Origin of the sequence: Gordonia oryzae (assembly GCF_003797185.1) — a bacterium.
GTDB lineage: Bacteria > Actinomycetota > Actinomycetes > Mycobacteriales > Mycobacteriaceae > Gordonia > Gordonia oryzae.
The window spans coordinates 115,343-229,688 of record NZ_RKMH01000010.1; the positions used below are offsets into that span (position 1 = coordinate 115,343).

The following is a 114,346-nucleotide window of genomic DNA, read 5'->3' on the forward strand; positions in this document are numbered from 1 at the left end:
GCGCAACAGGTTCGGGATCTGGGTACGCGGGCCGGTCCCGCCGAAGATCGCACCCTGGACCCGCTTCTGCAGCAAGGTCAGCTCAAACAGGTTGAGCTTGACGTCCATCGAGGCGAAGTTGCCCATGCCGGTGACGACCACCTGGCCACCCTTGCCGGTCAGGCTCAACGCCGGCGCGATGATATCGCCGAAGATCTCGCCGACGGTGATCACCGTGGTGTTGGCCATCGTGCCCCACGTGATCTCGTTCAGAACCGGAGCGGCCTCCTCGATCGAGGCGAAGGTGTGTGTCGCTCCGAGCTTCTCGGCCATCTGCAGTTTGAACGGCACCGGGTCGATGGCGACCACGTAGCGCGCGCCGGCCGCGGCGGCACCCTGGACCGAGTTGATCCCGACGCCGCCGACGCCGATGACGACCACCGTGTCGCCGGTATGGGTGTCGCCGATCTCGACGGCCGATCCCCATCCGGTGGCCACGCCGCAGCCGAGCAGCGCCGCCTCACGCAGCGGGATGTCGTCGGAGATCTTGACCAGCGATGCCTCGTTGACGGTGATGTAGGGCGCGAAGGTGCCGAGCAGACACATCGGCGTCAGTGGCGTGCCGTCAGCGGTGTGCAGGCGGTGGGTGTCATCAGCGATCGACAGTCCCGTCAGCAGCCGTGCGCCCTCGTCGCAGATGTTCTGCAACCCGCGCGAGCACGGTTCGCAGGTGCCGCAGGCCGGGATGAATGCGGTGACGACGTGGTCACCTTCGGCCAACCCCGTCACACCCGGACCGACCTTGGTGACCACTCCGGCGCCCTCGTGTCCGCCGAGCACCGGCATCGGTGACGGGCTATCACCGGTGCGCAGGTGGTGGTCGGAATGGCACAGCCCGGACGCGGCCAAGCGCACCTGGACCTCGCCGGCGACCGGGTCGCCGACCTCGATCTCCTCGATCTGCCACGGTTGTCCGGCTTCGCGCAGGATCGCGCCCTTGGTTCTCATGGTTCTACCCCTTCTCGTCACAGTCTGATGCTCCGGTCGCCATCGTCGTCCATCCATGCGCGTCTCGGCATGGCTTTCGCAAGATAGGCTCCGGCGCAATACATCTGCACAGCAACTGGCCTTGCCGCCACCGCGATAGGTACGCAAGTACCGACGCGGACGGTGCGCCGGTCACCAGGACCACTCCGATCTGGCCGCGGCACCGAATGGCTTGGCGGACTCGTGAAAGGATGACCGCATGGCCAGTTCGGAAATGCCCGACTCTCAACCTTCCCGGCTCTCATTCCTGCGCTGGCTGATCCCGGCGATGCTGATCCTGGTGTGGCTGATCATCGGCGGGGGGCTCGGACCGTTCGCCGGGAAGCTCGCCTCGGTCTCGACCAACGACAACACCGCGTTCCTCCCGGCCTCGGCAGAGTCGACCCAGGTCAACGATCAACTGTCCCGGTTCCAGGACACCACCGAGATCCCCGCGATCGTGATCGCGGTCCGCGACTCGGGAATCACCGCCGCCGACCGCGCCTACCTCACCGAGCAGACCCAGCGTCTGCAGGGCACAGAAGGCTTTGGATCGGCATTCTCGCCGGTCATCGGCTCCAAGGACGGCAAGGGCGCCGAAGTCTTCATCCCGATCTCCACCAAGGGCGAGCCCGCCGACACCGTCAAGACGTTGCGGGACTCGCTGGCCAATCCACCCAACGGCCTCGAGGTCAAGGTCACCGGGCCGGCCGGGCAGGTCGCCGACCTCGGCGAGGCGTTCGCCGGCATCGACGGTCTGCTGCTGCTGGTGGCCGGTGCCGTCGTCGTGCTCATCCTCGTCGTCGTCTACCGAAGTCCGATCCTGCCGTTCGTCGTACTCATCTCGGCGGTCTTCGCGCTCGGCCTGGCGTCGGGAGCGGTGTACTTCGCCGCCGACCAGGGCTTGCTCGAACTCAACGGGCAGAGCCAGGGCATCCTGTTCATCCTGGTCTTCGGCGCCGCCACCGACTACGCGCTGCTGCTGGTGTCCCGGTTCCGGGAGGAACTGATGCACACCGCCGACAAGTACACGGCGCTGCGCCGGGCGTGGCGAGCCACCATCGAGCCGGTGTCGGCCTCGGCGGGCACGGTCATCCTCGGCGTGCTGTGCCTGCTGTTCTCCGACCTCAATTCCAACCGCAGCCTCGGACCGGTTGCCGCCCTCGGGATCGTCGCCTCGTTCCTGGCATCGATGACCTTCTTGCCCGCCGTCCTGGCACTGCTCGGCCGGGCCGCGTTCTGGCCGTTGCGCCCGAACCTGGTCGAGACCGCACACCCTGCAAACACCGACTCCGACAACACCAAGTCCGGCGCCATCAGCGCCGACTTCGACGACACCACCTCGAACACCCATCGCTTCTGGTACGCGATCGCCCAGTGGGTCGCGGCGCGCCCCCGTACCGTGTGGATCGCAACGTTGATCCTGCTGGTCGTCGGTGCTTCGTTCGCCCCGATGTTCAAGGCCGACGGCATCGCCCAGACCGACTTCTTCCTCGGTGACGTCGATTCGGTTGCCGGCGCGCAATTGCAGGCACAGCATTTCGACGCCGGTGCCGGCACCCCGACGTGGATTCTCACCCGAGCCGATCACGCCGACGAGGTGGTCACCGCGACTCGCGGTGTCGACGGTGTCGCACAGGTCAGTGTGCTCAGCACCAACGGCGCCCCCGTCGTCCGCGACGGCGAGGTCGCGGTGCAGGCCACCTTGTCGGACAACGCCGAGTCCCTCGCCGCGCAGGACACCGTCGAACGCATCCGCACCGAAGTGCATGCGATTGAGGGGGCCGATGCGAAGGTCGGTGGTATGACGGCTGTCGACCTCGATACCCGCACCACCGCGATCCACGATCGCAATCTGATCATCCCGATCGTGCTCATGGTGGTCCTGGCAGTGCTGATCCTGTTGCTGCGCAGCATCCTCGCACCGGTGTTGCTACTGGTGACCACGGTATTGTCGTTCGCGACCACGCTCGGTGTGGCGGCCCTGCTCTTCAACGGCCCCTTCGGTTTTCCCGGTGCCGACCCGGTGGTCCCGTTGTTCGCATTCGTGTTCCTCGTCGCCCTGGGCATCGACTACAACATCTTCCTGATGACCCGGGTGCGTGAGGAGTCGATCAGGCACGGCACCCGCGCCGGCATCATCCGTGGGTTGACCTCGACCGGAGGCGTCATCACCTCTGCCGGTGTTGTTCTCGCCGCCACCTTCGCGGCGCTGGCAGTGATCCCGCTGCTATTTCTCGCGCAGGTCGCCTTCCTCGTGGCCTTCGGCGTTCTCGTCGACACGCTGATCGTGCGGACCCTACTCGTCCCCGCCCTGTCGCTCGACATTGGTCGCCGTATCTGGTGGCCAAGTAGCCTGTCCCACAAGAGATCCGAGTCCGACGAGAGTTCCGCCGATCCGGTCGCCACCGGCACCTCGTCGGCGGCGGGGAGTACTTCCTGAAGCGTTACGCGATTTCCCGCCGAACCGGCGGGTAACCCGATAGCGTCGGCCTCACCGCTCCGGGAAAGCAGGTCACCAACGATGACGCTCGCCGAGCACTCCGCCCCGACGCGGGCCGAGTTCTCCTCGATGCGTCGCGGCGACTGAACTAGGACTCGTTTTGCGTTGCGGTTGCTCGTGAAAGGCAATGGGCGGTTCTGGGATCCAGCCGCGATCGACTGCGGCGGTGACGCCGAGGACCGGCACGCGATCACCGACGAGCAACGACGGAGCGCAACGTTTCTGGTCGGTCGGTTCATCGCGGGTGAAGAAGCCGTTACCCACGACATCCAGCCGTTCAAGACGACGATGGCCGAGGGGCGCTTCGGCCTGCACGTCCTCGACCACGATCCGTCCGCGCTCAATCAGATCCGTGCCAGGGTCACCTACAACCATGTCATCGAGGGGTCGCCGGCGGTGACGGGCCATCACGCGCGTGGCAGACCCTGTGCACCCGGCACGGCATCTTCGCCGGCATGCAGCGGCTGATCCGGTTCATCGGCGACGACGAGCGGCGCCGCATGGCGTGGGGAACCTTCATCTGCCGTCCTCATGTGGCCGCCGACGACTCGTTGTGGGAGGCGATCAACACGCGGATGGGCGGGCTGATTCGTTGGCGCCGGGCATGATCACGTGGGTCAACGAGCAGTTCGACGAGCAGCCGTTCGGCCTGGACAACAACGAGTTCCTCACCTACGCCGCCGACCGGGCACGGCGACGGCTACCTGCGATCGAGTCGGCCCGCGGGCGCGACGTCGACGAAATCGATCTCGACCACTACCCTGCCGAACTCGAGGAGCGGTTCGGTGAGGAGGCCGAAGCGCTCGGCACCGTAGCGCCGACCCCCGATGACAAACGACTAGAACACGTTCTAGTCTGTGGGGGTGGATGTCTCCTTTGACGCGACCCGACGCGAGCTGACGACCGACAAGGGCGTGCTGCGCTACCACGAGGCCGGCGCGGCCGATGCTCCGCCGCTGATCCTGCTCCACGGCTCCGGCCCGGGCGTGACCGGATGGCGCAATTACCGCGGAAATCTCGGCTTCTTCGCCCAGACCCATCACTGCTACGTCCTCGAGTTCCCCGGCTTCGGGGTCAGCGATGCGTGGGAGGGCATGCCGGTGCTCACCGCAGGCAAGTCGGTGATCACCTTCATGGACGCACTCGGGATCGCCTCGGCACCGATGATCGGCAACTCGATGGGCGGCGTCGTCGGGGTGAACCTGGCCATCCGCCAACCCGATCGCGTCGAGAAGCTGGTAACCATCGGCGGCGTCGGCCCTAACCTGTTCAGCCCCAGCCCGAGCGAAGGTCTCCGTCTCCTGCAGGAATTCGCCGACGACCCCGATCGCGACAAACTGGTCCGCTGGCTGACCGCGATGGTCTACGACCGCACCCTGGTCACCGAGGAACTCATCAGTGAGCGCTGGGAGGTGGCGATGAATCCCGACGCCTTGGCCACAGCCCGAACAATGTACGGCTCAGCATCTTTCGAGATGCAACAGCAGTTCCTGGCGAGCGCCGACATTCCGCCGTACTGGGCGATGATGCACAAGATCTCCTGCCCGACCCTGCTCACCTGGGGTCGCGACGACCGCGTCAGTCCCCCCGACATGGCGCTGGCGCCGATGCGGCTGATCCCCGACGCACAACTGCACATCTTTCCGCGGTGTGGCCACTGGGTGATGATCGAGGCCAAGGAGGCCTTCGAGGCCACGGTGGCGGCGTTCCTGGCGAGCTGACCTGCCGTTTCGCCTGTTGATCTACTCGGGAAGCGGTTCCGGCGAGGGATTCTGGTCACAACCTTCTGCAATGGCGAGGATGTGCGGACCCAGTTGTCACCCGGCCGCTTTGTCAGCGGCAAGCACCATTCGTACCGCGACGCGCCGAGCAGCCGCGGCAAAAGGAGTGCGCCGGGTGCGTAGATCGCGGCGTGCTGTGGTCATGTGCCCTCCTGTCGATCATCGCCGTTCTGACCGCCGTGCCAAATGCGATCCGTTCGGCGGCAACTCAGCCGGCTTCGGCCAAGGCACGCGCCGTGGCCACGCTGGAGACCGCACGGGCGGCGAGAGCTGCAATGTGCACACTCGCCAACGCCGGCCGTGTACTCCACGCACACCCGGCATTGGCTCAGTTGCGCCTGGTCCAGGCAGCGCCGTATGGCACCAGGCTGGTGTTGTCGGTGGGTGATGCTGCGCACGTGGGCGATTCGGCTGCCGTACAAGTGGCCGACGACGACTGACGCAACGGTTGCCGCCGACGACACCCAGAGATTTGCTGCGAACGAAAGCAAAAGTGGGGGAAGAAGATTCTTCCCCCACTTTCACGTATCGCTCAGCTCATCAAGCGGCTCAGTACTTCTCGCCCTTGTTGGCCTTCTCCACCAGCGAGGCCGGCGGCTCGAACTGCGCGCCGTACTTCTTGGCCAGTTCGCGCGAGCGTTCGACGAAGCCGGCCAGGCCGCCTTCGTACTGGTTCATGTACTGCACCACACCGCCGGTCCAGGCCGGGAAGCCGATGCCGAAGATCGAGCCGATGTTGGCGTCGGGCACCGAGGTGATGACGCCTTCCTCGATGCAGCGCGCGGTCTCGACGGCCTCGGCAAACAGCATGCGCTCCTTGAGGTCCTCCAGGGACTGCTGGCTGCTGCCGGAGTCGAACTTCTCCCGCAGACCCGGCCACAGCTGCACGCGCTTGCCGTTCTCGTCATACTCGTAGAACCCGGCGCCGTCCTTCTTGCCGGTACGGCCGTGCTCGACGAGGTAGTCGATGACGGCGAACGATCCGTGCTGCGGAAATTCCTTGCCCTCCGCTTCGGCGGCGGCCTGGGATTCCTTGCGGATCTTCTGCATCAGAATGAGATTCAGCTCGTCGGACAGCTGCAGCGGTGCGGCCGGATAACCGGCCTGGGTGCCGGCGTGCTCGACCAGTGCCGGCTCCACACCCTCGCCGACGGCCGCGATGGCCTCGTTGATGAAGGTACCGATGACCCGGCTGGTGAAGAACCCGCGGCTGTCGTTGACCACGATCGGGGTCTTGCGGATCTGCAGGGTGTAGTCGATTACCTTGGCCAGCACCGCATCCGAGGTCTTCTCACCGCGGATGATCTCCACCAGCGGCATCTTGTCGACCGGCGAGAAGAAGTGGATGCCGATGAAGTCCTCCTGGCGCTTGACGCCCTGGGCGAGGATCGTGATCGGCAGCGTCGAGGTGTTCGAGCCGAGCACCGCGTCGGGTTCGACGACGTCCTCGATCTCCTGGAACACCTTGTTCTTCACCTCGACCGACTCGAAGGCCGCCTCGATGACGAGGTCGACACCCTTGAAGTCCGCAGCATCGACGGTCGGCGTGATCCGCGCGAGCAGCGCGTCGCTCTTCTCCTGGGTGGTCTTGCCCCGCGAGAGCGCCTTCTGCTCGAGCTTCTCCGAGTAGCCCTTACCGCGCTTGGCTGCCTCGATGTCGACGTCCTTGAGGACGACCTCGATACCGGCCTTGGCCGAGACGTAGGCGATCGCCGCACCCATCATGCCCGCGCCGATGACGCCGACCTTCTTGGCGGTGTACTTGTCGTAACCTTCCGGCCGCGAGCCACCGTTGTTGATGTGCTGCAGGTCGAAGAAGAACGCCTTGATCATGTTCTGCGCGACCTGACCGGTCACCAGCGACACGAAATAGCGGGTCTCGATGATGTCGGCGGTGTCGACATCGACGTAGGCGCCCTCGATGGCCGCGGCCAGGATGGCACGCGGAGCCGGCATGTTGGCACCCTTGATCTGCTTGCGCAGGAGCGCCGGGAAGGCGGGCAGGTTGGCCGCCACCGACGGATTGCTGACCGCACCACCGGGCATCTTGTAGCCCTTGTCATCCCACGGCTGCACCGCTTCGGGGTTGGCCTTGATCCATTCCTTGGCGGCCGGCACCAGTTCTTCGACCGAGCCGACGAGTTCGTCGACAATTCCGGTCTCCTTGGCCTTGGCGGCGTTGAACCGCGGGCCCTGCAGGAGCACGTTCATCAGCGCGGCCTGGAAGCCGAGCAGACGCACGGTACGCACGACGCCACCGCCACCGGGCAGCAGGCCGAGAGTGACCTCGGGAAGGCCGATCTGCACGCCCTTGATGTCCGCGGCGATGCGGTGGTGGGTGTGTAGCGCAAGTTCGAGGCCGCCACCGAGTGCGGCACCGTTGATGGCCGAAACGACCGGCTTACCGAGGGTCTCGAGCCGACGCAGCACCTTCTTCATGCCGTTGGTGCGCTCGGTGATCGCCGTGGCGATCTCCTCTTTGGTCTGGGTCTGCTCGGCAGTCATGTCCTTGAGGTCGCCGCCGGCGAAGAAGGTCTTCTTCGCCGAGGTGAGCACGACACCGGTGATGTCGTCCTTCTCCGCCTCGAGACGATCGACCGTGGCGGCGATCGAGTCCATGAACGTCTGGTTCATGGTGTTGGCGCCCTGGCTCTTGTCGTCCATGGTCAGGATGACGATGCCGTCGGCATCCTTCTCCCAATTGATCATGTTGTCACTCATGGTTTTCGCAGATTCCTTTGGTGATGTGGCCGTCAGAGACGCTCGATGATGGTCGCGACGCCCATGCCGCCGCCGATGCACAGGGTGACCAGTCCGTAGCGACCGCCGGTGCGCTCGAGCTCGTCGAGGCAGGTACCGACGATCATCGCACCGGTCGCACCGAGCGGGTGGCCCATCGCGATCGCACCGCCGTTGACGTTGACCTTCTCGTGCGGGATCTTCAGATCCTTCATCCACTTCATGACGACCGATGCGAACGCCTCGTTCAGCTCGAAGACATCGATGTCATCGACGGTCAGACCGGCCTTCTTCAGCGCCAACTCGGTCGCCGGGGTCGGACCCGTCAGCATGATCGAGGGCTCCGAGCCAACCTCGGCGAAGGCCACGACGCGACCGCGCGGGGTCAGGCCGTTGCGCTTGCCGGCCGCCTCGTTGCCCAGCAGCACGACCGCGGCACCGTCGACAATGCCGGAGCTGTTGCCACCAGTGTGGACGTGGTTGATCTTCTCGAGGAAGGGGTACTTCTGCATGATCACGTCGTCGAAGCCGACCATCTCAGCAAGCGCGGCGAAGGCGGGCTTGAGTTTGCCGAGCGATTCCACGGTGGTGCCCGGACGACGATGCTCGTCGTGATCGAGCACGATCACCCCATTGATGTCACGAACCGGAACCACCGACTTGGCGAAGTAACCACTCGCCCAGGCCTTCTCGGCGCGATTCTGCGACTCGACGGCGTAGCTGTCGACGTCCTCGCGGGTGAAGCCCTCGATGGTGGCGATGGTGTCGGCACCGATGCCCTGCGGGGTGATGTAGTGGTCATAGGCGGTCGCCGGGTCCATGAACAGGGCACCGCCGTCGGAGCCCATCGGGACGCGGCTCATCGACTCCACACCGCCGGCCAGGACCAGATCGTCGAAGCCGGAGGCGACCTTTGACGCCGCCATGTTGGTGGCCTCCAGGCCCGAGGCGCAGAAGCGGTCGATTTGGGTGCCGGGGACGGTCTCGGGCAGACCGCTGTTGAGCGCCGCGGTGCGGGCGATGACGCCGCCCTGCTCACCGACCGGCGACACGACACCCAAGATCACGTCGTTGATCTCGGCCGGGTCGAGTCCCCCGTGCCGGGCGAGAACCTCATTGATGATCCCCGATGCGAGATCAACCGGCTTGACGCTATGCAGCGCTCCGCCGCGCTGCTTGCCACGCGGCGTACGCAACGCCTCGTAGATGAATGCTTGATCGGCCACGATGCTGTGTTCCTTTCACATGAACCGGAGACGGTTACCACGCTAGGCTAACGCGGAATAACTTTTTTGGCCATACCCCGAGGTCAACACTTGATCCGGACCGGCAGAACTGCGCTATGGTCGATTCACCATGCCTAACCCGAAGCCCACTCGTGCCCGACCGGCCGACCGCAAGCGGCAACTCGCCGACCATGCGGCGACGCTGTTCGCCGAGCGCGGCTACACCCAGGTCGCCCTCGCCGACATCGCGCGGGCAGCCGGTGTCACCGCGCCCTCGGTCTACCGGCACTTCGCCGACAAGCACGCCTTGCTGTTGGCCGCGGTGATGGGTGGCGCGGACGAGTTGGAGGCGTGCACCGACCGGTTGCTCGACGGCACCGACGCGGGCCCCGAGGACCTCGTCGACGCGGTGTGCTCGATCGGGGTGCGCAGGCCCGCAGCCACGTCGCTGTGGCGCTCGGCCAGCCAGCACCTCAGCGAGGAGGAGAACCGGGTGCTCGTCCTGCGCATCCGCAGTGTCATGCACCGGTGGGCCAGGGTCCTCGCCTCGGGCACCGGCATACCCGAGCGCGAGGCCGTCGAATTGTGTTGGGCGACACTGAGCGTCGCTGGAAGTCTGGGAGTGCACAACGCGCGCTTGCCGGCCACCCGCTCGTTGGCCGAGCTCAAGACCCTCGTGCATCGGCTGATCACCCTGCGGCCCGACTCCGCTCCGCCGATGGTACCGGCGCCGGTGATGTCGCGCGGGTCCCGTACCCGCCGCGACGAGATCCTCGACGCCGCAGCAGAATTGTTCGCCCGACGCGGCTATGCCGGTGTGGGCGTTGACGACATCGGTGCTGCGGTGGGGATCACCGGTCCGAGTGTCTACCGGCACTTCAGTTCGAAGCTCGCCATTCTCGTCGGCATCGGCCGGCGTAGCGCCACCAGGTTGGAAGCCGGCGCGATGGCCGCTCATTCGACCACCTCGGACAGCGCGAAACTCCTGTCCTTGCTGGTCGATTCGTACGTCTCGACGCTCACCTCCAGCCCGGACCTGTCGGTCGGCTTCAACAACTCGGCGGTCTTCATCGGCCAGTCCGACGCCGCCGACCTCCTCGACGTCCAACGCAACTACGTCGCCCGCTGGGTCGACCTGATGACGCGCACTCATCCCGACCTCGACCGGCCTGAGGCGAGCGTGGCCGTGCACGCCGCGCTGTCGATCGTCAACGACGCCGTCCGCGTCCGACGCGGCACCTCGCGCCCCGACTTCCCGGCCCGGATGGCGTATCTGATGAAGGGGGTCCTGGGGGTCTGACGCACCGCTGCCACGCTCGTCTCAGCGGATGCGCCGTTGCTAGACTCATCAGGACCACGACGACGGGAGCCCGGCCCGATGAGTTTCGCCGCTGATTCCGGAGAGTCGCGATTTTCCCGCGACGAGCTCATCGCCGAGCTGGGAATCTCACCGGAGTACGCCGAGAGACTGTGGAACGCCTTCGGTTTCGCGCATCGGAGGACGACGGACAAGATCTTCACCGCCGACGAGGTGGACGCCTTGCGGCTGTTCGCCAGTTCCGAGGAGACCCTGCCGGAGCAGGCCCAGATCGCTACCGCCCGAGCAATCGGACAGACGATGTCGCGTCTGACCGAGTGGCAGGCAGACCAGATCCTGGATCTCGATCGCAATCCGGACGTCCCGTGGACCCGCGAGCAGATGATCAGCGCCATCGACGTCATCCAGCAGTTGATATGGCGACGTCACCTCACAATTGCGCTGGATCGCGACGTCGCCCGCGACTCCGACGAGAAGCACGATCTCGTCGTCGGTTTCGCCGACATCGTCGGCTACACGAGCTTGTCTCGACGCATCGGGATGGACGAGCTCGAGGACCTGCTCGAGAACTTCGAGGAGAGTACCTTCGGTATCGTCACCGACCGCGGTGGTCAGGTCGTCAAGACCCTCGGCGACGCGGTCATGTTCAGCTTCGACGACAGTGCAGAGGCGGCCGCCGCGGCGTTGGCGATCCAGCGTCTCAGCGATGACCGACCGACTCCACCCCTGCGGGTCGGAGTCGCCCGCGGTGCTGTCTTGAGCCGGCTCGGTGACCTCTTCGGCGAACCGGTCAACATCGCTGCACGACTGTGTGGTTCGGCCCGGCCGGGTACCATCCTGGTCGACGAGGCCGTGGCCGCCGACCTCGCCGACGTCGAACCCTTCCACCTGAGGTCGATCTCCGCATTGTCGGTGCGAGGGTATCGCAAGCTGCGAGCCAAGGTTCTCGAGGCCAACAAGTACTACGAGGGCGATCCGGCCGCGCCGTAGACCGAGACCTCGGTGGCCTTCACCGACAGCACGACCTCGGTACCCGGACTCAGATCAAGGTCGCCGACCGACGCCCAGGTCACCTCGGCCCCGATCCGGTGTGCGCCGCAGCGAGTGCGGACCAAGGCCCGATCTCCGGTCGGTATCACCTCTTCCACGACTCCCCGCCAGCTGTTGCGCGGACTGCCCTGCGGTTGCTGGAAATACACCGCCACCGCACGAGGCGAGAATGCCGCGGCCGCCCTACCGGCCTTGCCGGAGTGGGTCGCTGCCGATTCGGCCGCGGTACCGACCACCCGGATGCCGTCATCGGCGAGGACGGTGCCGGCGTCACGCAACTGCCCGACGATCAGATTCGTTCCGGCCAGCGTCGCCGCGAACGCCGATTCTGGACGGGCGAGCACCGAGGTGGTGGGCCCGGCCTGCACAATGCGGGCATCGTCGATCACCGCGATCCGATCGGCCAGGCTGACCACATCGATCAGATCGTGGGTGACCAGCACCGTCATCCCGGCACGGTCGGCGAGGAGATGGCGCATGAGCGAACGCATCTGTTGGGCCACATCGACATCGAGCGCGGCGAACGGTTCGTCGAGCAACAACACCTCGGGTTCGGTGGCCAGCGCCCGCGCGATCGAGACCCGCTGCGCCTGCCCACCGGACAGCCCCGACGGCATGCGGTCGGCAAGGTCGGCCACCCCGACCGCGTCGAGCCATCGCTGTGCCCGATTCCGGATGTCCTTGCGCGACAACCCGGCCGCCGCCGGACCGAATTCGACGTTGCGGCGCACCGACAGATGACCGAACAGTCTGGCCTTCTGCTCGAGCAACACCACCGATCGACGATGCGGCTCCACAAAGATATTGTTGCCCTGAAGAATTCGCGATCCGACCGCGACCCGGGAGTCTGGGGTGCGACGCAGACCCGACACGATCGACAGCAGCGTCGACTTCCCGGCCCCGTTCGGACCGATGATGGCGAGGGTGTCGCCGGGCGCAACCTCGATATCGGCGACCAGATCGGGGACAGCACACCGCACCGACGCTCGAAAACCCTGTTGCTCCGGCGATGTCATCGCAACACCGGTCACATCGCCACCACGGTGGAGCGCCTCAGGTGGACACCGACGACGATCACCAGGGCCACCACCATCAACACCAGGGCGAGCGGCAACGCCTGGCTGGGGTCGTTGATCGCGTCGAGGTAGATCTTGAGCGGTGCGGTTTGCGTGGTTCCGGGAAGATTTCCGGCGAAGGTGATGGTGGCACCGAACTCGCCGAGCGCACGGGCGAATGCCAGGACCCCACCGGCCACCAGAGCCGGACGCGCCATAGGCAGCGTCACCCGCCACAGGGTCCGCGTCGGCGACGCGCCGAGAGTCGCCGCGATCCGCTCGAACCCCTGATCGCCACTGCGCAACGCACCCTCTACGCTGAGTACCAGAAATGGCAGTGCCACAAAGACTTGTGCGATCACCACCGCTGGAGTGGTGAAGGCCACGGTGATGCCGACTCGGTCGAGATACTGTCCGACGAGACCGTATCGACCGAGGGCGTAGAGCAAGGCAACTCCCCCGACCACCGGCGGCAGCACCAGCGGAAGCAGCACCAGCGCACGGACGATCCGCACGACGACACCGTCGTAACGGGTGAACACGAGGGCTATCGGCACCCCGAGAACCACGCAGACCACGGTGGATACCACCGCGGTGACCACCCCTAACCTTAGTGCCGCAATCGAATCCGGCGAGGTCACCGAGGAGACGAAGATCCCCCATGGCATCCGCACGATGATCGCCAGGGGCCCGATGAGGATCAGCGCCACCCCCAGAACGGCGGGCAGATGAATCCATCGGGGGACGCGGCGCATCGGCGAGATCGGCGAGGTCAGTTCGGCGCGGCGAAACCGGCGGCGGTGAGGATCTTCTGACCGGTCTCCCCGAGCACGAAGCTCAGGAAATCGGTTGCCTGCTGGGGATGTTTGTTCGCCGTGAGCGTAGCGATCGGATAGTTGTTGACGACCTTGGCGAAGGCGGCATCGTCGACGACCGTCACCTTGCCGGGCACCGTCCTCGCGTCGGTGAGGTAGACCAGTCCCGCGTCGGCCTCGCCGGAGGTGACCTTGGTGAGCACCGCGGTCACCGACGACTCCAGGCTCACCGGCCTGACGGCGACGCCGGTGGTGCGCTCGACCTCAGCGGTGGCCGCACCACAGGGGACCTCCACGGCGCACACCACGGTGCGGATGGACGGATCGGAGAGGCTCGCGAAATCCCTTACCTGCTTGGGATTTCCGCTCGCGGTCACGATCACAAGTGTGTTGCGGGCAAAGATCTGGGGCGCGTTCACGAGACCGCCGAGCTTGCCCATCGTCGCTTCGTCGGCGGTCGCGAGGACATCGGCGGAGGCGCCCTGCTTGATCTGATTCACCAGCGCCGACGACCCGTCGAAGTTCAGCGTGACATCGACGTCGGGATGCTGCTGCTCATAGGCGGTCTCGATCTCGGTGAACGTCTTCTTCAGCGACGCCGCCGCGTAGACCGTCAGCGGGGTCTTGTCGTTGTCATCGGAAGAACACCCCACAGCGAGGCCGATGATGAGCGCCACGGCGCTTGCCAGGCACGCCAAGCGGGTCAGACGTCGGACCGTGGTCATCTGCACTCCTTGTGAGGGATGAGGGGAGAAGTCGGTATCGGCCCACTGAACAACAGGTCACAGATCCGCCGCGGCACGCTCGAGGAGAACGGTGGTCGCCTTGACCACCGCGGTCGCCACGACACCCGGCTCGAGTTCGAGTTCGCGCGCAGCCTCGGCGCTCATCAACGAGGTCACGGCGAACGGCCCACATTGCAGACCCACCTTGGCCATCACCCCGTCCATCTCGACATCGGTGACCAACCCGGTGAACCGGTTGCGTGCCGAGGTCAACACCGGCGAGGTCGATGCATCGGCGTGGGCGCGTTCGACGGCGATCTCGGCCAGTCGCACACCGTCGACCGTCGTGACCCCGCCGGCCGATCCGGCAGCGTTGTCGGTGCTCGCGGGTAACGTTCCCGCCGCAATCCATCGCCGCACGGTATCGTCGCTGACCCCGAGCAGAAGCGCCGCATCACGGATCCGGATCGAGGACATGGTACGTATCCTATCCGCAAAGTCGGGAAAAACGTTGATCAGAGTCCGCATTCGCGGTTGTTGGCCCGACTTTTGCTGATGCCGATGAATTGCGCATGCGCTCGCGGTCCATACCTGCGAACACTGCCGGCGCCCAGAAATCGCTGGCCAACCCACCCGTCCGGTCTACTAGCGTGGAGAACCATGACCGCAGCACCCTCCTCAGGAGCCGCACCCGGCGCCCATCCCGCCATCGAAGCCGTCGATCTGGTCAAGACCTTCGGCGACTTCACCGCAGTCAACGGCGTGTCGTTCTCCGTGCCCCCGGGATCGGTTCTCGGACTGCTCGGCCCCAACGGCGCAGGCAAGACGACGATCGTGCGCATGATGACGACGCTGTCGACCCCGACGAGCGGCACCGCGCGCATCGCCGGTCACGACGTCATCGCCGATCCCGACGCCGTGCGGCGGAACATGGGATTGACCGGGCAGGCCGCCACCGTGGATGAGATCCTCACCGGTCGCGAGAATCTCACGATGATCGGCGGGCTCTACGGTATCGGCCGTCGCGACCTGGCCCGGCGCGGCAATGAGCTCCTCGAACAGTTCTCGTTGACCGATGCCGCCGACAAACCGGTCCGCTCGTACTCGGGCGGCATGCGCCGACGACTCGACCTGGCCGTGAGCCTCCTGGCCGCGCCACCGGTGCTGTTCCTCGACGAGCCGACCACCGGCCTCGATCCGCGCAGCCGCAACGAGCTCTGGGATGTGTTGCGCGAGTTGGTGAAATCCGGGACCACCTTGTTGCTGACCACCCAGTACCTGGAGGAGGCCGATCAGCTCGCAGACGACATCGTCGTCATCGACCGCGGAGCGGTGATCGCCCACGGCACCCCGCTACAGCTGAAAGAGCGGGCCGGCGCGGCCAGCGTGGTGATTACCGTCTCCGACGGCGCAGACCTTCCACAAGCGCGAGACCTGCTCTCGCGCAGCGGTAACGAGGTCTTCGTCGACGAGAATGCGCGGACCGTGACCACCGCTGCCGCAGGTTTGTCGGATCTGACGCGCATCGCCGGCTGGTTCGACGACTCACAGATCGCCGTCGACGACCTCGGCCTGGTTCGTCCGAGCCTCGACGATGTCTTCCTTTCCCTCACCGGCCATCGCACCGAAGACGCCACCGCCGACGACGAGTCGGCCAACCAAGGAGCAGCATGAGCACCACGAGCGCCTCCACCACCGCGGCCGCCCGTACCGACCGGCCTGCGATACACCAGACGAATCTAGCGCAACAGACTTGGATCATGGTGCGCCGCAATCTCATCCATACCCGACGGATGCCCGAGATGCTGTCAGACGTGACGATTCAGCCGATCATGTTCGTGGTGTTGTTCGCGTTCGTCTTCGGTCCGGCGATCAGCCTTGGCGTTCCCGGGGTGAGCTACAAGGAATATCTGCTGCCCGGCATCATGGGTCAGACGATCGTGTTCACCGCGTTCATCGTCGCCACCGGGATCACCGCCGACCTGGAGAAGGGGATCGTCGACCGATTCCGGTCGTTGCCCATCCGCCGGTCGTCGGTGCTGGTCGGACGCAGCGTCGCCAGCCTGATCCATTCGTCGATCGGCATCGTCGTGATGGCCTTGACGGGGCTGATCATCGGATGGCGCATCACCACCTCGGTCGCCGAAGGCGCGGTGGGTTTCGCCCTGGTGCTGCTCTTCGGTTTCGGCATGATCTGGTTCGGCGTGCTCATCGGCTCGTGGTTGCGCAGCGTCGAGGCCGTCAACGGGTTCATGTTCTCGATCCTGTTCCCGATCACCTTCGTCTCCAACGCCTTCGTCCCCACCCAGAATATGCAGCCGTGGCTGCGAGCGATCGCCGAGTGGAACCCGATGTCGGCGCTGGTCCAGGCCATGCGCGTACTCTGGGGCAATGGCCCCGGCGCCGCTGCGGACGCCGCCTGGCCGATGCGTCACCCCGAACTGGCAACGCTTATCTGGGCGATGATCCTGACCGCGATCTTCTCCCCGTTCGCATTGCGCAACTACGCCAGACGCACGGCCGACTGACCCGGCCAAGGTCGTCGATCGGTGCCCCGTCGCCCCCATCCAGCCCGATGGGCGACGGGCTTACCACCGATGGTCGAGGTGCGTGGTAGCACTGGCGGACCAATCCTCGAGATCCTGCACGCCGCCGCTGTTCCCGAACTACTCCGTGACGGCGAGTGCGGCGAGCGGATCGCTGTAGATGGCGTCGAGGGATACCGCGCCGGCCGCCTGCTGCTGGACCGACGTGCCCGAATGCGATACGCGCACATCGCGATTGGGCACCACCGAGGTCTCTCGAAGCGAGCCGGCGACGACGGGCAGCGTCGTCGGGTAGTCGGTGAAGGCCTGCCCACCGAGGATCACGTGATCGGGGTTGAAGATGTCGGCGATCAGCGCCACCGTACGACCGAGTACCTGCGCTCGCTCCTCGAGCAGGGCGCGGGCGGTCGCGTCACCGCTACGGGCCAGCGCCAGCACTCCCTCGATGTCGTTGACCGGCAGATTCAGCGATTGCGCCGCCTCGACGACACCGGTGTCGGACACGGTGGGCTCCAGCCGACCGGTGCGGTTCGGGTCGAGCAGCGTGGTACCCGACGCAGGGAAGTGCCCGATCACCGGCGGCCCACCGGCAGGGGTGTGCACGGTGCCGTCGACGCTGAACGCGATCCCGACCATCTCCCGGGCATAGAAGTACAGGAAGCTCGACCGCTGATCGACGTCGGAACCGCTGGGGTTCACGACGAGCTCGGCGGCGGCCATGGCCTCCACATGCGAGGCCACCGACACCGGCAGCCCCACCGACTCGGCGATGACCTGCCCGACCGGAGCGTTCTCCCAGCCCAGGCGCGGATGATCGACGAATCCGCCCGACGACACACGGCCGCCGACGGCGACGCCGGCCCACAGGACGCGACGAGTGGTCCAGCGTCCGAGAAAGCGCTGGGCGCTCGCGCCGATCGCAGCGAGCGTCTGTTCCGGGGTATCGGCGATCGGGGTGGGGATCTGGATCGCGCCGACCACGCGGTGGAGCAGGTCATGCGTGGTGATGGAGGTGACCTTGTAGCCGATGTGGATACCCAGGGTCAGAAACGTCGAGACGTTGAGTTCGAAGGGCAGTCGCGGCCGCCCGACGGCGCCGGCCGGTGCGAGATCGGCTCGTTCACGCAGCAGTCCAGCCTTGAGCAGCGCGCCGACCTGGCGGTTCACCGTCGAGATGGACAGCCCCGTGAGTTCGGCGGCTTCGTCCCGGAACACCGGCCCCGAGAGTCGGGCGGTGCGCAGCACCAGCGCGGAGGGCTTGGTGGAGAGTTCGAGTTGCGGGGTCGCTACTCCGATGCCTCGACCCCCCTTGCGTAGCGCCCGCGTATCGACCCGGGCGGAACCACCAGGGATCGGACGGGGCCGGACGAAGCGCGGCGGGGCGGACGTCGGAGCGATGGTGCGGGTGCGGTGGTCGATCGTTGCGGTCATGAGTGGATGTGTCCTCGTGAATGTGCCACAAGGCTGCCATCGGCGTCCAACGGTCGAGTGTCTCGACGGGGGCTGCGGCAACGGGCTGCGGCGAATGGCTGCGGCGCCGAGATGCGCACCGCGGATGGCGTTGCTGTGGAAAGGGTTGGCTTGGCGGTCGAGCAGATCGCGGGCGTCGAGAAACGACGCTGAGCGACTCGGCGATCAGGACATTCGACAGCAACAGAGGACACGAGCGAACGGCAAACGACAACCCAGAGCGGTGATCATGTACGTCACCTCCGGGATGCGGCTGTTCTCGCTGCACGTCATGGGCATCAAGCTAGCAATCGGCGCACCGCATCCGCAAGCGTGCACAGGCACGCGTCACGCCCCCGAAACACCCACCCTGACCTGCATATATAGGCGCCCACCGGCGATGATAGGCCGACCCGCGACGCATCGACGCGGGTTTGACGCACGCTGCACAAAAGTCACCAAGGCCTGCCGGCGCGTCGTAGGTCTGCCCATCGCCTGCAAGTGCCTCCCGGTGCGTCGTAGCCTTGTCGGCATGTCCGTCACCCCCACCACCACTCCCCCGACGACGACTCTGCCCTCCGGCCCCACCGACGCCGAGTTCCTGGCGGCCACCGAGCCCTTCCGCCGCGAGATACTCGCACACTGCTACCGCATGATGGGGTCGCATCACGACGCCGAAGACCTCACCCAGGAAACCTATCTACGCGCGTGGCGGGGGTATGCGAAGTTCGACCGGCGTGCGTCGGTCCGCACCTGGCTGCACAAGATCGCCACCAACACCTGCTTGACGGCGCTGGGCAGCAGCCAGCGTCGCCTGTTGCCGTCCGGACTCGGCGGCGACGCTTACGACCCCACAGACACCCTCGCCCAGGACCACGAGGTCCCCTGGCTCGAACCGTTCGCCGGCACGGTCGACGAGATCACGCCGGGCGACGACGCCGACCCCGCCTATGTCGTCGGCGCGCGAGAATCCATTCGTCTCGCATTCATCGCCGCCCTGCAACACCTACCCGAGCGTCAGCGCGCCGTTCTGATCCTGCGGGATGTGTTGCAGTGGAGGGCAGCCGAGGTCGCCGAGACCATCGGCGTCACCACCGCCGCCGTCAATAGCCTGCTCCAACGCGCTCGAGAGCAACTGAAAAATGTTCGCGCCGAGGAGCATTGGAAGTCCACACTCGATGACGACGCGAAGCGCGAGCTGCTCGCCAAGTACGTGTCGGCCTTCGAACACTACGACGTCGACGCCATTGTCGATATGTTCACCGATTCCTCAATCTGGGAGATGCCGCCGTTCACCGGTTGGTATCTCGGTGGCGACGCCATCGGCACGCTCATCCGCGGCAATTGCCCTGCCGAGAAGGCAGGCGACCAGATCCTGCTGCCCACCATCGCCAACGGGGCGCCGGCCTTCGGTTTGTACATGCGCGGGCCCGACGGCGTCCATCGTCCGTTCCAGCTACAGGTTCTCGAGATCGACCCCGAAGCCCGCGGGGTCGCCCACGTCGTCGCCTTCTTCAGCGACACCCCGGAGCTGGACTTCGCCCGCTTCGGGCTCCCGGCCACCCCGTACGACGCCCCTGCCGCAAGCATCCCCAGCCCTTTGCACCAGCCCGATTAGATCACCAACCCCTTAGGCGATGTTCTCCGAGGCCGCCCCATCTCGTCGCGTGCTCCCGCGACCCTTCGCCCGGTACATGGCCTGATCGGCTTGTTCCATCAGCTCGTCGAACAGGCTGGCCGACAAGGGCTCTGCTGCGGTAGCTATTCCTGTCGACACCGTGATCGGCGGATCGGGGAACGCACTGATGGCACGGGCGGCGGCGCGGGCGCATGCCCGGAACCGGTGATCGCCGACCCGGCCGATGACCACGAATTCGTCACCACCGACGCGCCCGATGAGTGCCTCGGGACCAAAGACCTCGGTGAGTACCGCGGCCACCCGGGTGAGCACGGCGTCGCCGGTAGGGTGCCCGAAGGTGTCGTTGACATGTTTGAAGTCATCCACATCGACCAGCATCACGCCACACGCATCACCGATAGCCGGGTGCGCCACGGACTCGGCATCGAGGCGCGCCCGATGCTCGTCGAGGCCACGTCGGTTGGCGACGCCGGTCAACGGATCGCACAGCGAGTCGTCGGCGTTCGTCCGCGTCACCCAGTAGGCGAACTGCACGACCGGCAGGCCCGCACACACCATCATTTCCCCCAGTGCCTTCGGCAATCCCGCTCCGACGAGCACCGCGACACCCTGCTCCCGGGCCAGCAGAACCAGCAGGACCACAAGCACCGCGCCGGTGACCGCAAGGTGGACGGCCTGCACGCTCGGTGTGGAGAACAGTGCGACCACGACGCCGAGGACGGCGAAGAACGAGATCCCGGCGATGCCGGTGATGCGGTCGGAATGTTGCAGGGATGCGGCGCCGATGGCGATGTCCCCGACGATGACCAGCCCGATGAGCTCTCGCCGGCCCGGCCACGGCCCCAGCCACCGCAGCGCCCACAGCACCCCCACCGCAACGGAGATCCACATCACCACCCGGCTGCTCGAGTAGGCCAGTTGGACCCCGACAATCGCGTTGAGCAGCGCTGCCAGAGCCATCACCAGCCCGCCGAGCGCGCAGCAGAGGGCCAGGAGTCGTCCCCACCCGCGTCGCGCGCAGAACTCGCGCAGCCACCGGCCCTCGTCACCGGAGCGTGACCACTCGAGGAGGAGGTCCCACAGCGGCGCACGACCGACCCCACGTCGTTGCTGCCCAGCGTGTGATTTGCCGGGGTTCGACCTAGCTGTGTGCGTCTTCTCCACCCCGCAGTCCCTCCCCACCACGTCCGGAGTCCCGACCAATCCATCGCGGTTCACTGCAACAAAGAATCGTGTTCAACGAGCGCAACGTTACCGCTGAGACAGATATTCATCATTCGCTTCGGCCACTCGGTTCGCCGGCCATCTGCGCACCGTCCCTCCGCACGAACTCCCCGGCGTGCACGTCGGGGTTGCGGAAACTTGGGGGTGCAGCCGCACCGCGCGGAGAGCATGGTGTCGGGGAACGCACACGGGCATCGTCGCCACGGACTGCCCCCCCGCCGATGCTCGCGAGGTCATCGACCACCCTCGAGATCACCGACACCGGGCCACCAATAGGCTCGCCTCATGGGTGTCATCTATCTGGTACGGCACGGTCAGGCCGACCCGCAGGCATATGGGGTCGTCGGGTCGCACGCCGCGAGCGCCTCCGGCGAGGTCGGCGGGCTCACCCCGACCGGGATCGTGCAGGCCGGTCTGACCGGCGATCTCCTGGCCGCGCAGACGGCGCGGATCACGACGGCCATCTGCGGCGATCTGCCGCGTCAGCGTGACACCCTCGCCGGGGTGCTGAGCCGCTTCGACGACACCCCCGAGGCGGTCATCGACCCCCGCTGGAACGAATACGCGCTGCCGGCGCTGGTCGGCGAGGCGAGCGCGGATGAGTTCGCCGACGGTCGCGCCTACCAGAAAAAACTCGACGATTCGCTGTCGGCCTGGATCCGGCGCGATGGCACCGCTGATGCCGCGGACGACGGCAGCGGCGAGACCTACCGCGCATTCCGCGAGCGGGTGGACGCCGCCGGGCACGACGCCGCCGCCCACGCGGGCAGCGGCCAGACGGTGCTGGTGGTGTCCTCGGCGGGCGTGATCGCCCAGTGGATCGCCGACCTGTGGGATGTGCCCTCACAGCAGTGGCCCGCGGTCGCACGCGCGATGATCAACGCGTCGGTGACCAAGCTGATCGTCGGGCGCCGCGGCGTCTCGGTGGTCTCGTTCAACGAGCACACCCACCTCGACGACCGCGACGGCGGCGTCGCGACCTTCCGGTAGGGCTACCTCCGGGTGCTCACCCCACGAATCGCAGCCCCGCGGCGATGAACTCCGCCGTCGCCTCCGAGGCGCGCTCGGCGCCGGCCTCCGGGGAGGCCCCGGCCCGTGCGCGGTGGCTGATACCCTCGGCGATCACACCGAGTTTGAGGCTCGCCAACGCGAGGTAGAAGTCCCAGTCCCCCAGGTCGTTTCCGGTCGCGGTCACGTAGCGCTGGGCGATCTCGGAGGCCGAGGGATACCGCGGACTGGTCCAGGCGGCGTCGAATCCGAGAACAGTGTCGAAGACCGGTTCGCGGTAAATGCACATCAGGGCGACGTCAGTGATCGGGTCGCCGAGCGTCGACATCTCCCAATCGACGACCGCAGCAACCTTTCCGGGGTCGGTGGCGTCGAGGATGGTGTTGTCGACGCGGTAGTCGCCGTGCACGATGGTCGCGCGAGCGTCGGTGGGGACGCGGTCGGACAGGATGCCACACAGCCGCTCCACATCGGGCAGCTCGCGGGTCTTGACGATGCCCCACTGACGCGCCCACAGTTTCACCTGGCGGCCGGCAAAGCCTGCAGGGCGCCCGAATTCGCCTAGCCCGACTTTCTCGTAGTCGACGGCATGCAGCGCGGCGAGCGTGGCGACGAGACCGTCGAGATTGCGGTCGACCTCCGCATCGGAGAGCGCGTCGAGTTCTGCGGCGGTCCGGATGACGGTTCCGTCGATGAATTCGACGACGGTGCACGGCGCACCGAGGATCGCGCCGTCGGCGTCGAAGGCGACGGTCGGTGCCACCGGGACGTTGGTGGCACCGAGCGCGCTGGTCACCGTCCACTCCCGCGCCATGTCGTGCGCGGACGGCGTGAGACCTCCGGTGGGCGGGCGACGGACAATCCACTTCTTCACACCGTCGGTGACCGAGAACGTCAGGTTGGACTTGCCGCCGCTGACCAGATCGATCTGCAGATCACCGACGACGTCGACATCGTTGTCTTTCAAAAACTTTCGTAGAACCTCGGGATCGAGGACACTCCGGGGGTCAAATGCGATGCTCACTTGGCGGCCTCCGCGGCCGCAGCGGCCTTGCGGGCACGACCGATGGTGCGGCGGGCTATCGCCCACCGGTGCACCTCGGACGGTCCGTCGTAGACGCGGAAGGGTCGCAGCTCGTTGTGCAGGCGGGCCAGCGGCAGATCGTCGGAGACCCCTGTACCACCACACATCTGGATGGAGCGGTCGGCGATCCGGGTGAACGCCTCGGCAGCAAAAGTTTTCGCGATCGAGGTCTCGTTGGACGCGTGGCCGCCGCGATCGAGCTCCGCACACGCCTTGACCAGGAGGGCACGGGCGGCGGCAAGGTCGATCTCGTTGTCGGCGATCATCTGCTGGATCATGCCGAGGTCAGCGAGCGTGCCCCCGAAACCCTCACGGAGCGAGACATAGTCGACGGCGACATCCTGGCAACGCACCGCCGATCCCATCCAGCGCATCACGTGGGTCATGCGGGCCGGACCGAGCCGCACCTGGGCATAGCGGTATCCCTCGTCGACCTCACCAAGCACGTCGGCATCGGGAACGAAGACATCGGTGAACCGGACCTCGCAGTGACCGCCGACCATCGACCGGTCGGTGGTGTGGATGTGGCGGCCCACGGAGATGCCCTCGCGGTCGGCCGGAGCGAGAAACATCGTCGCACCGCCCCGGTCGCCGGGTGAACCCGCCGTGCGAGCCATGATGATGAAGAATCCGGCACCGTCGGCTCCGGTAATGAATCGCTTCTCCCCGTTGATCTTCCAGCCACCATCGACCTTGGTGGCGGTGGTGGCGAGGGCGTTGGGGTCCGAGCCGGCGCCGGGAGCCGGCTCGCTCATCGCGAACGCCGAGCGCACATCGCCGGCAGCCAGGGGCGCGAGGTAGGCGTGTCGCTGCTCCTCACTCGCGATGTGGGCGAGCATGTGCACATTGCCCTCGTCGGGCGCGCCGATGTGCAACGCGACCGGACCGAAGGTCGAGTAACCGGCTGCCTCGAAGACCGGGACGCGGTCGGACATGTTGAGCCCGAGCCCGCCGAACTCCACCGGCGCGTGCGGCGCGAAGATGCCCTCGGCTTTGGCCTTGGCGTTCATCTCCCGGCGGATCTCGTCGCCGCCCGCGGCCTCGATGTCGCCACCGAAGCGCTCCTCGATCGGCAGCACATACTCCTTGATGAAGCGGGAGGTCTTGGTGACCAGATCCTCAACGTCGGCGTCGTAACTCAGGTCAATCGGCATGAGGTCTCCTCCACTGAAGCCCGATCAGCCCGCGCCGACCGAGCGTTCGCTCTGTCGACCACACCTTGCCATCCCACCGGTCGCAGGTCAAGCGCTCCGGTCAGCTCCGCCGGTAACCGACGATCTCGCGGGCGAGAACCAGGTTTCGCCGGATCAGTTCGTCGGCGCCCAGTTCGCCGTCGAGCTTGAACCAGGTCGACACCCCGACACACATGGTGGCCACAGCCCGCGCGGCGTCCTTGGGGTACTCGGTCTCGAAGTCGCCCGCCGCCACGCCGGCGAAGACGATCTCGTCGACAATGTGCTGTTGTCGGTCCCGATGCCCGATGTAGGTCTGCTTATAGGAGTCCTCGAGGCTGCGGATCTCGGTCGACCCGACAAAGGCCTGCTCGCGGCGATACATGTGGAAACGCAACAGCGACTCGACGACGGCATCGAAGCGCTTCACCGGCTCCGGACCCGCCTCGCGGACCGCCTGCTCCGAACGTGCCAGCAGATCGGTCATGGTGCGCTCGAGCAGCCCCTGGAGCAGCGACTGCTTGGACGGGTAATGGTGATATAACCCGGGCACCGACAGTCCGGCACGTGCGGCGATCTCCCGGACCGAGGTGCCGTGATAGCCGTGCTCGGCGAATGCGGCCAAAGCTGCGGCCAACGGCACCGGCAGCTCGGCCTCGCCGTAATCGCGCCACGACGAGGTGGTCGGCATGGCCGTCGACGCGTGCGTTCCCTCGGGATCAGCCGACCGGGGATCCGCTGTCGGCTCCTCGACCCCTGTGTCACCCACTCCGTCGCTCATGGCTCCAACATATCGTCACCACCATCGGTAACCGCACCCACCAGCGACATCATCAGCCGCACGCTCAGCGCGACGAGCTCGTCGCGACCCAGCGGGATTTCGTCGTCAAGCCACGCCGAGACGAGGCGGCCGAGCCCCCCGACCTGGAATTGGGCCGCGGCGATGGCCTCCGGACCGACCTCGGCCTCCAGTGCGTCGGTGGCGGCGTGCACGGTCAACATTGCGAACAGCCCGGTGGATTCGTTGCGTTTGGCGGCCACGACCGGCGACAGCAGGGACGGCGAGAACAGCAACCGTCCCTTACGGCGGTCGGCGTCGACGATGTCGACGATCGCGCCGACGGCACCGCAGACCTTTCCGGCCACGCCGACCCCGGCGGCGAAAGCGGTCAACGCCGCCTCCGATATCTCGTCGATCACCCGGTCGAAAGTTGCCGCGACCAGCGCGTCTGCCGACTCGAAACTCTCGTAGAAGTACCGGGGGTTGAGCCCGGAGGCACGGCAGATACCGCGCACCGTCACCACCCCCTCACCGTCGAGGAGTTCCAGCGTCGCGTCCATCAGCGCCGCCCTGCGACGAGAGATGCGCTCGTCGCCGTCGACACCCCCGTAGGAACGCAGCGGCGCACCGGCGGCGTGCGGGTCGGCGCGCACGGCATCCGATTCGCCCTGCGGTGGCGCATCGCGCGGGGAGCCGTCGGTCACGGCTCCCATCTTGTCATCCTCCCTTGACATCGTTCGGCGAGAACAGGTTCAATCAATCGGGAAACATCCGTTACCAGATTTATGCGATTCGAGGGGTGTCGCGTACGTCCGGTCCAATCGGAGGTCGGAACATGACCACACAAGACGCCGCGGCACTCGGCGATTCAGGGCCACTCGGTAATTCAGCGGCACTCGGCGATTCACCACTGGCGCACGACAGCGCCCTCGAGGCCAACCTCGCCGCTCCCGCCCCGGATACCGAATTCCTGCCGCGCGCGGCGCGGATGTCGCGGGCCGAGCTCGACGCCCTGCCCGCGGCGAACATGGAGATGCTGGGCATCGCGACGCTGGCCGGTCCGGCCAACGTGATCATGCAGCTGGCGCTGCCGGCCGTCGGCTACGGCGTCTACGAGAGCCGGGTGGATTCGGGCAACCTGTTCAAGCATCCGGTCAAGCGCACCCGCACCACGCTCGCCTACCTCGCGGTCGCGGCCAGCGGCGATCCCACGGTGCGCAAGGCCTATCGCCGCGCGGTCGGACGCTCGCACGCCAAGGTGCGCTCCACACCCGAGAGTCCGGTGAAGTACAACGCCTTCGATCCCGAACTGCAGCTGTGGGTGGCGGCCTGCCTCTACAAGGGCTGGGAGGACGTGCAGCGCATCTTCGGTGACCCCGACGCGATCACCGAACAGGCCTACCAGGCCGGTGCCGTCATGGGCACCACCCTGCAGATGCCCCGAGAAATGTGGCCGGCGACCCGCGCCGACTTCGACGAGTACTGGAACGGCATGATCGACCGGCTCGAGATCGATCCGGTCATCGGCGAGCACCTCATGTCGATCGCTCGCATGGAGTTCGCCCACCCGATCGTCTCCCGGCTGTTCGGGTGGCATTCGGAGATCTTCACCCTCGGCTTCTTGCCCGAGGGCTTCCGCGCCGCCATGGGCATCGAGATGAAGCCGTGGCAGCAGCAATTCTTCGACGTGCACAACGCGATTGCCCGCTCGATCATCCAACGCCTGCCGAAGCCGTTGCGCGCCTTCCCGTTCAACCTGCTGCTCGCCGACGTGAAGTGGCGGATACGGACCAAGCGCCCACTCGTCTGAGATTGTGGGCGGGGTCAGATCCGTCGCAGCGCGTCGGCACTCGCCTCCTCGACCGAGGTGAGCCCCGCCAGCCCGAGCGTGAGATCCAGCTCGGCGATGATGTTGGCCACCACGTCACGAGCACCGTCGGCGCCGCCGATCGCCAACCCGTACATGTGCGGACGACCGATGCACACCGCGTCAGCGCCGAGGGCCAGCGCCTTGAACGCGTCTGCACCGGTGTAGATCCCGGAGTCGACGAGGACCTTGCACCGCCCGTCGACGACCGGTGCGATGTCGGTGAGCGCGTCGAGCGAGCTGATCTCGCCGTCGATCTGGCGGCCACCATGATTGGACACGATGACGCCGTCGACACCCGCGTCGACGGCGGCGCGGGCGTCGTCGGGGTGTAGTACTCCCTTGAGGACGATCGGCAACGACGTCCGCTCACGCAGGGAGCCGATCTCGGTCCAGCTCAGCGACGGACGCGAGTAGATGTCGAGGAAGGTCTGCACACCCACGCGCGGCTCGGGCCGGATCAGGTTTCGCAGCAACGTTCCCGGCGTGTTGCGGGCAATGGAGAACAGGGTCTTCAGGGCGCCGAGGGAGATCTCGGGTTTCTCGCCGGGCGCACCCCCGGCGCGGCCTGCGACGATCTCGGTGAACCGCGGATCGGAGGTGTACTGGGCGATGCCCTCACCCTGGGCGAAGGGCAGCGACCCACGGTTGAGGTCCTGGGGTCGCCACCCGAGCATCGTGGTGTCGAGGGTGACGGCGACGGCCTGGGCGCCGGCGTTCTCGGCGCGGCGCAACAGCGAGTCGACGAGATCGTCGTCGGTGGACCAGTACAGCTGAAACCAGCGTGGCGCACCGGATTTCACACGATCCATCTCCGCGGCCACCCGTTCCATCGGCACACTGCCCTGATTGGAGAAGATGTAGGGCACACCGAGTTCGGCGGCCGCGTGCCCGATGTGGACGTCGGCGTCACGCATGGCCAGCCCACCCGCTCCGACGGGCGCGAACAGGATCGGCGCGGGGAGCCGGGCACCGAACAGTTCGGTCTCGAGGCTGCGCCGCGACACATCGCGCAGCACGCGCGGCACGATCGCCCACCGATCCAGGGCCGCCCGGTTGGCCGCCATCGTCCGCCCCTCCCCCGCACCACCGGCGATGTAGGCCCACGCCCGCTCCGACATCGCCTTGCGGGCACGGCGTTCGAGTTCGGCGAAATCGGTGGGCACCGTGGGACGCCGGTCGTGAATGCCCGCGGTGTAGATGTCGTTCTGGCGGATACGTCCCCACCCCGGCGTGGTCATCGCGGCCTCCTCGTGTCGCCAGCCCGTGCAACGTCGGTCGTCGGGCATCGCAGTCGAAGATACGCACCGCTCACACGGCGAGGCTGTGTGCGGTCCGGCCGTGGGCGAGCACGCGCTTGCGCGCCACGAGCCCCTGCACCCCGAGGCTGATGCCGAGGAACACCAGGATCGTCGCGCTCTCGAGCCCACCGAGGCTGCCCCGTGGCTCACCGAAGGCCGTCGGGCCGAACACCGCGATGGCCAGGTGGGCGCCGATGGCAACGAACCACAGCACGATGGTCACCGCATTACCCCGTCGCACCATCACCCCCGCGGCGTTGCGGTAGATGTGCATCGTGTAGCCGCGCGGAACGGCGATGAGCGCGGCCACGACGAACCCGAGCAGGGTCGAGACGACCTCACCAACCGCCACCTGCGACACGTGTTGCAGGTAGTTCACGGTGCTGATGACACCGATCACCAGCAGGATCGCCGGAAGTTTGAGCGGGTTGTCCTTGATCGGCCGCTCGATCAGTTGTCGGTAGAAGATGTAGCCGAGAACGATGACGCCGATCGCGATGGGCAAAGCTGTGTTTGTTGTCATGCCTTCACTCTGGCGAACTCTCGCGACGAGGTCGTCCACCCCCGGGTGGATTCCGGGTTGATCTCCACGCGTGCGACTCGGCGAGCGGGCACACTCTCGATACGGTAAGTCGTGCCCAGGATTGCGCGTGTTCTCAACCCCGGACGGGCGAGCCCCGACATCCTTGCGGTGCGGTATGTGGTTTGCGCGCTGGTGATCGTCTCGGCAGTACTCGACACGACATCGGTGCCACCGTGGCGCGCAGCGCCGGGCTGGATTGCCACCGCGGTCCTGGTGGTCTGCCTGGTGCGTGGGGGCATGCATCCCACGGCCGAGCCGCGCTTTCTCCCCTCCACCTCACTCGGCGACTCGGCGATCGTCATCGGGGCCACCTCGATCGTCGGCGTCGCCTTCGCCGGGGGCGCGACCCTGTGGGTTCCCCAGCTCGGGGTGGCCGCGTCCGCGCTCGCGCCCGTTGTCCTCACCATGACCGCCGCCCTGGCCGCCGTCCCGATGCTCGCACTGACGGTCCACTGGTGGCAACTACCTCACTCCGGCCAGACGCTGGCGATCAACCTGATGGTCGCCGTGGTGGTGTTCGGCTGGGTGCATCTTCGGCGCTATCGGCGCGAGGTCGCCGAAGTCGCTGCGGCACAACGGGAGATCATCGATTCCGAGCGCGCGCGTGCCGTCGAGGCGGAGAACCGTCGGGTGCTCGCCGCCCAACTCCACGACGTACTCGCCCACACCTTGTCCGGGTTGATCATCACCCTGCAGGGCGCGGCGCTCGTCGCCCGACGCGAGGGCGTTTCGGCCGAACTCGCCGAAAAGCTGGACACCGCAACAACCTTGGCGAAAGATGGCCTGGGTGAGGCCCGAGAAGCGGTCCGATCGTTGCGCGACGGGCCCGCTGCGGGCGCCGCACCGTTGAGCGCTTGGCTGGAGCCGACCCTGAAACGCCTCGGTACAGCAACCGGATTGCAGGTGGCGGTCGCGGGTTCGCCCGACGATCTCAACACCGGATGGGCCGCAATCGCTCGATCGGTGGTGATGGAGGGGCTGACCAACTCGTTACGCCACGCCGCGGGCGCACCGGTGCGCATCGAGTTCGGACCCGAGGGCCTCCGGATGCTCTCCGTCGGCGATCCCGACGGGTTCACCGATCGCGAACACGACAGCGGCGGATACGGTTTGGCCGGTCTCGCCGAACGGGTCGCGGCGGCCGGCGGTAGGCTGACCCACGGCCCGTGCGAGGAAGGTTTCGAGCTCATCATGGCGGTGACGACGTGAGGGTGATGACGTGACGGTGACGGTGGTCATTGCCGACGATCAGACCGTGGTGCGCGAGGGCCTGCGGTCGATGCTCTCGCTGTTCGACACCATCGATGTCCTCGGGGTGGCGGCCTCGGCCGAATCGGCCCTCGACCTCGTCGCCGAGACCGACCCCGACGTACTGCTCACCGATCTCCGCATGCCCGGCATCGGTGGCGTCGAGGGAATACGACGGCTACGCGCCGACGGATCACGCACTGCCGCAGTCGCATTGACGACCTACGACGACGACACCACGATCGTCGAGGCCCTCGACGCCGGGGCCGTCGGCTTCCTCAACAAGGACGCCGATCCCGAGGCCATCGAGGCGGCGGTGCTCGCCGCGGCCGGCGGTCGGTCGATGCTCGACGAGAAGGCGTTGCGCGCGGTCTTGGCCCACGAGCGATCGGCAGCGCCGGCAGCACCGACCGAGGCGCCCGACGGCCTTACCGAGCGCGAGGTGCAGGTGCTCGGTCTGATCGCACAGGCGATGTCAAATCAACAGATCGCCGCGCACCTCGTCGTCGGCGTGAGCACCGTCAAGACCCACGTCAATCACCTGCTCGCCAAGACCGCGTGCCGCGACCGTGCGGCGCTGGTGGCCTACGCGTATCGGCACGGCCTGGTCTGAGCCCGCGAGGCGCTGCGAATCTGTGCCGACTTCGGGTTTGTGTGTCCTGCAGGACACACATCGCCGAGGTCGACACACAAACGCACCGGTGTCGATGCCCTACGCCGACCCCACCAGCGCAGCGCCCATGCCGATCATGACCACGGCGACGACGGCGTCGAGGATGCGCCATGCGACGGGTGTGGCGAAAATCGGTGCCATGCGGCGACCGCCGCCGCCCAGGAGTGAGAACCAGATCAGGCTCGCACAGCAGGCGCCGATTGCGAAGAACCACTTGCCATTTCCATGACTGTTGGCGATGGCACCCATCGTGAGCACGGTGTCGAGATAGACGTGTGGATTGAGCCAGGTGAGGGCTAACGCCGTGCCTACGGCCGCCCAGCGGCTCGCCGTGGCGACCTCACCGGCGTTCTCCACAATCGCCTCCCGACTGGCCAGGCAGCGTCGGGCGGCCATCACCCCGAGCACGATCACATAGGCCCCGCCGAGGTACTTGGCCGCGGTCACCACGCTCGGGTGGGCGCTCACTAGTGCGCCGAGGCCGGCCACCCCCGCGGTGATCAGCACGACGTCGGAGATCGCGCAGACCGCCACCACCGGGGCCACATGGACACGTCGCACCCCTTGCTGCAGGACGAAGATGTTCTGCGGTCCGATGGCGATGATCAGCCCGGCGCCGGTCAGCAGTCCGGCCAGTGCCGGCAGCAGGAATGCGTTCATGACTTCGACGCTAGGATCGCGCCAATCCGAAGGCCAGCAAATGTTTCTCATGAATCATTAGAATGACTTCATATGAATCTCAGTCAGGACGGCCTACATACGCTGGCGACCGTGTTGCGTGCGGGCACTTTCGAGGCCGCGGCGGCACAGTTGCACGTCACGCCGTCGGCGATCAGCCAGCGCATCAAGGCCATGGAGCACTCCGTCGGTCGGGTGCTGGTCCAGCGCACCAAACCGGTGCGGGCAACGCGCGACGGGGAGGTGCTGCTCCGTCTGGCCGAACAGTGGGAACTCCTGGCCACCGAGGCGCACCTGGAGCTGGCGGGAGCCACCTCCGGCGCGCACGACGCCGACAAGTCCCTCGTGCATCTGCCGATCGCGGCCAACGCCGATTCACTGGCCACATGGCTGCTGCCCGCACTGGCCCGGTTCCACCACGGCCACCCGGCCGCCGTCGAAGTGATCCGCGACGACGAGAGCCGCAACGCCGAGCATCTGCGCAGCGGTGAGGTCTTGGGAGCCATCAGCTCCGTCCCGGACCGCATCCGCGGCTGCCGGATGCAGATGCTCGGCGTCATGCGCTACATCCCCGTCGCCACCCCGGACTACCTGGCCCGATGGATGCCGGACGGCCCGACGGAGGCCGCGCTGGCCCGGGCGCCGATGGTGCAGTACGACCGCAGCGACACATTGCAGCGCGAAGTATTGCGCATGCTCAGTCCAGCACCCGCCGATCCGCCTGCGGTCTACATCCCGGCCTCCAGCGAGTACCACCGAGCGGTCGAATACGGGATGGGTTGGGGCGCGGTCCCGCGGGTGCAAATCACCGACGCGCTCGACGCGGGTCGCCTGGTCACCTTCACCGACCGGCGCGTCGATGTCCCGCTCTACTGGCAGTACTGGACACTCGCCTCGCCCCTGCTCTCGGCGCTGACGCACGCGATCGTGGAGGCCGCCGCGGAGTTCCTCGGCGCAGCGGATCAGTCCTGATCGGACACCCCGGCGCGCTGGGCGTCGACATACGCCGACGCCGACATCTCCTCGTGCATCACCGCGATGGCCGGCCCGGGGGACGAGAAATCGAGCGGGTGATCAATCTCGTCACGCCACAGGCGTGCCGCGACGTAGAAGACCACCGCAAAGGGCGCCGGCGCCAGCCCGCACACCACGAATGTCGCGGTGAGTCCGATCGCGTGGCTGACCGGGGCCGCCAACGCCATCGACACTGGCATCAGCACCACCGAGACGAAGAAGTCCAGGCTGGCCACCCGACCCAACAGTGCCGGCGGGACGCGGCGCTGTAACAGCGTGCCCCACAACACCATCGGCCCGTCGAACAGCACACCCATGATGAATCCGGCAACGATGAACACCCAGGTGTGCCCGGCAACACCCATGAGCACCAACGGAATCGACGACCAACCCCACAGCCCGAACATCAACGTGAGGTATCGCCGCGGCATCGGGATCGAGGCGAACACCAGCGAGCTGAGCGCGGCGCCCGCACCGAAGGCCGCGAGCACCAGTGAGTGGTCACCGGCACCGCCGTGTACCCGCTCCTGCAATGCGAACGGGATGAGTACCTCGATCGGCCCCATCGTCGCGAGCACGAGAATCGTCGCGAAGAACAGCGTCGACCACAACCACGGGGTGCGCCACAGGTAGGCGAATCCCTCGGCCAGATCGGTGACCATCGAGGCAACCGCGGGACCGCGCAAAGCATTCGGGTCACGACGCAACGGTGCCGGCCGCATCCGCAGGTAACACAAGGCCGAACCCACGCTGGCCGCTGCCGCGACCAGCGCCGCCTGGGCGGGGGCGGCGGCAGCGATCACCACTCCGGCGATCATCGGGCCGGCCGCCTGGAACAGCACCGGCCGGATGATGCCCTCGATGCCGTTGGCGGCCTGGAGTTCATCGGCGGCGACGATCCCCGGCAACAACGCCGAGTATGCGGGGTAGTACATGCCCGTGGTGATCCCGCCTACGACGGCCGCCGCCGCCACGACGGGCATCGTCAGGACCCCGCCGATCCCGCAGAACGCCACGATCGCGAAGACCGCCATCTTGACGACCTCGAGCCCGACGATGATGGAGCGCTGGGACACGCGGTCGGCGAGCACCCCGCCGGCCAGCGTCGAGATGACCATGCCGACCGCGGCCAAGCCGGTCGCCAGCGACACCTGGCCCGGTCCCCCGCCGAGACCGATGACCTGCCACACCAGCGTGATCGTCCACACGCCGTCGGAAAACAACGCGAACATCAGGCCCGTTGCCAGCAACCGGTACTGACCACCGCCGAAGGGACGCAGCGCGCGCGGCAGTGTGGACGTCGAGGAACTCACCTCACGAGCGTGCCCGACACCAGTCCTCGGCGGCCACCCATTTTTCGTGGCAAGCGGCTCAGCTCGCGCGGCGTGAGGTCTTCTTTGCCGCGGACTTCGGCTCGTCGGCGGATTCTGACGACGCCGCCTTTTTTGCCGGCGCCTTCTTCACTGGGGCCTTCTTGGCGGCCGCCGGCTTCGCCGGAGCCTTCTTGGCGGCCTTCGTCGCCGACGTCCTCGATGAGTCGGCGGCGGCGGACTCCTCGCCCGGCCCGCGGTCCTTCACCGATGCCCGCAGCGCGGCGAGTAGGTCGGCGACCTCGGAGTCCTCGTCCTCGGCGGAATCCTCCTCGGTTTCCGGGAATGCCTCGGAGCCATCGGATTTCGCGTCGATGAGCTTTGCCAGCTCTTCCTGGTAGGTGTCGGAGAACTCGCCTGGGTCGTAGTCCTGCGCCATCGAGTCGATCAACGAGGACGCCATCGCCAGTTCCTGGTCCCGGATCTCGACGTCGTCGTCGAGGAACCCGAAATCGGGCTTGCGAACCTCATCGGGCCACAACAGCGTCTGCAGCGTCATCACGCCGGGCTCGATGACTCGCAACGCCGCCATCCGGGTCCGGCTGCGCAACGTGAATGACGCGATGGCGAGCCGGTCGGTCTCCAGCAGAGCCCGCGCGAGCAACACGTAGGCCTTCGGTGACTTGGACGACGGTTCGAGATAGTAGGGCTTGTCGAAGTAGATCGGATCGACCTGGTCGACCGGCACGAATTCCAGAATCGAGATCTCCGGACTCTTCTGCACCGGCAGGGACGCGAGATCATCTTTGGTGAGGATCACCGTGTCGCCCGTCGAGGATTCGTAGGCGTTGGCGATGTCGGAGAACTCGACCTCGGTGTCGGTACCCTCCCGGACCCGTCGATAGCGGATACGGGTGCCATCGGAGGAGTCGACCTGATAGGACTTCCGATCGTGGCTTTCCGTGGCCGAATAGACCTTGACCGGCACGTTGACCAGACCAAAGCTCAAATCGCCCTTCCAGATCGAGCGCATGGTCGCCATTGTGCCATCCTCACCCTGTCTCTGCGGGTCCCACGTCCATCTTCCAGGACGTGGCAGGCTTGAACCATGGCGTCCGCGCAGACACTCGAGGTGGATGGGCACACCATCGCGGTGACCAACCTGGCCAAGGTGCTCTACCCGTCGACCGGCACCCGCAAGTTCGATGTCATCGACTACTACGCTCGGGTCGCCGAGGTGATGCTCCCCCATCTCGCCGATCGTCTCCTCACCCGCAAACGCTGGCCCAATGGCGTTGAGTCCACCCCGTTCTTCGAGAAGTCGGTTCCCGAGGGCATTCCCGACTGGGTCACCCGGCGCGGGGTCACCCACAGCCGTCGGATCATCGAATACGTCGTGGCCGATTCACCCGCAACACTGGTGTGGCTCGCCCAGATGGCGGCACTCGAGTTGCATACGCCGCAATGGCGGCTGCTTCGAGACGGCGCCCGCGCCGACGACGCCGCCGAGGGCCCCAAGACCCACCGCCTCGTCCTCGACCTCGATCCTGGGCCCGGGGTCTCCCTCGCCGAGTGCGGTGAGGTTGCCCGAGACATCCACGACATGCTCGACTCCGCCGGACTGGACTCGTATCCGGTCACCAGTGGCGGCAAGGGAATTCACGTGTATGCGAGGTTCCCGACGCCGGTGTCGGCGGATTCGGCGCGGACGGTCGCCAAGCAGATAGCGACCTCGTTGGCCCAGCAACATCCCGATCGAGTCACCGCGATCATGGCAAAATCCGAACGGCCCCACAAAGTATTCATCGATTGGAGTCAGAACAGCGCGTCCAAGACCACACTCGCGCCGTATTCGCTGCGGGGCCGCGAGCAGCCCTGGGTGGCCGCACCACGAACGTGGGACGAGATCGCCGATCCTGCTCTGACGCAGCTGCTCTACCCCGACGTCCTCGAGCGGATCGAGGAGTGGGGCGATCTCCTCGCCGGGCTCGATGACGCCGGGGTCCCCGCCGGTCCGGAGAAGTCGGGTGATTCGGCTGCCGATGTGGCACAACCGGAGTCGTATTCCACCGAGCGCAGCCAGGTGATCAACCTGCGCGAGTTCCGGCGCAAACGCAACGCCGCGGCCACCCCGGAGCCCTTCGGTGACACAAGGTTCAGAGACAACGGATTCAAGAGATCACGATCTGGGGCCGAAGGGACCCGAGTGTCGCGCGAGAACGAGCCGGGTGGGCCGATCTTCGTGATCCACGAACACCACGCCCGCCGATTGCACTACGACTTCCGGCTCGAGCACAATGGCGTGCTGGTGAGTTGGGCCGTGCCAAAGAATCTGCCCGACGATCCCGATCAGAACCGCCTCGCCGTGCAGACCGAGGACCATCCGATGGATTACGCCGACTTTGCCGGTGACATCCCGGCCGGTGAGTACGGCGGCGGGCACGTCGAGATCTGGGATCGCGGCACCTACGAGACCGAGAAGTGGCGTGACGACGAGATCATCGTCCGGCTACACGGTAACCGCGTCCAGGGCCGGTACGCACTGATCAAGACCGGCGACAAGAATTGGCTCGCTCACCTGATGAGCGACGAACCACGGCCGATCGTGCCGGAGAGTTTGCGTGATCCGCGCCCGATGCTGGCCACCGATGAATCCATCGAGAAGCTCGACTCGAAGGACTGGGCTTTCGAGGGCAAGTGGGACGGCTACCGCATCCTGGTTCGTAGTATCGGCGGCGAATTCCGGCTCACCTCGCGCTCCGGCCTGGACATGACTGCCGACTTCCCCGAACTCGCATGTATCACTGATGAACTCGGACTCATCGATGTCGTCCTGGACGGGGAGGTCGTCGCCCTCGACGCGACCGGCCGCACCAATTTCACGCTGCTCGCCGGCCGCCGATCGGCCGTTGACGACGTCACCCTCAAGCTGTATCTGTTCGACCTGCTCTACCTCAACGGGACGTCACTGCTGCGCAAACCGTGGTCGCAGCGACGCGAGCTGCTCGAAGAGCTCGCCCCGGCCTTCCGGCGATCCCGTTACGTCGAGGTACCGCCATTGCTACGCGGGCCGGGCGCCGCGGCCGCCGAGTACAGCCGGGAACACCGAATGGAAGGCGTCGTCGCAAAACGTCGTTCGTCGACCTATCAGCAGGGTCGACGCTCGAATTCGTGGCTCAAGCACAAGAACTGGAGCGACATCGAAGTGGTGATCGGCGGATGGCGGCCGGGCCGTGGGAACCGTGCGCACACCATCGGCTCGCTGCTGCTCGGACTGCCCGAGGAGACCGGATTGCGCTATGTGGGTCGGGTCGGCACCGGCTTCACCGAGGCCCAGCTCAGTGCTCTCGCAGAAGAACTCGAGCCACTGACTATCCGGCGGTCGCCGTTTCTGGACAAACTGGACCGGCCGGTTGCGGCGAATGCCGTGTGGATACTGCCGAAGATCGTGGGCGAGGTGCGGTTCATGGATTGGACGAGCACCGGTCATCTACGACATCCGAGCTGGCGAGGAATCCGGCGCGACAAACTCCCCGGCGACCTCTGACACACCCTCGATCAACTCTGATCGACGGGCAACGATCACCGAGACCACCGGGCGATACACCATCACGCTGGCCGGCGGGCCCGCCGAGGCGTACCTCGCACCGCCGGTATCGGCCGACGCCACCTGGCCCGGAGTGGTGCACCGCAACGCTACCTGGAGGGGTCCGTCGGTACGACCGGATACTGCGATGGGCGAACTGCCGGTGTTGTAGGGCGCGGCGATCTGCCCGCCACGTCGACTCATCGGGCGAGGGTGACAGCGGTACATCAGTGTCGATGCCGTGGACGCTGTCTCACACACCCGGCGCCGTACGTTCGCCCCCTCGGCGCGCCTGCGTGATCTGATGCGGCTAGCCTCAGGGGTCAGTCGACAAGGGAGTGTGAGTGTTCGTCGTTGCCCATATCAGCGACCTCCATTTCAACGGAACACGGTTCAACCGTGCCCGGATCGAGTCGACCCTGAGCTACCTCAACGCGCGCGCCGACGGAATCGACGCACTGCTGGTCACCGGTGACATCGCCGACGAGGGCACACCACGCGAGTACGTCGAGGCCTATCGCATCCTGAACTCACCGCTGCCGACGCTGGTGACCGTCGGCAATCATGACCTGCGGGAGAACTTCAGCGAGGTACTCGGCAGCGAGCGCAGCACGGCACCGGTCAACGCCTCGTTGCTCCTTGAGGACGTACTATTGCTGTCGGTCGACAGTTCCATCCCCGGTCGCAACGACGGCTATCTCGACGATGAGACCCTCACGTGGATGTCGGCGCAGATCGACGCCGTCGGCGCCCATACCCGAGTCCTGGTGGCCTTTCACCATCCTCCCGTCACCATCGGCATGACCTTCATGGACACCATCCGCCAAACCGATGAGGAACGTCTGGCCGAGCTCGTGAGAACCCACCCGAATATTGTCGGCTTCGTGTGCGGTCATGCACATTCGGCGTGCGTCACCCGCTTCGCCGACCGACCCCTGGCCATTGCCCCGGGCGTCGCTTCCACGCTGAACCTCCCGTTCGAGGGCACCGAGATCATCAACCGGGGCCAGCCACCGGGCATCGCATTTCACCTGATCGACGGCGACCGTCTCATCACCCATTTTCGCTCGGTGATGTTTTGAACGATCGCATCGGTGGCCGAGATACCCCTTCCGATCGGTACATCATCGGCCGCAGACCTTCCTCCGGTGGTCGCGGTGTGTCATCGCGATCCCCGATTCTCGAAGGAAGCCGAAAGTACCGATGGCGCGTGACATCCGTGCTGACCCAGATGCAGTGAAATAGGGTGATAACCGTCGCAATACGGTGACGATTATGTTCGACGTCATCGTGTGGCGGGCTCGTGATATGAGACTGTCGTCGCGACGGCGCACCAACTGAAAGATGCTGTCTATGAACGGCTCGTCGCGATTCAGTGGTGGTGGTGCCGATGGCGGTGGTCGAGTCGATGGTGTTCATGATGCCCTCCTGGCTGGTCGAACCCGACCTGGTGGGGTGGTGCCACAACGGACACCTCGGCACTCCCGAACTCATCGGTCGACCGACCGCGCTACGGTCCGCCGCTCGACCCCCGACTCCAGTAGCTCATTGAGGATCTTGTCGCCGATATCGCCGATGAGACCCGGCCCGACGTCGGGTAACTGATCTGCGGGCAACAGCGGGGTTCGGCTCGCCGGGATGCCGCCGGTACGCGTGGCCTCGACGCGAATACCTGTCTGCTTGTCCTTGGGTAGCGGGGTCGCGTTCTTCGCGAGATCGGTGTCGGTGGTGACCGAGTGGACCACACGCAACCCGGTCGCCGCGAAATCGGCTGCGGCGCGACGGATATGGTTGGGCGAGGTGGCCAGAATGACGTCGCGGATGCCGCGTGCGGCCAGGAGGTTGGCGGAGTTCTGCGCGTTGGCGACGGTGGATACCGAGGAGTCCTCGGTGAGGATGCGCGAGGCATCGATCCCGTTGTCGATCAGCCATTTCTTCATCACCGCGGCCTCGGTGATCCCGTTCTGCGGCTTGCCGCCGGTGACAATGACCGTGGCCGTCGGCATCACTGCCGCCTCGGCCTTGCCTGGCGCGAGTCGCTTGATCAATTCCGGGGCCACGCTTGCCCTGCGGCGACAGCCCGAAGCCGAGAATGACGATGGCCGGATTTCCCGACACCGTCGTGGGTTCGGTACTCGGCACGATGGCCGCGGCCGAGGTGACGCCGTCGATGATGGACCGGGCGGTCTGGCCAGCAACGGATTGATCACCGACAGTCTATTCACCGCCGCACTCCCCACTGCGGTATCCGACTCCTGATCGGCCCAGATGGCCTGCAGCGCCAACGACTGCCCGTCCGCCGGCCACAGCGTCAGCGCCTGCCGCAGGTCGGTGAGGCCGGCCGGCACGTCACCGGCGGAGAACTTCTGCTGCGCGGCGTTGTAGAGGCTGACCGGGTCGACACTGACCGCTGCCGTCGTTAGGTGATCCTCCGAGGACGATGGCAGGGTTCCGACAACGACACCGGTGACCGCCGACGCCGCAAGGACGACCTCCGTGTTTCGACGAAACCGCACTTTCACTCTGGTCACACCAGTCACCAAAGTAACAGTAGGGCCAGGTGGGTGCGCGGCTGCCAGCCGGAGCCGGTCTCATCTCGATCACCGACGGTCTCGGTTCGACAACACCGAGACACGACAAGGCCGACACCGGCACACAACGACGCCCCGCCCTGGGTGGCGGACACCGCGGCTCACATGACCAGCGGCATCGCCCTGCAGGCGGGGCGTCGGGGACGGACGTCTAGGGTGTGTCTCCCAATTCCCTTTGCGGGTCTTGGCAGGAGAATCGGGAGACACACCCTAGAGAGCCTTGAGCTCCTCGATGACCGAGTCGACGGACTTCTTGGCGTCGCCGAACAGCATGGAGGTGTGATCGAGATAGAACAGCGGGTTCTCGATGCCGGCGTACCCGGAACTCATGCCGCGTTTGAGTACGATCACCGATCGCGCCTGGTCGACGTTGAGGATCGGCATGCCGTGGATCGGGGAGCCCGGATCGTTGCGCGCCGCCGGGTTGGTGACGTCGTTGGCGCCGATCACGATCGCGACATCGGTGCGAGCGAACTCGCCATTGATGTCGTCCATCTCCTTCATCGCGTCGTAGGGCACGTCCGCTTCTGCCAGGAGCACGTTCATGTGTCCGGGCATCCGGCCGGCAACCGGGTGGATGGCGTACTTGACCTCGACGCCCTTGGCCTCGAGCAGGGTCGCCATCTCCTTGACGGTGTGCTGGGCCTGCGCGACCGCGAGGCCGTACCCCGGCACCACGATCACCTGGTTGGCGTAGGCCATCTGGATCGCGGCGTCCGCGGCCGAGGTCGCCTTGACCGTGCCGCCCTCGGCGCCACCGCCACCGACGCCGGCGTCGTCACCGCCGCCGAACGCGCCGAAGATGATGGCCGGGATCGACCGGTTCATCGCCTTGGCCATCAGGTTGGTGAGAATCGAACCCGAAGCGCCGACGATCATGCCGGCCACGATCATCGCCTGGTTGTTGAGCGCGAGACCCGCCGCCGCTGCCGACAGACCCGTCATCGCGTTGAGCAGCGAGATGACCACCGGCATGTCGGCGCCGCCGATCGGGAACACCACGAACAGGCCCATCACGCCGGCGACCACGAGCAGCGCCACGATCCAGTACCACGGCGTGGCCGACGTCGAATCGGCCGAGACACCGATGTAGACGGCGATCGCGATGGCCGCGATGCCCAGGACGATGTTGGCGAACTGGAAGGCCTTGGCGGCCTTGACCACCGTCTTCTCAAAGTTCTTGTTCAGCAGCTCCTGCAGCTTCGCGAACGCCACCAGCGAGCCCCAAAACGAGATCGAACCGATGATCGCCGCGAACAGCGACCCGATGATGACGTGCACGTCGGGTGTCTCGTGCAGTTGGGTGAAGCCATCGGACTCGATGTACTCCGACCATGCGATCAACGCGACGGTGCCACCGCCGACGCCATTGAACAGCGCCACCAGCTGCGGCATCGCGGTCATCTTGGTCTTGAGCGCCGGCGGAATGCCCAGCCCCACGCCGACCAGGAGGCCGACGACGATCAGAATCCAGTTGATACCCGGCACTCCGGCATCGCCGGCGTTGTTGTAGACGCCGAGCAGCGTCGCGACGATCGCGATGCCCATGCCGACCGCGGCGATCCAGTTGCCGCGCACCGCGGTCTTCGGACCGGTCAAACCCATCAGGCCATAGATGAACAGTGAGAACGCGACGATGTAGAGCGCGGTGACACCGTACCCGAGGGCCTCGGAGACCTGCCCGGAGTCACCGGCGCCGATCATGTCCTGGACTGAGAGCGCAACAGTGGTGGTGCTCACTTACCGGCCTCCTTCTTACCCTTGAACATGCCCAGCATGCGGTCGGTGACGGCGAACCCGCCGACCACGTTGAGCGTTCCAAACACCAGCGCGACGAACGCGATGATGCGCACGCCCCAGTTGGCGTCGGCGGGCAGCGATCCCAGCACCACCAGCGCACCGAGCACGACGATGCCGTGGATGGCGTTCGTCCCCGACATCAGCGGGGTGTGCAGGGTGTTGGGAACCTTCGAGATGACGGCGAAACCCACGAATCCCGCCAGAACGAGAATCGCGATATTGGCGAATAGTTCGGTATACATCAGGCCGAGGGCTCCTTGTCACGTGTCACGCACGCAGCGGCGATGACCTCGTCCTCGAAATCCGGTGCCAGCGAACCGGATTCATCGAGCATCAGATCAATCAGAGCGAACAGGTTTTTTGCATAGAGCTCACTGGCGTGCTCGGGCATGGTGGCCGGCAGGTTCAACGGCGAGGTGATGGTGACGTCGTGCTTGACGACGGTCTGCCCGGGCTCGGTGAGCTCGCAGTTGCCGCCGGTCTCCCCGGCCAGGTCGACGATCACGCTGCCCGGCTTCATGCCCTCCACCGCAGCGGCGGTGACCAGGCGCGGAGCCGGCCGACCCGGCACCAACGCGGTGGTGATCACCACGTCGAAACCCTTGATCGCGTCCTCGAGCGCCTGCTGCTGCTGGGCCCGCTCATCCTCGGTCAGCTCTCGGGCGTATCCGCCCTCACCGGCGGCGTCGATACCCAGATCGAGCCACTGGGCACCGACCGAACGCACCTGCTCGGCAACCTCGGGTCGCACGTCGTAGCCGGTGGTCCGCGCGCCCAGACGCTTGGCCGTGGCCAACGCCTGCAAGCCCGCCACACCCACACCGAGGATCAGCGCCGTCGCCGGCTTCACCGTGCCCGCTGCGGTGGTCAGCATCGGGAAGAACCGCGTCGACAGATCGGCGGCCACGATGACCGACTTGTAGCCCGAGACATTGGCCTGCGAACTCAGCGCGTCCATCACCTGTGCGCGCGAAATACGGGGGATCGCCTCGACGGCGTAGGCCTCCACCCCCGCGTCACGCAGCGCACCGATCTTGTTATCGGCGTTGCGTGGAGACAGGAAGCCGATCAGTTTCTGACCGCTGCGCAACGCGCCGATCTCTGTATCCGACGGCGGCGATACCCGCAGCACCACATCAGCGGAATACGGATCACCGATCGTTGCCCCCGCATCGAGGTATTCGGAATCCGGGATCAGCGCCCCGAGACCGGCGCCCTCTTCCACGATCACGGGGACTTTCTTGCCCACCAGCGACGCGACGACCTTCGGGACCAGCGCCACGCGACGCTCTCCGGAGGCCGTTTCGCGCACGACACCCACACTCATTGCTATTCGTTGTCTTTCGTTGTCGTCGGTTGTTGTCGAACGACTCATTACGTTGCGACTTGTCAGGTGCGCATCGACGACGACGAACGATCGGCCCGGTCGGTGCGCTGATCGGCCGTACCGCAGCGATGCGGTCGGGGTGGGGCAACGGATTGCGTCGCCGCCTGAGAAAAACGTGCGACGAACATAACATGACCTCAGCTGACGCTGATCAACCGCGTTGACTTGCTCACCTTTTTTGACGAGGCCCATGCCCGGATTGCCCACTCGTTGCCGCCAGTGAGCGGGTCGGCCGAGCGAGGCGAACAACGCCGCGAGTTCTGCGGGCGTCGGCTGTCCTCGGCGCTCAGCCGGGTCGAGCCGATCTGCGGCTACACGCCCGTGGCCGGGTGCCCGCGGCGCCGGTCCGCCCGTACCCATGCCTATGACGCTCCCTGAGAGATCCGTCGTCGAACCCGGCGCCTGACAGCTCCGGCTCGCGACAGCCCCGCTCGCGTCGAGAGGCGAGCGAACCGGGAGGGCGCCGCGATGGCCGCGTTGCGCTTCGCGACGCGGCTGCGCCTGGTCAGGATATCGAGTAGGTCCGCGAATCCAGGCCGGTCGCGCCGTCGGGCACCGGGTCGGCGGTCGCCGAGGTCTGCACCGCTCCGTCCTTGCCGATCGCCCGGCACGTGACCCTGTGCTGCCCGGCACCGGCCTGCCACACGTACTTCCACGGCCGCCAGGTGTCGTCGCTGTAGTCGGCGGCCAGCGTCGCCTGCTCCCACGGGCCGTCGTCGATGCGGACCTCGACGGCGGCGATGCCGGTGTGTTGATACCACGAGGTACCGGCCAGGACCACTTGTCCGGCAGGCAGATCCGAGCTCGACGGCCGGTCGATACGAGAGGAGATCTTGATCGGTCCCAGCTGTGACCACCCGCGCGAGGTCCAGTACGCCTGCGCCTTGTCGAAGGTGGTGAGCTCCCAGTCGACGACCCACTTGGTGGCCGAGACGTATCCGTAGAGACCCGGGATCACCTGCCGCACCGGGTAGCCGTGCTCGACCGGTAGCGGCTGGCCGTTCATCCCGATCGCCAGCAATGCGTCCCGGTTGTCGGTGATCGCCGATACCGGTGTGCCGCAGGTCCATCCGTCGGAGCTGGTGGAGTACAGCATGTTCGCGCCGGGGCGCACGCCCGCGCGGTCGAGGAGGTCTTTCATCGCGACCCCGAGCCAGCGGGCGTTGCCGATCAGGTCGCCGCCGACCTCGTTGGACACACACGTCAGGGTGACCAGCCGTTCGGTCATCGGCATCGCCAGCAGGTCGTCCCAGGAGAGGGTGAACTCGTTGTCGACCATGCCGTGCACCCGCAATTGCCAGTCGCCGGTGGTCAACTGCGGGACCTGCAGGGCGGTGTCGATCCGGTAGAAGTCGGCGTTGCCCGTGACGAACGGGGTCGCGCCCGGTACCCCGATGTCGGCCGACGCCGGTACCGGCGGTGCGGGGGAGGCCGGGGCGGGCAGCCGCAGCGCGTTGCGGTCGGCGATGGTCTTGGCGGCACCGGCGAGCAGCGTCCGTCCGAGCGCGCCGACGGCGACGGCGGCCGCGGCGATCCCGGCGGCGGTGAGGACGAAGCGGCGTGAGGCGGGCGCGTGCAGCACTCCGGTGCCGTCGTCGGGGTGCTCGGACGGGGCTGTATGGGCCCGGGTCGTGTCCGCGTCGGCGTCGAGGATGCCGACGAGTACCCGCAAGGCGATCACCCCGGCCGCCCCTGCGAACAACGACGGCAGCATGTACGTCGCCGACGCCCCGGGGCGCCCGAGGGACGCGACGACACCGACGATCGCGAACACCACGATGACGATCGACCCGATCGGTGGTCGGCGGCGTTCGGCCACCCCGCACGCCCCGGCAAGGATCACGATGACCACGCCCATCACCACGAACAGCGCAAGCTTGTCGGAGGTGCCGAAGGTGCTGATCGCCCACTCCCGCATCCACAGCGGCGAGTGGTCGACGACGCTCGATCCGACGGCGAAGTACGGCGAGGATTCCGGGGAAATGAACGCGGCGACGAGTTCGCCGACCCCGAGGGCGGCGGCGACGGCGATGACGCCGGTGAGCGCGTTCACCGGGATCGGCACCCGCCGTCCGGGTGCGTGCCGCATGGTGTCGGGATCAGGGTCAAGTCCGGAGGCCACACCACCATTGATACGCCGAGAGGGCGGGTATGTCGTCGCGCAGGTGACGCGGGTCGGTCGGATGCCGGACCGGTCGTACCAGAACGACCCCACAATACTAGAACGTGTTCTATTTGGTGGGTTAGGCTGATGGCCATGGCAGCGGACGCAGCGATCCCCGACACCGTCGCACTCGGATCGGTCGACGAGTGGAGCGACGAGGTCGACGTGGTGGTGGTCGGCCTCGGCATCGCGGGCGGATGTGCCGCGGTGGAGGCGGCCACCGCAGGCGCACGCGTGCTCGTTCTCGAACGAGCAGCCCAGGCCGGCGGGACGACGGCGCTGGCCGGCGGGCACTTCTACCTCGGTGGCGGAACGGCGGTCCAACAGGCAACAGGCTTCGAGGACTCCGCGGAGGAGATGGAGCGCTACATCACCGCGGTCTCGCGCGATCCCGAGCCGGACAAGATCCACGCGTACTGCGTCGACAGCGTCGATCACTTCGAGTGGCTGGAGAATCTCGGCTTCACCTTCGAACGCAGCTACTACCCGGAGAAGGCGGTGGTCCAGCCCGAGACACAGGGGCTGATGTACACCGGCAACGAGAAGGTCTGGCCGTTCAAGGACATGGCCAAGCCCGCGCCGCGCGGTCACAAGGTGCCTGTACCAGGAGACACCGGTGGTGCGGCGATGGTCGTCGAGCTACTGGTGCAGCGGCTCGCCGAACTCGGCGTCGAGGTCCGGTACGAGACCGGTGCACGCAATCTCGTCGTCGACGACGACGGCTCGGTGGCCGGCGTGGCATGGCGCTCGATCTCCGGCGCACGCGGAGTCGTCGGCGCCCGTGGAGTGGTCATCGCCGCGGGCGGCTTCGTGATGAACCCGACGATGGTTGCCGAGCACGTGCCGTGGCTGGCCGAGAAGCCGTTTGTGTTGGGCAACACCTACGACGATGGGCTCGGCCTGCGGATGGGAGTGTCTGCGGGGGCCGCGCTCAAGCACATGGATCAGGCGTTCTGCACCGCGCCGGTGTATCCGCCGTCGATCCTGCTGACCGGGATCGCGGTGAACAAGAATGGCGACCGATTCGTCGCCGAGGACTCCTATCACTCCCGGACGTCGGCTTTCGTTCTTGAACAACCGGATTCGACGGCGTACCTCGTCGTCGACGAAGCGCACATGAAGCGTCCGCGGATGCCACTGGTGCCCCTGATCGATGGGTACGAGACGGTGGCGGAAATAGAACAGGCCCTGGGCATTCCATCGGGGAACCTGCAGAAGACCCTGGACCGCTACAACATCCATGCAGCCGACGGCACGGACCCCGATTTCCACAAGTCAGCGGAATTCCTTGCGCCACAGGATCACGGGCCGTGGGCGGTGTTCGACATGAGTCTGGGCAAAGCGATGTACGCGGGCTTCACCATGGGCGGGATGGCCACGTCGGTCGACGGTGAGGTTCTCGACGCCGACGGCTCCCCCATCGCGGGCCTCTATGCGGCCGGGGCGTGTGCGGCCAACATCGCACAGGACAGCAAGGGTTACGCCAGCGGCACCCAGTTGGGTGAGGGCTCCTACTTCGGCCGGCGGGCCGGACGGCATGCGGCGGGGCGCCGGGCCGGGTAAGCCGCTGCCCATGTTCTGGCCGCAGCAAGTAGTCGAAGAAGCCCTACGCGGACAGGACGCTATGCTCTTTGCCCGTTAGGCCTTCACGCCCATCTGTGACGCGACCTCAGACCCGTGATTCGCTGACTTCCCCAAGTCCCGTAGCTTCGCTACCGCATGACTCAGCGTCCGTGCCGGATTCTGGGCAGTGCCGACACTCCAAGGAAGGATGTCGGAGTACACAGCCTCGACAATGGTCTTGGGCCGGTGCGCCGATCACATGGCGGTGGGTGTACCGACAAGTCCGGCAACGATGTTGATGATCTCGAAAAGGTGGTCCGAGGTCACCGTCGGATCGATGACGGTGCGAACCGCCAATCCGTAGCCGAGATCCAAGATGATCTCCGCAATTCGACGGACGGGCACGGGACCTTGCGTGAGGGATGGAGCCAGCTGCTCCAACGATTTCTCCAGAGCGCGAGTGGCCGCATGGTTACGGTGACCCTCCTGCTCAACCAGACCCGCGTCACCGCGGCTGGCGAGCGCGAACTCCAACTCCAGTCGCGGCCACCCTGAGGCGAGGATCGTTTCCACCCATGCCTGAAGGGCATTGATACGTGCGCCAACATCGGCTGTTGCGAGGATCGCCTCAACGTGCTGCTGATTCTCCGCTTGCAGGTCTTGGAGCAACTCGATGGTGAGCTGCGCTTTGTTGTCGAAGTTGGAGTAGTAGGCGCCAGTCGTCAGTCCCGCAGCACCGGTGATCTTCGCAATGGACGTGGCCGCGTAGCCATCGGCCAGCAGCAGTTGCCGTGCGCATGCCTTGAGGCGGGCACGATTCTGCGACTGGCTCACCACTCGTGAGTTCACCGACGTGTTCACGTCGCCGATCCTATCCGACGCGTAGGGCCTTGCGGTTATTCAGATAGTGGCATAATCTCAAATAATGATGTTACTTCAGAATCGACGTCACTCCGTCAACGCCCTCCGCGAGGACCTGATGCTCAGGCTGGTCGGCCCGCCGATGGAACGTGACGATGCTCGAATTCGTCGTGCGGTCGCAGGCAAGACGGTGTTGGTGACCGGCGCATCGTTCGGACAGGGAGAGGCCACGGCACGATTGCTCGCCAGGAACGGCGCGGTCGTCGTGATGATCGCGCGTAGCGTTGACCGGTTGGCTGAGGTGGCCGACGAGATCACCGCGTCCGGCGGCATCGCTCATGCATACGGAGTCGACCTCTCCGACGCAGCATCGGTGACGTCGTTCGCAGACTCGATGCTCCGCCTCCACGGCCCCGCCGACATCGTCATTCACAACGCCGGAAAGTCACTTCGCCGCAGTATCTACCGGAGCGCCCAGCGGATATCGGACATGGATGCGATGGTCGGAGCGAACTTCACGGGACCAATGCGACTGACTTTGGCCCTGCTTCCCAGCATGAAGGAGAACGGAGGCGGCCATATTGTCAGCATCGCCACGGCCGGCCTATGGCTGACGCCCGCCGCGCCACGGTGGTCGTTCTACCTTGGCTGCAAAGGCGGTTTCGATGTCTGGCTCAGGTCGGTGGCGTTGGAGGTCAAGCGGGACAACATCGATGTGACCACGATCTATGCCGGCCACATCAAGAGTCGTATGGTTGCCACGGATTGGGTGAGCAAGTCGCCCGGCCACACACCCAGTCAGGCGGCACGCGTCGTGGCCTACGCGGTGACCCGGCGGCCACGCCACCTTGCCCCCCGCGGGACGGGACTCATTCGCCTCTTCGGCATCGTCTTCGAGAGGCCATTCGGCAGTGTTCTTTCGCTCGTCGACCGGCGGAGTAGCGAGACTGCCGCCTCAGACGCGGCGTTCCAGCGCGCCATGTCGAAGAATTCCGAACCCGCGGCGCTGACCTCGACCGAGGCTGTCTGATGTCAGCGAAGGCATCGGCGAGGGGGCGCCGACGGCAATGGCTGGAGGCAGCTGTCGCACTCTCACGAAGTGGCGCATTGGCCCTGTCCCCGATGGCTACGGGCCGAGTCATCTCCGCGCTCGGGCGCCACGGCGCCACCCCGGCAAGCCTGCTCGCAGTGTCGGCCGCCAGATATCCCGACCGAGTCGCCATCATCGACGACGAGGGGTCGCTGACGTTCGCGGAGCTCTACCAGGCGACAGTCGATCTTGCTGTCGCACTGCGCGAGAGTAACCAGCACATCAGCTCTGTCGGGGTGCTGTGCCGCAATCACCGAGGATTCGTGATCGGTTTTCTCGCTTCGGCGATGATCGGCAGCGACACCGTGTCGATCAACACCGAACTGCCCGCGAGTCAATTGGCAGCGCTGCTCAACCGTCACACTCCCGACGTTGTTCTGCATGACCTTGAGTTCACAGAAGCACTGCACGCCAGCGACTTTGGTGGCCGGTGTATCTGTATCGACTCGGATTCGGACCGGGACGCCGCGATCCGCGCACTGCGGGGCTCTCGTACTCGGCGGAACTCGTTTGCCCGCAGCGCGGGACGAATCACGCTCCTGACCTCGGGCACCACGGGATTGGCCAAGGGCGTGCCGCGCACTGTCCGGCCCATGGGGATTGCGCAGCTGGCGGCGACCGGTGCCGCGCGAGGCGGACTCAGGTCCGGCGACGTAGCCCTGATCGGACCACCGTTCTTCCACGGATTCGGTCTCCTTGCCCTCCTCGGGGCCATTGCACTCGGGGTCACAACGGTCACCCACCGCACATTCGCCGCCGATGGGGTCTTGCGGGATCTGGAACGTCATCGCGTGACAATCATGTTCGCTGTTCCGGTCATGATCCAGCGCATTCTGGACGCGCCGTCTGCCGCCGATGTTGCTCGTCGATCATCGCTTCGGGTCGTTGCCACCGGCGCCGCGCCGATCACCGAGGCAACTGTGGTTCGGTTCCGCGGGATGTTCGGTGACATCCTGGTCAACGGCTACGGCTCCACAGAGGCCGGGGTGGTCAGCATCGCCACAGCAGCCGATCTGGCGAAGTTCCCAGCGACGGCAGGCAGAGCTGCACTCGGAGTCTCGATCCGCATCATCGACGACGACGGCAACCTCGCCCCGAGTGGCATATCTGGTCGAATACTGGTGCGTGGACCGCTTGGATATTCCGGATATACCCCGGACCGGAACGGTGTCACACACCACAAAGACGTCGTTGACGGCTACGTCGACACCGGAGACGTAGGGTATGTCGATCAGACTGGTCTGCTATTTCTCCGTGGTCGTTCCGACGACATGATTGTCTCCGGTGGAGAGAATGTATTTCCTCTCGAGGTAGAGCAGGCGCTCACGCGACATTGCAAGGTCGCCGATGCGGCCGTTATCGGCGTCGACGACGAGGAGTTCGGGCAAGTACTGCGAGCCTTTGTCGTTGCCAGAGATGATGTCAACGCTATCGAGCGGGACGAACTTTCCGCGTACCTTCGCGGGATGGTCGAGAGGTACAAAATCCCGAAACAATTCTTCGACGTTTCTGAAATTCCACGCAATCCGAGCGGAAAGACTCTGCGTCGAGAGCTTCTTGCTCAGTCTATTAAGGAGTTCAAGTGATGAGCCCATTTTCCCGCCGACACTCAATCCCCGACCTTCGAGAGAAAACTGTGCTCATCACCGGTGGTGCGCGGGGCATCGGCGCGCAAACCGCACGTCGATTTGCCGATGAGGGTGCCACCGTCTATATCTGCGACATCGATATTGATGTCGCAGAAGAAACTGCTGCGGGAATTCCAGGTTCCTACGCGGTAGCACTCGATGTCACCGATCGCAGTTCATGGAGTTCGGCAGTATCGACGATTGAGCAAAGCGCCGGGTGCGTCGATGTCCTGGTGAACAATGCCGGCGTGATGCCGCTCGGGCCGTTTCTTGACGAGACGGAAGAAACCACGGATTTGATTCTCGATGTGAATGTTCGTGGGGTGCTCAACGGTATCCGTGCGGTCATTCCGGCAATGATCGAGCGCAAGAACGGGCACATTGTGAACGTGGCCTCGATGGCCGGTCGGATCGCGATTCCCGGCATGCTGACCTACAACGCAAGCAAGTTCGGGGCACTGGGCGCCTCTCTCGCCGCTCGCCAGGAGTACGACGGCACCGGTGTGAGTATCTGCGCCATCCTGCCGGCCGCGGTGCGCACAGAGCTCAGCTCCGGCGCCACTCTCGGCGGTGCGCTACCCACCGTGGATCCGATCGATGTCGCTGACGCCGTCATCGGCACGCTGGCTACACGCGCCGCGCAGACATCAGTGCCGGAGTGGGTCGGTCCCGGGTGGACGCTGGTCTCCGCAGTTATGCCGGAGCGACTAGAACGGTTCGCGCGCAAGTCGATCGACGATCGCAGGGCACTGAGTACCGATCCGGTCACCCGTGGTGCCTACATCAGCCGGGTGTCGCGTCATGCCGCGCAGCACAGTAGCCACTCACGTGGGGCGGCATCATGACCAGGATTGGAATCGCTATCGGTTGCGGCGGGACAATCGGCGGCGCTTGGGCAACCGCAGCACTTATGGCGCTTGCGGAGGAACTCGACTGGGACCCCCGAAACGCCAGTCTCTTGCAGGGAACGTCGGCGGGCGCACAGATCGTGACACAGCTGGCCGGCGGATATTCGATCTCCCAACTGGCAGCTATGCAGGCCGGGTCGCCTCCTGACGATGTCTTGCGAGAGCACCTCGCCCTCACGCCACGAACTCTTCCGCCACGGCCCTCACTGAAACTCACCTGTCCCGAGGCAGTATTCACCCGCGGAGTCGGGCCGCATGCAGTCCTGAGCGCCTTGGCGCCGCGGGGACGCGGCGACACCCGATTTCTGACCTCGCTTGCTCAACACACCGCGGGCCCGGACGGTTGGCTTGCGCATCCCGGCGCGCGGCTGGTGGCGTTCGAGCCGGCCACCGGTACTCGCATGGCATTCGGGGCACCAGATGCGCTCACGGCAACTGTCGATGAGGCGCTGCGTGCCTCCTGGGCGGTGCCCGGCTGGATGCCGCCGGTCGTTATCGCCGACCGCACCTTCATCGACGGAGGTGTGGCGTCAACGGCGTCGGTCGACCTCATCGATCCCTCATCGTTGGATGTTCTCTACGTCATCGCTCCAATGGCCTCCGACGCCAACGTCAGAGCACCGGGGCTCGGGGGCATGGTCGAGCGCACCCTCCTGCGTCAACCGATGTCCCGTGTACTTCATCACGAGATCGCCGGAGCGCGGGCACAAGGACTGCGAGTCATCGCGATCACACCGAATTCCGAGGACATGGCCGCGCTTGGCTGGAACTTCATGTCCCGAGGTCGCCGACAGGCGGCTTTCACTGCTGCATTAGTCAATGCGCGCCGAACAGTATGGCGCACCCTTCAGGCCCAGGAGACCTCCGCATGACCCCTACCCCTCGTCAAGAAAAGCGCGAGCCGGAGATTGTTATTATCGGCGCCGGGATTGCCGGGATAACGATGGCCTATACTCTCCAGGGAGCCGGATATAGTCGGTTCCGAGTTCTGGAGAAGGGTTCCGACGTCGGTGGCGTATGGTACTGGAATCGTTATCCGGGACTGACCTGCGACGTTCCCTCGCAGCTTTATCAGTTCGGTTTCGCTCCAAAAGCGGACTGGTCGTCGATCTGGGCTCCCGGTCCTGAGATTCAGCGATACCACCGAGATGTGGTCGACAAGTTTGGGCTGGATGAACACATTCAACTCAATACCACCGTGGTCTCCGCTGATTTCGACGACGCTTCGGCACTGTGGACTGTGGTGACGGATACCGGAGAAACAATCCTTGCCGATTTTGTGATCTGCGCGACCGGAGTGTTACATAATCCGGCGTATCCGAATATTCCTGGCCTCGCCGAGTTCAAGGGCAAGGTTGTGCACACGGCCCGTTGGGACGAGTCACTCGACGTTGATGGAGCAAGAATTGCGGTGATCGGAACCGGTTCGACAGGAGTGCAAGTGGTTTCGGCGCTGCAGCAACCCGCGCGCTCGCTGACACACTTCGTCCGCTCACCACAATGGGTGTTGTGGGCCCCCATGCACTTACGCCAACCGAAACTGGTATCGAGGATTCTGGAACGAAGCCCAGGTCTGCATGCCTGGATCTATGCGATGTCGTTGAAGGCATCGGCGGTGCTGCCGGACGTCATCCTCAATGACACATGGCGGCGCCGAGCGGTCCAGAAGTATGCCCGGCTCTGCTTGCGCAGGCAGGTTCAGGATCGGCAACTACGCGAGTCGCTGACGCCCGACTATGAGCCACTATGCAAGCGGCAGGTGGTCTCTGGCACGTACTACCGCGCCTTGCGCTCCGCCAATACCGAACTCGTCACCACTGACATCGCCAGGGTTACCGAGGAGGGTATCCAGACCGTCGATGGCCGAGAATTTCCGCTGGATATCATTGTGTTGGCCACCGGATTCCGGGCGCATGACTATATGCGGCCAATGCGTATCACTGGCAGAGAAGGTCGTCAGCTCGACGAAATCTGGGCCGACGGTCCACGCGCATATCGCATGACCGCGATCCCAGGATTGCCGAATCTATTCACAGTACTGGGGCCAAACTCCCCGACCGGCTCGATCTCACTGCAGTACTCTGCTGAAGTCACCTCCCGCTACATTCTCTCCTGGCTGGACAAATTTAGAGTCGGCGAAATTTCTACCACTGAGGTCACCGAGGAAGCGACCGAGGAATTCAACCGAGAGGTAAATTCCGCCGCCAAGACCACGGTATGGAACTCTGGATGCAATTCTTGGTACTTCACCGATAGTGGGAATATCGACTTGTGGCCATTTACCCGCTCAAAGCTGACCGAAATGCTTACACAGCCCAACGAGTCACACTTCCGAGTGACTCGACGGCAGGAGGAGCGCGAAGCGGCTGGTGGAATCAACCTGGCAAGTCAACGGAAAGGCTGAGCACGAAATGAGAATTCGACGTCTTTTCACCATCTTCTGTCTGTCTCCTATCATTGCCCTGATCGCAGCGATGGCTCCGAGCGCGACTTGGTCCGGCAATGCCCCAGCCGCCCCCGGGGCGCCGGATTCGACTGCATCCTTCTATTCGCCGCCGGTCCCGCTGCCCGGTGGTAGGCCAGGAGACGTGATCCGTTCCGCCCCGATGGCACTGGCGCTGGCACTGCCGCAGGGCGCAGGACAGATTCCGGGAACCGCGACGAAGGTGATGTACCGCAGCACAGACGCAAACGGGCGTCCGAATGCGGTAACCGGAACATTTATCAAGTCGAGTCAGGCCTGGCACGGCCCTGGACCTCGGCCAGTCGTTGCTGTCGCCGTCGGCACCCAGGGTCAGGGTGACCAGTGCGCACCGTCAAAATTGCTGGGTCAACTCATCCACTACAACTTCCCACTCGACCTGATGGCGGAGTACGAGGTTCTGTCGATCTATCCGCTGCTGGCACGCGGGATGTCGGTGGTGGTCACTGACTACGCCGGGCTCGGAACACCGGCGATGCACGACTACGTCAATCGTCTTGCTGAGGCGCACGCTGTTTTGGATTCGATTCGAGCAGCACAGCGTCTTGCGCACTCGGAGGTTACGCCGGCAACGCCAACGATCGTGTTCGGCTATTCCCAGGGTGGTGGCGCGGCCGCTGCAGCCGCTGAATCGCAGGCGGATTATGCTCCCGAACTACCGATCCGTGGCACCTACAGCGGCGCCCCGCCGGCCGACCTCATCGCGACAATGTTCACCGCACCGGCCGTGGTTGCCGGACCGTTTCGCAATCAACGACCAGGCGGGGTAGGAGTGGGTCTGGTTGGTTACTACATCAATGGGGTTTACGCCGACTACCCGGACACCCGTGCTGAGATTGACCGATTCCTCACGCCCCAGGGTCAGCAGATGAGGCGTGAGGTTGCACGGACATGCGTACCCGAAGATGTCATGCGAACCTTCTACCGATCCATTTCGGACTACTTGGTCGGCGGCCAATCAGCAGCGGAACTGCTCGCGCGTAATCCACACTTCCGCAAGCGAACCGAAGAGCAGCGCATTGGCAGCCTACGGCCGATGGCCCCGGTACTCGTCGCAAGCGGTAGCAACGACGATGTGATTCCTGCCGGGCAGGTTCGCCAACTCGCACGCGACTGGTGTGCCAAGGGAGCGCAGGTCGAGTACCGCTCGACGCGATGGATACCCGATGTTCTGCCGAGCCTGGCCATCGGCCACCTCCTGCCGTTCCTACCCGTCACCGCCGAGGCGTTGGCCTGGATCGATGACAGACTGGCCAATCGACCTATCGCCAGTGGCTCCTGCACGTCACTGTGACCGAAATACCAGTGTGCTGAAGGTTCGGATCACTGCATTGTCTGTGTGAACCGTCCGTGGATCTGGCCGAGACCGTGATCTCGCCAGAAGAATGTCGGCACGGGGCTCTTCGAGGTTGGGCACTGCCCGCCCAACCTCGAAGAGCCGGTCAACCCCCAACGCATCGTCTCCGCCATAGCTGGTGAATGGTCAGAGACCACTGGCATCACGAAAGGCACGTCTGCTCTGGCGGACCCACACGGTTGGGGAATGAGAGGAATCGAGGCGAGAGCATCACTGGGGAATTCTGATGCGCCCCGTCACGCTCAATTCAGCCAGATGACATGGGTGGCGACAGCCACCAGCTCTCCATGCTGGTTGTGCGCATCGACGGCGCAGAGAATCTTGCCGCCTTCCTCGGGTCGCTCGCCCTTGACGGTGAAAGTCACCGAGACGGTGTCGCCCAAATAGACGGGCTTGATGAATCGAACAGTGTCGTAGCCGTACGAGTAGCCATCGACTTCCTTGCGAGTCATCCACTGCCCCGCGGCTGCAGACATCAGGCCCAAGATCAGTACTCCGTGCGCCACTCGTGCTCCGGCAGGATGTTCTTGGGCGTACTCGGCATCGATGTGAAGTGGATAGAAGTCGCCGGTGATACCGGCGAACCCGTAAACGTCGAATTCGGTCACCGTCTTGGCCAATCGGACCACTTCGCCAGTCTCCACCGCTGTCACCGAAGCTCAACCAGCGTTCCGGTGCCCAGTCCTCCCCCACAGCACATCGTGCTGAGGCCGTATCGGGCCCCGGTATCCTCCATGATGTGCAGCAGTGTTGTGATGAGTCTGACGCCTGAGGCGCCGAGTGGGTGCCCCAGAGCCATCGCACCGCCCCTGATATTCACCCGTTCGGGATCAGGCTCGAGATCGGCCATCCACGCGCCGACGACGGAAGCAAATGCTTCGTTGATTTCGAAGGCACCGATATCGGCCACAGAGAGGGAATTTCTTTTCAGGATCGATGTTGTCGCCGGGATCGGTCCGGTAAGCATCATGTGCGGATCGTCGCCGACGACAACGTGATCGCGGACGATGGCCCGAGGCTGCAGGCCCAACTCAGCGGCGCGCTGCTCTGACATGAGTAAGACTGCGGCCGCACCGTCGGATACCTGGGACGAGGTTGCCGCGGTCAGTTTGCCGCCGAACGCCGGAGCGAGGCCAGCAAGTTTCTCGGCGGAAGTTCCGGGCCTGATTCCCTCGTCGTCGTTGTGGGCCACGCCTTTCACCTCGATAGGAAGAATCTCGCGGGAGAATTCCCCCTTCCTCCGCGCATCCTCCGCCCGTGCATGGGATTGGACGGCCATGTCATCCAGCTGCGGACGGCTCAGGTTCCATTTGTCTGCGATCCTTTCCGCCGCCGCACCCTGGCCACTGAGATTGGCTCGCGCCGGTAGCTCGTAAAGGTGTTGCATCTCTGGGGTGAAGGCATCGCCAAACTCCTCCTGAGCCCGTAGACCGGCGGAAAAGGGCACGACGCTCATCGATTCGACGCCTGCGGCGACCACGCAGTCATGTGTGCCCGCCGCGATGGTCGAAGCAGCCAGGTGCAGAGCCTGTTGCGAAGAACCGCACTGAAAGTCGAGTGAGGTGGCCGGTACGTGGGTCGGCAAACCCGCCTGAAGCCACGCGTTCCGAGCGATGTTGGACGCTTGAGGCCCCAGCTGCTGAACACAGCCGGCCAGGACTTGTCCAACCTGGCCGGCATCGACACCAGTACGATCGAACAGCGATTGATAGACCTGTGCGAGAAGGTGGTTGGGATGTACCGAAGCGAACATTCCATTGTTGCGCGCCTTGCCGATGGGCGTGCGTATCGCATCGACAATGACGACGGTATGACGTGGGGAATTCATAATTCTTTCTTTTCATCGCACCATCGCGGCCGTCTCATTACCCGTGGGGATGATCAGCGGCCGGAATGGTGACTTCGAGTCGATCAAGCGTTTCTCTGGCGAGTGCGATGAGTTCGTGCGGGGTGCTACCCGCCGAATGTTCTGGTACGGAAATGCTCCTTACCCCCATCTCACCAATGTCACGCGCGATCGTGGTCAGGTTGTCGGAGTGATGCCAAAGGGCGACGCTGTTCCACATCGCAATGATCGACAACGCGGCGGTTCGTGGATCGACGGGCGAGAACCTCGCCTGCCGCTGCCCCTCACTGATGACACCGGTCACTGCCTCTAGTACTTTGTGCCGCGTGCTCCTGTGTCGCGCGGCGAGCTCACTCGGCAACGACGACTCATTCTGGGCCAGTAGGCGATACTCCGCCGGATTGCGTCCTACGAGTTCGACCATAGAGACGATGAGTCTGCGCAACTGAACATCCGGGGTCTCGGCGTTCTCACACAAAACCTCATCAACCAGGTTGCCGGCCGTTTCCGTGACATCGCGAACGACTCGTTCGAGTAGTTCCTCCTTGCTGCGAACATAGCGATAGAGCGACGGGCGGCTCATTCCTACTGCTGAAGCGATGTCTTGCAGGGTTGTTCCCGCGAAGCCCTTCTCCGCGAACAGTTGGCTGGCCTTGTCGAACAGTTCGTCTTCTACGAGATCACGCCGCATTGCTGCGGTCGAACCAGTGGTGTCCGAATCGGCCATTGCCGCCCTCCGCTCCTTCTCCTAGGTCACAGCTTCGACGCTGCTCGTGGGTACTACGCTCGTCTCAAAGTACGTCCCACAGCATGGACAGACCAAAGCCCTAAACATCGTGTCGATGTCGACGTAGTTGCTTGGCACTGGCGCTTCCGGGGTTACCTGGCGAACCGCAAGTTCGTGGACCTTGGCATTGTCGGCGAGCGCTGCTTCCGACGAACCCAGAGCGGTGCCGCACTGGCGACAGGTCAGAGTAGCTACGCCACTGACAGTTGTCACAGTCAGACTCGCATTCAAGTGATCGTGGCCGGTGTGACCCGTTTCATCGGCACCGCGAAGCGGGATGTCGGGCTGGTCTGCACCGCGCTGCCGCCGGATCTCGATTCGTGCCGACTCGGTGGCAACTGCGTTCACCTGGCCGTTGTCATCGATCATCACGCCATAGAGGCTCTCGGCCGCGGCGCGCGACACCTTCCGATTTCTGACATCGTCGGCCACCAGCTGCGGGTCGCGCAGGATGGGGTCGCCATAGCCTCCGCCGCCTGACGGGTGGATGATGATCACGTCATCAAGCATGATGACTGTCTCCAGCCTGTTGGGAATAACCTCCACCGATCCACCGATTTCTTCTACGGTCTGCGGGATCGTGCCACCTGCAAGCAGTGAGCCAACATCGCCTCCGCGGACGATGAGGTCGGTCTGAACCCCTCCGGGGTAACCGCCTGCCAACCCGCTCGCGTCCGGGCGGGCTTTGCCGTTGCCGCTGAAACTTCCGCCCATCGGCATCGGAGTCCCGTGCGGGATCAGGCACGATGAAATCGACACTCCGCCACGGAACTGCCCGGCCCCACCAGAGTCGGTTTCCTCTCTGCGCCAGAGGAATAGGTACGGACCGAGGAACTCCGACATCTCGACGTCGGGTGCGCGGCCCATGGCGATCGGCAAGATTCCGCCAGTGTCGGTTCCGTCCCGATGCGGCAGTGCGCCGAAGCCGCCGGCCATGGTGTCGAACATGATTCCGACAGATGGCGCGCCGCGTTGATCGATACCTGCCAGTGTCGCAATGTCGTAGGCGCCCGTGCATACCGATTGGACTCGTGATCTCAGTTCAGGTGCGGTATCGAGCATTTTGCCGAGACATTCGGCGACGACGTTGGACGTCGCCCAGCCGGCCGAGATGGGCGCCCAGCCGATCGCTGCGGGAAAAGTGGCGTTGTTGATCGTGCCCTCGTCACTGATCAGGTCGAAGCATCGCATGATCCCTCCGGCTGCCCACGGTATGTCACCGGCGAGCACGGGGAGCATCGCGAACACCACGCCGGCACGCATACCCGCGTAGGGACTATTGATCATGCCCGATTGCGGATCAGTGCCGGTGAAGTCGAAGGTGAGGTGGTCGCCGGTCTTCGTCAAGTGCAACGTGATCTTGTGGAGGTCGCGATCGCCGATGACCGACTGCTCGATGAATGTGGTCGCTCGCCAGTCACCGTCGGGAATCGAGGAAAGCCGATTTCGCAGACGGCCCTCGGCATCGTCCATCATTCGTTTCATGACCGCTTTGACCGTCGCGGGGCCGTAACGCTCGATCAGTTTGGTCAGACGCTGGTGACCGACGCGGTTGGCGCCGATTTCGGCGCGAACATCGAGTTCGACCAATGCGGGCATCCGGGACCTACGGGTGAACATACCCAGTACATCGTTCTGGATGATGCCGTCCCTGACGACCTTGGTGGGCGGGGTGGGTAGAGCTTCGGAAAAGACATCGGTGGCCGCGAGATTCGCTGATCCCGGCTTGGGGCCACCCACATCGATCAGGTGGCAGCTTGCTGTCGTCCACGCGAAGAGTTCGCCTTCCCAGAACAATGGGGCAAGAATGGTCGCATCATTCTGGTGCAGGCCACCACCGACCCACGGATCGTTGTTCAGGAACATGTCACCCGGTTCGATACCCGGATTGTCGGCATGGTTGCGCAACGTCCAGTACACAGCCAGGTCAGTCGATGCCACCAAACCGGTGTTGTAGGTACCGACCTGCACTTCCTGTCCAAGCTCGTCACAGATGGCGAACCCGAAGTCGTTGGCCTCGGTGACCCCGGGCGAGCCGGACATCCTCTTCAGGGTCTGCCCCATCTCGTCGGTGATTGACCAGATTCGGTGACGGACAACTTCATAGGTCAAAGGGTCGACGGACGCCTGATCCTGTTGCAGGTGATGCAGTTTGAGAGATGGGGCCACGCTTTGGGCGAGTTCATCCATCTCTGGTGGGCGGCTGTTGTATCGCTCCGAGCCGGGGACCGGCATGAGATCGGTCATTGGTATCTCCTCGTGAGTTCAGGCGTGAGTGTCCAGCGGGATTCTGATGTTTCCGAGAGCGTCGATGTGCGCCTCGTAGCCAGCCGGAATGGTCACAGTGGTGGTGGGCACTTCGACCACCGCTGGACCTTGGATGCGGTGTCCTGCGCGGAGTAGCCCATAGTCGTAGATCGCGGTCTCCTCAAATCCGCGCTCGACCTGTAGGAACACTTGCCGGTGCCCCTTGATGGCCTCCTGCGCATTGCTGCTGTCGGCCCGAAGATGCTCCGGCAAGGTGGGCCGGAATGGCAGGCGGCCGATACCGCGAACTCGATAGGTGATGATCTGCAGCCCTGCGGCAGGCAACCCTGAACCTTCGCCATACAATTCGGCGTAGCGGCGCTCGAATGACTCGGTCATCAACCCGATGCCGGATTCATCAACATCTTCTGGCGGCGCCGGCGCGGTGACCTCAAACATCTGCGCCGTGTAACGAGCGTCGAACTCTCTGGTCAAAGAGAGCGATTCAAACTCGACACCTTGCCTGTCAAGTGCATCGCTCACCTGGCTGGCAAGCGTTCGGAAGTTTTCGTTGACTCGATCCGGCGACACCGGGAACGGCGACGGGTCGCTCAGTTCGGCGGACACGATCACATCCGATGCGGCAAGCCCGTAGGCCGAGAAGCCCGAGGCCGCCGCTCCGAGAGGGATGACAAGTTCTTTGGCGCCGAGTTCCATCGAGAATGCCGAGGCGTGGATCGGACCAGCGCCGCCGAAGGCGTATACGACGAAATCGCGCGGATCATTTCCGGACTCGACGACGGATTTGCGCATCAAGTCCGCGGTTTGGGCGTTCTGGACCTCGTAGACCGCAGCCGCGGCTTCGCGGGCGTTGAGTCCCAATGGGTTTCCGATATTCTCCAGCAGAGCCTTCTCGGCAAGATCTACGCGCAATGCACGCTTACCGCCCAGGAAGTAGTCCGGGTTGATGATTCCGAGCACGAGGTCGGCGTCTGTGACCGTGGGGTGGATCCCTCCGTGACCGTATGCGGCTGGTCCGGGAACGGCCGCGGCACTCTTCGGTCCCACCCGAAGATTCCCGCCAGCGTCAATCCAGGCGATTGCCCCGCCTCCGGAACCGATCACATCGACCTTGATCGTGGGCACATTGATCGGATGTTGATTGATGATGGTTCCCGCAGCGCGCACGGGTTCACCGTCGACGACCAGACCCACGAGGAAGGTGGTTCCTCCCACATCAGCGGTGATGACATTCCGATGCCCCAGCTGAGCAGCCAGCCTCGACGCACCCACCACTCCGCCACTGAGCACCGATCCCACTGTCGTGATGGCCGAAGCGGGCGCTTCGGCGGCCGACACCGTGCCGCCCGAACTCTGCATGATCAGCAACGGACCGGCAACTCCGCGTCGTTTGAGCTCTGCGGACAAGGGCTCGAGATAGCGCTTCAACGGAGGGCCAAGCTGTGTATTCATGATTGTCGTAGAGCTGCGGGAGAATTCGCGAATTCGAGGCGAAACCTCGCTCGAGATCGAGACGAAGACGTCTGGCGCGACCTCGTTGATGATCTGACGGATACGGCGTTCGTGTGCGGGATTCTGGAACGACCACAGCAACGATACGGCTATGGCGTCGATCCCACTATCGACGAGTTCTCGCACCGCCGCGCGGACCTCGTCCTCATTCAGGTGAACAAGGATCGTGCCACCTTGATCTACGCGCTCGGTCACCTCCATGACCTTGGTTCGAGGCACGAGAGGTGCGGGCTTGCGGGTATTGATCAGGTCCTGTGCCTCTGATCCCGACAGGCCGAGATAACGGCCCTCGACATTCATGATGGCGATGGAATCACCATGACCCTTGGTGGTGATGAATCCGACGCCGTTGACATTGCCCGTGACCAATGCGTTCAGCGTCGAGGTCGTTCCGTGTGCGATGTACGCCGTGTTCGCGAGCAGTTCAGCTTCGGAAATGCCCAGCGTTTCAGCCAGCTCGGAAATGGCGTTCAGCACCCCGTCGGCGTAGTCGGACGGGGTCGACGGCGTCTTCGCGCCGACCACCCGCCCCTGCTCATCGGCAGCAACCGCGTCGGTGAACGTGCCACCGACGTCTATTCCCAGCACGTATTGCATGTCAGCTCCTCGTTGTCGCGTTTGCGGTGTGTGACGTGGTACTCGTCGCCGATCGTTCGGCGACGAGCACCGATAGCCGAACCTTGTCGATCTTGGCCGACGGTGTGGTTGGAAGTGAGTCGAAGTGTTCAAGGCGCTCAGGCCATTTGAACTTCGCGACTTCACGGTCGTCGAGGTGTCGACGGATCTGATCAAGCGTGAGCTCTGGTGCAGTGGGCTCCAGTTCTACACACAGGCATCCACGCTCGCCCAGTCGCTCATCGGGCACCGCCACCAGGGCTGCCCGACGCAGCCCCGGAAGCCCGATCACGAGGCCCTCGACCTCTGCGGCGCTGATCTTCTCGCCGCCGCGGTTGACCAGGTCCTTCGCGCGCCCTTCGAACGTGTAGTAGACGCCGCCGTCCCACTGGTGCCGGGCAACGAGGTCGCCAGTACGGTAGAAGCCATCGGAGGTGAAAGCGACGGCGTTCCGTTCCGGGGCCGCGAGGTAGCCGCGAATCGTGTAGGGACCGCGAGCGCACAGTTCGCCGACGACGCCGTCGTCGACCTCTACTTCCTCGCCCAGTCGAAGCACCCGCACCTCGTCCAGACGCGACAGCGGTGTGCCGATACCGTGCTGGCGAACTGAACGCGGAGCACCCAGCGGAGAGACCATACATAGGCCCTCGCCCATACCGAACATATTCAGCACGGGCACCCCGCGGGACTCGAACGCCTCGAAGACCGCGTCGCTGATCTCTGATCCCCCCATCGTGATACGACGCAGGGACCGGGTGGCGGCATCGAGTCCCGGGTGCGCCACGATACCGGCGGCCAGGCCGGGTGGAATGAGCATGTCGGTGATCTCCAGCCGGGTCATCACGTCGAGCATGTCGTCAGGATCAGGCCTACCGATCACAAATGCACCGCCCACCGCGTGCGCAGCATGAAGCGCACAGACGATCCCGGCGTTGTGGACCAGCGGGACTATGTGCAACACCCGCACGTCGGATTCCCAGCCCAGCCTCTGCGCCCACGCGAGAGCGTTGTACCAGTATTCTTGGTGCTGGCGGGGAATCACTTTGGGGACGCCGGTCGTGCCACCCGACAACTGGAAGACCGCGACATCATCGGGGTCGATCTGAGCCTGGGCCGCATCGACCAGCTCTCGGACGCGTTCCGGCGAAAGATCGGCACCGGCCGTCATCAGTGAGCCGGGCGCGTCATCGAGGGGGAACACCAGCCGCTGAGAACCATCTTGCTCGGCAAGCGACCTGGCGAATGCGAGCAGGTCGAAAGACCTGTGGCGCAACTGCACGATGTGGCCGGCGGCGTGAGTCTGGGCGGCAATTTGACGAATCTCGTTGCCGCGATGAGCACTTAGAGTGCACACCGGAATCAGCGCCGCTTTCATCAGGGCGTACCAGGCCACCACCGTGGCGACATCGTTGTCCAGTTGCAACATGACCGCCGCACCCGGCCTGAGGCCCGCGTCGAGCAGTCCCGCACCGATACGATCGGTCTCGTCATCAAGCTCGCGATAGGTCAGAGAGCGATCGGGACCTATGAGCGCCAACGCATCTGGAGTTCTCGTGGCCTGGGCCGCGAGTTCTTGACCGATTGTTGCAGAACCCCAAACCTCCCGATACCGAGCCGCGTCGGCCTCGTCGAAGGGTTCGACATCGTCTTGCCATTGTGTGAGTTTCATTGGGCTAAAACCCTTTCCAACTCCGTGGCCGGTGCGATGGGATGAAGCATATCGACGCGGCCCGCCACCAGCGCATCGATCCCGTCAGCAAGAAGATTGCGATCCAGGACGATCGCAACGGGTAGGCCTAGTTCGAGACGTACCCGCTCGCCGAATGCCAGGCGATGAACCAGTGCCGGTCTCCCGGCATCGCCCGTCACCACGACAACCCCCGACGCGTGGGATGCCGAGCCGCGCAACTGTTCGATGAGTTCTGTCGCGCGCTCGCCCCACGCGTCATCGAAGTCGACAGTCAACGTTGCGATTTCATCAAGGCCGGCCAGGTCGTCGACAATGCGTGTGCTCTGATTACCGACGGCGGCCTGACCGAGAATCCACTCGTCCGGGACCGACGGCGGCACCTGGTCAGAGACTACGTCTGCATACGCAGCTGCTGCGCCTCGTACGAGCTCAGGATCGGTGCGGCGCAGATCATCGAGCCCCACGGCTCCACCCCGGCTCATGAACGACACGGCAACTCGCTCGGGACTGCCATCCATCCGATACGGGAACGACTCCCACCAGATCTTGCTCTGCATCGCACGCCACTGGAGCCGGTCGACTGCACCACGCCGACCCGCCTCATAGGAATGCAGCTCCTGCGCTACAGCGTCAGGACTGCCGTCCGAGTGCTCCATCGCGGCGCTGAGCGCGATAGCTCCCTCCATGGCCAGTTTGGTGCCCGAGCCCAATGACGGATGCGCGGTGGCCACCGCGTCGCCGAGTAATACGACGTTGCCGTGCGACCATCGTTGACAACGGACGGTACGGAAATGCGCCCACCGTGAAGCGTTGCCGAGCAGCGGCCTGCCACCCAGGAGATCAGAGAACGCATGCGAAAGGTAGGCAAGGCTCTTCTCGTCCGATTCACCCCGCGGATACACGTCGGCACCAAGTCCGGCTCGCGCGAGTGCATGATCGTCGGTCTCGACAACCCATGTCGACTTTCCCTCTGCATAGGGATATGCGTGCACCACGAACACCCCGTCGTCGGTGCGCACAGGCATGAAGGTCGTGCCGGGCAACTCAGTATCGCTACCGCACCAGATAAACTGGCCGCGCCCGACACTCACGGTGGCGCCGAGCTCGTCGCCGAGCCGCTCCCTGGTCTGGCTGCTGACGCCGTCGGCGGCAACCACCACGTCATATTCTGAGCTCAACGCAAGGGCGTCAGCATCGACACCGATGTGCATCCCCACTCCCGCGTCTTCGGCTCGATGACGAAGTATCCGAATCAGGCCACCACGATCGATGGCGACGCCGTGATGAAACGCGTTGAGAAACACCTCTCCGGCGGGGAGCCGAAACGACGCCGACGAGAACTGGAATGACATCGACATGATGTCGGCGTGGACGGCGGCGTCGACAGTTCGGATCGTTTCCAGAAGAGCGCCGGTCAGCCCGACACCGAATCCGAGAGCCTCGGATTCGGGGATGCGGTCATAGAGATCGATTTTCCAATCACTATGCCGGCGAGCCAGCAGCCGAGCACAGAACGCTCCTGCCGATCCGCCGCCGACGACAGCAACCCGACGCTGACGAACGGGGACAACTCCACTCATACGAACCTCATTTCGGTTCCCACAGGGACCTCTTTCACAGTGACGACACTTCGGGTGGCTCACGCCTCTCGACACAACGTACTGTGATTGGACTCACGTGTCAATACTCGGACGTTGGCGTAGCACGACTGCGTCCGTAATTCGACAGAAGTGTTGACAGGCCTTGCGCCACAGTCCTAGCGTGGCCATATCCCGCTCCAGTACAGGAGGATTGACATGGCAGATCTCGCCGACCAGCATCTCGTTCACGGTGTCGACCACACCGCGTACCCAACCTTTGACCCTGAGGCCACGGTGCGGTTCTACCGCGATGTGCTGGGCTTCCCGGTGGTGCATTCGATTTGTGCCGCAGGTTGGGGGCCTGCCGACCACCCCGACTTCGTGCACTTCTTTTTCGATATCGGCGACGGAGACCGGCTGGCGTTCTTTTACTATTTCGGACTGCAGCCGCAGAACCTGACCGGCCGCGGCGATGCATATTCGGGCTTCGGCGCCGAAGTGCCCGAGTTCTTCCTCAATTCACGACACCTGGCAATCCATGTCGAATCAGAAGAAGTACTGCTGGAGTATCGCCGGCGTCTCGACAGCAGCGAGTGGCCAGTCGAAATGCAGGTCACTCACGAAACCATCGAGTCGATCTACACCCACGACCCCAACGGATACATGATTGAACTGACCCGGGCGTTGCGCCCAGTCACAGCGCAAGAAGATCTCGATGCCGAGATCGCCATCGAGGCACTCATCGATATCACCCGGAGGCCTGAGCCGACGCTCGGCAAGCTACTCGCCCGTAAGGCAGAACTGATCGTCGAGCGGGCTGCGCGCTGGCAGGACCCAAGCACATCCACATCACCTGCCACGGCTGAGGTTCGTCGATGATCGACCTATACATCCTCGACGTACCCGAGAACGCCGGCATCGTCACACTCGCCCACGCCGATGCATCACTGTCCACGAGCATGGTCGGCCCGTACTACCGCATCCACACTGAAGAGTCATCGCTGGAATTCGATCGCAAGGCCACCGGCTGTCGCCACGCTGTCTGGTACAGCGCCATCGCCGGACTCGCCGGCGGAACTGTCGTCGTACTCGACAAACACATGATGAGAGTGGAAACCGAATGACGCGCTCGACCTCACTCGGCTCAGGTCGCTATCTCGATACTTCCGACCGGCCCGAATATTCACATACCACGGTGCACGAATTGACCACCGCGGACAAAGCCCGAGTACACGGCGTGCTCACCACGATCCCAGGATCGACGACGGTGGTCACACTGATGCATCCGCGCGCCGACGTCACCCATCACGGCATGGTCAACGAGCTTCTGACAAGCGGCGTCTCGGTCTGGACGCAGCACACGCGCTCGCCCAACAACGACCTCAACCTCAACCATGAACAAGCTCTACTCGATGTCGCTGCCGGAATGACCTTCCTTCGCGACGCGGGTTTTGAATCCGTGGTCACCCTAGGCCATTCAGGCGGCGGAACGCTCTATGCGTACTACGCCGAACAGGCGGGACTACCGCCGGAGAGACGGTTTCGTACCAGTCCGAGCGGGCGCCCGTCCCGACTCGGCGAGGCCGACCTCCCTCCCGCCGACGGCGCGATATTCCTTGCCCCGCACCCGGGCCAAGGACGACTACTTCTGGGGTGTATTGACCCCTCCGTCGGCGACGAAGCCGACCCCATGTCGGTCATCGAGGCACTCAACGCCTATTCCCCGCGGAATGGATTTGCCGAGCCGCCGAACTCGTCACAGTACAGCGAGGAATTTGTCGAACTCTACCGGCAGGCCCAATATGCGCGAGTCGAACGACTCGATGCTCTCGCGCGCGAGAGCATCGCAGCCACGCGCACGGCACGCGCGCAGTTCGACACCACCGGTGACATGAACGACCGCCGACGTTCGCTGGCTCCACATATCATGGTGGTCTATCGAACCGACGCCGACTTGCGCACCGTCGACCTGCACATCGATCCCAATGAGCGGCCTTATGGATCCGTATTCGGTCGACGACCGGACTTGATCAACTACGGCCAAGTCGGGTTCGGCCGAATAACGACACCGGAAGCATGGCTATCCACATGGTCGGGAATTTCCTCGCGGGCCGACTTCGTTCGATGCGCCGCCGGTGTGGAAGTTCCGACGCTGTTTATCGAGCTCACCGGGGACCAAGCCGCGTTTCCCTCGGACACACGGCGAATGGTCGGCGCGCTCGCGGCCAGAGACAAGACACACGTCGCAGTTCGGGGGACACACTTCGGCGGGCCCATCGCACCTGGCGAACCCACCGGGTACTCCCTTGCGGGCGAGCAGATTCAGCAATGGCTAGCCGCTCGCTTTCCCCTGGTGGGTATCAAGTGACCCCATCCCAGCCGCTGGCCGGTATCCGCGTACTGGAATTGGGGAACTATATCGCCGCTCCCACTGCGGGCCGAATGCTCGCCGACTTCGGCGCCGAAGTCATCAAGGTCGAACGCCCCGATACCGGGGACGAACTACGCGGGTGGCGACTCTATGCGGGCGAGACGTCGATGCTCTTTCGCACCATCAACCGCAACAAGCGTTCAGTGGAGATCGACCTTCGAACGGAGGCGGGACAGCGGACCATCCAACGGCTGATCCCGCACTGTGATGTCCTTCTCGAAAACTTCCGACCGGGAACCCTGGACCGCTGGGGCCTGGACGCAAAGACACTCGATGCCCTCAACCCGAGGCTGGTCATCGCCCGTATATCCGCCTTTGGCCAAACGGGTCCGATGTCTGGGCAGCCAGGATTTGCCGCCGTCGCCGAAGCGATGGGCGGAATGCGAGCACTGATCGGCGAGCCCGACCGCCCGCCGGCGCGAACAGGAGTATCCATCGGAGACACCATCGCCGGCTTGTACGCGGCCTTCGGCACGATCATGGCTCTTTATGAACGCGAGACCTCGCCCAGCCCTCCACCGATCGCTCGTCGTACCATCGACGTCGCTCTCAACGAGTCGGTTCTGTCGGTCATGGAATCACTCATCCCAGATTTCTCCGCGTACGGAGTGCGCCGGGAGCGGGTCGGTGGACGTATCGAAGGCATAGCGCCCAGCAATGCCTACCCGTGTGCCGATGGTCGCGACGTGGTCATCGCGGGAAACAGCGACGCCATATTTCAGCGGCTCATGGCGGTGATCGCCAGAGCAGACCTGGCCGCCGACACCGAACTCGCCACCAACGCCGGACGTTGGCGTCGCCGGGACGAACTGGATGTGGCCATCGGAGAATGGACCGCACAACATTCGAGAGACTTCGTACTGGAAAAGCTCAACGCCGATTCTATTCCAGCCGGCGCGATCTACACTGCAGAGGATCTCTGTGATGACGAGCAACTCCGATCACGCAATATGATTCAGAAGCACCGTGTTGACATCGCCGGGCATATCGAAGATGTCTACTTCCCCGGGATTGTTCCGGTCATCGGAGAACGCTCCGGGCCCATTCGCAGCCTGGGCCCTGATCTCGGAGAAGGCACGCGCGAAATACTCGAACGATTTGCAGATACGCTACCTGGCGAGGCACACGTATGACACCAACTTCGGCCATCATCTCAACCACCACGATCAGGGACGTATCCCTACGCGACGGCCTTCAGCTAACTGGGAAAGTACTGCCAACAGAGAAAAAGGCACTCATCGTGCGCAGACTTTTGGCGCTCGGCGTACCCGAGATCGAGATCGGCTCCATGGCTCGGCCCGACCTCGTACCTCCTATGGCCAACTCCCTCGAACTCATTGGAGAGCTCACGCCCGAGGAACTCCGGCGATGCTGGGTGTGGGTGGCAACGCCTCGTCACATCGACAAGGCCGCGCAGGCCGGTGCGCGCAACTTCCAGTACTGCTTCTCGGCATCCGACGCTCACAACCGCGCGAATATCGGGCGTGATACCGAAGCAAGCGTCGCGGCCCTTCCTTCGGCAATCCAGATGGTCCAAGAGCTCGGTGGCCGGATTGAAATGTGTGTCGCGACCGCGTTCTCATGCCCCTACGATGGTGACGTTGATCCTCAACGGGTATTGGACATTACCGCGGACGCCCGCACTCAGGGGGTCGATGACATTGTTCTGTGCGATACCCTCGGTCGCGCAGTCCCCGGCGAGGTAGCTCATCTGGTTACCGCAGTTCATCACGCGCACCCAGATGTGCGCGTCGCGTTTCACGGCCATGACACCTGGGGCATGGGCGTGGCCAACGCGATCACTGCGATCAATTGTGGCGCGAGGATGGTCGACGCGACGTTGGGCGGGCTGGGCGGGTGCCCCTTCGCCCCAGGTGCCGCAGGCAACACACCGATCGAGGACATTGCCTACGCGATCCGTCCGCCATGGCTGCGCCACTCCACCTTCGCCGACCTCGTCACACTGGCGGACGAGCTGCTGGCCGACGTTGCCGAGACGAGCGGATCAAAAGCGGCGAGAAGTTCAAAGTCCTCCACCACGAGTTCGGATTGGACGACGTAACTCCTGTTCGCCCGAGTCTGGCTCTACCAACTATTTATGTGGGTCGATGTCGTCGCGGGAAAGCAGGTCACGCGCCACCGCGGGTGAGTGTGGACATGCCTATGCGGGCCTCTGGTGCGTGAAGTCCGCACTACCGCTTCATGAATAGGTCATCCTCCCGCGCCCAGCCAGCCGGCCAACGTCGTGATCGACGATGACACGTTCGACGATCCGATTGACGATGTTTCGCAAGGGTGGACACAGGCGGACACTACTCCGGTGACACCGTGACCGATGCTGAACTCCCGTGTATCGGACTCGCCGGGTGCGGTGTGGATTGTGGTCGGTGCGTCACCACGCACGCGGGCGGACACCTCTGAGCCGGAGGCTGTTGGCGACCACGAAGACCGACGAGAAGGCCATCGCGGCCCCGGCCATCATCGGGTTCAGCAGTCCGGCCGCAGCGATCGGCAGCGCCGCGACGTTATACCCGAAGGCCCAGAAGAGGTTTCCGCGGATGGTGCGCAGCGTGCGTCGCGAGAGCGCGATGGCATCAACCACCTTACGCAGATCACCGTCGACAATGGTGAGATCGGCGGCCGCAATCGCGACGTCGGTACCGGTACCCATCGACACACCCAGATCGGCCTGAGCGAGCGCGGCGGCGTCGTTGATGCCATCACCGACCATCGCAACCACGTCACCCCGACGTTGAAAGTCCTTGATCGCGTTCACCTTTTCCGCGGGCCGTGCCTCGGCTATCACCTGACCGATGCCGACCAGGTCGGCCACGAAACGCGCCGCGCCTGTGTTGTCACCGGTCAGCAGAACCGGTGTCAGGCCCATGCGTTTGAGTTGTGAGACCGCTTCTCGTGAGGACTCTTTGACCGTGTCGGCGACGACGATCACCCCGTACTCGGTAGCGTGGTCGTCACCGTCGATGCCGACGACGACCGCGGTCGCTCCCCGTCCGTGTGCGGCGTCGAGTGCCTGGTGCAACCTCATGGGCAAGTGCCCACCGAGTTCCCGAGCGCTACCGACGCGCACCCTCTCACTGCCCACGATCCCGCTGACACCGACTCCTTCGGTGCAGGTGAAGTCGGTGACGTCGCGAACCGGGAGATGCTGGGCGGCAGCGACAATCGCCTTGCCGAGAGGGTGCTCGGATGCCGACTCGACCGCTGCCGCAGCCGCCAGGATACGATCGGCATCGACTCCGTAGGCGGGCTGGACCTTCTCGACCCGCATGACGCCGGTGGTGACGGTGCCGGTCTTGTCGAGCAGTACGGTGTCGATCCGCCGGGTCTGTTCGAGAACCTCGGGGCCGGTCACCAGGATGCCGAGTTGCGCACCACGACCGGTGCCCACCATCAGCGCCGTCGGCGTCGCCAAACCCAGCGCACACGGACACGCGATGATCAGAACGGAGACGGCCGCGGTGAATGCGAAGCTCACCGGCGAATCGGACGCGATCGTGACGCCCAGCCAGAATCCCAGTGCAGCAACGGCAATCGTGATGACCACGGGCACGAACCAGCTGGAGATCCGGTCGGCGAGGCGCTGCGCCCCGGCCTTGCCGGCCTGGGCGTCAGCGACTATTCGGGTCATCTGCGCCAGGGCGGTGTCGGCGCCGACGCGGGTAGCCTGCACCAGCAGCCGGCCGCTGGTGTTGATCGTCGCGCCGACCACCCCGTCGCCGGGGCCGACCTCGGCCGGTATCGATTCCCCGGTCACCATCGACGCGTCGATCGCAGACGAGCCACTGACGACAACGCCGTCGGTGGCGATCTTCTCGCCGGGTCGTACGACGAATTCGTCGCCGACCGCCAGCTCTGCGATCGGAATCCGCCGTTCGACGCCGTCGCGTACGACGGCAACATCCTTGGCGCCCAGCCGCATCAGGGCGCGCAGTGCATCGCCGGCGGTGCGCGTCGCGCGCTTCTCCAGATATCTACCGAGGAGCAGCAACGTTGTGACACCCGCAGCGGCCTCGAGATAGATGTTGGCGCCGCCGTCGCCGCGGTGCGGGATCAGGTCGAACCCGTGGGTCATACCGGGCTCGCCTGCGGTGCCGAGGAACAAGGCGTAGAGCGACCACCCGAAGGCGGCCAGTGTCCCCATCGACACCAGGGTGTCCATAGTGGTGGCGCCATGACGCAGGTTCACCAAGGCAGCGCGGTGAAATGGCCACGCGCCCCACACCACCACGGGTGCGGCGAGCGTCAACGACAGCCACTGCCAGTAGGTGAACTGCCACGCCGGGACCATCGCGAGCACGACGACCGGAATGGTCAGTGCGGCACTGATCAGCACTCGGGTACGCAGTGCGCCGAGGTCCGGGTCGGCGTCTGGGTCGGCAGCCCCCGACGGGACGTGATCGACGGGCACGGCGTCATATCCTGCGGAGTGGATGGCCTCGATGAGCGCGGCGGTGTCCACCTCGGAGGTATGGTCGACCTGAGCACGTTCGGTTGCGAAGTTGACGGTGGCGTGCACGCCGTCGAGCTTGTTGAGCGTGCGCTCGATGCGATTGGCGCACGACGCGCAGGTCATCCCTTCGATGTCGAGGTCGATGCGTCCGGTGGTGGGTGCGGTCATCGGCGACCTCCGTGGAGGTCAGCGGTGGTCGAGTGATGTTCGGGCACAGGAACTCCCGCGTCGGGGGCGACTACTCGCCCGACGGCGAACGCGATGGCGAAGACCGCTGCAAGTGCCAGCAGGAAGGCGGCGGCCCGCACGAGGGCGTTCGACGCGACGGTGGTCGGGATCATCTGCGGGTCACACCAATTGGTAACCGGCTTCAGTGATGGCGCGGGCGAGGACCTCACGGTCGAGGGGCGTCTCGCTCGTCACCTCCACCCGTCCGGATTCGACAGTCACCTCCACGTTCTGCACACCGGGGATCTCCTCGATCTCCTCGCGAACCGACGCTGCGCAGTGGCCGCAGGTCATGCCGGTGACGGTATATGTCTCGCTCACCATGAGCACGCTCCTTGTCAGGGTGTCAATGATTGTCGAACAGTGGGTTTCAGGACTTGACCAAGCGGGCAATCGCTTGCACGGCCTCGTCTACCTTGGCTTTGCCCTCGGCGTCGCCTTCCTGGGCCGCCCGAACCACACAGTGATTCATATGCTCCTCGAGCAAGCCGAGACTGACCGCATGCAGCGCCTTGGTCATCGCCGAGACCTGGGTGAGGATGTCGATGCAGTATTTCTCTTCGTCGACCATTCGCTGCAGACCGCGGGCCTGGCCCTCGATCCGCCGAAGGCGACGCAGGTAGTCATCCTTGTTACCGATGTAGCCATGTCCGCCGTGATCCATGATGTCCTCCTCGGGCATCGCGTCCTGATACCCCCCACAGGTATACGCCATCCGGACGACACACGCTACCCCCCTAGGGTATGCAAGAGCGGAGAGGGGTGCCGAGCGGGCGCCGTCAGCGCGGGGAGGGGCGCCGTCGGCGGTCAGTCGCGCCGCAGCGCGGCGGCCAGTCGCACCAAGGCTCTGGCGACGTCGTCCAGCGCATCGCCGACTTCGGTCAGCCCCAAGGCCGGATGCGTGTCGTGTGCGTGGGCAGATTCCTGGGCCGCGGACTCCGCGGGTGTAGGGCCCGCAGCGACGGCGGCCACGTCCGGCTGGTCCGGCGCCAAGGTGGGCTCCGGACGCGAAGCGGGCACGTCGACGCTGTGGCGTCGGCCGTGGGTCTGATCGTGCGGGGGCGCCGAGTCGGTGGACCGACGGCCACCCCGATAGTCCGACTCTCCGACGATCGGCGGCGCGGAGCTGGAAGGTTCCGGCCCGAAGGGTTCGGGACGGGAGAGTTCAGGACGAGGCGGCTCCGGCATCCGATGCGACCCGCGGACGCCTGCCCCCGCGACCGGCAGGTCACCGGTGGAGGGCCCGTGAGATCCGCTCGGACCTGGTGCTGTGCCCTGCGTCGAATACCCGGGCGCCGAGGAGTATTGCACGGCAGGGCCGTGACCGCCCGCGGCCATCCCCGACATCGCAGTCGGCGCGTGACCATTGGAACGGGCGTAGAGGTGCGGCCCGGGGTGGCCGTGGAAGTAGAGGCACCCAGCGTTCTCCAGCGAGCGCAACGGGCAGGGATTGCGTTCGATCAGCGACTGCGCGTGCGGGGCGAAGTCGCTCCATTCCAGCCAGACTCGACGATCAGTGCGCGGCGAAGTGCTGCCGTCGGTGGCGTGATTACTGCGGTGACCGATCGGCAGGCGACATTCGAGCATCCACCCGGCCGACTCCGGAAGTCCCAGCGCGCGGCGTTCGGCAGCCGTGCTGACCACCGTCGACCAGCAGCCCTCGCTGTCCATCGAACCTCCCATTCGCGCGGTCCGACCGCGCTGTGCCCAGTGGGTCCACGCGTCGTTTACCGAGGGCGAACCTGACGCACCGAGAGCCTTCTCGTCACCATATGGGTATGAGAACGCGACCCGCCGGTCAGTGTACGAAGGAAGGCCCGTCGGGGCTACCCCAGGACGCTCACCGGCGCGGCGTCGGCGACCTCGGAAATCACACCTCTCGCCAGACCGAAATACCTCGACCTCGCATCGAGTTCGGACCGCGGAAAGTCCGAACGCACGTGGCAGCCCCGTGATTCACCGCGTGCCGCCGCCGCGGCCACGACCACCCCGGCAGTCAGGGTGAGCGAGGCATCCTCGGCGTCGGCGACGCCCGCGATCCGGCGCCTCGGTGCCGACTCCAGCAGCGTTGCGACCGCGGCGAGCCCCGAGGCGTCGCGGCGCAGCGCGACGTGGCGGCTCATCGCGTCCTGAAGGGTCGTGCGGTCGAGTGCGGGTAGGTCCTGGTCGCAATACACCCCGTCGACAGCGTCTCCCCGGATCGCGCCGCGGTCGGTCACCGCGACGCCGGCCGCACGGATACCCATCACCACGCCCTCGAGAAGGCTGTTGGAGGCGAGTCGGTTTGCGCCGTGCAGACCGGTACGGGCCACCTCACCGGCCGCCAGCAGTCCGGGCACACCGGTGCGAGCGAAGGTGTCGGTGACCACGCCGCCGCACTGGTAATGCGCCCCAGGTACCACCGGGATCAGGCCGGAGTGCAGGGACAGCCCGGCCGCCCGCACACCCGCGGTGACCGTCGGGAATCGAGCAGCGAAGCGCTCGATACCCGAAATGTCGAGATAGACGCACGGATGGCCGGTGCGGTCGATGGCTGCCATCGCGGCGTTGGCGACGACGTCGCGGGGAGCGAGATCGCCCAGTGGATGCACGCCCGCCGTCACCGACGCTCCGTCGGCGTCGACGAGCCGTCCGCCCTCACCGCGGATCGCCTCGGTGACCAGGGTCCGCCGCCCGCGCTCTCCCGGTGTGTACAGCATCGTCGGATGGAATTGGATGAACTCCAGGTCGGCGATGCGGGCCCCGGCACGAAGCGCCAGGGCGATTCCGTCTCCGGTAGCCCCGGACGGATTGGTCGTGGCCGCGTACAGATGCCCCGCCCCGCCGGTGGCCAGCAGGACTGTCGGCGCGAGCACAACGCCGGGTTCGGCGACCCCAGCGCGGACGTAGGAAACGCCCACCACACGACCTGCGATGTCGGTGAGCACCTGCGTCACCACCGATTCGTCGAGGCACTCGATTCCGCCTGCCGCCTGCGCCTCGCCCAGCGCCACCCACAATGCGCGCTGCACTGCCGCACCGGTCGCGTCACCACCGGCGTGCACAATGCGCCGTACCCGGTGGCCGCCCTCTCGCGTGCGAGCTAGCGCACCGGTGGGATCTCGATCGAATTGCGTTCCCCACGAGATCAATTCGGAGACCGCGGCCCATCCCGCGCCGAGGATGGACCGGCTCGCGACGGGACCGCTCAATCCCGCGCCGGCAGCGAGGGTGTCGGCGAGATGCGAGTCAACGGAGTCGGCGGGGTTGTCGGGCATGACCACCGCGACACCACCCTGCGCGTAGAAGGTGGCGGTGGCCTGTTCGGTCCGGTCGGCCTGCCAACGCGGGCCCTTGTGCACCACGACGACGCGTAGTCCGGCAGCCCGTGCGGTGAGTACCGCGGCGATACCCGCCACTCCCGCGCCGACCACGACGAGGTCGGCGGATCGCGGCACGACCATGTCCACCTCTTTCTTTGCTCCCGCCACCGCGGCTGCGGCAACGGGAATCTCTGACGAACAACCAGCGAAGCACGTTTTCGATTCCCAGTCGAAAACCTGCCTCGGCGGACTCTACGCCACCTGGTACGCCCGACATATCAGTCAGGTGCGCATATGCGCACATATGAGTAAGGTTCGTCCAGTGCGCAACCTACTCACCAACCCGACGTTCGGGCGGCTCTATCTGGCGCAGATCGTGTCGCTGGCCGGAACCGGACTGATGACGGTCGCGCTGGGACTACTCGCCTACCGCCTGGCCGGCGATTCCGCGGCACAGATCCTCGGCACAGCGCTGGCGGTCAAGATGGTGGCGTATGTGGTGATGGCGCCGGTCATGCGCGCATGGCTGGCACGGTTGTCCCCGACCCGTGTGCTCGTCGGTGCCGATCTGACCCGCACTGCCATGGCAGCGTGTCTGCCGTGGGTGGAGCACACGTGGCAGGTCTATCTGCTCATCTTCGCCCTGCAGGCGGCGTCGGCAACATTCACGCCGACATTCTCCGCGACGCTGGCCCACGTCGTCGGCGACGAGGACGACTACACCGCCGCGGTCTCGGCGTCACGCGCCGCCTACGACCTCGAGGCGCTCCTGAGCCCGCTGCTCGCGGCCGCATTGTTGACCGTGTGGTCCTACTCGACACTCTTCGCCTGCACCGCAGTCGGTTTCGTGTGCTCAGCACTGCTGGTGCGCACCTCGGGACTACACCACACCCATCCCACTTCTCCGACGACGGCCACCTTTGTCGACAGGCTCGGCTCGGGTGTGCGAATCATGTTCGCCCACCGAGTGCTCCGTCGGATCTTGTGGGCCAACCTCGCCGTCGCGGCGGCGACCGCGGTGGTATTCGTCGGCACGGTGGTCTACGTCCGCGCCGATCTACACGGCAGCGATTCGACCGTCGCCGTCGCGCTGGCGGTCTTCGGCGGCGGATCGCTGGTGGCGACGCTGCTGGTACCCGTGCTGTCCCGTCGTGTGGGGGTGGCGACGGTCTTGCTTACCGGTGCGGGTACGTGCGCCGTCGGGTTGGCCGGTGCGGCCTGGTGGTTGGCCGCGCGGCCCAGCGCTGCGGCCCTGCTACCGACCTGGGTGGTGCTCGGCGCGGCCACCTCCATGGTCAACACCACCGTGCCCCGACTGATCCGCGAGCGTACGCCGACGACGGTGCGCGACGACGTCTTCGCCGCGCAGTTCTCGTTGTCACACGCCGGGTTCCTGCTGACCTACTCGATCGCCGGCTGGGGCCCGGCAGTCGTCGGTTCGGCCGCAACGGTCGGCGTCGTGGCCGTGCTGGCCGCGGTGGCCACCGGATTCGCCACCTGGACCGGCCGGGCCGCCACCGCCGACGAATCCGCATCGTCGCCCGCGCGGCTCGCGATCTCTCCCCTACGATGACCCACGGCGCGCGTCGAGCCGCCGCACCGCACGCGAGGTCAGGTGGACGAGGTCAGATGAAGGTCGAGGACGACTCGCCGACGCCGAGTCTGCACCATCGTGTACACGCCGACCCCGAGCTTCTCGGCACCGCGGCGTCGACCTTCTCGATGCTCGCCGACCCCACACGCCTACACCTATTGTGGCTGCTCACCAAGGGTGAGGCCGATGTCTCCGCGCTTACCGCAGCGGTCGGCGCGTCACGTACCGCGGTCAGTCAGCACCTGGCCAAACTGCGTTTCACCGGCCTCGTCGACACCCGCCGCGACGGCCGCCGCGTGATCTATCGCATCCGCGACGGTCACGTGAGCCGTCTCGTCGCCGAGGCGATCAATCACGCCGATCATCGTCTCACCGGAGAACCCGCCCACGGGTAGCACCGGACGCGCCGCAAGCCGGGTGGACGAGGTGACGCTCGGTACACTGGCCGACGGTGACGATCATGAACAAGCCCCTAGTCAACACCCCGCGCACGGAGTCCTCCGGTCTTCTCGATCCGCATGAGAAGGGAGTGGCGCGCACGCAGTTGCGGCCGGTGTCGCCCCTGTCGGAGGCGTATCGATTCGGCTCGACGGCCGTGCACGCAACAGCCGGAGTGGCCCGGTTCGCGCTCGGCACCGCCGCCGACGCGCTGCGGCTGCGCCCGCCGACCGCACAGCGCACGGCCCGACGCGCAGCCCACGAGATCCGCACCACCTTCGAGCATCTCGGCCCCACCTACGTGAAGCTCGGTCAGTTGATCGCATCGAGCCCGGGAGTCTTCACCGAGACCCTGGCCTCGGAGTTCGAGTCGCTGCTCGACCGGGTCTCCCCGGCCGACGATGCCGACATCCGTGCACTGTTCATCGAGGAGTTCGGGCGGCCGCCCGAGGACGTGTTCGCGACCTTCGACACCGAGCCGATCGCGTCGGCGTCGATCGCCCAGGTCCACACGGCCACACTCGCCGACGGCACCGAGGTGGTCGTCAAGATCCAGCGGCCGGGCATCGGCGAGCGGCTGGCACCCGATGTCGCCATCCTCGATCGGTTCGCGGCGCTGGCCGAACTATCGGAGTACGGTCGCATGCTCAGCGCCCGGCACGTCGTCGAGGACTTCGCGACCGGTCTCGACGCCGAACTGGATTTCCGCAATGAGGCATCGACAATGCGCGAATGGTACGAATGCCTGCGCCCGGGCCCGTTTGGCGACCGGGTGCGCGTGCCCGCCGTCTACGACGAGTTCACCACCGCCCGCGTGCTCACGATGGAGCGCATCTACGCCACTCGCATCGACGATGCCGCCGCAGTCCGCGCCGCCGGGCACGACGGTGTTGCGCTGTGTCGCAATCTCCTGCTGTCCCTTCTGGAATCGGCGTTCCACGGTGGCCTGTTCCACGGCGACCTGCACGCGGGCAATGTGCTGGTGGACGATGCGGGCCGACTGGTGCTGCTCGACTTCGGCATCGTCGGACGGTTCACCCCCCGCACCCGGCGCATCCTGCGTCAGCTCGTCGTGGATCTGATCGTGCGCAACGACTACGAATCGGCCGGCCGCGCGATCTTCCTGCTCGGCGCGGTACGCAATCCGGGCTCGACCACGGCGGGCGGCGCCGACATCGAGAGAGTGGCCAAGCCGTTGTCGGGCACCGACCTCGGCTCGATGAGTTACACCGATCTGGGTCGTCAGCTCGCCGACGTCGCGCGCGCCCACGACGCCCGGCTGCCGCGCGAGCTGGTATTGGTGGGCAAGCAACTCCTCTACGTCGAGAGGTACATGAAGCTGCTGGCCCCGCGGTGGAAGGCAATGAGCGACCGCGAGATCTACGGATACATGGCCGGGATCATGAAAGAAGCCGAGCACGATCGTCGGTCGGCGGTATCGGCGGGCCGCTGAGCCGATGGGCGAGGCGTTGGACCGTACCACCGGCACCCGCCATTAGGGTGGAACGCAGCCGCGAGCGCCCGACGACGGCTCGACGTCGCCAACCTGAGGGAGACGATTGATGAAACGAGTGTTGCCGGCGCTGCTGGCGTTTTTCGGCGTGGCATGTGTCACCGCTGCGATCGCCATTCCGCTGGCCCTGGTCCCGCAGCTCCGGGTGGTTCCGCTCGATCTCGACATCACGTCCAATGCGACCAGCGTGCCTGCCGACGGTTCTCCCGGTGAACGCTTCCCGGCGGTCATCTTCGATCGCTGCTCGATTGGTCAGGCCAAGGCCAAAACCTTGCAGGCGCACCTGACTCAGCAACGCCGGTCGGTGATCGTCGACCCATCAGATCGGCGGCAAGCCACCATCCAGTCCGCACAGACCGTGCAGGTCGACCGAACGCGCACCGCAGGCGGCGACGAGGCGGCGCCTGCGGCGCCCACGGCCGACGGCGACCTGCAATGCAACGACGGCCTGTTGACCGCGACCATTGACCGGGTGTCGGTGAGCCGCAAGACCTCGGTACCCAATGGCACCGTCAGCTCCCTGCAGGTCGAGGCCGCGCCCAAGGGAGTCGACGCCAAGGACGTGTCGGTGCAGCTCACCAACCGCAAGGGATTCCAGTACAAGTTTCCGTTCGACACGAAGAAGCGTTCGTATCTCTACTACGACCTCACTACCCGCCAGGACACCGATGCCGCGTTCGTCGGGGAGGAGACCATCGACGGCGTCAAGACCTACCACTTCCGGAGCCAGGTACCCGAGACCGACCTGTCGACACTGCCCAACCCGCAGAACGAAGCAGCGCTCGGCACCATGCTGACGATGCCGGCGAAGTGGTGGGGCATCTCCGGAGCCGGCGTGCGGCCCAACCAGCAGGTCAACATGCACCGCTACGCAAGCGCCACCCGCGAGGTCTGGGTGGAGCCGGAGACCGGCACCATCGTCGACGGCCGTGAGGAGCAACATCAGTACTTCCGGTCGCCGTACAAGGACGATGACTCCACCCCGGCCGCGGTACGCAACTATCAACTCGACGCGCTGAAAGGCACCTTCGCCTGGACCGACGACACCGTCTCCGAGCAGACGTCGAAAGCCAAGCACTACATGGGTTTGCTGAAACTCGGTAATTTCTGGTTACCGCTGATCCTGGGCATCGTCGGGGTGCTCCTGCTGCTCGCATGGCTGCTGTTGCTGCTGCGCGCCCGCCGCACCCGCCCGACCGATACCGACAACGACCCGGACGGTGAGGCTCTGCGGGACGGCGGACGCGGCGGCGAGGTGCCCGACCCTGGCGAGCCCGGATGGGGCGCGCCCGGCTCGGATGAGCCGACGGCCGTCGTGCCGGCGAGCGGTGCCGCTTCAGCGACGGCACCGACGGCGGTCATCGCCTCCCAGCGCTCTCGGCACAGCGCGCCGCAGTCCCCCAATCCCGCGGACGACGACAGCGCCTATCTCTGGGATCGGCCCACCCAACGCATCTCCCGCGTCGAGGGACCGGCACCGAAGATCGACGGCGATCGGGACTTCCGTTCGATCGACGATTCACCTTCGGCGTCAACGGGTTCCGAGGACGTCGCCCATGAGGGCGGCGCCCACGAGAAGGGCGATCCCACGGACGGTGAAACGACGGTCTTCCGGCGGCCGCCAGCGGAGTAGCCGATAGCGGCCTGTCGTCGTGGCGGGTCTGTCGTGGCGGGCGATCCGACTGAACCTCTGCCGAGATGAGTGGGCGAGCATATGCGGCGCCTCCGGGTGCACCGGGTTGCGCCCTGGGCGGCGCAGTCGCCGCAGTGCTGATCCTCCACGTCGGTCGCCGCACGGCAGCGTCGCGCACGTGCTCTCCCCGACACGGGCGCCGCACCTGGCCGCCACCTCGGGGCAGCCGGGCACGCGCACGTACCCGGTCCGCCGACCGATGTAGATCGCCGCAGACCCGTCGCAACGAACAACGAGGGCCGGTGATCAATGATCACCGGCCCTCGTTCGTGTTCAACGGAAACCCTCCCGGGGCGCCCGAATCCTGATCAGTTGATCAGAAGAACGCCGGGGCGAAGGTGGTACGCCAGGACTGTTTGAAATCGCTCTGCCAGTAGGTCCACCAGTGATCGCCGTCCGGGGTGATGTTGGTGGTGAGGTGGATCGGCAGTGTTTGCAGGCGGGCGATGTAGATCCGGCTGCTGGTCGACGCCGCCACCTCAAGCGGGACCATCTGGGCGAAGTGCACCGGATTGAAGTTCGCGCTGCCCGGCGTGATCGACGAGTCGTACTTGCTGCCCATGCCGGAGCCTGACGAGACGTAGACGTAATGACCGGAGAGGTTGCCCGCCGAGAGGAACGGGTCGTTCTGGAACCACTCGCCGGCCGGGTAGATGCCCCACATGTTGTTGGGGTCGCCGCCCATCGTCGAGACCGAGGCCTGGATGCCCTGGGTGAAACCGGGCATGGTCACCGTCGGGTAGCCGCTGTAGGACGCCACGGCCTTGTAGAAGCCCGGGTGACGCGACGCCAGGTTCAGCGCGGAGGTGCCCGACATCGACAAGCCGGCGATGCCGTTGCGACGGTTGTCGCTGTTGTGCTGCTTGGCCATGTAGGCGGGCAGTTCGCGAGTCAGGAACGTTTCCCACTTATTGATGCCCAGCTTCGGGTCGGGACGCTCCCAGTTGGTGTAGAAGCTGCCGCCACCGCCGAACGGGATCACGACATTGGTGCCCTTACCGCCCATCCAGCGGGCCACGTCGGTGTTGATCAGCCAGCCGCTGCTGTTATTGGGCGCACGCAGACCGTCGAGCAGATAGAGGGTCGGCTTGGGTCCTCCGCCTCCTCCGTCAACGATGCACACGGGCACGGAGCGGTGCATGGCGGCGGAGTAGACGTTCTCCACTCCACAGCCGTTGGCAGCATGGGCGGCTGGCGCGGCAACCGTGGTGACACCGGCAAGGGCGGCAACGGCCACCATTCCCGCCACCAGGCGCTTACGGGCGCGAGTCAGCATATGTTGTCAATCCTTACGATCGTGACCCGAGCGGGCTCGTTCACATGGGTGGTGCGGGGTGGTGGCGGCTCTCCGCCCGGGACGATCCCCGTCGCGGCCGATAGTAACGGCCCCATAACACCGCGGCAAAGGCGTTCGAGGGGCCACCACCCACTGCGACAGATGCTGCCAGGCTCGGGTGATGGCCGTCACCTGCGCCAATCACGGTTGAACGTCGACTTGATCACATCGGAGAAGGAATCCCGAGATGCGGTCCGAAATGTCCTGAGAGTCCTCAAAGAGTTGTCGGTGAATGCCTGATGTCCCGCACCGGTGCCGATCAGGTGTCGAGCGCATTAGTGTCGGTATCGACTCTCAGGGAGGTCCAGTGACTCAGCAGCAGGCCGACGCCATCGTCGTCGGTGCCGGTTTGGCCGGACTTGTCGCCACCTACGAACTCACCCGTGCCGGACGCACGGTGATCGTCGTCGATCAGGAGAACCGCAACAATCTCGGCGGGCAGGCGTTCTGGTCGTTGGGTGGGCTGTTCCTCGTCGACACCCCCGAGCAACGGCGTCTCGGTATTCACGACTCCGCCGAGTTGGCGCTGCAGGACTGGATGGGCTCGGCCGGCTTCGACCGCGACGACGAAGACTACTGGCCGCGGCAGTGGGCCCGCGCCTACGTCGACTTCGCCGCGACCGAGAAGCGGCAGTACCTGCACGACCTCGGCCTGCGGGCACCGCTGGTGGGATGGGCCGAGCGCGGCGGCGGATTCGCCGATGGCCACGGCAACTCGGTACCGCGATTCCATCTGACGTGGGGCACCGGCCCGGAGGTGGTGCGAATATTCGCCGAGCCGGTGCTCGACGCCGAGCGGCGCGGTCTGGTCGAGTTCCGTTTCCGCCATCGCGTCGACGATCTCGTCGTTGACGACGGTATGGCGGTCGGGGTCAGGGGCGCCCTGCTCGAGCCCACCGACCTCGAGCGAGGGAAGGCGTCGAGCCGCGAGGTGGTCGGCGACTTCGAGATCCGCGCCGGCGCCGTCGTGCTCACCACCGGCGGGATTGGCCACAACCATGACCTGATCCGCAAGAACTGGCCGGTGGAGCGACTCGGGCCGGCGCCGAAGACGATGATCGCCGGCGTGCCCGCCCACGTGGACGGCCGGATGCTCGGCATCGCCGAGGACGCGGGTGCGAGTCTGGTGAATCGCGACCGAATGTGGCACTACACCGAAGGCATCATCAATTGGGACCCGATTTGGCCCAACCACGCCATCCGGATCATTCCCGGACCCTCGTCGATCTGGCTCGACGCCAACGGCGACCGGCTGGCCCCGCCGAACTTCCCCGGCTTTGATACCAACTCGACAATGAAGGCGATCCTCGCGACCGGTCACGACTACTCGTGGTTCATACTCACGCAGTCGATCATCGAGAAGGAGTTCATGCTCTCGGGCTCCGAGCAGAATCCGGATCTGACGCGCAAGGATCTCAAGTTTGCCGCCAAGAGTCGTCTGGCCAAGGGTGCCCCGGGACCGGTGGCCGCGTTCGTCGAACACGGTGAGGATTTCGTCGTCGCCGACAACCTCGCCGAACTCGTGCACGGGATGAACAAGATCACCCGCGGCCCACAGGTGGATCTACAAAAGGTCGAACGCATCATCTCCGCTCGTGACGCCGACGTCGACAACAAGTTCTCCAAGGACGCGCAGCTCATGGCCATCACCAACGCGCGACAGTATCTCGGCGACAAAGCGGCCCGGGTGGCCAAACCGCACAAGATCCTCGACCCCGAGCACGGCCCACTGATCGCGGTGCGGCTGAACATCTTGACCCGCAAGACGCTCGGCGGACTCGAGACCAACCTCGACTCGGCGGTCATGCGTCCCGACGGTTCGGTCTTCGAGGGCCTCTACGCCGCAGGCGAGGTTGCCGGTTTCGGCGGTGGCGGCGTCCACGGCTACAACGCGCTCGAGGGCACCTTCCTCGGCGGATGCATCTTCTCCGGCCGGGTCGCGGGCCGGGCGATCGCACGCCGGAGGTAACCGGGCCCCGGGGACGCCGGGGTCGGCGGGATTGCGCCACGTTCACTCTTGTGAATATCCTTGTCTCCTATTCGACATTTGACGCGAGGGGTGCCCTGCGCCGACGACGATCCGGGGGGTTCGATGCCATATCTGGGACTGTTCACATTGCTTGTACTGATCGCCGCGCTCGTGGACATCATCAGCACCGACGACGCCCTGGTGCGGGGGTTGCCGAAGGTCGCCTGGGTGTTGCTGGTCATCGTCCTTCCGCTTGTCGGTGCGCTGGTGTGGATCGGCTGGGGCCGTCCGATGTCGTCGGATCGGCCACGGCGCGCGAACAGCGGCGCCGCCGCGGACTTCCCCGAGTACGACAGGCCGGGGCGCTACGTGCCAGCAGATCCCGAGGCAGATCGCGCCTTCCTGCAAAGCCTGCGTGATCGCGCTGAGGAACAGCGGCGGATCGCCCGCGAACAAGAACGCCGCGCACGTGGGGCCGACGGCGGAACCGACACCTGATAATCGGTGAAAATGGTTGCCTGTTATCACCTTTCGCAGGGTCACCTCAGCAACCACAACCATCCGGGCAGTCGGATAGGGCAGACGACGTGCCGGTGCCGCAGACGATCGTGGCACGCAAAACAGCACACGCCCGAATCCTGGCGACGACGATCACCGAGGGCGGTGGGTCCGGTTCTCGTGAGCCGGTACACACCGCGCCGGCCACCCCGGTCGATCTGCTCTGCACATTGAGGCCGATCGGGCCGAACTGTGTTACCAACTCAGCAGACTGGCCATGAACGATCTCGGCGACACGATCGCCGTCGGCGACGAAGACCCGGGCACTCGCCGGCGGCAGTTACGTCGCCATCCGGCCCCACCCTCTCCCCCCTAGCGCCACTCAAAGACGTCCGCGACTACCTCGAGGCGTTCCGTCATGCGCTCTCGACACTCCCGCTCGCCGTCGTCGACGGCCCAAAGTCGATGGCGTGTCCGCCGAGGTCTACAACCTGATCAACGAGAACTCCCACCACAGCCATCCGGTCGGTCAGCACAACGGCAATCCCTCTGAGACCGATGTAGCACCACCGGCAAACCGTTCGCCGAGAGAACGTCACGTTGCTACCGTCGATCACGTGATCGCCCCATGCTGACCCGTCTGATCCGGACCTACCTGTCCCGCTACCCAGCGCACATCACCGCGGTGATCCTGCTGCAACTCGTGGCGACGGTGGCCATGCTGTATCTGCCGACGCTCAACGCCGACATCATCGACAAGGGCGTCGCCACGGGCGATACCGGCTACATCCTGCGGATCGGCGCATGGATGCTGGCGGTGACCGTCGTCCAGATCGTGTGCACGCTGATCGCCCAGTACTTCGGTGCGCGAGCCGCACTCGGCGCCGGCCGCGACATCCGCCACGATCTGCTACACCGCGTCAACTCGTTCTCCGCGCGCGAGGTCGGCACCTTCGGCGCACCGTCGCTGATCACCCGCACCACCAACGACGTGCAGCAGGTGCAACTCCTGCTCGTGATGAGCACCGCCATCTTGGTGATGGCACCGATCATGTGTATCGGCGGCATCGTCATGGGCGTCCGTGTGGCGCCGGGATTGTCGTGGGTGCTGCTGATTGCCGTGCCGATCCTCGGCATCACGATGGGCTTCATCATCGCCCGGATGATCCCCGGCTTCCGCGCCATGCAGGAGCGCCTCGACGCCATCAACCGCATCATGCGTGAGCAGATCACCGGCATCCGCGTGGTCCGGGCGTTCGTGCGCGAACGCCATGAGATGCAACGGTTCTCCGTCGCCAACGACGCGTTGAGCGACGCGTCCTTGCGGGTGGGCCGGATGATGGCCCTGATGTTCCCATCGGTCACCGTGATCACCAATGTGACGATTGTCGCGATCATCTGGTTCGGCGGTCACGCGGTCTCGGACGGCAGCGCCCAAATCGGGGCACTGACGGCGATGATGAGTTATGTCATGCAGATCATGATGTCGGTGATGATGGCGTCGTTTCTGGCGATGATGGCGCCGCGCGCCGCGGTGTGCGCCGAACGCATCTGCAAGGTCCTCGACACCGAGACGTCGGTCGTACCGTCGAAAAACCCGCTCGGGTTCACCGGTGATCGGGCCTCCGTCGAGTTCGACGCCGCACAGTTCCGGTATCCGGGAGCCGACGAGAACGTGTTGTCCGACATCACCTTCGACGTGCGACCGGGTACCACCACCGCCGTCGTCGGGTCCACCGGCTCGGGCAAGACCACGCTGCTCGGCCTGGTCCCCCGACTCATCGACGTCACCGAGGGCGCGGTGCGTGTCGGCGGCACCGACGTCCGCGAGCTCGATCCCGACGAGTTGCGGTCGGTGATCGGGCTCGTTCCACAACGGCCCTACCTGTTCTCCGGGACGGTGGCCACCAACATCCGGCACGGCAAACCCGACGCCACCGACGAGGAGGTCTGGGCGGCACTGGAGATCGCGCAGGCAACCGATTTCGTCTCCGCAATGCCCCAGCAACTCGACACCCCGATCGCGCAGGGCGGTACCACCGTCTCAGGTGGACAGCGCCAGCGTCTGGCGATAGCGCGGGCACTGGTCCGGCGGCCGTCGGTCTATCTGTTCGACGACTCGTTCTCCGCACTCGACCTGACCACCGACGCGAAACTGCGTGCCGCCCTGCGGCCCGCGACCGCCGATGCCGCGGTGATCATCGTGGCCCAACGCATCTCGACCATCGTCGACGCCGACCAGATCGTCGTCCTCGACCGCGGCCACGTCGTCGGTCTCGGTACCCACGACGAGTTGCTCACCTCCTGCGAGACCTACACCGAGATCGCGCGTTCGCAGCTGTCGATCGGAGAACCCGCATGACCCGCCCCGCAGGCGGCCCGGGTCCCGGCCGTGGCCCGATGGCCGCAGGTCCCGTCCTGGAGAAGCCCAAGTCGTTCAGCGCGTCGATGAAACGTCTTGTGCGCCTGCTGATGGCCTATCGGTGGCGCATGGCTACGGTGCTGAGCGCCATCGTCGGGTCGGTGATCCTCCTCGCGGCGGCACCACGCATTCTCGGGCACGCCACCGATCTCATCTTCGACGGTGCGATCGGCAAGGCGTTGCCGTCGGGAATCACCAAGGAACAAGCCGTCGAGGGCTTGCGTGCGCGCGGGCAGGGCACCTTCGCCGACATGGTCTCTGCGATGAACCTGACCCCGGGCGTCGGGATCGACTTCACCACCGTCGCTCAGACGCTGCTGATCGTACTGATCTGTTACGTGGCATCATCGCTGTTGTCGTGGTTGGCGTTCCGGATACTCAATGTCATCGTGGTCAACACGGTGCGTGAGTTGCGCGCACAAATCGAGCAGAAGGTGCATCGCCTTCCGCTGCGCTACTACGACACCACCCCACGCGGTGACCTGCTGAGCCGGGTGACCAACGACCTCGACAACCTGTCACAGGGCTTGCAGCAGACCATTTCCCAGTTCGTGAACTCGGTGCTGACGGTCATCGCCCTGCTGGTGGTGATGATCTGGATCTCGCCGCTGCTGGCGCTGATCGCGGTGGTGACGGTTCCGCTGGCTGTGGCCGCAACCACGCTCATCGCCCGAAGGTCCAAGCCGCACTTCATCTCCCAGTGGTCCTCGACCGGGAAGCTCAACTCCCAGATCGAGGAGGCGTTCACCGGGCACGAACTGGTCAAGGTGTTCGGTCGGCAACGCGAGGTCGAGCACACCTTCGACGAGCGAAACGAGAGGCTCTACCAGTCGAGTTGGCGGGCGCAGTTCATCTCGGGCATGGTCATGCCGACCATCATGTTCCTGGGCAACCTCAATTACGTGGCCGTCGCGGTGGTCGGCGGCCTGCGGGTGGCGTCGGGATCACTGAGTCTCGGCGAGGTACAGGCCTTCATCCAGTACTCGCGACAGTTCACCCAGCCACTCACCCAGATCGGCTCGATGATCAACCTGATGCAGAGCAGCGTCGCCTCGGCCGAGCGGATCTTCGAGATCCTCGACGCGCAGGAACAGACCCCCGACCCGGCGCAGCCACTTCGCCCGGCGCAGGACCAGGGCCGTATCGAGTTCACCGACGTCGCGTTCCGCTATCTGCCGGACAAGCCCCTGATCGAGGACCTGTCACTGGTGGCGAGCCCGGGGCACATGGTCGCGATCGTCGGACCCACCGGTGCAGGCAAGACGACGCTGGTGAATCTCATCATGCGGTTCTACGACGTCGACTCCGGTCAGATCCTGCTCGACGGCGCGGAGACCCGTGCGATGACGCGCGACGATCTGCGTGAACGCACCGGGATGGTGCTACAGGATTCGTGGCTCTTCGGCGGGACGATCTATGACAACATCGCCTACGGCGACCCCACCGCCAGCCGCGAAGAGGTCATGGCCGCGGCCGTGACCAGCCACGTCGACCACTTCGTCCGCACCCTGCCCGATGGCTACGACACCGTCCTCGACGACGAGGGTGGCGGCGTGAGTGCCGGTGAGCGACAGCTCATCACGATCGCGCGTGCCTTCCTCGCCCGACCGACGATCCTGATCCTCGACGAAGCAACCAGCTCGGTGGACACCCGCACCGAGTTGCTGATTCAGCAAGCCATGGCCAACCTGCGGGCCGATCGCACGAGTTTCGTGATCGCCCATCGCCTTTCGACGATCCGCGACGCCGACACCATCATTGTCATGGAGGACGGGCACATCGTCGAGCAGGGCGATCATGCTGAGCTACTGGCCGCGCAGGGCGCCTACTGTCGCCTCTACCGCAGCCAGTTCGCGGGTGCGCTGGACACCGACTGATCGCCGACCAGCCACCCGGCACCGGCCACCGGCCACCGGCCACCGGCCAGAAAATTGCCAGCGCCTCTACAGTCGGCTACCAACAAGCCCCAGTACAACTGGATCATCAGCGCCGCAACGGATGCGGCGATTCAAAAGTCCGAGATGGGGTTTTCATGAAGAGTCGTCTGATGACCATGGGTATCGGTGGGGCCGCGGTGCTCGCCGCGGCGTTGACCGGGTGTTCGTCGACGGAGAACTCCTCGACACAGGCCAACTCCGCCGCGTCGGCGTCGGCGTCCTCGTCCGCCTCGACGTCCTCGTCTGGCTCGACCGGGACCACCACCGAGATGGCGGCATTCGAGAAGTGCATGGCCAACAACGGCGTCACGATGCCCGCCCACAACGGGCGGCCCGGAGACATGGCCCCGCCGTCGGGCGCCCCGGCCGGGCAGCCCTCGGGCGCACCAGGACAGGCGCCCGCGGGCGGTTCGGGCGGTTCAGGAAACACCGCATCGCAGCAGCAGCACACCATGAGCGCGCCGCCGGGGGTCGATGAGACCACCTGGACCAAAGCGTTGGCCGCGTGCAAGTCACTGGCACCGACCCGTCAGGCACAGCCGAGCTCGTGACCGATGTGCCGCGGGGCCCATCTCGGGCCCCGCGGCACGGTCAGGATTGGCCTCGCTCCCATTCGGCTGCGATGCCGCGTTCGAGGTGTTCAACGGCGGGCATAGGCACGACAATGAGGCCGTCGAGCTCGGCCACGCCTGACGATAGGCGGCCTGCCGCTCGGCCGGCGTGGCTGCGGCGTCCGCGGTGACGAAGATGAGTGCACTTGCGCGGGAATGGGATTCACGCTCAATCGAGAAGACAATTGTGTGCGGCGTCGTGCCTCATGCTCGACGGCATCAAATGACGCAGCATAGACACCCACCGCGCGCGGTACTCGGTGAAGGTTTCCGGATCGACGGTTTCAGCGGGCGTGGGTCGCTCGTCGTCGGCGCGCACCTCGGCGTGATGAAAGGCCAAAGGCCGCAGCGGTTCACGCATGTCGAAGAGCAGGGGATACTGGATCATCGTCGCGAGGTCGAGTCCGTAGGCGAACCATTTCTCGTTGATCTCGTCGAGTCGTTGGATAACCGTGGTCACCTGGACATCGTCGGCACGGGACTACGCAATTCCTCGGACTGCGCCCTCACCTCGATACGTCCGAGTTCGATCTTGTCGCGTCTGCGCTTCTCGTTGTATCGGGCGACGTGGTTGACACAGCCGCCAACGATGCCGCCGACCGGGAAGATCAGCCACCATTACTCACCCGCGAAGTGGAGCAATTGGTCCACGTCACGACCTTTCCCGGCGATCGCCGTGAATAGATGAGTGAATGGCCGACAACCGCCGGAACGCCGTCGGCGTCCGGAGTGTGGCTTGCGGTCTCGCGCAATGGCCTGAAATGACGAGCGGACCTGCCTTACAGATCCGGGATCGGCAGGTCGAGGTTGGGTGTGACGATGCCGCCATCGACCTCGATGATCTTGCCCGTCAGGTACGCACCGGCGGGCGAGGCGAGATACACCGCGGCCGCGGCGACGTCGGCGGGGTCGCCGAGTCGGTGCAGGGGCGTGGCACCCTCGATGGTGGTGCGCATCGTCTCGTCGGCGGCGACGATATCGAGGGCCGAGGTGAGGATCGCTCCGGGCGCGATGCCGTTGACGCGGATGCGCGGATTGAGGTCCATCGCCGCGAGCCGGGTGTAGTGGGCCAGCGCGGCCTTCGCCGTGCCGTAAGCGGCATAGGCGCGGCCCGGTGTGCGACCCACCGCCGAGGTGATGTTGATGATCGAGCCACCGTCGGGGTTGGCCAACAGGTGCGGCACCGCTGCCCGCACCAGCGCGTGCGCGCCGGTCACGTTGAACGTGAACGCATCGGTGAGATGGTGGGGTTTGGTGTCGAGCAGCGGCCGTGGCAGCGCCCCGCCGACGTTGTTGACCACGGTGTCGAGGCGGCCGAACTCGTCGATCGCCGCCTGTGCCAGCGCGGCGACGGTGTCGGGGTCGGCGAGATCGGCGGCCACGACGTGCGCCCGGCGTCCCCGCGCGGCCACCTCGTCGGCGACGGTGTCGAGCTGCTCGGCGGTGCGCGCGCTGATTAGCACGTCGGCGCCCGCCTCGGCGAAGCCGATGGCGATCGCCGCGCCGAGTCCGCGGCCCGCGCCGGTGACGATGGCAACGGTATCGGTCATCCGGAACCTGTCGAGTATCACGACTCGACAATGCCACAGAAATAGAACGTGTTCTAGCGATTGGCGGAGCGGGTGATGTTGTACCCCTACCTTCTCGCCCGCTCGATCAGGCCGAGGCCCCGGCCACCCAACTCATGTCGGGATAACGTTCTCCCGCCGGTCGCAACGCCGAAAGTCGCTCGAGTTGCTCGGCGGTGAGCGTGACCGACAGCGCGCCGATGTTCTCGTCGAGGTAGGTGCGACGCTTGGTACCCGGGATCGGGACGACGTCGTCACCCTGGGCGAACAGCCAGGCCAGCGCGACCTGCCCGGCCGTCGCGTCGACTTCGCTTGCGACGGATACGATCTCGTCGACAAGTGCCAGATTGTGGTCGAGGTTCTCGGCCTGCCAGCGCGGCAACGTCGCGCGGAAGTCACCCGCGCCGGGTGCGGCGGCGGCGGCCGATCCGGTGAGCATGCCGCGACCGAGCGGGCTGTAGGGCACCACGGTCACACCGAGTTCACGTGCCGCCGGTACGTCGGAGGTCTCGACGTCGCGGCTGAACAGCGACCACTCCGATTGCAGCGCTGCGATCGGATGCACGGCCGACGCCCGCCGGAGGGTGTCGGCGCCCGCCTCACTGAGGCCGAGTTCGCGGACCTTGCCCGCAGCCACCAGGTCGGCCATCGCGCCGACGGTCTCCTCGATCGGCCGGGTCGGGTCCACTCGGTGCAGGTAGTAGAGGTCGATGACGTCGACACCCAGGCGTTGCAGCGACGCGTCGACACAGCGTCGGACGTAGTCGGGGGAGCCGTCGACACCGCTGGGCAATCCGGTGTCGGGATCGGTGAGAATCCCGAACTTGGTGGCGAGGACGATCTCGTCGCGGCGGTCGGCGAGCACCGTCGACAGCAGCTTCTCGTTGGCGCCGCCGCCGTACATGTCGGCGGTGTCGAGCAGGGTGATCCCGGTGTCGAGAGCGTGGTGCAGGGTGGCGAGTGCTTCGTCCTGATCGGCCGGGCCGTAGGCGAAACTCATTCCCATACAGCCCAATCCGATACCGGAAACCTCGAGGGAGCCGATGCGGCGGGGAGAGCGGGGGGTCATGGTTGGGTCCTTCCTCCGTAGGTGGCGATCTTGTAGTCGGTGGCCGCGAGGGACAGCGTCAGTTCGGCGATCTGCCTGCGGATGGTGTCGCGGTGTTCGAGCAGCATGTCGAGGCGTTCGTCGACAGTCTCCTCCCCAGCGTCGACGAGCTCGACGTAGTGTTGGAGATCTCGGATTGCCATGCCGGACAACCGCATGCGGGTCAAGAAGACGAGCCTGCGCATCGCGTCGGCGTCGTAGATCCGGTTGCCCACGGCGTCGCGGGGGACTTCGACGAGCCCGATGCGCTCGTAGTAGCGCAAGGTGTGCGGCGAGGTGTCGAGCGCCTCGGCGGCCTGCGCGACGCTCATCGGTTCGGCGATCTCGTCGAGGCCAACGAGGGAGTGGATCACCTCCACCGACAGCGGTCCATCGAGGCCGCCGAGCGCATCGAGCGCCTTGCGCATCAGGTGTTCTGTGCTCATGGCAGCAACGCTAGGCCTTTGAGCGCGCTCGAAGGCAAGACCGGGACCCCGGCGTTCTTCCCTACTTTTCCGCAGCTACCTTTTCGTCGGCCCGGCGACTCAGTAGTCGCGGTCGGCCGACACCGTGGAGATCAACTCCGCCCCGGCGACGAACCGCCGGAGGTTCTCGGCCACCCACGGCGCGAGTTCCCGCGTCAGCCCCGACGACGGGTTCGCGATGTGCGGGGTGATGATGCAGTTGGGCAGCGACCACAGCGGGTCGTCGGCGGCCGGCGGCTCCGGATCGGTGACATCGAGTGCGGCACCGGCGATCTCACCACCACGCAGTGCCCAATACAGGGCGTGTTGATCAACGAGGGGCCCACGGGCGACGTTGACGATCCAGCAGTGCGCCGGCAGCGCGGCCAGGCTCTCGGCGTTGATCAGGTGGTGGGTTTCCGGCGTCGACGGCGCCGCGAGCACGACGTGGTCGGTGCGGCGCCACACCTCGTCCATCCGCGACGACGGCAGCGTCTCGTCGGAACCCTCGACCGGTCGGCCCGACCGGTTGACCGCGAGCACCCGCGCGCCACCGGCCTTGAGTCGCGGCGTCAGCGACACACCGATTCCGCCCGCGCCCACGATCGCCACCGTCGCACCCCGCAACGTGCGCACCGCAGTGTCAATGGGTTCTTTGTCCCAGTGATCGCGAATCGACGTGTGGATCTGTCGCAGTCCGGTGAGCAGCAGCGCCAGCGCATGCTCGGCGACGTTTTCGGCGTAGAAGCCCGACGCGTTGGTCCAGGTCCGCTTGTCGTCGAGTACCCCGGCGTTGACGAATCCTTCGATCCCGGCCGTCTTGAGCGCCACCCACTCGACGGCGTCGGGCAGCGCGGGGAAGCCGTCGGGGTCGCCGAGCCAGACCAGCACCCGCGCCTGGTCGAGTCCGACGAGTTCTCCGCCCGCCTCCTCGACGGCGGCGACGACGTGTTCGTCACGGGTCGGTTCGACGGCGACCGGCACCCGCGTGGTCATGAGCGCACCTGCGCGATCTCGCGGGCCGCCGAGGTCGCGAGGCGGTCGGCGATCTCGTTGTAGTGATCACCGTTGTGGCCCTTGACCCAGCGCCACTCCACCTGGTGCCGCTTCTCCTCGTCGATCAGGCGCTTCCACAGGTCGGCGTTCTTCACCGGCTTCTTGTCGGCGGTCTTCCAGCCGTTGCGCTGCCAGCCGGCGACCCATTTCATGATGCCGTTGCGCACGTAACTGGAGTCGGTGTAAAGGATCACCGTCGACGGCCGCGTGAGCGCCGCGAGACCCTCGATCGCCGCCTGCAACTCCATCTTGTTGTTGGTGGTGTCGGGCGCCGAGCCGGAGATCTCCTTCTCGGTGCCCTTGTAGCGCAACACCGCTCCCCATCCACCGGGACCCGGATTGCCCAGGCAGGCGCCATCGGTGGAGATCTCCACGACGTCGTCGGAGCCGGGGGTCGTGTCAGGATCGTTCGCCATTCCTCCGAGATTACGAGACACGCAGGCCCGGAAGGAAACGACTAGGGTGGAGATATGCCTGTCTGGGATCCGACGCGCTACCTCCAGTTCTCCGACGCCCGCTCGCGACCATTTCTCGACCTCATCGCGCGCGTCCCGATCGAGCCCGCCAGGATCATCGACCTCGGCTGCGGGCCCGGCCACCTCACCCGCCATCTACGCGCACGCTGGCCCGACGCACACATTCTCGGTATCGATTCGTCGGCGGAGATGATCGACGAGGCGCTGCGCTCCAATTCCGATCCCGACGCCAACTACGACGTCCACGACGTCACCACGTGGAAGCCGTACGAGCCGGTCGACCTGATCGTTTCCAACGCGATGTTCCAATGGGTCCCCGACCAGTTCTCGGTGATCGGCGACCTCCTCGACCATCTCACGCCGGGCGGCGCCTTCGCGGTGCAGGTGCCGAACAACGCGAGTTCGGCCACCCACACCTTGCTCGACGAACTCTCCCGCGAGGAGCCTTACGCCGAGCACCTGCACGATGTGCGGCGGCTGCCGACCACCGGTCCGCAGGAGTACCTCGAGTTCTTCGCCGACCGCGGCTACTCCGTCGACGCCTGGGAGACGACCTACCTGCACGTCCTCGACGGCGAGGACCCGGTGTTCGAGTGGATTTCCGGGACCGGCGCGCGTCCGTTCCTGCAAGGTCTGCCCGACGACCTCGTCGACGGCTTCTCCGACGAGTACAAGGCGCGTCTGCGTGCGGCGTTCCCGTCGCGGCCCTGGGGGACGCCGCTGCCGTTCCGGCGGACCTTCGCCGTCGCCACCCCACAACCGCACATCTGAACTGCTCAGGTGGCGTGGGCCCCGCTCGGACGCACCCCGGTGTAGACGCCCTCGGGGCGAAACCGTAACCGCGGCGCCTGGTATTCCTCGAGCGCATGCGCGATCCAGCCCGCGATCCGCGCCAGCGCGAAGATCGTCTCGGCGGCATCCGGACGCATCCGGTACCGCAACGCCAGTGCCGCCAGCGCCAGGTCGGAGTTGACGAAGGTCGACGGCCCGAGCGCCTCGACGATCGCGGTGACCGCAGGCTGCACGCGGCGATCACCACCACCGCTGCGCGCCAGCATCTCCAGCAACACCGTCGCCCGGGGATCGCGGGCCCGGTAGATCACGTGGCCGGTCCCGGGGATGGGGGTGTCGGCATAGAGGGCGTCGGCGATGGCCGCGGTCGGGTCGTCGAGGGCGTCGGCGAGGAAGCGGTAGGCCAATGTGGTTGCGCCACCGTGCATCGGGCCGTCGAAGGCACCGAGTCCGGCGCCGATGACGGCGTAGACGCTACCCCGCGCGCTGGCCGCGACCCGCGCGGCGACGGTGCCTGCGGCCAGGTCGTGGTCGGCGAGCGCGACCAGTGCGGCGTTGAGCACCTTGACCGCACGTGGTGTCGCGGGCTCGTCGGTCAGACGTGGCCACAGTCGTTGTGCCAGTGAACCTTCCGATTCCAATTCTGCTGTCGACGGCCCGGGAGCCAGTGCGTCGACGGCGGTGACGAGGACGCGGGTGGCCTTCTCGGTGACGGCGCCGGGTTCGATGTGATGGCGCAACGGGTCTCGAGCCCCGAGTAGGTCGACGGCGAGCCGAATCCGGTCCAGCCCGCGCGAGTTGGTTCCGGCGACACGTCGCACCGCGGCTCCGATTCCCTGCGCCGGCTGGGCCGCAGTCCACCTTTCACCCCAAAGTAATTGGGCGACATCCTCATAGCTCGTCGTCCGGGCGAGGTCGGCGACGTCGTGGCCACGATAGTGCAGCCGATCGTCGTGCAGATAGGTCAGCTGGGTGCGGATGCGTTCGGCGACGCCGGCCGGCGGCCGATGTCGCGAGCCCTGCAGGAGCCCGTCGACCTCGTCGACGGCGAACATGCTGCCGTCGTATCCGGCGATGCGGGAACTGTGCAGGCGACCGCGGCTGACATAGGCGTAGACGGTGGAGAGCTTCACGCCCAACACCTTTGCGACCTGTTCGGTGGTCAGGTAGTCGCGCCCGTCGTGCCGGATGGGCGTCGGGAATCGGCGGGTGTGCGCGCGGGTCACGCATTGATTGAATCAACATTGACCACACTGCTCAACCTCGCCACCCTGAGAGCACGGAGCCGCCGACGGAGCGGACTCCAACAGCGTCAGGAGTTGTGATGACCGAACCACTGATCGCCCCGCCGGGACTACACGACCTCATCGTCGCCGATACCGAGATCGGCGACGTGCGTGGCGCCGAGGGCTTCTATCACTACCGCCAGTACTCGGCGATCGAGTTGGCGCGCACCCGCTCATTCGAGGAGGTGTGGTTCCTGTTCCTGTACGGCCATCTGCCGAGTGCCGCCGAACTCGACGACTTCGTCGAGGTGGTGCACCGGATGTCGGTGCTGCCGCCCGAGGTCGGGGGCATCCTCACCGCGGCGGCGCTGCTCGGCGGTGAGCGGGACTCGTTGTCGGGGCTGCGCACCGTGCTGTCGGCGGCGGGCAGCGCGACCGGGGTCCGGCCACTCTGGGACAGCGATGACCAACAGCGCCGCACCGACGCCATTCGGGTGGCCGCCCTCACCCCGACGATCCTCGGTGCGCTCGCCCGCATCCGCGCCGGCGAGGAGCCGCTGCAGCCGCGCCGCGACCTGTCCGCGGCGGCCAACTGGCTCTACCTGATCTCCGGTCAGGAGCCGACGCCGCAGCACGTGCGGGCCATCGAGCACTATCTGATCGCCACGATCGACCACGGTTTCAACGCATCGACGTTCACCGCCCGGGTCATCGCCTCCACCGGCGCCGACGTCGTCGCGGCGGTGTGCGGGGCCATCGGTTCGTTCTCTGGGCCGCTGCACGGTGGTGCTCCCGACCGCGCACTCGATGCGCTGGACGAGATCGCCGCATTCGGCGACCCCGCCGAATGGGCCCGCCGCCAGGTCGACGAGCACCAGCGCATCATGGGGTTCGGGCACGCCGTCTATCGCACGGCCGATCCGCGCGCAACGATGCTGCGCGACATCGCCGCTGAACTCGGTGGGCCCCTCGTCGAGCAGGCCGTCGCCGCCGAGGCCGCCATCACCGAGGTCCTGGCGCAGGCCCACCCCGATCAGCCGCGTTACGCCAACGTCGAGTTCTATGCCGGTGTGGTGATGGAATGCTGCGGCGTGCCGCGGTCGATGTTCACCCCGACCTTCGCGGTCAGTCGGGTCGTGGGTTGGTGTGCGAACATCCTCGAGCAGGCCCGCTCTCGCAAGATCATCCGTCCCGCCGCACGGTATGTCGGTCCGCTCCCGGCCGAACCCGCCGCCGTGCCAGACTGATCGCATGGCACGACCGGTCTTTCTGATCCGCGCGATCAACGTCGGTGGCGCAAAGCTGCCGATGGCGGAATTGCGTTCCACGGCAACCGAACTCGGTGCCACCGACGTGAGCACCCACATCGCGTCCGGTAATCTGATCTGCACGCCACACGACTCCGCCGACGACTTCGCACGGGCACTGCAGGCCGCGATCGAGGAACGCTACGGCTTCTCCCGGGAGGTGATCACCCGGTCGGTGACGCAACTGCGCGACGCATTCGCGGCCTACCCGTTCGAGGCGAGCGACGAGAAGTTCGCACACATCTATTTCTTGACCGGTGAACCCGATACCGCCAAGGCAGAAGCCTTCGTGGCCAAGGACTTCGGCTCCGACGAACTCGCGGTCATCGGCAGCGACCTGCACATCCACTACGCGGCGGGGGTCGCCGGGAGCACACTGAGCGCACCCAAGATCGCCCGGGGTCTCGGGGTGACGGGTACCGGACGCAACCTGCGGACGGTGCGCACGCTTATCGAACTCGCCGAGACCTGAACCCGGCGGCGCCGGTCAGACGCGCAGTATGTGCCGCGGGTCAGACGCGCAGCAGAGCCGCCGGTCAGACGCGCAGTATGTGCCGCGGGTCAGACGCGCAGCAGAGCCGCAGTGACGGCTTGGATGTCCTCGCGTTGCTTCGCGAACGGCGCTTCCCACAGTGTGCGGGGCAGCTCCTCGAGTTGTTCGACCACACCCTCGAGTTGTTGCAGGCGTTCGGTCTTGTCGTCGCCGTCGAGATCGGCCGCCGCAATCAGCTGATCGTCGAGGGCGAAGACGGCGTCGTCGAGCCGGTCGCGGTCGGCCAGGGTCGCCTCGTCATGCGGGATCGCCGGATTCTGATGCACGTCGGCAATCGCATAGCGGACCCGCCGGTGCAGCAACGCCTCCGGTGAGGTGGCCGTCGTCCAGTTCTCCGGGGCGCGGCTCGGCCTGCCCGGAATCAGGTCGGTCGACCGCGCGAACGCCCGGACCCGCTTGTCGGAATCCCAGGCGAACCAGATCGCGCCGATCAGGATGAACAGTGCGACGAAGACTATGACGCCGATGACAACGATCGCGATGGCCGACATAGTGCGACCTTAGCCCAGTCCCGTCGCGAGGCTGCGCGGCTCCGGCAGGGGTTACGTCATGCCGGCGGCTCCGTCGCATGCGCCGCGCGGACCTTCGCGGCGTTGACACGGGTGAGCACCCGATGCAGGTCCTCGAGGTCGGCGGGGTCCTCGCCAAGGGCGTCGACGACCGCCGGCGGGATCGTCAGCGCCTGCTCGCGCGGCGCCCACCCTGTGTCAGTGAGGGCGATGTCGACATTGCGTTCGTCGTCGTCACGACGGCGGCGTTCGATCAGCCCTTGGTCTCCGGCCGCTTCAGTAGCGGCCAGAGCGTTGCCGAATCGAGTTGCAGCACCACGCCAAGGTCCTTAGACCGCGCGGGGCGAGAACTCCCTCAGCGCGAGCATCACCAGGTAGTGCGGATGGGTCAGGCCGAGTGGCTCGAGCAGTCGGCGATAGATGCGCAGGACCGATCGGTTGGCGATGGCCAGGGCGGAACACACTTGTCGCTCCGGTGGCAACGGGTTATCGCCGAGGTCCGGTCCGTCGACCACCGCCGGTTCGCCGATTGTCGCTTCCGTCATGTGCCTGCACCCGATGACTCCACCGCTGCCTCACGTGGTAGGGCCGGCGGCCGGGGGCGGTCCGCTCGACGGTTTGCCCGCCACCCAGTCCTCGATGGTCAGTCCCCACTTGCCGAAGCGGTCGTCGAAGCTGTCGGCGCGCGTGGCGGCCCGTGCCTTCTTGGCCGGTGAATAGTGTCGGCCGGCCCACCGCGAGTGCGGCCGGGCCAGACGGAGCGCACCGATCCACCCGACCGGCGGGAGGAACGCGCCGACCGCAGCGGTCGAATACTTGCCCTTCTCGACGCATACCAGGACGCAGCCGATGTGGATTGGCAGCGCCACCAGCACGCCCCAATTCCCGTGCAGCTGTATATTGTCCGCGGCGGTGGAGTCGTCGAAGGGATTGACACCCAACGCCAATAGCCCGAGGGCGGCCGTCGTCAGCGAAACCACCTGTACCGAGAGTTGCCCCTCGGTACTCCAGTAGACGTCGCCGAGATGCAGGATCAAGGCGAACTCGTCGAGAACCAGGCTCGCGCCGACACCGATGAGGACCGCAGCGATCAGCGCTCCCGGACGATGGCCGGCAACGGTCACCGACATCACCGCACCGACCAAGAGCAGCACCAGCCCCGGCACGGCGTGGTGGATGTGCACACCGCCGCGCACATTGTTGTGGAAGGGCCCTCGGCCGGCGCGGATCAACCGGGTGATGGTGCGGGTGATGACAAAGGTCAGCAGGAACGCAAGGAACAGCAACGACAGCGGCAACCGGCCCGAATGCCAGAAGGTGTCGACGGCGCTCACCTCAGCGTCAGGCGCCTGCGGTGATCCCGGTGCGGCGCTGCTCGATGATGAGGCAACGGTCCTCGACGTAGAGCAGGCCGGCCGACTCGGCGATCTCCCGGGCCTCCGGTGAGGCGATACCCAACTGCAGCCAGAGTGCGGTGGCGCCGGCGGCCACGGCCTGCCGGGCGATCTCCGGGGTGTCGGCGGACGGGCGGAAGACGTCGACGAGACCGATTTGTTCGGGCACATCGGCCAGCGTCGGGTACACCTGCTCCCCGACGATCTCGGTGGCGGTGGGATTGACCGGGATGATCCGCCATCCCTTCGACTTCATGTACTCCGGAACCTCGTTGGCGGCCTTGGTCGGATTGGCACTGGCCCCGACCACCGTGATGGTGTCGTAGGTGAGCAGGATCTGTTCGACGACCTCATCGGTACTCATGGCGCCAGTTTAGGGCGTTGCGTACCAGTGGCGACCGCAAGCTGTGATCCGGGGGCGGAGAAGGAGCGGTAGGTGCACAGCACAGCCGGCCACATCCAGATGCCGCCACGGGGTTCCGAAAACGGCTGTCGCTCACCGTCACGAACGACGGATCCGATACTGCTTCGACCACGTGTGAGATCAGTGTTGGCGACCAAGTGAAGTAGGCACAGAGCACGACGGGTGCGTCTGCATCGGCGACCTGCTCGGGCAGCGTCGAGTAGTACGCCGAGGTGTCGTCGCCCGATCCATCGCGTCGGTTCGGTCGACGCGCCAACCCTTCGGGTCCACCGCGACCGGATTCAGTAAGCACCCATGCGTTGCCGCCGAATCATGATGTTCTGTATTACTTTTCGCCATCAAACTCGACGAGTACTGAGCGTTGCCGCACGATCGTGGTCACCGACGTGGCCAGCATGAGTCCGGTCGCAGCGATCCAGAGCACGGCCTCGGGGATGCGGGTGTACGCATACGCACCGGCAATGGCTCCGGCGGACAGAGCAATCCACATCACCATGTAGCGCAACCACGCGGTGCGGGAACCGCCGAAGAAGCCGTCCACCAGCCGTTGCCCGGCTTTGACCAGGGTTCCGGTCATATACGTCAACCCGATCGACACCTCGCCCCCGCGCTGAAACGTGGCGTTGAGCACGCCCATCGCCACCGAGATCACCAGGATCGCAGGCACGCCGACACCCAGCGACTGGGCGAGGGCGGAGCACCCGACGATCCCGGTGGTCGCCCACAGCACGACCACTCTGCCGTGAGCGAAACGTGACAGCACCGAACCGGTGACGACGCCGATGAAGAACAGCCCGATCAGCCCGGCGGCCCGCCCGGCCTGCACCCAGTCACCGGAGGCGGCATTCGCGGCCGCCCTGGTGGTGTTGCCGCTCATGAAGGACACGAAGAAGCCACCGAGATGTAGGAAACCGACGGCGTCGAGGTAGCCGGCGATAGCCGCCAACACCATTGCTAGCGCCAGTTCCCGCCTACGTATCGAGTGCACTCGCGGATTGTGGCACATACGTGCGGGATGCAGCCCATCACGAGGAGAGATGCAGCAAAGGGTCGCGCCAGGGGCGCAGGTAATCCAACAACGTGCTGATTCGACGATGCCGACCGGCGGAGGGGAGCGTCATGGCTTGTAAACGTCACTGGTGAGATCGACCCGAACCGCATACGCCCGTCGAGAATCGGCGGAAATGCAGCGTCGAGTTCAGTGAACGTCCACCACTCCCATCACTTGTTCACACGCCGCCCGCACTTCCCCGACAGTGGGCGGTAGCTCGTAGGCGTGCACGTGGCAGTAGCCGCTGAGCCGGTACCACGACAGGACGAGCGCCTGCCCGGCCTCGGTGTGGTCAAGGGACTTCAGGATCGCCAGTTTGGATCTGGTGGTCGCTCCGGGGACGGGTCCGACGAGTTCGGTGCAGCGTGTCTCGATGAGCGCCTCGGTAGCCTGCCGGGCGAGGAACGCCGCGAGTGTCGCCGAGTGCCCCGACGAGTGGCCCGCGAGGATGGCGTCGGCCTGCGCGAGTAACGCCACTGCGGCGGCGCGACCCTCGTCGCTCATGTCGCCGTCGCCCATGTCGCCGTCGCTCATGTCGCCGTCGCTGGTGTCGTCGCCTCGGCCAGGATGTCCCGCACGGTCATTTGCAGGCGTTTGATGCTCGCCATGGTCAGATCGTCGGTGCCGTCGTGCACCGCGCCCGCGCAGAACCGTATCGACGGTCCTCGGTGGTCGCGGCGGGCCATCCAACTGTTAATGCTGCTCTTCGTGTCACCGTAGATGGCCAGCGCCACACGAGTTTTCGTCCGCACGTGGGCGGCCCACGTCGATTCTGAGGTCTCTGGGTCGACGCCGAGCGTGGCTTGCTTGCGGAAGTAGACCTGTTTGGCCGCCGATTCAACTGCGAGCCGGTAAAGGCCGGGAAGGGCCTTCTTCTTGACCTGATCGCTGACACCGTCGTCCTTGATCAGAGCGATGGCGTCGTCGACGTAGCGGGCGGCGGGTGACGCGTTGGTGGTCACGGTAACCATTGATCCGGTAGATCGCCTGACGGACAGCAGTTCCGCCGGCACCGAGGCGTTACGGATCGCGGTGGGCAGGCGATCGTCGTGGGAGAAGACGATCACCTGGCGGTCTTTCGCGAGTTCCTCGAGTTCGCCGAGAAAGCCGTCGATCTTGGCCGGGTCCATGGCCTGGATCGGGTCGTCGAGGATCAGGAATCGGAACGGGCTCGCTTCGGCGGTGGCCCGCGGGATGAACAGCGCGAGGGCCAATGCGTGCAGTTCTCCCTGGCTCATCACTGACATCGCGCCGAGTTCGTGATCGCCGATGGAACCGGTGACGTCGACGCGCCGGCGGTTGCCGGCACCGATCAGGGCGACCGTGCCGAGGTCGACGTCGCTTTCCTGCCGCAGTCGCGCCCAGATCTCACGGGTGCGCTGCACAATCGGAGCGAGTCGCCGTTCGCGCAGCGTGGTGGATGCGTGTCGCAGCCAGGTCTGCGCGGCCGACGCGCGCGTCAGCCTCTCGTTCGCGTGCTCGGCTTTGCGGTGCAGCTCAACCCAACCGAGGATCTGACCGGCCAGGGGTGCCCACGCGTCGTCGAGTTCGTCTGCGCGGGAACGCGCTTGGTTGGTAAGAACGTTCGCCGCCTCGTGAATCAGCAGGAAAGCGTTGTCGACGTGATCGGGCCACGCGGCCACGTCGGCGGGGAGCGCACTCAGTGTTGCTCGCGCGGCAGCGTATCCCGGCAACGCCGGCAGCTGCTCCCCGTCGGGTGCCGGCAGTTCCGGCACTTTCGCGATCAGTGCTCGAATACCCTCTTGTGCGGCGTGTTTCGCACGTTGGAATTCTTGCTGCTCACCGAGGAGCTGTCGCGATTCGGCGATCTGGCGCTGTGCCTGTTCGCGCCATTGGGCGTCGAGGGTGCCTTGTCCGCAGACAGGGCAGGTCTCGCCGTCGTGGTCGCGCTGCCAGTCGATCGCCGCTTGCAGCAGGGTACTGCGTTGGGAGAGAGCGTCGAAGAGGCTTCCGGCGCTGTCGGCTTCAGCCGCGAGCGTCTCGCGTAGCTGGGCGGTCAGTGCGCCGACGCCCGCGATTGTGGGCAGTTCGACGGCCGCGATCCGGCGGAGCCTGCTCACCGTTTGCGCCGCCGACGATCCGGTTCCGACGGCGGCCGCCTCGGCGTCGTCGACCTTGAACGGCCGGCGCTTGGTGTAAGCGAGTACCTGTGCCGCCCGCGGGTCGTCGGCGCTTTCGAGATGGGCACGCATCGCCTTACGCGCCTGTTCTGCTTCAGCTGCAGGCTTTTTCAGTTCTTTGAGCGCTGTGGCGAGGCGCGCTTCGGCATCATTCATCTGGGTGAGGGCCAGCAGCCGGTTGATGCGGTCGTAGAATGCCGCCTGCCCTTCCTCGAACACGCCACCGACTTCCTCGTAGGAGAGGATCGGGCGGTAGATGTCGAGTGGCTGATCCCATCCGAGGCCGGCGACATCGGTGGCCGATTCGCCGTGTATCTGCGCCCAGAGTTTCGCGTCATAGAGTCCGGCGCCGTCGTTCCAGGAGGCCGCGACGATCAGGTCGGTGGCGTGTTTGCCGTCGTCGCGGACCAAGGCGAAGCGGACGGAGACCGCGGCGTCGACGTCCTGGTGGATGTTGCGCCAGGAGTCTTGCCAGTGTTTGGACCGTTCCTTCCAGCGGTAACTGGTGCCGGTGAGCGCGAACTCGACGGCCTCGGCGAAACTCGACTTGCCCGAGCCGTTGCGGCCGCTGACGACGGTGATACCCGGAAAGGGATTGAGTTCCAATGTCGATTCCGGGCCGATCCCACGGAATCCGCGAACGGTGACGGACCGGATGTAAGCGGTCACCGGCGTCGCCTGCGCAGCAGCCACCGTCGCCGGCCGCGTCACCTGGGGCGCGTCGTCACCGAACTGTGCGGTGAGTTCATCGTCGCTACGTAGTGCCGCGACGACCATCAGTGCGACCTCCTCGTCGAGGTTAGGGTCCTGCTCGATCAGGTCCCAGATCTCGTTCTCGACCGTGCTCGCGTCCACGTTCACATCCTCACTCGATGGCGACCAGTCCGTATCTTGGCAGACGCCACCGACACGACGTAGACGAACGGGGCGGCCGACTACTGCAGCTGCGCGTCGTCCCCCATCACCGCACCTTCCCGGCGGGGGTCGGCACCGCCGACCCAGCCTTTGGTGGGATTGAGTCGCCACAGCGCGCTCAGGCCGCTGGACTGGTCGTCGACGGACACCTGCTCGCCGCGTTGCCGCAGGCCGGTCACCAGCGGATCGGAGGCGCCGTCGTCGGCGGTGTTCACCAGTCGATGTTCGAGCGGATGTTCGCCACCGACGTTGGACACCGGGACCAGCGCGCTGAGGATCTTGGCGTAGTCGGGATTGGTCAGGCGGGTGCCAGCGGCCTTGGGCGCGTGCCGTCCGGGTTGAGGAAGTAGGTGCGGGCATCGTCGTCGGCGATGAGATCCTGGGCGGAGTCGGCGCTGGCTGCGGCGAGACGTGGTGAGATGTCGAAACCGTTGTCCGACAGTTGGATCGCGGGGTCGAACAGCGACTGCCAGGACGAACGACCGAACTAGAGCGTGTCTCCTATATGCGTTGTAACCAGCTGAGGATGGCGTTGAGTAGGACGCCGGCCCGGTAGGTGATAGCAAGTTTGTCGTAGCGGGTCGCCAGGCCGCGCCATTGCTTGGTCCAGGCGAAACAACGTTCGACCACGTTACGGTTCTGATGGGCCTGGGCATCGAATGCCGGTGGCCGTCCACCTTTGCTTCCACGCTTCTTCCGACTGTTGATCTGGGTGGACTTCTCCGGAATGACCGCGGTGATTCCTTGGCTCCGCAACAACTCCCGGTTCACCCCGGTGGCATAAGCCTTATCAGCGGCCACCGTGTCAGGACGAGTCCGCGGCCGACCGCGACCCACCCGCGGAAGGTAAATATCGTCGAGGACCTGCTCCAGGATCGCTCCGTCGTTACGTTGCCCACCGGTGACCACCATCGCCAACGGGCGGCCCTTCTCGTCGACGGCGGCATGAATTTTCGTTGTCAATACGCCCCGCGACCGCCCGATCCCGTGACCAGCGGGTTCACCACCGTCAGGCTGATCATTCGTGTAATTCGACGACGCCCCCTGTGTCCTGATCAATCGGGTGTTGGCGGCGATTCTGGCTGAGGCTGACGCGGCCGGACAGATCGAGTGGAATGTGTCGGTTGATGCGACGATCAACCGGGCGCATCAGCATGCAACAAGTACGACACGGCCCCACGTCCCGTCCTGGGCGTAGCGGCGATGACGTTTCCATACCGTCTGCCAGGGCCCGAACGCCTCACGAGGCAAGTCCCGCCACGGGATGCCCGCCCGATACCGCTACGCGATGCCCTCCACAACCAGACGGTGCTCCCCAAACGGATGCGCCCTCTTACCCACATTCGACGGCAGCAGCGGCCCAATCCGCGCCCACTGCTCATCACTGAAAACCAGATACCTCGACGTCGTCATCGCCACCCAAACAGCATGCCGCCGAACACCACCCAAACATGGGAGACAAGGCCTAGTCGGATTTCGTGTCCGCGTATGTTAACCCACTGACGGACTTATCCACCAGATCCTTCATTTCCAGCAACTCCGACAACCGTTCTAGGATCTCCTCTTGTTCAACCAGCGCCGCCAACGCCGGCGCCTTCTTATCGCTGATACCGCTCAACTGGTTGATCTCCGCCGAAATATCGCTGCGTGCCTCGGCTAGTGCAGAAAACAGTTCTTGATCATATTCCAGACCGAGAGTCGCCTGCGCATAGGCAGCCGTCACGCGGAGAACGAAGGTTGCGACATCGGCGCCTGGCGACTTTCGTCGCATCACCGCGGCCGCCGTTGTTACTGCCGCACCGGTGCTGGTGATGCCACTCACCGTCGCAATCCCGCCGATCATTCCGCCAGGGCCGAACGCCGCCAGACTGGATGTCAGCGCCGCGCCACCGGCCAATCCGGCGGGCGCCACAGCGGCGAGGCTGAGAGGGGCGATTGCCACAATGGCCAAGCCCGCACCCACTGCAGCGACCTGACCCCACCGCACGCCACTCTTCCTCAAGAATCCGGCAACCTCTTTGACCGCATCCTTAATACGATCGGCGATCTTGGGGTCACGGCCCAGCGCGGTAAGAACGGACCTCACCGCCTCTGCTCTCACGCCCTCGTCAACGTCAATCTCGAAGGGCGAGATCGGGTTACTCAGGGCAAGCACCGTGAGCTCCTCGACGAGTTGCGTGTTGCTCCAGTAGTCCGGGAGGTGCGGGAGTTCACCTTCAGCCAGTGTGTGGAACTCTCGGGGCAGGGGCATCCCCTCTTCGTTTGCCTCCCAAATCTGCTCCACAAGATCTTCGCGTCGAATGCGGACCGCCTCGGCGAACCGTGCCTTGGTCCCCTTGGTCAGCCCTGCCTCGAGTGCGTAGCAATAGTGCATCTCCAAGAGCTTTGATGCGGTCTCGTCGGTGAGCGCTGTTGTTACACGCGTGGTCCGGCGATCGCCACTACGGGCGCGATGAAATGCGAGCGAGACCGCCCTGGCCACAGCCGAGTTGTCGAAGTATCGATCTGCGCTGTGCGCAGTCTTGCCAATATTCACACGGATGTCACGCACATCGCTGAATGCGGTTGAGAGACCACGTCCCCGAGTTATCGGGTCGCGCGGACTGAACATATTCAGCCAGTCATCCACATCCGCGTAGGGAAAGTTGGCTATCAACTGGCCGCTGGATTGACCGAAGATCTTTGAACTGACCGGGCTTCCGATGGTGATGAATCGCTTCACGCGAATATTGGATGGAAGTCGTGAGATCACGTCTATCGCAACGACGCTGCCCAGGCTGTGGCCCACGAGCACGACCTCGCCGTCGGGCGGTAGCTTACCGAGAACCTTGCGGACAATCGCACCACGTAGCCCTTTCGAGTTGACGTACCGGTTCACCTGACCGACGACGTGCTTTGCCTCGCCGGGAGCAAACCTCGCCGCGCCCTGAACCCAGGCAGGGTTTCCTGCGTCGAGGACGCCTCCCCATCCCAGAACCTGCGCATTTGGGTCCCGTCCGACAGATCGAAGTGCCGTCATCTGCCGAGTTTGAAAATGCGCGCGGGCTTTGGCATCACTCGATTCCTTCGTCGTGGTGACCTTGGGTAGATCGGCCCGGATGCCGCTGGTTGCCAGCATGTCCGCGTAGTAGGGAGCAATCACATCGTCTTCGGGTATGGGATCGAGGCCTTCTTGGGCGAGTCGACGGTTCAGGGCACGTAGCCACGCGCGGTCGCGACCACCGTCGCCGACCCCATGCAAGAAGACGAGTTTCACGGGACCTTCCTATCAGAAGCCTCCGACAGCCTAGGGAAGGTGTGATCGATATGCCGTAACCGCATCGGCTTGTCGCCACTCGTGCGGGCGCATCCTCGAGCTCCTCGCGCCTCCTCGCGCCTGTTGGCGGCAGGCCCAGTCAGGTCACCACTCTGTTCAATGCCGAACCCGGGCATGAGGTCGCGCCATTCGCCGCGGCGATGGTCGGCAATGTCGCGGTGATGACGGCGACCATCGAGCACGAGTCGCTCAATTCCCGCTCGTGCCACACATCGTGCTCTTGATGAAGAGCCGGGATCCTCCAGACCATGGACAGGTGTAGCTCAACGTTCACCGGAAGCTCAATGTCGTTCGCCTTGGCGAACGCGCGAACGAAAGGATCGACGACGCGGTCGTAGTGCGCAGCAATGCTCCACACAGCATCCAGGATACAGAGCGCGATGCTGCCCCTGGAGGTCGAAGCGCTTCTCGCCGTGACCAACAGACAGCGGACCTCAACTCGGTCGGGAATCACCACAGCAGAGGCCAGCATTCGCTACGCAGAGATTCTCTCTGCGAACAGCATCGAAACGCTCGCCGACGCCTCCGCTCTCCTTACCCGTCCTGAAGACCTTGAGAAAGTCGACACGGCTCTGGCCACGGTAGCCGGCGACGGCGCACACGGTGTCCGGCGCGGATACCTCTGGATGCTCGTCGGCGACAGCGACCGGATCAAGCCGGACCGGATGATCCTGAAGTGGTTCGGAAAAACGCTCGGCCACCACGTGGCCCCAACAGAGGCCACTGAGATTCTGCGCGCCGCATCGCCGATTTGTTCAGAACGATTGGGACGCACGGTTACTGGATGGGATATCGATCACGCGATCTGGTTACACGCCCGCGCGACGTAATAGCACTTCTCAGTCCACGCGGCGCACTGTTCCACGAATGTGCCGTCATCCTCGGTGAGGGGACCGTCGTAGTGAATGAGAACCCACTCCCGGTCGAGGTCGTCAATCAGTGCGGCAAGAGCTCCCATCATGTGCCGGTGCAGCACGTGCGAACGCCCCGTCGCGATCCGCACACCATCCGCGTCGCCCTCGACGTCGGGTAGCAACGCAGCGACCCGTCTCTCCAGCGGTGCACCATCAATTGCGAAGGTGGCGCAGGCGTATCGCGCAGCGGGTACGACGTCGACCTCGATCCGCACGTGGGGTCCTGCGGTCAGGAAGTCGACACGATGGCCGTAGTCGGTGGCGCGAGTTCCGACGCATGGTCCCCAGGTGACGTCTGTAGTGCAGAGCATCAGTTCGGTCTGCTTGACGACGGCGCTTACGACATGGTCGACGGAAACGTCGTCGTCAATGGCCCAGCCGGCCACACTCATCCTTCTGACGAGTCCACGATGGCAATCTCTCACCGCACCTACGTCGTTCGCACTCCAAGCACCGAGTCGTTGCCCAGGACAGCTCTCGCTACTCGTGGCGCCTTCGCATGAGGCGCCCGCGAGATCGGGCTGACCGACGTAGTGGCGACCCTGTCCGAGGAAACAGGTCCGGGACGCCCGTCTGAGTAACACAACTGACCATACTGTCACTTATTGAATAGGTGATAGTCCGACCGGATCATGCCGTCAGATCCGCCGGATGCCTCCACCGCAGCAGGTGACTGGCCCGCGGTGGCCGCCGAAGTGGTCGAGTGGACGCCAACGCTGTCGCCGGACCTGCTCACCCGAGCACAACGCGCACGGTACCGGGGGCCGTACGAGGCGGCTGTCGTTCCGTTCATCACCGGTGCCACGCCCGTTCTCCACCCGAGCACGTCGGCTCTGGTGGCCGACGCAAGTCAGGTCATCACCCGGTTCGACGCCGAACTCGGCCATGAGGTCGCGCCCTTCGCAGCGATCCTGCTGCGCTCGGAATCAGCGTCGTCGTCGCGGATCGAGAATCTCTCCTCCGGCGCAAAGCAGATCGCGCTCGCCCAACTCGGTAGTACCGCAAAGCGCAACGCCACGGTGATCGTCGGCAATGTCGCGGCGATGACGGCGGCCATCGATCTCGCCGAGACCCTCGGTGCCCGTTCCGTCCTCGCCATACATCGCGCCCTGATTGAGCACCAGAACCCCGAGATCGCGGGCCGGTGGCGCTCCGATCAGGTGTGGGTCGGTGGCTCCAGCGTTGGCCCCCACGATGCCGAGTTCGTGGCGCCGGTCGCCGCGCGGGTTCCCGAGCTCATCGACGACCTGGTCGCGTTCATGAGCCGTCTCGACATGTCGCCGCTCGTCACTGCCGCCATTGCGCATGCGCAGTTCGAGACGATCCACCCGTTTCCCGACGGAAATGGGCGCACCGGCCGTGCACTCGTGCAATCGATGTTGCGTGGCCACGGGCTGACCCGCAACGTCACGGTTCCGGTGTCGGCCGGACTACTCTCCGACACCGAACACTACTTCGGCACTCTGGACGCATACCGCTCCGGGGATGTCACGCCGATCGTCGAAATCATGGCCACCGCAGCCATCTCCGCAACTCACCAGGCCACACAACTCGTTTCCGAACTACGCAACGTCCGCGCCCGATGGGACGACGTGGTTCGGGCACGGCGGGGGTCGGCGGCCAGGCGGCTCCTCGACGTCGTTCTCCGCCAACCCGTCGTCGACACCCGCACCGTCGCAACAGCACTCGATATCTCCCCCACCAACGCCGGGCGAGCCATCACCCCGCTGGTCGACGCCGGGGTTCTGCAGGAGTTCACCGGGTTCAACCGAAATCGGATGTGGCAGGCGAACGACGTGCTCGGGGCACTCGATGACTTCGCGGCGCGGGCAGCGCGTCGTGGACCATGACCTGGCAGGTGCCTACGAGTACGAGATGACGTACCTCATCGACTGCGCCCGCACCGATTGGCTCGGATTCTCAACGATCGTATGTTCTGCGTCCGTCTTCTCGCGGCAGGACGGCACTCGACGCCGCCGGCAGGAGCTCACGTTCGATCTGGTCGGTGACCTCCTCGATCGCAGCATCGTCGCCGGTGACTCCACATCCTCTGACGAGATCCCGTTTGAGCCATGGAGCGGCGGGAGACACGATGTCTTGCCCGTATCCGGTGGGCCATCGAGAACCTCGGGCATGTTCCGGACACCGGTGCGGTCTGCTGGTTCACGCTCCACTGAGGACAACCCGCGCGGCGCACCTGGACTGCTACCCCTTACCCGTCGTGTCGCTCCACCACGGCGCCCGCGGCGATGCGGAATCCCGCTGCCGAAGAGTGACATTCGGTCGATGCCTCGGCGAGCGTCGTACACGACAACCCGGAGACGGTGATCCGGTGCCCGACGGGCAGCGGCGTGGGCGCCGTCGGACCCCATTCCGGCTGGAGGTAGTTCTCCACCCGCTCACCCGAGAGGGTGACACTGTTGGGTGGCCCAGTGAACACGTCGTTGGCCATGTCCGGAGTTCCCGGCGCAAATGTGGCCGCGCACGACAACGTCGGGGCACCGTTCTCGCCCGGGTAGATTGCACATTCGCGCAGCGGGGACGTGCCGTACGACCAGTGGTAGTACCCCGCCTGGCCTGACCCTTGATAGTCGGCCGCGTCCACGTCGACGACCGTCGCCGTCGGACTCGTCGCCCTCGGAGAACTCGTCGACGCCGGAGTCTGGGCGACATCAGCGTCACTGCATGCCGTCGCGAGAGCCACCAGTCCCAGCACCGCTGCGCAGGAAGCGATCGTCGTCCACCGTGAAATCGTTGTCTCTGAACCCATTGTCGTCGCCCCATCCCGTTCGACTGATTCGTCGTCGACCCTAAGCGAGGGGTCCGACAAACACCTCTCAGATCTCCGAACATCCACACATTAGGCCCTCGAATCGTCGGGACGCTCTCAGCAGGCAGGAACTGTCGTAGCCGCCGAACATACTTGGCATGCTCAGTGACCGCACCCTCCAACGATCGAAAGGACCCTTCGATGGCTCATCGATTCTCCAGAGCCGCGGCGGCACTCGCCGTCGCCACACTCGCCCTGGCCCTTGCTGCGTGCAGCGATTCCGGACCGGCCGCCGAATCCTCCTCGACCAGCGTTGCCGCGTCGGAGGCGGCATCGACCACGCAGACGACGACTGCGTTGAACACCACACCCTCGGGTACCTCGGCGACCGGTAACACGACACCCGCAACGTGCACCACCATCCGCTATCCCTCGACCGGCCTCACCGGGACGATCGTGGTCAACGAGGGCGCACTCTCCTGCGCGGAAGCAATCACCGTCATTGACAGGTATCTGACCCTGCCGTCATCGAGCACCGGAGGCAATGCCCGCTACGCCGAGTTTGACGGTTGGAGTTGCGCTTCACCCACCGCAGCCAGCTCACAGCTACAAGGCATCGGCACCGAATGCAGCAGAGGAACCGATAGCATCCGGGTGGTCACGCCCGGCGGATCGACACAGCCGCATCAGGTCTCACTCGCCTACTACGCCCGTCCGAACGGCAATGCCTATCAGTTTTCCGTCGGAAACGGATTCTGGCGGTGCACCATCTACGCTGAGGAGACCCGTCCACTCGCCGGGTGCAGCGGAACCATGCCAACAAACGCACCCCCGGTGCTCAACCCGTTGCGCACCAAAATGGTCAGCCCGAACGGCGTTGAGGTCGGCGACAACTCGGCCGGAAGGTTCATCGCATCGGGCGACCCGAAGTACTTCCCGCAGGGCGCCGACGGCGGCTTCAGCACCGGAACAGACCTGCCTGCCGGCCATGCCCTGTCGGTGAATCAAGTGACTTGCACGGCACTATCCAACGGGGTGCGCTGCGAAAATCGTTCCGCAAATCACGGTTTCGAGGTCACCGAGACCAACTACCGACTATGGTGACGGTCATCGCGTTCGGCGACTGGCATGGTAACGCCCTGTTCGCCGCCGACGCCCTCGACGCCGCACCGGCCGAAGTTGATTCTCGGCTGATCCACGTGGGCGATTTCGGGTTGTGGTCAGGCTCGTCCGGCGAACGGTACTTGCGTACCGTCGCCGAACAGCTCGGTGAGCGCACCCTCTACGTCATCCCCGGAAACCACGAGTACTGGCCGGGTCTAGCGCTCGGCAACAAGACTTTTGGATTCTCAAGTGTCGACGCCGACGGCTTCCTGAGATCTCGTCGGCATCCGAACATCCGGATCGCGCCGCGCACGAATGTGTGGGAGTGGGATGGTGCGGTGTTCGCGAGCCTCGCCGGCGCCAACAGCATCGATCGCGACCAGCGTCGTGAAGGCGTCAGTTGGTGGCCGGAGGAGTCACCGACCATCGACGATGTGGAGACCTTGATCGGGCAGGTCAATGGTAGAGGCGTGGACGTCTTCGTCACCCATGACGCCCCCGACGATGCCATCGCGCACCTGAATCTGTACCCGGCCTCCCGCACACCGGTGTGGTCGCCGGATGCACTGGCCTACGCACAGGAATCCGCGGCTGTAGTCGGGGCGGCACGCAGTGCACTCCGCCCACGACTGCAGATCTGTGGGCATCACCATGTTCGGCGAACGTGCGCCGTCGGCGCTACCCGTGTCGAGTTCCTCACCGATGACATGGGCACGTTGCGGGACAACAGGATTGTGGTGGTTCCGGAATGGTAGGTGGTTGCAGCATCGGCGTAAGCATGAGGTCTCGATATGCCGCTTTGTTCCTTGGGCCACTCGATCGGCCGGCAGCTGATCCCGGCGCCATATGACGAGACCTCGTCCTCGACGGCAGTCCGAGTTCAGTTCGGGGACGCATTCCCCTGAGCACCGTCCGTCGTCGTTGCTATCCGCCGATCAGCTCCCGGACGTCGTAGGCTTCTTGACCCGGATCTACATAGGACAGTACCTCAAAGGGAGGTATAGACTGGCTAATGGTCGCTATTAACAAACCAGTGCGAATGTGTATAAATGGTGTCAGATGACACAAATACACATACACGAACTCTGAATCGTCCTGGGTCGGGTGGAGGCCTTGGTTAGGCCACCTCCGTTTCGGTGGTGACACGCTGAACCGTTCCCGCTTTGGTGGACAGCCGGATGGTTCCGGTAGTCACTGAGGGGATTTGATTGATGGGTTCGATGCGGCGGTCGTTCACGGCCGAGTATAAGGCCGAGGCGGTACGATTGGTGTTGGATTCTGGTGATTCGGTTGCGTCGGTCGCCAAGAATCTCGGTGTTCATGAAAT

Annotated in this window: 101 protein-coding genes and 4 pseudogenes (1 of these 105 only partly in view); 45 read left to right on the plus strand and 60 right to left on the minus strand. The window is 65.3% G+C overall.

The genetic code is table 11. From position 1 onward, the window contains the following. Positions 1–987, minus strand: partial view of an NDMA-dependent alcohol dehydrogenase gene (locus EF294_RS14110; RefSeq protein WP_123931155.1) — the 5' portion only. Its footprint begins 141 nt before the window's first position; 987 of the gene's 1,128 nt are visible here — the first part of the coding sequence; it begins with the start codon at positions 985–987; its stop codon lies beyond the left edge, outside the window. Positions 988–1,225: 238 nt separating this feature from the next. On the opposite strand from EF294_RS14110, the gene EF294_RS14115 reads away from it, so the two are divergent. The 4 genes and pseudogenes from EF294_RS14115 (at position 1,226) to EF294_RS14130 (ending at position 5,729) form a co-directional block, all read left to right on the plus strand. Further along, on the plus strand, positions 1,226–3,448 hold the full coding sequence (locus EF294_RS14115; RefSeq protein WP_123931158.1) for an MMPL family transporter: 2,223 nt from the start codon (positions 1,226–1,228) through the stop codon (positions 3,446–3,448). Positions 3,449–3,529: 81 nt separating this feature from the next. After that, positions 3,530–4,388: pseudogene (locus EF294_RS14120) on the plus strand (ferritin family protein). Beyond that, a complete protein-coding gene (locus EF294_RS14125) occupies positions 4,372–5,229 on the plus strand; it encodes an alpha/beta fold hydrolase (RefSeq protein WP_123931161.1) in 858 nt (285 codons plus the stop codon). The pseudogene EF294_RS14120 and the gene EF294_RS14125 overlap by 17 nt, the downstream one beginning before the upstream one ends. A 239-nt stretch (positions 5,230–5,468) precedes the next feature. After that, on the plus strand, positions 5,469–5,729 hold the full coding sequence (locus tag EF294_RS14130) for an SPFH domain-containing protein (RefSeq protein ID WP_425459434.1): 261 nt from the start codon (positions 5,469–5,471) through the stop codon (positions 5,727–5,729). Between the two features lie 109 nt (positions 5,730–5,838). Here the strand turns inward: EF294_RS14130 and EF294_RS14135 are convergent, their stop codons facing one another. Both EF294_RS14135 and EF294_RS14140 read right to left on the minus strand, forming a co-directional pair. After that, positions 5,839–8,010 carry a 3-hydroxyacyl-CoA dehydrogenase NAD-binding domain-containing protein gene (locus EF294_RS14135; protein WP_123931164.1) on the minus strand — a complete coding sequence of 724 codons (2,172 nt, stop codon included), beginning with the start codon at positions 8,008–8,010 and terminating at the stop codon, positions 5,839–5,841. Between the two features lie 32 nt (positions 8,011–8,042). Beyond that, entirely contained in the window at positions 8,043–9,254 is a 1,212-nt protein-coding gene (locus tag EF294_RS14140) for an acetyl-CoA C-acetyltransferase (RefSeq protein ID WP_123931167.1), read from the minus strand. Positions 9,255–9,384: 130 nt separating this feature from the next. Between EF294_RS14140 and EF294_RS14145 the strand changes: the two genes are divergently transcribed. Then, positions 9,385–10,554: a TetR/AcrR family transcriptional regulator gene (locus tag EF294_RS14145; RefSeq protein WP_123931170.1), complete on the plus strand. Its 1,170-nt coding sequence runs from the start codon at positions 9,385–9,387 to the stop codon at positions 10,552–10,554. A gap of 78 nt (positions 10,555–10,632) precedes the next feature. Next, on the plus strand, positions 10,633–11,562 hold the full coding sequence (locus EF294_RS14150; RefSeq protein ID WP_123931173.1) for an adenylate/guanylate cyclase domain-containing protein: 930 nt from the start codon (positions 10,633–10,635) through the stop codon (positions 11,560–11,562). Here the strand turns inward: EF294_RS14150 and EF294_RS14155 are convergent. The 4 genes from EF294_RS14155 to EF294_RS14170 are packed head-to-tail and all read right to left on the minus strand — an operon-like array spanning position 11,535 to position 14,694. Further along, a complete protein-coding gene (locus EF294_RS14155; RefSeq protein ID WP_246007863.1) occupies positions 11,535–12,638 on the minus strand; it encodes a sulfate/molybdate ABC transporter ATP-binding protein in 1,104 nt (367 codons plus the stop codon). The two genes, EF294_RS14150 and EF294_RS14155, sit on opposite strands and share 28 nt — an antisense overlap. Positions 12,639–12,649: 11 nt before the next feature. After that, positions 12,650–13,432: an ABC transporter permease gene (locus tag EF294_RS14160; RefSeq protein ID WP_123931179.1), complete on the minus strand. Its 783-nt coding sequence runs from the start codon at positions 13,430–13,432 to the stop codon at positions 12,650–12,652. Between the two features lie 17 nt (positions 13,433–13,449). Beyond that, on the minus strand, positions 13,450–14,217 hold the full coding sequence (gene modA, locus EF294_RS14165; protein ID WP_123931182.1) for a molybdate ABC transporter substrate-binding protein: 768 nt from the start codon (positions 14,215–14,217) through the stop codon (positions 13,450–13,452). Positions 14,218–14,274: 57 nt separating this feature from the next. Then, positions 14,275–14,694, minus strand: a complete 420-nt coding sequence (locus tag EF294_RS14170) for a TOBE domain-containing protein (protein WP_123931185.1) — start codon at positions 14,692–14,694, stop codon at positions 14,275–14,277. Positions 14,695–14,877: 183 nt separating this feature from the next. Between EF294_RS14170 and EF294_RS14175 the strand changes: the two genes are divergently transcribed. Both EF294_RS14175 and EF294_RS14180 read left to right on the plus strand, forming a co-directional pair. Beyond that, on the plus strand, positions 14,878–15,891 hold the full coding sequence (locus tag EF294_RS14175) for an ATP-binding cassette domain-containing protein (protein WP_123931187.1): 1,014 nt from the start codon (positions 14,878–14,880) through the stop codon (positions 15,889–15,891). Next, entirely contained in the window at positions 15,888–16,745 is an 858-nt protein-coding gene (locus EF294_RS14180) for an ABC transporter permease (protein WP_123931191.1), read from the plus strand. The genes EF294_RS14175 and EF294_RS14180 overlap by 4 nt, the downstream gene beginning before the upstream one ends. A 138-nt stretch (positions 16,746–16,883) precedes the next feature. On the opposite strand, the gene EF294_RS14185 is transcribed toward EF294_RS14180, so the two are convergent. Next, positions 16,884–18,194 carry an ROK family protein gene (locus EF294_RS14185; RefSeq protein WP_246007864.1) on the minus strand — a complete coding sequence of 437 codons (1,311 nt, stop codon included), beginning with the start codon at positions 18,192–18,194 and terminating at the stop codon, positions 16,884–16,886. A 550-nt stretch (positions 18,195–18,744) separates the two neighbouring features. Here EF294_RS14185 and EF294_RS14190 point away from each other — a divergent pair. Next, the gene (locus EF294_RS14190) at positions 18,745–19,830 is read left to right on the plus strand and encodes a sigma-70 family RNA polymerase sigma factor (RefSeq protein ID WP_123931194.1); all 1,086 of its coding nucleotides are present in this window, start codon (positions 18,745–18,747) and stop codon (positions 19,828–19,830) included. Positions 19,831–19,842: 12 nt separating this feature from the next. On the opposite strand, the gene EF294_RS14195 is transcribed toward EF294_RS14190, so the two are convergent. Then, positions 19,843–21,015 (minus strand): GGDEF domain-containing protein, encoded by a 1,173-nt coding sequence (locus tag EF294_RS14195; protein ID WP_123931197.1) that lies wholly within the window; start codon positions 21,013–21,015, stop codon positions 19,843–19,845. 345 nt (positions 21,016–21,360) lie between these two features. Between EF294_RS14195 and EF294_RS14200 the strand changes: the two genes are divergently transcribed. Beyond that, positions 21,361–22,065: a histidine phosphatase family protein gene (locus EF294_RS14200; RefSeq protein ID WP_123931200.1), complete on the plus strand. Its 705-nt coding sequence runs from the start codon at positions 21,361–21,363 to the stop codon at positions 22,063–22,065. Positions 22,066–22,081: 16 nt separating this feature from the next. Here EF294_RS14200 and EF294_RS14205 read toward each other — a convergent pair whose 3' ends face one another. From EF294_RS14205 to EF294_RS14220, 4 genes are all read right to left on the minus strand, one after another. Further along, the gene (locus EF294_RS14205) at positions 22,082–23,107 is read right to left on the minus strand and encodes a phosphotransferase family protein (protein WP_123931202.1); all 1,026 of its coding nucleotides are present in this window, start codon (positions 23,105–23,107) and stop codon (positions 22,082–22,084) included. Further along, positions 23,104–24,321, minus strand: a complete 1,218-nt coding sequence (locus EF294_RS14210; protein ID WP_123931204.1) for an acyl-CoA dehydrogenase family protein — start codon at positions 24,319–24,321, stop codon at positions 23,104–23,106. The genes EF294_RS14205 and EF294_RS14210 overlap by 4 nt, the downstream gene beginning before the upstream one ends. A 100-nt stretch (positions 24,322–24,421) precedes the next feature. Next, a complete protein-coding gene (locus EF294_RS14215; RefSeq protein WP_123931206.1) occupies positions 24,422–25,120 on the minus strand; it encodes a TetR/AcrR family transcriptional regulator in 699 nt (232 codons plus the stop codon). Continuing rightward, entirely contained in the window at positions 25,117–25,833 is a 717-nt protein-coding gene (locus tag EF294_RS14220; protein ID WP_246007865.1) for a TetR/AcrR family transcriptional regulator, read from the minus strand. Before EF294_RS14220 ends, EF294_RS14215 begins: the two co-directional genes overlap by 4 nt. Before the next feature lie 122 nt (positions 25,834–25,955). Between EF294_RS14220 and EF294_RS14225 the strand changes: the two genes are divergently transcribed. After that, complete coding sequence (locus EF294_RS14225) at positions 25,956–26,930, plus strand: oxygenase MpaB family protein (protein ID WP_123931210.1); 975 nt, start codon at positions 25,956–25,958, stop codon at positions 26,928–26,930. Positions 26,931–26,944: 14 nt separating this feature from the next. Here EF294_RS14225 and EF294_RS14230 read toward each other — a convergent pair whose 3' ends face one another. Further along, positions 26,945–28,228 carry an alpha-hydroxy-acid oxidizing protein gene (locus tag EF294_RS14230; RefSeq protein ID WP_123931212.1) on the minus strand — a complete coding sequence of 428 codons (1,284 nt, stop codon included), beginning with the start codon at positions 28,226–28,228 and terminating at the stop codon, positions 26,945–26,947. 70 nt (positions 28,229–28,298) lie between these two features. Then, complete coding sequence (locus EF294_RS14235; RefSeq protein ID WP_123931214.1) at positions 28,299–28,811, minus strand: hypothetical protein; 513 nt, start codon at positions 28,809–28,811, stop codon at positions 28,299–28,301. Positions 28,812–28,922: 111 nt separating this feature from the next. Between EF294_RS14235 and EF294_RS14240 the strand changes: the two genes are divergently transcribed. Then, positions 28,923–30,080: a sensor histidine kinase gene (locus tag EF294_RS14240; RefSeq protein WP_123931216.1), complete on the plus strand. Its 1,158-nt coding sequence runs from the start codon at positions 28,923–28,925 to the stop codon at positions 30,078–30,080. A 10-nt stretch (positions 30,081–30,090) separates the two neighbouring features. Beyond that, positions 30,091–30,732 (plus strand): response regulator, encoded by a 642-nt coding sequence (locus tag EF294_RS14245; RefSeq protein ID WP_123931218.1) that lies wholly within the window; start codon positions 30,091–30,093, stop codon positions 30,730–30,732. Positions 30,733–30,831: 99 nt separating this feature from the next. Here the strand turns inward: EF294_RS14245 and EF294_RS14250 are convergent, their stop codons facing one another. Continuing rightward, a complete protein-coding gene (locus tag EF294_RS14250) occupies positions 30,832–31,452 on the minus strand; it encodes a LysE/ArgO family amino acid transporter (RefSeq protein ID WP_123931220.1) in 621 nt (206 codons plus the stop codon). Between the two features lie 72 nt (positions 31,453–31,524). On the opposite strand from EF294_RS14250, the gene EF294_RS14255 reads away from it, so the two are divergent. Continuing rightward, entirely contained in the window at positions 31,525–32,442 is a 918-nt protein-coding gene (locus EF294_RS14255; RefSeq protein WP_123931222.1) for a LysR family transcriptional regulator ArgP, read from the plus strand. Here the strand turns inward: EF294_RS14255 and EF294_RS14260 are convergent. Then, a complete protein-coding gene (locus EF294_RS14260; RefSeq protein ID WP_123931224.1) occupies positions 32,433–33,797 on the minus strand; it encodes an MFS transporter in 1,365 nt (454 codons plus the stop codon). The genes EF294_RS14255 and EF294_RS14260 overlap by 10 nt on opposite strands. A gap of 58 nt (positions 33,798–33,855) precedes the next feature. Then, complete coding sequence (gene ku, locus EF294_RS14265) at positions 33,856–34,827, minus strand: non-homologous end joining protein Ku (protein ID WP_440717491.1); 972 nt, start codon at positions 34,825–34,827, stop codon at positions 33,856–33,858. 75 nt (positions 34,828–34,902) lie between these two features. On the opposite strand from ku, the gene EF294_RS14270 reads away from it, so the two are divergent. Next, on the plus strand, positions 34,903–37,341 hold the full coding sequence (locus tag EF294_RS14270; protein ID WP_123931228.1) for an ATP-dependent DNA ligase: 2,439 nt from the start codon (positions 34,903–34,905) through the stop codon (positions 37,339–37,341). Here the strand turns inward: EF294_RS14270 and EF294_RS21480 are convergent. Beyond that, a complete protein-coding gene (locus tag EF294_RS21480; RefSeq protein ID WP_185091090.1) occupies positions 37,285–37,584 on the minus strand; it encodes a hypothetical protein in 300 nt (99 codons plus the stop codon). The two genes, EF294_RS14270 and EF294_RS21480, sit on opposite strands and share 57 nt — an antisense overlap. Positions 37,585–37,724: 140 nt before the next feature. Between EF294_RS21480 and EF294_RS14280 the strand changes: the two genes are divergently transcribed. Then, positions 37,725–38,462, plus strand: a complete 738-nt coding sequence (locus EF294_RS14280; protein WP_123931230.1) for a metallophosphoesterase — start codon at positions 37,725–37,727, stop codon at positions 38,460–38,462. A 408-nt stretch (positions 38,463–38,870) separates the two neighbouring features. On the opposite strand, the gene EF294_RS14290 is transcribed toward EF294_RS14280, so the two are convergent. From EF294_RS14290 to EF294_RS14310, 5 genes are all read right to left on the minus strand, one after another. Continuing rightward, on the minus strand, positions 38,871–39,911 hold the full coding sequence (locus EF294_RS14290; RefSeq protein ID WP_425459435.1) for a YdcF family protein: 1,041 nt from the start codon (positions 39,909–39,911) through the stop codon (positions 38,871–38,873). Between the two features lie 270 nt (positions 39,912–40,181). Beyond that, positions 40,182–41,675, minus strand: coding sequence for an NAD(P)(+) transhydrogenase (Re/Si-specific) subunit beta (locus EF294_RS14295; protein WP_123931382.1), 1,494 nt, complete (start codon positions 41,673–41,675; stop codon positions 40,182–40,184). A gap of 32 nt (positions 41,676–41,707) precedes the next feature. Next, positions 41,708–42,013 carry an NAD(P) transhydrogenase subunit alpha part 2 gene (locus tag EF294_RS14300; protein WP_123931234.1) on the minus strand — a complete coding sequence of 102 codons (306 nt, stop codon included), beginning with the start codon at positions 42,011–42,013 and terminating at the stop codon, positions 41,708–41,710. Next, entirely contained in the window at positions 42,013–43,098 is a 1,086-nt protein-coding gene (locus EF294_RS14305) for an NAD(P) transhydrogenase subunit alpha (protein WP_123931236.1), read from the minus strand. Before EF294_RS14305 ends, EF294_RS14300 begins: the two co-directional genes overlap by 1 nt. A 565-nt stretch (positions 43,099–43,663) precedes the next feature. Further along, positions 43,664–45,247, minus strand: coding sequence for a molybdopterin-dependent oxidoreductase (locus EF294_RS14310; RefSeq protein ID WP_123931384.1), 1,584 nt, complete (start codon positions 45,245–45,247; stop codon positions 43,664–43,666). 168 nt (positions 45,248–45,415) lie between these two features. Here EF294_RS14310 and EF294_RS14315 point away from each other — a divergent pair, with 168 nt between their 5' ends. After that, complete coding sequence (locus tag EF294_RS14315; RefSeq protein WP_123931238.1) at positions 45,416–46,885, plus strand: FAD-binding protein; 1,470 nt, start codon at positions 45,416–45,418, stop codon at positions 46,883–46,885. Between the two features lie 255 nt (positions 46,886–47,140). Here the strand turns inward: EF294_RS14315 and EF294_RS14320 are convergent, their stop codons facing one another. Then, positions 47,141–47,746 carry a TetR/AcrR family transcriptional regulator gene (locus EF294_RS14320; protein WP_246007866.1) on the minus strand — a complete coding sequence of 202 codons (606 nt, stop codon included), beginning with the start codon at positions 47,744–47,746 and terminating at the stop codon, positions 47,141–47,143. A gap of 64 nt (positions 47,747–47,810) precedes the next feature. On the opposite strand from EF294_RS14320, the gene EF294_RS14325 reads away from it, so the two are divergent. From EF294_RS14325 to EF294_RS14350, 6 genes are all read left to right on the plus strand, one after another. Beyond that, on the plus strand, positions 47,811–48,776 hold the full coding sequence (locus EF294_RS14325) for an SDR family NAD(P)-dependent oxidoreductase (protein WP_123931240.1): 966 nt from the start codon (positions 47,811–47,813) through the stop codon (positions 48,774–48,776). A gap of 92 nt (positions 48,777–48,868) precedes the next feature. After that, the gene (locus EF294_RS14330; RefSeq protein WP_246007867.1) at positions 48,869–50,422 is read left to right on the plus strand and encodes an AMP-binding protein; all 1,554 of its coding nucleotides are present in this window, start codon (positions 48,869–48,871) and stop codon (positions 50,420–50,422) included. Next, complete coding sequence (locus EF294_RS14335) at positions 50,422–51,309, plus strand: SDR family oxidoreductase (protein ID WP_123931244.1); 888 nt, start codon at positions 50,422–50,424, stop codon at positions 51,307–51,309. The genes EF294_RS14330 and EF294_RS14335 overlap by 1 nt, the downstream gene beginning before the upstream one ends. Beyond that, a complete protein-coding gene (locus tag EF294_RS14340) occupies positions 51,306–52,244 on the plus strand; it encodes a patatin-like phospholipase family protein (protein ID WP_123931246.1) in 939 nt (312 codons plus the stop codon). The genes EF294_RS14335 and EF294_RS14340 overlap by 4 nt, the downstream gene beginning before the upstream one ends. Further along, entirely contained in the window at positions 52,241–53,776 is a 1,536-nt protein-coding gene (locus tag EF294_RS14345) for a flavin-containing monooxygenase (protein ID WP_123931248.1), read from the plus strand. The genes EF294_RS14340 and EF294_RS14345 overlap by 4 nt, the downstream gene beginning before the upstream one ends. Positions 53,777–53,960: 184 nt before the next feature. Further along, complete coding sequence (locus tag EF294_RS14350; RefSeq protein ID WP_185091091.1) at positions 53,961–55,148, plus strand: lipase family protein; 1,188 nt, start codon at positions 53,961–53,963, stop codon at positions 55,146–55,148. Between the two features lie 305 nt (positions 55,149–55,453). Here the strand turns inward: EF294_RS14350 and EF294_RS14355 are convergent, their stop codons facing one another. The 7 genes from EF294_RS14355 to EF294_RS14385 are packed head-to-tail and all read right to left on the minus strand — an operon-like array spanning position 55,454 to position 65,509. Continuing rightward, positions 55,454–55,840 carry a MaoC family dehydratase gene (locus EF294_RS14355; RefSeq protein ID WP_425459436.1) on the minus strand — a complete coding sequence of 129 codons (387 nt, stop codon included), beginning with the start codon at positions 55,838–55,840 and terminating at the stop codon, positions 55,454–55,456. 20 nt (positions 55,841–55,860) lie between these two features. Next, positions 55,861–57,039 carry a thiolase family protein gene (locus EF294_RS14360; RefSeq protein ID WP_123931254.1) on the minus strand — a complete coding sequence of 393 codons (1,179 nt, stop codon included), beginning with the start codon at positions 57,037–57,039 and terminating at the stop codon, positions 55,861–55,863. A 37-nt stretch (positions 57,040–57,076) separates the two neighbouring features. Beyond that, a complete protein-coding gene (locus EF294_RS14365; protein ID WP_123931256.1) occupies positions 57,077–57,784 on the minus strand; it encodes a TetR/AcrR family transcriptional regulator in 708 nt (235 codons plus the stop codon). Positions 57,785–57,805: 21 nt separating this feature from the next. After that, the gene (locus tag EF294_RS14370) at positions 57,806–60,091 is read right to left on the minus strand and encodes a hydantoinase B/oxoprolinase family protein (RefSeq protein ID WP_123931258.1); all 2,286 of its coding nucleotides are present in this window, start codon (positions 60,089–60,091) and stop codon (positions 57,806–57,808) included. A gap of 18 nt (positions 60,092–60,109) precedes the next feature. Further along, on the minus strand, positions 60,110–62,221 hold the full coding sequence (locus tag EF294_RS14375; RefSeq protein WP_123931260.1) for a hydantoinase/oxoprolinase family protein: 2,112 nt from the start codon (positions 62,219–62,221) through the stop codon (positions 60,110–60,112). Position 62,222: 1 nt separating this feature from the next. Further along, positions 62,223–63,908, minus strand: a complete 1,686-nt coding sequence (locus EF294_RS14380; protein ID WP_123931262.1) for an AMP-binding protein — start codon at positions 63,906–63,908, stop codon at positions 62,223–62,225. Beyond that, positions 63,905–65,509: an FAD-dependent monooxygenase gene (locus EF294_RS14385; protein WP_123931264.1), complete on the minus strand. Its 1,605-nt coding sequence runs from the start codon at positions 65,507–65,509 to the stop codon at positions 63,905–63,907. Before EF294_RS14385 ends, EF294_RS14380 begins: the two co-directional genes overlap by 4 nt. Before the next feature lie 216 nt (positions 65,510–65,725). On the opposite strand from EF294_RS14385, the gene EF294_RS14390 reads away from it, so the two are divergent. Genes EF294_RS14390 through EF294_RS14410 form a run of 5 tightly spaced genes read left to right on the plus strand, consistent with a single transcriptional unit; the run spans position 65,726 to position 70,002 of the window. Then, positions 65,726–66,388 (plus strand): VOC family protein, encoded by a 663-nt coding sequence (locus tag EF294_RS14390; RefSeq protein WP_123931274.1) that lies wholly within the window; start codon positions 65,726–65,728, stop codon positions 66,386–66,388. Continuing rightward, a complete protein-coding gene (locus EF294_RS14395; protein ID WP_123931276.1) occupies positions 66,385–66,633 on the plus strand; it encodes a hypothetical protein in 249 nt (82 codons plus the stop codon). The genes EF294_RS14390 and EF294_RS14395 overlap by 4 nt, the downstream gene beginning before the upstream one ends. Next, positions 66,630–67,877 carry an alpha/beta hydrolase gene (locus tag EF294_RS14400; protein ID WP_123931278.1) on the plus strand — a complete coding sequence of 416 codons (1,248 nt, stop codon included), beginning with the start codon at positions 66,630–66,632 and terminating at the stop codon, positions 67,875–67,877. Before EF294_RS14395 ends, EF294_RS14400 begins: the two co-directional genes overlap by 4 nt. Continuing rightward, a complete protein-coding gene (locus EF294_RS14405; RefSeq protein ID WP_123931280.1) occupies positions 67,838–69,073 on the plus strand; it encodes a CaiB/BaiF CoA transferase family protein in 1,236 nt (411 codons plus the stop codon). The genes EF294_RS14400 and EF294_RS14405 overlap by 40 nt, the downstream gene beginning before the upstream one ends. Further along, on the plus strand, positions 69,070–70,002 hold the full coding sequence (locus EF294_RS14410; RefSeq protein WP_123931282.1) for a beta/alpha barrel domain-containing protein: 933 nt from the start codon (positions 69,070–69,072) through the stop codon (positions 70,000–70,002). The genes EF294_RS14405 and EF294_RS14410 overlap by 4 nt, the downstream gene beginning before the upstream one ends. Positions 70,003–70,332: 330 nt before the next feature. On the opposite strand, the gene EF294_RS14415 is transcribed toward EF294_RS14410, so the two are convergent. The 6 genes from EF294_RS14415 to nadB all read right to left on the minus strand — a co-directional run bounded on the left by EF294_RS14415 (position 70,333) and on the right by nadB (position 76,082). After that, positions 70,333–72,579, minus strand: coding sequence for a heavy metal translocating P-type ATPase (locus EF294_RS14415; protein ID WP_123931284.1), 2,247 nt, complete (start codon positions 72,577–72,579; stop codon positions 70,333–70,335). Continuing rightward, positions 72,576–72,752 (minus strand): hypothetical protein, encoded by a 177-nt coding sequence (locus EF294_RS21485; RefSeq protein WP_185091093.1) that lies wholly within the window; start codon positions 72,750–72,752, stop codon positions 72,576–72,578. The genes EF294_RS14415 and EF294_RS21485 overlap by 4 nt, the downstream gene beginning before the upstream one ends. Positions 72,753–72,759: 7 nt before the next feature. After that, on the minus strand, positions 72,760–72,963 hold the full coding sequence (locus EF294_RS14420) for a heavy-metal-associated domain-containing protein (RefSeq protein WP_123931286.1): 204 nt from the start codon (positions 72,961–72,963) through the stop codon (positions 72,760–72,762). 46 nt (positions 72,964–73,009) lie between these two features. Further along, positions 73,010–73,303: a metal-sensitive transcriptional regulator gene (locus EF294_RS14425; protein ID WP_185091097.1), complete on the minus strand. Its 294-nt coding sequence runs from the start codon at positions 73,301–73,303 to the stop codon at positions 73,010–73,012. Positions 73,304–73,446: 143 nt separating this feature from the next. Next, positions 73,447–74,310 carry a hypothetical protein gene (locus tag EF294_RS14430; protein WP_123931290.1) on the minus strand — a complete coding sequence of 288 codons (864 nt, stop codon included), beginning with the start codon at positions 74,308–74,310 and terminating at the stop codon, positions 73,447–73,449. A gap of 155 nt (positions 74,311–74,465) precedes the next feature. Further along, a complete protein-coding gene (gene nadB, locus EF294_RS14435; RefSeq protein WP_123931292.1) occupies positions 74,466–76,082 on the minus strand; it encodes an L-aspartate oxidase in 1,617 nt (538 codons plus the stop codon). 163 nt (positions 76,083–76,245) lie between these two features. Between nadB and EF294_RS14440 the strand changes: the two genes are divergently transcribed. From EF294_RS14440 to pgfA, 4 genes are all read left to right on the plus strand, one after another. Further along, the gene (locus EF294_RS14440) at positions 76,246–77,514 is read left to right on the plus strand and encodes an MFS transporter (RefSeq protein WP_123931294.1); all 1,269 of its coding nucleotides are present in this window, start codon (positions 76,246–76,248) and stop codon (positions 77,512–77,514) included. 56 nt (positions 77,515–77,570) lie between these two features. Continuing rightward, positions 77,571–77,930, plus strand: a complete 360-nt coding sequence (locus tag EF294_RS14445; RefSeq protein WP_123931296.1) for an ArsR/SmtB family transcription factor — start codon at positions 77,571–77,573, stop codon at positions 77,928–77,930. Between the two features lie 56 nt (positions 77,931–77,986). Next, positions 77,987–79,426, plus strand: coding sequence for an ABC1 kinase family protein (locus EF294_RS14450; RefSeq protein WP_123931298.1), 1,440 nt, complete (start codon positions 77,987–77,989; stop codon positions 79,424–79,426). A 109-nt stretch (positions 79,427–79,535) separates the two neighbouring features. Further along, positions 79,536–81,119, plus strand: coding sequence for a cell envelope lipid trafficking protein PgfA (gene pgfA / locus EF294_RS14455; protein WP_246007870.1), 1,584 nt, complete (start codon positions 79,536–79,538; stop codon positions 81,117–81,119). Positions 81,120–81,495: 376 nt separating this feature from the next. Here the strand turns inward: pgfA and EF294_RS14460 are convergent, their stop codons facing one another. Continuing rightward, positions 81,496–82,455, minus strand: a complete 960-nt coding sequence (locus EF294_RS14460; RefSeq protein ID WP_123931302.1) for an alpha/beta hydrolase — start codon at positions 82,453–82,455, stop codon at positions 81,496–81,498. Positions 82,456–82,822: 367 nt separating this feature from the next. Here EF294_RS14460 and EF294_RS14465 point away from each other — a divergent pair, with 367 nt between their 5' ends. The 5 genes from EF294_RS14465 to EF294_RS14490 all read left to right on the plus strand — a co-directional run bounded on the left by EF294_RS14465 (position 82,823) and on the right by EF294_RS14490 (position 89,892). Further along, positions 82,823–84,484 (plus strand): FAD-binding dehydrogenase, encoded by a 1,662-nt coding sequence (locus EF294_RS14465; RefSeq protein ID WP_123931304.1) that lies wholly within the window; start codon positions 82,823–82,825, stop codon positions 84,482–84,484. A 123-nt stretch (positions 84,485–84,607) separates the two neighbouring features. Further along, positions 84,608–84,982 carry a PLDc N-terminal domain-containing protein gene (locus EF294_RS14470; protein ID WP_123931306.1) on the plus strand — a complete coding sequence of 125 codons (375 nt, stop codon included), beginning with the start codon at positions 84,608–84,610 and terminating at the stop codon, positions 84,980–84,982. Positions 84,983–85,610: 628 nt separating this feature from the next. Beyond that, entirely contained in the window at positions 85,611–87,344 is a 1,734-nt protein-coding gene (locus EF294_RS14480; RefSeq protein WP_123931308.1) for an ABC transporter ATP-binding protein, read from the plus strand. Next, entirely contained in the window at positions 87,341–89,281 is a 1,941-nt protein-coding gene (locus EF294_RS14485) for an ABC transporter ATP-binding protein (RefSeq protein ID WP_123931310.1), read from the plus strand. The genes EF294_RS14480 and EF294_RS14485 overlap by 4 nt, the downstream gene beginning before the upstream one ends. Before the next feature lie 155 nt (positions 89,282–89,436). Continuing rightward, positions 89,437–89,892 carry a hypothetical protein gene (locus EF294_RS14490; protein ID WP_123931312.1) on the plus strand — a complete coding sequence of 152 codons (456 nt, stop codon included), beginning with the start codon at positions 89,437–89,439 and terminating at the stop codon, positions 89,890–89,892. Between the two features lie 40 nt (positions 89,893–89,932). On the opposite strand, the pseudogene EF294_RS14495 reads toward EF294_RS14490, so the two are convergent. The 6 genes and pseudogenes from EF294_RS14495 to rnhA form a co-directional block, all read right to left on the minus strand. Next, positions 89,933–90,564 (minus strand): annotated as a pseudogene (locus tag EF294_RS14495) (hypothetical protein). Between the two features lie 167 nt (positions 90,565–90,731). Beyond that, the gene (locus EF294_RS14500) at positions 90,732–91,523 is read right to left on the minus strand and encodes an SDR family oxidoreductase (RefSeq protein ID WP_123931314.1); all 792 of its coding nucleotides are present in this window, start codon (positions 91,521–91,523) and stop codon (positions 90,732–90,734) included. 85 nt (positions 91,524–91,608) lie between these two features. Then, positions 91,609–92,589 carry an aldo/keto reductase gene (locus tag EF294_RS14505; protein WP_123931316.1) on the minus strand — a complete coding sequence of 327 codons (981 nt, stop codon included), beginning with the start codon at positions 92,587–92,589 and terminating at the stop codon, positions 91,609–91,611. Beyond that, positions 92,586–93,053 (minus strand): MerR family transcriptional regulator, encoded by a 468-nt coding sequence (locus EF294_RS14510; RefSeq protein WP_123931318.1) that lies wholly within the window; start codon positions 93,051–93,053, stop codon positions 92,586–92,588. The genes EF294_RS14505 and EF294_RS14510 overlap by 4 nt, the downstream gene beginning before the upstream one ends. A 99-nt stretch (positions 93,054–93,152) precedes the next feature. Next, positions 93,153–94,067: a D-isomer specific 2-hydroxyacid dehydrogenase family protein gene (locus EF294_RS14515; RefSeq protein WP_123931320.1), complete on the minus strand. Its 915-nt coding sequence runs from the start codon at positions 94,065–94,067 to the stop codon at positions 93,153–93,155. Then, on the minus strand, positions 94,064–94,543 hold the full coding sequence (gene rnhA, locus EF294_RS14520; protein ID WP_123931322.1) for a ribonuclease HI: 480 nt from the start codon (positions 94,541–94,543) through the stop codon (positions 94,064–94,066). Before rnhA ends, EF294_RS14515 begins: the two co-directional genes overlap by 4 nt. 54 nt (positions 94,544–94,597) lie before the next feature. On the opposite strand from rnhA, the gene EF294_RS14525 reads away from it, so the two are divergent. Then, positions 94,598–95,374 (plus strand): methyltransferase domain-containing protein, encoded by a 777-nt coding sequence (locus EF294_RS14525; RefSeq protein ID WP_123931324.1) that lies wholly within the window; start codon positions 94,598–94,600, stop codon positions 95,372–95,374. A gap of 5 nt (positions 95,375–95,379) precedes the next feature. Here the strand turns inward: EF294_RS14525 and EF294_RS14530 are convergent, their stop codons facing one another. After that, the gene (locus EF294_RS14530) at positions 95,380–96,621 is read right to left on the minus strand and encodes a citrate synthase (RefSeq protein WP_123931325.1); all 1,242 of its coding nucleotides are present in this window, start codon (positions 96,619–96,621) and stop codon (positions 95,380–95,382) included. Between the two features lie 98 nt (positions 96,622–96,719). Here EF294_RS14530 and EF294_RS14535 point away from each other — a divergent pair, with 98 nt between their 5' ends. Together EF294_RS14535 and EF294_RS14540 are read left to right on the plus strand one after the other, a co-directional pair. Then, the gene (locus tag EF294_RS14535; RefSeq protein ID WP_123931327.1) at positions 96,720–97,868 is read left to right on the plus strand and encodes a citrate synthase; all 1,149 of its coding nucleotides are present in this window, start codon (positions 96,720–96,722) and stop codon (positions 97,866–97,868) included. A gap of 4 nt (positions 97,869–97,872) precedes the next feature. Continuing rightward, positions 97,873–98,400 carry a DUF1697 domain-containing protein gene (locus EF294_RS14540; protein WP_123931329.1) on the plus strand — a complete coding sequence of 176 codons (528 nt, stop codon included), beginning with the start codon at positions 97,873–97,875 and terminating at the stop codon, positions 98,398–98,400. A gap of 89 nt (positions 98,401–98,489) precedes the next feature. Here the strand turns inward: EF294_RS14540 and EF294_RS14545 are convergent, their stop codons facing one another. The 12 genes and pseudogenes from EF294_RS14545 to EF294_RS14595 all read right to left on the minus strand — a co-directional run bounded on the left by EF294_RS14545 (position 98,490) and on the right by EF294_RS14595 (position 108,171). Further along, entirely contained in the window at positions 98,490–98,972 is a 483-nt protein-coding gene (locus EF294_RS14545; RefSeq protein WP_123931331.1) for a hypothetical protein, read from the minus strand. A gap of 56 nt (positions 98,973–99,028) precedes the next feature. Then, a pseudogene (locus EF294_RS14550) lies at positions 99,029–99,535 on the minus strand (MarR family winged helix-turn-helix transcriptional regulator). Positions 99,536–99,565: 30 nt separating this feature from the next. Beyond that, the gene (locus EF294_RS14555) at positions 99,566–100,324 is read right to left on the minus strand and encodes a hypothetical protein (RefSeq protein WP_123931334.1); all 759 of its coding nucleotides are present in this window, start codon (positions 100,322–100,324) and stop codon (positions 99,566–99,568) included. A 7-nt stretch (positions 100,325–100,331) separates the two neighbouring features. Next, complete coding sequence (locus tag EF294_RS14560; RefSeq protein WP_123931336.1) at positions 100,332–100,748, minus strand: CoA-binding protein; 417 nt, start codon at positions 100,746–100,748, stop codon at positions 100,332–100,334. A 385-nt stretch (positions 100,749–101,133) separates the two neighbouring features. Then, positions 101,134–101,772, minus strand: coding sequence for a YoaK family protein (locus EF294_RS14565; RefSeq protein ID WP_185091099.1), 639 nt, complete (start codon positions 101,770–101,772; stop codon positions 101,134–101,136). Between the two features lie 234 nt (positions 101,773–102,006). Further along, positions 102,007–102,393 (minus strand): hypothetical protein, encoded by a 387-nt coding sequence (locus tag EF294_RS14570; protein ID WP_246007871.1) that lies wholly within the window; start codon positions 102,391–102,393, stop codon positions 102,007–102,009. Next, positions 102,390–104,855 (minus strand): AAA family ATPase, encoded by a 2,466-nt coding sequence (locus EF294_RS14575; protein ID WP_123931340.1) that lies wholly within the window; start codon positions 104,853–104,855, stop codon positions 102,390–102,392. The genes EF294_RS14570 and EF294_RS14575 overlap by 4 nt, the downstream gene beginning before the upstream one ends. A gap of 80 nt (positions 104,856–104,935) precedes the next feature. Next, positions 104,936–105,187, minus strand: a pseudogene (locus tag EF294_RS14580) (gamma-glutamyltransferase); the annotation flags it as partial. 26 nt (positions 105,188–105,213) lie between these two features. After that, entirely contained in the window at positions 105,214–105,378 is a 165-nt protein-coding gene (locus tag EF294_RS22735) for a gamma-glutamyltransferase (RefSeq protein ID WP_123931390.1), read from the minus strand. A 38-nt stretch (positions 105,379–105,416) separates the two neighbouring features. Beyond that, positions 105,417–105,974, minus strand: a complete 558-nt coding sequence (locus EF294_RS21680; RefSeq protein ID WP_221182454.1) for an IS5 family transposase — start codon at positions 105,972–105,974, stop codon at positions 105,417–105,419. Positions 105,975–106,064: 90 nt separating this feature from the next. Beyond that, positions 106,065–106,181 (minus strand): transposase, encoded by a 117-nt coding sequence (locus EF294_RS22740; protein WP_425459437.1) that lies wholly within the window; start codon positions 106,179–106,181, stop codon positions 106,065–106,067. A 199-nt stretch (positions 106,182–106,380) separates the two neighbouring features. Further along, positions 106,381–108,171 carry a lipase family protein gene (locus tag EF294_RS14595; protein WP_123931342.1) on the minus strand — a complete coding sequence of 597 codons (1,791 nt, stop codon included), beginning with the start codon at positions 108,169–108,171 and terminating at the stop codon, positions 106,381–106,383. A 440-nt stretch (positions 108,172–108,611) separates the two neighbouring features. Between EF294_RS14595 and EF294_RS14600 the strand changes: the two genes are divergently transcribed. Further along, positions 108,612–109,061: a hypothetical protein gene (locus EF294_RS14600; protein ID WP_123931344.1), complete on the plus strand. Its 450-nt coding sequence runs from the start codon at positions 108,612–108,614 to the stop codon at positions 109,059–109,061. Here the strand turns inward: EF294_RS14600 and EF294_RS14605 are convergent. After that, positions 109,028–109,537, minus strand: a complete 510-nt coding sequence (locus EF294_RS14605) for a hypothetical protein (RefSeq protein ID WP_123931346.1) — start codon at positions 109,535–109,537, stop codon at positions 109,028–109,030. The two genes, EF294_RS14600 and EF294_RS14605, sit on opposite strands and share 34 nt — an antisense overlap. Before the next feature lie 240 nt (positions 109,538–109,777). Here EF294_RS14605 and EF294_RS14610 point away from each other — a divergent pair, with 240 nt between their 5' ends. Then, a complete protein-coding gene (locus EF294_RS14610; protein WP_123931348.1) occupies positions 109,778–110,995 on the plus strand; it encodes a Fic family protein in 1,218 nt (405 codons plus the stop codon). Between the two features lie 362 nt (positions 110,996–111,357). On the opposite strand, the gene EF294_RS14615 is transcribed toward EF294_RS14610, so the two are convergent. Next, a complete protein-coding gene (locus EF294_RS14615; protein WP_123931350.1) occupies positions 111,358–111,915 on the minus strand; it encodes a hypothetical protein in 558 nt (185 codons plus the stop codon). A gap of 201 nt (positions 111,916–112,116) precedes the next feature. Between EF294_RS14615 and EF294_RS14620 the strand changes: the two genes are divergently transcribed. The 3 genes from EF294_RS14620 to EF294_RS22745 all read left to right on the plus strand — a co-directional run. Continuing rightward, positions 112,117–113,019: a hypothetical protein gene (locus EF294_RS14620; RefSeq protein WP_123931352.1), complete on the plus strand. Its 903-nt coding sequence runs from the start codon at positions 112,117–112,119 to the stop codon at positions 113,017–113,019. After that, on the plus strand, positions 113,013–113,774 hold the full coding sequence (locus EF294_RS14625) for a metallophosphoesterase family protein (RefSeq protein WP_123931354.1): 762 nt from the start codon (positions 113,013–113,015) through the stop codon (positions 113,772–113,774). Before EF294_RS14620 ends, EF294_RS14625 begins: the two co-directional genes overlap by 7 nt. Positions 113,775–114,239: 465 nt before the next feature. Next, positions 114,240–114,346: transposase (locus EF294_RS22745; protein ID WP_425459385.1), on the plus strand; the 107-nt coding region annotated here is incomplete at its 3' end.

Coding starts and splice junctions, on each gene's coding strand:
- EF294_RS14115 (WP_123931158.1), top strand. CDS start 1,226: ATGGCCAGTTCGGAAATGCCCGACTCTCAACCTTCCCGGCTCTCATTC.
- EF294_RS14135 (WP_123931164.1), bottom strand. CDS start 8,010: ATGAGTGACAACATGATCAATTGGGAGAAGGATGCCGACGGCATCGTC.
- EF294_RS14145 (WP_123931170.1), top strand. CDS start 9,385: ATGCCTAACCCGAAGCCCACTCGTGCCCGACCGGCCGACCGCAAGCGG.
- EF294_RS14150 (WP_123931173.1), top strand. CDS start 10,633: ATGAGTTTCGCCGCTGATTCCGGAGAGTCGCGATTTTCCCGCGACGAG.
- EF294_RS14155 (WP_246007863.1), bottom strand. CDS start 12,638: ATGACATCGCCGGAGCAACAGGGTTTTCGAGCGTCGGTGCGGTGTGCT.
- EF294_RS14160 (WP_123931179.1), bottom strand. CDS start 13,432: ATGCGCCGCGTCCCCCGATGGATTCATCTGCCCGCCGTTCTGGGGGTG.
- modA (WP_123931182.1), bottom strand. CDS start 14,217: ATGACCACGGTCCGACGTCTGACCCGCTTGGCGTGCCTGGCAAGCGCC.
- EF294_RS14170 (WP_123931185.1), bottom strand. CDS start 14,694: ATGTCCTCGATCCGGATCCGTGATGCGGCGCTTCTGCTCGGGGTCAGC.
- EF294_RS14175 (WP_123931187.1), top strand. CDS start 14,878: ATGACCGCAGCACCCTCCTCAGGAGCCGCACCCGGCGCCCATCCCGCC.
- EF294_RS14180 (WP_123931191.1), top strand. CDS start 15,888: ATGAGCACCACGAGCGCCTCCACCACCGCGGCCGCCCGTACCGACCGG.
- EF294_RS14185 (WP_246007864.1), bottom strand. CDS start 18,194: ATGACCGCAACGATCGACCACCGCACCCGCACCATCGCTCCGACGTCC.
- EF294_RS14190 (WP_123931194.1), top strand. CDS start 18,745: ATGTCCGTCACCCCCACCACCACTCCCCCGACGACGACTCTGCCCTCC.
- EF294_RS14200 (WP_123931200.1), top strand. CDS start 21,361: ATGGGTGTCATCTATCTGGTACGGCACGGTCAGGCCGACCCGCAGGCA.
- EF294_RS14210 (WP_123931204.1), bottom strand. CDS start 24,321: ATGCCGATTGACCTGAGTTACGACGCCGACGTTGAGGATCTGGTCACC.
- EF294_RS14215 (WP_123931206.1), bottom strand. CDS start 25,120: ATGAGCGACGGAGTGGGTGACACAGGGGTCGAGGAGCCGACAGCGGAT.
- EF294_RS14220 (WP_246007865.1), bottom strand. CDS start 25,833: ATGGGAGCCGTGACCGACGGCTCCCCGCGCGATGCGCCACCGCAGGGC.
- EF294_RS14225 (WP_123931210.1), top strand. CDS start 25,956: ATGACCACACAAGACGCCGCGGCACTCGGCGATTCAGGGCCACTCGGT.
- EF294_RS14230 (WP_123931212.1), bottom strand. CDS start 28,228: ATGACCACGCCGGGGTGGGGACGTATCCGCCAGAACGACATCTACACC.
- EF294_RS14235 (WP_123931214.1), bottom strand. CDS start 28,811: ATGACAACAAACACAGCTTTGCCCATCGCGATCGGCGTCATCGTTCTC.
- EF294_RS14250 (WP_123931220.1), bottom strand. CDS start 31,452: ATGAACGCATTCCTGCTGCCGGCACTGGCCGGACTGCTGACCGGCGCC.
- EF294_RS14255 (WP_123931222.1), top strand. CDS start 31,525: ATGAATCTCAGTCAGGACGGCCTACATACGCTGGCGACCGTGTTGCGT.
- ku (WP_440717491.1), bottom strand. CDS start 34,827: ATGCGCTCGATCTGGAAGGGCGATTTGAGCTTTGGTCTGGTCAACGTG.
- EF294_RS14270 (WP_123931228.1), top strand. CDS start 34,903: ATGGCGTCCGCGCAGACACTCGAGGTGGATGGGCACACCATCGCGGTG.
- EF294_RS21480 (WP_185091090.1), bottom strand. CDS start 37,584: ATGAGTCGACGTGGCGGGCAGATCGCCGCGCCCTACAACACCGGCAGT.
- EF294_RS14295 (WP_123931382.1), bottom strand. CDS start 41,675: ATGATCGGCGCCGGTGACTCCGGGCAGGTCTCCGAGGCCCTCGGGTAC.
- EF294_RS14300 (WP_123931234.1), bottom strand. CDS start 42,013: ATGTATACCGAACTATTCGCCAATATCGCGATTCTCGTTCTGGCGGGA.
- EF294_RS14305 (WP_123931236.1), bottom strand. CDS start 43,098: ATGAGTGTGGGTGTCGTGCGCGAAACGGCCTCCGGAGAGCGTCGCGTG.
- EF294_RS14310 (WP_123931384.1), bottom strand. CDS start 45,247: ATGCGGCACGCACCCGGACGGCGGGTGCCGATCCCGGTGAACGCGCTC.
- EF294_RS14315 (WP_123931238.1), top strand. CDS start 45,416: ATGGCAGCGGACGCAGCGATCCCCGACACCGTCGCACTCGGATCGGTC.
- EF294_RS14325 (WP_123931240.1), top strand. CDS start 47,811: ATGATGTTACTTCAGAATCGACGTCACTCCGTCAACGCCCTCCGCGAG.
- EF294_RS14330 (WP_246007867.1), top strand. CDS start 48,869: ATGGCTACGGGCCGAGTCATCTCCGCGCTCGGGCGCCACGGCGCCACC.
- EF294_RS14335 (WP_123931244.1), top strand. CDS start 50,422: ATGAGCCCATTTTCCCGCCGACACTCAATCCCCGACCTTCGAGAGAAA.
- EF294_RS14340 (WP_123931246.1), top strand. CDS start 51,306: ATGACCAGGATTGGAATCGCTATCGGTTGCGGCGGGACAATCGGCGGC.
- EF294_RS14345 (WP_123931248.1), top strand. CDS start 52,241: ATGACCCCTACCCCTCGTCAAGAAAAGCGCGAGCCGGAGATTGTTATT.
- EF294_RS14360 (WP_123931254.1), bottom strand. CDS start 57,039: ATGAATTCCCCACGTCATACCGTCGTCATTGTCGATGCGATACGCACG.
- EF294_RS14365 (WP_123931256.1), bottom strand. CDS start 57,784: ATGGCCGATTCGGACACCACTGGTTCGACCGCAGCAATGCGGCGTGAT.
- EF294_RS14370 (WP_123931258.1), bottom strand. CDS start 60,091: ATGACCGATCTCATGCCGGTCCCCGGCTCGGAGCGATACAACAGCCGC.
- EF294_RS14375 (WP_123931260.1), bottom strand. CDS start 62,221: ATGCAATACGTGCTGGGAATAGACGTCGGTGGCACGTTCACCGACGCG.
- EF294_RS14380 (WP_123931262.1), bottom strand. CDS start 63,908: ATGAAACTCACACAATGGCAAGACGATGTCGAACCCTTCGACGAGGCC.
- EF294_RS14385 (WP_123931264.1), bottom strand. CDS start 65,509: ATGAGTGGAGTTGTCCCCGTTCGTCAGCGTCGGGTTGCTGTCGTCGGC.
- EF294_RS14390 (WP_123931274.1), top strand. CDS start 65,726: ATGGCAGATCTCGCCGACCAGCATCTCGTTCACGGTGTCGACCACACC.
- EF294_RS14395 (WP_123931276.1), top strand. CDS start 66,385: ATGATCGACCTATACATCCTCGACGTACCCGAGAACGCCGGCATCGTC.
- EF294_RS14400 (WP_123931278.1), top strand. CDS start 66,630: ATGACGCGCTCGACCTCACTCGGCTCAGGTCGCTATCTCGATACTTCC.
- EF294_RS14405 (WP_123931280.1), top strand. CDS start 67,838: ATGGCTAGCCGCTCGCTTTCCCCTGGTGGGTATCAAGTGACCCCATCC.
- EF294_RS14410 (WP_123931282.1), top strand. CDS start 69,070: ATGACACCAACTTCGGCCATCATCTCAACCACCACGATCAGGGACGTA.
- EF294_RS14415 (WP_123931284.1), bottom strand. CDS start 72,579: ATGACCGCACCCACCACCGGACGCATCGACCTCGACATCGAAGGGATG.
- EF294_RS21485 (WP_185091093.1), bottom strand. CDS start 72,752: ATGATCCCGACCACCGTCGCGTCGAACGCCCTCGTGCGGGCCGCCGCC.
- EF294_RS14420 (WP_123931286.1), bottom strand. CDS start 72,963: ATGGTGAGCGAGACATATACCGTCACCGGCATGACCTGCGGCCACTGC.
- EF294_RS14425 (WP_185091097.1), bottom strand. CDS start 73,303: ATGGATCACGGCGGACATGGCTACATCGGTAACAAGGATGACTACCTG.
- EF294_RS14430 (WP_123931290.1), bottom strand. CDS start 74,310: ATGGACAGCGAGGGCTGCTGGTCGACGGTGGTCAGCACGGCTGCCGAA.
- nadB (WP_123931292.1), bottom strand. CDS start 76,082: ATGGTCGTGCCGCGATCCGCCGACCTCGTCGTGGTCGGCGCGGGAGTG.
- EF294_RS14440 (WP_123931294.1), top strand. CDS start 76,246: ATGAGTAAGGTTCGTCCAGTGCGCAACCTACTCACCAACCCGACGTTC.
- EF294_RS14445 (WP_123931296.1), top strand. CDS start 77,571: ATGAAGGTCGAGGACGACTCGCCGACGCCGAGTCTGCACCATCGTGTA.
- pgfA (WP_246007870.1), top strand. CDS start 79,536: ATGAAACGAGTGTTGCCGGCGCTGCTGGCGTTTTTCGGCGTGGCATGT.
- EF294_RS14460 (WP_123931302.1), bottom strand. CDS start 82,455: ATGCTGACTCGCGCCCGTAAGCGCCTGGTGGCGGGAATGGTGGCCGTT.
- EF294_RS14470 (WP_123931306.1), top strand. CDS start 84,608: ATGCCATATCTGGGACTGTTCACATTGCTTGTACTGATCGCCGCGCTC.
- EF294_RS14480 (WP_123931308.1), top strand. CDS start 85,611: ATGCTGACCCGTCTGATCCGGACCTACCTGTCCCGCTACCCAGCGCAC.
- EF294_RS14485 (WP_123931310.1), top strand. CDS start 87,341: ATGACCCGCCCCGCAGGCGGCCCGGGTCCCGGCCGTGGCCCGATGGCC.
- EF294_RS14490 (WP_123931312.1), top strand. CDS start 89,437: ATGAAGAGTCGTCTGATGACCATGGGTATCGGTGGGGCCGCGGTGCTC.
- EF294_RS14505 (WP_123931316.1), bottom strand. CDS start 92,589: ATGACCCCCCGCTCTCCCCGCCGCATCGGCTCCCTCGAGGTTTCCGGT.
- EF294_RS14510 (WP_123931318.1), bottom strand. CDS start 93,053: ATGAGCACAGAACACCTGATGCGCAAGGCGCTCGATGCGCTCGGCGGC.
- EF294_RS14515 (WP_123931320.1), bottom strand. CDS start 94,067: ATGACCACGCGGGTGCCGGTCGCCGTCGAACCGACCCGTGACGAACAC.
- rnhA (WP_123931322.1), bottom strand. CDS start 94,543: ATGGCGAACGATCCTGACACGACCCCCGGCTCCGACGACGTCGTGGAG.
- EF294_RS14525 (WP_123931324.1), top strand. CDS start 94,598: ATGCCTGTCTGGGATCCGACGCGCTACCTCCAGTTCTCCGACGCCCGC.
- EF294_RS14535 (WP_123931327.1), top strand. CDS start 96,720: ATGACCGAACCACTGATCGCCCCGCCGGGACTACACGACCTCATCGTC.
- EF294_RS14540 (WP_123931329.1), top strand. CDS start 97,873: ATGGCACGACCGGTCTTTCTGATCCGCGCGATCAACGTCGGTGGCGCA.
- EF294_RS14545 (WP_123931331.1), bottom strand. CDS start 98,972: ATGTCGGCCATCGCGATCGTTGTCATCGGCGTCATAGTCTTCGTCGCA.
- EF294_RS14560 (WP_123931336.1), bottom strand. CDS start 100,748: ATGAGTACCGATGAGGTCGTCGAACAGATCCTGCTCACCTACGACACC.
- EF294_RS14570 (WP_246007871.1), bottom strand. CDS start 102,393: ATGAGCGACGGCGACATGGGCGACGGCGACATGAGCGACGAGGGTCGC.
- EF294_RS14600 (WP_123931344.1), top strand. CDS start 108,612: ATGCTGCCCCTGGAGGTCGAAGCGCTTCTCGCCGTGACCAACAGACAG.
- EF294_RS14605 (WP_123931346.1), bottom strand. CDS start 109,537: ATGAGTGTGGCCGGCTGGGCCATTGACGACGACGTTTCCGTCGACCAT.
- EF294_RS14610 (WP_123931348.1), top strand. CDS start 109,778: ATGCCGTCAGATCCGCCGGATGCCTCCACCGCAGCAGGTGACTGGCCC.
- EF294_RS14615 (WP_123931350.1), bottom strand. CDS start 111,915: ATGGGTTCAGAGACAACGATTTCACGGTGGACGACGATCGCTTCCTGC.
- EF294_RS14620 (WP_123931352.1), top strand. CDS start 112,117: ATGGCTCATCGATTCTCCAGAGCCGCGGCGGCACTCGCCGTCGCCACA.
- EF294_RS14625 (WP_123931354.1), top strand. CDS start 113,013: ATGGTGACGGTCATCGCGTTCGGCGACTGGCATGGTAACGCCCTGTTC.